The sequence below is a fragment of the Lentzea sp. NPDC055074 genome, from assembly GCF_053608005.1.
The window spans coordinates 279973-395315 of record NZ_JBSGUQ010000006.1 but is presented as its reverse complement, the minus strand read 5'-3'; the positions used below and the strand labels follow the sequence as shown (position 1 = coordinate 395315).

The window sequence follows — 115343 nt, the reverse complement described above, 5'->3', positions numbered from 1 at the left end:
CGGCCCAGCCCCCGAACACGGTCACGTGCCGCGTGGTGCGGTCGCCGGTCAGGTCGATCAGCAGGTCTCCCGGGCGGAGGTCGTCCTTGGTGATCGGGGTGCTGATGCCCGCGAGGTCGACGGTGTTGAGGCCACCGCGGGGGTCGTGCGGCCTGCCGGGCAGGCCCCAGGCCATGGAGGCGAACCCGGAGCAGTCGGTGCGGTAGGTCCCGTGCTCGTTGGTGTGGAAGTCGTGCTGCGAGTACGGGACGCCGGTCCAGCTGGCGGCGCGGCGGAGGACGTCGTTCATGGATCCCACTCGGAAAGCGGCTGAGGGGCCACGCCCCCAGGCGTGGCCCCTCAGCGGAACGGATCAGTAGTTGGTGAGCGTGAAGTCGCTGACGGCGCTGGTCTGCTCGACCCAGCTGCTGTACGGGCCGCCGTCCTTCACGGTCAGCGAGCTGTCGGTGCGCAGCACGCCGATGCGGGCGGTCTTGGCGTCGACCTCGATGGCGGCGGCGCCGCCCAGCTGGTCGATCCACGCCGAGTACAGGTTGCCGACCTTGACCGTGGCGAGGCCGCTGTCCAGCACGACACCCAGGTAGTCACCGGACAGGTCGACGTCCTTGACGCCACCGGCCTGCTCGACCCAGCCGGCGTACAGGCCGCCCTCCTTGACGGTCAGGGTGCCGTCGGTGCGGATCACGGCGATGCGGCCGTTGCTCGCGTTCAGTTCCAGGTTCGCCGCGTTGTTCAGCTGTGCGGTCCACGACGCCCAGAGGTTGTCCTCCTTGACGAACGCCTGGCCGTCGTTGGTGACGACGCCGATGTAGGTGCCGGAGAGCTCGACCTCCTTGACGTTGCTCGCCTGCTCGACCCAGGTGCCCTGCAGACCGCCCTCCTTGACGGCGACGGTGCCGTCGGTGCGCAGGACGGCGACGCGGCCCTTCTCCGACTCCAGTGCGAAGTCCTTGACGCCGCCTGCCATGTGCAGCCAGCCCTGCCAGAGGTTGCCCTGCTTGACGTACAGGTCACCGCCGGTGGTCAGCACGCCCACCATGTCACCGTGCGCCTCGGACTTCGCGATGCCGCCGCCGTGCACCTCGACCCACGGTGCGTAGAGGTTGCCTTCCTTGACGTTCACCGAGCTGTTGGCGAACTGGACGCCGAGGCGGGCGGTGGTCGGCTTCACGTCGTTGACGCCGACCGGGCTGACGAACGCGGAGATCCGCTGGCCGGCGATGGTCTGGCCGACCCGGCCGCCACCGGTGGCGTACTGGACCGACGAGCTCATCGGGCCGCTGCCACCGAAGTTGCCGTTGATCGTGCGGATCGTGCCGTTGGAGTTGACCGCGTCGACGAGCGAGACGTGGTCGGCCCAGGCGTTGCCCTGGTAGTTGAGCACCACCGCGTCCCCGACCTGCGGGACGTAGTTCGGGTCGGTGTGCAGCGTGCCGTTGCGTTCGCCGTAGGTGTAGAACGTTCCGGCGGACGGGGTGAGCTTGTCGACGTTGAGGTTGCGGTTGCCCCAGACCCATCTCGCGAAGTCCGAGCACCAGGCATGTCGTGCCGCGCAGCTGCCCATGAAGCCCTGACCGCCGAGGCTGTTGGTGTCACAGGTCTTCTTGCTGAGGTTCGCGGCCGCGAGGTCGCGGATGTCGGTGCGGGTGTCCGCGCTCGCCGGGATCAGGCCGAGGGCGAGGAACGAGGCGGCGATGACGGCGGTGGCGGTGCGCTTGGCGGTGGACTTGATGGACATCGTTGTGCTCCTTCAGGTCTGAGGGGTGTGCGGAGGAGAGGGCGTCAGCGGCGCAGGCACTTGATGGAGCTCTCGGCGACGGGGAGCGAGCCGCCGTTGAAGTAGGCGAGCGCCTTCTTGTAGGAGGTGCAGCGGTTCTGCGACTCGGTCGGGTCGAGGTCGTAGGAGTAGCCGATCGCCCTGCCCACGCCGCCCATGTCGTACGCGTCCGCGGAGGCGTTGATGTTGCGCGCGACCGTCCAGTACCAGCGCGCGATCTTGGCGCTCCACTCGATCTTCGCCGCGTCCTCGGGGTGGTTCATGAAGTCGTGGCCGAAGTAGTTCGTGATGGCCTGGTAGTTGAAGTCGTTGGTGATCTGGATGAAGCCGCGTCCCTTGTAGACGGCGCCGTTGCCCGCTTCTCCCGCGTTGTAGCGGAAACCGCTCTCGTGCTTGAGAGTCGCGAGGAACGCCGCCTTGCGCGTCGGCGAGGTGATGCCCGCCGCCTCCATCTGCTCGTTGAGACCGGGCAGGCCGGCCGCGACGGTGTCGGTGGCGTAGGCGGAGCCGTAGATGTTCACGACGTCCTGCTGCGACACGTGCTTCCCGCCCTGGCTGGAGGTCGCGGCCGCCAGCCGGAAGCTCTGAGCGCCGCCGTACTGGTTGACCCAGGAGCCGTACAGGCCGCCCTCCTTGACGGTCACCAGGCCGCCGGTGGTCAGCACACCGATGCGGTCACCGGCGATCTGCAGGTCGGCCACGCCCGAGGTCTGGTTCACCCACGGCGCGTAGAGGTTGCCCTCCTTGACGGTCGCGAGGCCGTCGGACGTGACGACGCCGAGCATCGAGCCGGACAGTTCGAGCTTGGCGACGTTGCCGATCTGCTCGACCCAGTTCGACCAGAGGTTGGACTCCTTCACCGCGACGGTGCCGTCGGTGCGCACCACGCCCACCCGGTCGGCGGACAGCTCGATGTCCGCGACCCCGCCGAGCTGGTCGACCCAGGACGAGTACAGCGTGCCTTCCTTGACGGTGGCGAGACCGTTGTCGAGGACGATGCCCACGCGGTTGCCGGACAGCTCGAGGTCCTTCACACCGCTGGTCTGCTCGACCCACGAGGCGTTGAGACCACCCTCCTTGACCGCGAGGGTCGTGTCCTGCCGGATCACGCCGATCCGGTTGCCGGTCAGGCGGAAGTCCTTGACGTTCGTGGCCTGCTCGGTCCAGCCGCTCCAGAGGTTGCCCTCCTTGACGAACAGCTTGTTGTCGGTCGTCAGCACGCCTATGCGGTCACCGGCGACGTCGAACTTCTGGACACCGCCTCCCATCTGCTCGACCCAGCTCGCGTAGAGGGTGCCCTCCTTGACCTGGAGCTTGCCGTCGGCGAGCACGCCGAGCCGGTGGCTGCCGGACGGGAGCTCACCTGCCGAGGCGGTCGAGTGCATGGTGGTGAGAGCGATTCCGGTGACGAGAGTGGCCGCGGTGAGGCGGGCGAGCACGTTCTTGAACGAGCGCATCATCGACTCCTTGACGATTTCTGCGAGGACTGGGAAATGGAGCGGGGAGAATTCACGCGCCCGGCGCGGCGAGACCGATCTGCCGCACGCCGGAGGCCTGCTCGACGGGCGCGCCCTGCACGCCGGTCCTGACCGCGGCGGTGCCGTCGGCGCGGAGCAGACCGACGCGGTCACCGGCCAGGTCGATGGAGGCGATGCCGGCGCCCTGCTCGAACCACGCCCCGAACACGCCGTCCTTCACGACGGCCGACCCGTCGGTGCGCACGACACCGATGCGGTCACCGGCCAGCGAGAGCTGCCGCGCACCGGTGAGCTGCTCGACGAAGGTGCCGGTGAGACCGTCCCTGACGGCGACGGAACCGTCGGTCCGCACGACACCGACGCGGGTGGCGGTCAGCTCGACGTCCTGGACACCGGAAGCCTGCTCGGTCCAGGCGGAGAAGAGGTCACCCTGCTTGACCAGCGCGGTTCCGGCGGTGGTGACAACACCGATCCTGTTGTTCGTCAGCTCGAAGTCGGTGACCCCGGAGATCTGCTCGACGAACGAGCCGGCGAGGCCCTCCTTCACCGCGAGCGAGCCGTCGGCCCGCAGGACGCCGATCCGGTTGCCGGAGAGGCGGAAGTCGCGGACACCGGAGGCCTGGACGGTCCAGGAGGCGCCGAGCGCGCCCTCCTTGACGTGGAGCGTGCCGTTCGCGGTCAGGGCCCCCACCCTGTCGCCGGCGACCTCGAACCTCGTGACGTCGCCGAGCTGGCTCGACCAGGCCGCGAACACGCTGCCCTGCTTGACGGACAGGTGCCCGTCCTGGAGCACCCCGATCCGGTCGGCACCGGCGGGCAGCTCCCCCGCCGAGGCGGCGAGCTGGGTGCCCGCGAGTGCGATTCCGGCGATCAGCGTGGCGGTGGCGATTCGACCGACTGACTTCTTCATGACCCTCACCCTTTACCCCTCGTCATTTCCCCTTGCTGGGGATGAGAGAAGCTTCGCGGCGAGGTCTCAAAGAAACCTGAAGCGGAATCTGAAACCGGCCTGCCGATCTCAAAACCGATCTAAAAGACCTCTAAAACCCGAAGTCCGGGCGCCGGAACGCGCCTGGGCTCCCGCGCCTCGCGGCAGCCGTGCAGCTGGAAGACGCCCAGTGCTTCCGCCCAGGCGCGGTCGGCCGCGGCGGGTTCCCCGAGCCCGTCCAGCACCGCTGCCAGATCGCGCAACGTGCGGGCCCGCCACACCGGCAGGCCGAGCGCGTCCCACCACTGCAGCGCGCGATCGAGGTGCCGGCGCGCGTCCGCGAACCGGCTCGCCGCCAGGTCGAGCTCCCCGAGCGTGCGCAGCACGAGCGCCTGGCCGAACCCGTCCTGCATCTCGTTGCAGGTGTTCAGGCACGCCAGCAGGTCGTCGCGGAGCTCGTCGCCCCTGCCCTGGCGGAGCCGGACCTTCGCGAGCGCCTGCACCGCGTACGCCGAGGCCAGCGGGTTGCCGAGACCGGACAGCACCTCGATCGCCCGCTGCGACCAGTGCGCTGCCTGCTCCAGCCGTCCCGCGGCCCGGTGCACGATGCCGACCGACCGCAGCGCGATGGCCCAGCCGCGCTGGTCGCCGATCTCCTCGTACTCCGCGCAGGCCTGCTCACACGCGGCCAGCCCGGCGTCGAGCTCGCCCTGTTCGGTCAGCACGCGGCCGAGACCGTGCCGTGCCTGGGCGAGCGCGAGCCTGTCCTCCGGCAACCGGAGCTCCGCCAGGACCTGTTCCAGCGACGACCGGGCGGCGGCGAGCTGGCCGTGTTCGCGCTGCACGGTGCTGAGCGCGAGCCGCGTGGTGGCGAGACCGCGCCGATCACCGCTCTGCTCGTAGGCGGTCAACGCCTGCTCGTAGTAGCCGGCCGACTCGTCGAACCGGTCCTGCTCGTAGCGCAGCCAGCCCAGGCCCACCAGCAGACGCGCCTCGCCCAGGCGGTCCCCCGCCCGGCGGGCGGCACCCAGTGCGGCGGTGTGCGTGCGGTACCACTGGCCGAAGAGGTTGCGCACGGAGAAGCGGGATGAGCACAACGTGGCCGCGAGCCGCGTCGCCACGTCGGTCAGGTCGAGCTCGCTCGCCCGTTCGACGATGCCCACCAACCCGTTCTGCTCGGCGTCGAACCACGTCTCGGGGTCGGCGACGATCTCCTCGACCTCGTCCTCGCCGAGGTAGCGGCCGAGCAGACCGGAGCGCTCCGAGTCGAAGGTGGCGTGCGGCATCCGGCTGCCCGCGACCTCGACCAGTCCGAGCCAGCACTCCGCGGTGCGGGACACGGCCGTGCGAATCGTCTCGGCGGTCTCCTCCGCCTCGCCGCGTTCCCGCGCGAAGGCTCGGGTGAGGTCGTGGATCTGGTAGCGCGACGCGTCACTGTCGTCCGATGTGGACAGATCGAGCAACTGCGCGTCGACGAGTCTCTCGACGACGTCCTCGGCGTCCGGCGCCGAACACCCGAGCAGCGGAGCGACGACCCAGCCGCCGAACGACGACAGGTCGAGCAGACCCAGACGCCGCAACGCCATCTGCTCGCGCTCGCTCAGTCCGTCGTAGCTCAGCGCGAGGCTGCCGCGCACCTCCAGGTCACCGATGGACAACTCCTGCAGCACGCGCTGCTGCACGCGCAGGCGGTCGGCAAGGCGGCTGAGCTGCCAGCGCTGACGTGCGGCGAGCCGTGCGCCCGCGATGCGCACGGCGAGCGGCAGACACCCGCACAACCGCACGATCGCCTGTGCCGCGGAGGGTTCCGCCGCCACCCGGCCACCGCCGACGACCCGGTCGAGCAGCTGCACCGCCTCGTCGTCGGCGAGCACGCGGAGGTCGAGATGCGCCGCGCCGTCGAGCGCACTGAGCCGTTCGCGGCTCGTCACGAGCACGGCGGAGGTGTGACCGCCCGGCAGCAACGGCCTGACCTGCTTCTCGTCGGCCACGTCGTCGAGCACGACGAGCACGCGCCGGTCGGCGAGCATCGTGCGGTAGAGCCGGGCCCGTTCGTCCGCCTCGTCGGGGATCGCCGCGTCCGCGACACCGAGCGCGCGCAAGAACCCGGCCAGCACCTCGACCGGCTCCGGCCGCACGGCCCGAGTGCCGCGCAGCGACACGTACAACTGGCCGTCGGGGAACTGGTCTCGCAGGCGGTGGGCGACGTGCATCGCGAGCGTGCTCTTGCCGGAGCCGGGCTTGCCGAAGATCGCGCACTGCCGGGAGCCGGTCGCCTCCTCCGTCAGCCGCCGGGTCAGCGTCGCGACCTCGACGGCACGCCCGGTGAAGTCGGCGATGTCGAACGGCAGCTGGCTCGGCGTCCTGGCGACCGGCGCGGGTTCGTCCGGCACGTCCGGCGACTCCCCTTGCGCCGGAACGGGTTCCGCGTCCGCCCGCAGCACCTGCTCGTGCGCGGCGCGCAGCACCGGGCCCGGCTCGAGACCCAGCTCGTCGAGCAGCGCCCGCCTTCCCTCCTGGTAGCACTCCAGCGCGTCGGCCTGCCGTCCCGCCCTGAGCAGCGCCAGCATCAACTGGGCGCGCAGGCGTTCCCGCAGCGGCTCCTCGGCGACCGCGGTGGTGAGCTCGGCCACGAGTTCGTCGTCGCGGCCCAGCACGAGATCGGCGTCGACGCGGTCCTCCAGCGCGGCCAGCCGGAGTTCGTCGAGGCGCGCGCGTTCGTTGTCCGCCCACGCGCCCTGCGCGCCGCCGAGCGCGGCTCCCCGCCACAGGCCGAGCGCGTTCTCGAAGTGCACGACCGCCTGGGCGAGCCTGTCCTCGGCGCGGGCGCGCCGGGCCGAGGCGATCTCGCGGAGGAAGACCTGCACGTCGATCTGGTCGAACGGCGCTTCGAGCCGGTAGCCACCTCCGGTGCGCACGATCACGTCCGCGCCACCGGCCGCGGCGAGCTTGCGGCGCAACGTCGAGATGTAGGTGTAGATCGCGGCCCTGGCCTGCTCCGGGGGATCCTCACCCCAGACCGCGTCGACCAGCCTCTCCAGCGGGACGACCCTGCTGGCCTGCACGGCGAGCAGTGCGAGCAACGTGCGTGGTTTCGGGCCACCGAGCGGGACGGGTTCCCCCGTTTCCAGAGCTTCGACCGGACCCAGCACGCGGAACTCCATGTACCCCCCAATAGCAGGGCACACCACCGGCACCCGCTCGCACGGGCTTCGGCAGAGGACCCCCCAGATCCCCCAGATCCCGGACGGGACAACACGATCGTGTGCTGTTCGTCCGGCAACGATCGACACTATGAACAGCCCGCAGTGCTGTCAAGCGCGGTCGATCAGACGGATCAGCTGTCCGAGCGCGCCCTGATGAGGCGTTCCACCGCGTCGAGCAGGGTGGCGCCGATCGGGCCTGGGTCCGACAGGCAGCCCGCCGCCATCGCACCGTCGCGCAGCATCACGAAGTGGCGGCCGTCGAGGTCCGCGGGAGTGTCACCGACGCGCGCGAGGAGTGCCGTCACGGTGTCGAGGAACCATTGGCGGTGTACGAGCACTGCCTGGTGCACGGGGTGCGTGGGGTCGGCGTACTCCGCTACGGCGTTGAGGAACGCGCAGCCCCGGAAGCCCTCGATCTGGATGTGGCCGGCGATGCCCTTCGCGACCGCGCGCACGGCGTCCTCGGGGGTCTGTGCCGCCGCCACGCCCGCCTCGACGTTGTCGCGGGTCGCCTTGTCCGCCTCGGCGAGGTAGGCGAGGACCAGGTCCTCCTTGCCCGCGAAGTGGCGGTACATCGTGGCGCGGGTCACCTTCGCCTCGGCGAGGATGCGGTCCACCCCGACGGAGTGCAGGCCCTCGGCGTAGAACAGCCGGCCGGCCGTTCCCAGCAGGCGGTTCCTGGCGTCGGAGACGGTGCGGGTCACGCTGTCGACGGTAGCAGAGAGAACGTTCGGTCTTGACAAGCCGGCGCGACGCTGCCAGCCTCGAAGTAGAAAGAACGTTCTCCCTACCTCAAGGACCTCCCGTGAGCATCGACGCAGCGCCCGCCCCGACCCTGGCCCCCGCCCTCCGCACGCTCTACCTCGTCCGGTTCGGCTTCGCGATCGTGTGGGCGGTGCTGCTGTTCGTCACCGCGACGGAGATCGGGCCGCTCAGCGGCACGCTGCTGGTGCTCTACCCGCTCTTCGACGTGGCGGCGGTCGTCGTCGACAGCCGCACGTCCCGGAAGGGCCGGGCGTCGGTGGCCCTCTACGCCAACATCGCGGTCAGCACGATCGCCGCGGCCGGGCTGGCGTTCGCGGTGACGTCCGGCATCCCGGCGGTGCTGCAGGTGTGGGGTGTCTGGGCCGTCGTGTCCGGTGTGACGCAGCTCGCGGCCGGGATCGTGCGGCGCGGCCTCGGCGGGCAGTGGCCGATGATCCTCAGCGGTGCGATCTCGACGCTCGCGGGCACGTCGTTCTTCCTGCAGGCGGGCGCGCCGGACGCGAACCTGCGCAACCTCGCGGGGTACGCGGCGATCGGTGGCGTGTTCTTCCTCGTGTCGGCGCTGCGCCTCAAGCGCGGCAACTGAAGTAGCGAGAGCACAAGAAAAAGGGGCCGCCCGGCTGGGCAGCCCCTTTTCGCGTTCTCACCGGCTCAGGCCTTCGGCTCCGCGATGCGGACCAGGATCGCGCCGCACTCCTCGCAGCGCACGATCTCGTCGGCCGCCGCCTCCTTCAGCTTCGACACGGCGCCGCGGTCGAGCTCGATTCGGCACGCGCCGCAGCGGCGGGACTGGAACGGCGCGGCGCCGATGCCCCGCTGCTCGCGCTGGCGGTCGTAGAGCTTCAGCAGGTCGTCCGGGAAGCCCTTGGCCATCACCGAACGGTCCGCGGCGCGGCGGGTCTCGGTCGACTCCAGGTCGGCGAGGGCGGTGTCACGACGGCGCGTGGCGTCCTCCAGCGCCTGGCCCGCCTTGTCGAGCTCGACGCGCGCGAACGAGACGTCGGCCTCCACGGCCTCGCGGCGTTCCATCAGCTCCAGCAGGTCGTCCTCGAGGATGCCCTGGCGGCGCTGGATGGTCGCGAGCTCGTGTTCGAGGTCGGTGAGCTGCTTGGAGCCGACCGAACCCGACTGCATCAGCTTGCGGTCGCGCTCGCCGCGGGCCCGCACCTGGTCGATCTCGGTCTCCTGGCGCTTCACGTCGCGGTCCAGGTCGGTCAGGGTCGTCTGGATCGCCACGAGGGCGTCCTGCTTCGTGCGCACCTGCTGCTCGACTGCGGTGATCTCCGCGATCTCCGGCAGCGTGCGGCGGCGGTGGGTGACACGCGCCAGTTCGGCGTCGACCTCGGCGAGGTCGAGCAGCCTGCGCTGCACCGCGGGATCGGCTTTCACTCAAGTCCTCCTGCTGATGTGCTCGCCGCACCGACGGTCCACGGATCGGTCCGGCGAGTGGAGACGAGTACGTCGACCCTACCGCCGAAGGCCTCCCGCAGGATCTCCGCCGCCTGCTCGCACCACGGCCACTCGCTGGCCCAGTGCGCGACGTCCACGAGCGCGGGCCCGCCGGACTCGACGTGCTCGCTGGCCGGGTGGTGCCGCAGGTCGGCCGTGACGTAGGCGTCGACGCCGGCGCGCTTCACCAGTCCGAGGAAGCCGTCCCCCGCTCCGCCGCACACCGCGACGCGCTTGACCAGGCGTTCCGGGTCTCCGGCCGCCCGCACGCCCTGCACGGTGGCGGGCAGGGCTGCGGCCACCCGCTGGGCGAACGCCCGCAACGTCTCGGGTTCCACGAGCTCCCCGATGCGGCCGGCGCCGGTGTCACCCGGCAGGTCGGCGAGCTCGTGCAGTGTGAAGCGCCCTTCGGGGTGGGCCGCACGGAGAGCGTCGACGACCGCGTTGCGGCGAGCGCGCGGCAGGACGACCTCGATGCGCGTCCCCTCGTGCCCGGCCGGCTCCGCACCCGCCTCGGTCAGCGCCTCGAGCACACGCTCCGACTCCTCGACCGGGACGGACGTGGTCAGCACGTCCGACGGCGTGCGCGGGGCGGCTTCGAGCGGACCGGTGACGGTGAGCCCGATGGCCTTCGCGAGCGCGTCCGAGACGCCCGGCAACGCACTGTCGGCGTTGGTGTGCGCGCAGTACAAGGCAGCGCCGTTCCGGATCAGCTTGTGCACCAACGCACCCTTGGGGTCGTCGGCCGCGACGCCGTTGACGCCCTTGAGGAACAGCGGGTGGTGCGCGAGCACGAGCTGCGCGCCCGCCTCGACCGCCTCGTCCACAGTGGACGACGTCGGGTCGACGCAGACCAGGACCCTGCTGACCTCCTCGGCCGGGTCACCGCAGACCAGGCCCACCGCGTCCCACTTCTCGGCGGTCTTCGGCGGATACGCGGACTCCAGGACCGCGATCACGTCGGCGAGCTTCACGCCAGTTCCTCCATCACGACGCGCAACGCGTCCACGAACACCGCGAACTCCTCCGGCGGCCGGATCGCCACGCGCAGGTAGGTGTCATCCAGTCCGGGGAACGTGTCGCAGCGGCGGACCGCGATCCCCTTGTCCCGCAAGGCTTGCCGGGCACCACGAGGTGCCCTGATCAGCAGGAACGGCCCCTTCGGGGCAACGACGACGAGGTCTTGGAGCTGCTCCACCGCATGCGCCGCGTACTCCGAGGCCTCACGGGCGAACCGCGCGGACCGCTCCAGCGCCTCCGGCTCGCAGCACGCCGTGATCGCCTCCAGCGTGAGACTGCCCACGGGCCAGTGCGGACGGCCGTGCGCCAGCCGTCGCAACGTCTCCGGGTCGCCGAGGAGGTAACCGGCGCGCAGGCCCGCGAGACCCCAGGTCTTGGTCAGGCTGCGCAGCACCAGCACGCCGGGATCACCCGCGAGCGACTCGGGCTCGCCGGGGACGGCGTCCATGAACGCCTCGTCGACGACCAGCCTGCCGGGCAACGCCTTCAACGCGGCGGCCTCGTGCAGCACCGAGGTCGGGTTCGTGGGGTTGCCGATCACGATCAGGTCGGCGTCCGACCGGATCTCCCGCAGGCGGAAGTCGCCGTCGAGCAGCACGTGCTCGACCGGGATCCCGGCATCGCGAAAGGCCACCTCGGGCTCGGTGAACCCGGGGTGGACGATCGCGGCACGGCGCGGCGAGAGCTTCGGCAGCAGCGCGAAGCCCTCAGCGGCACCGTTGAGCAGCAGAACCTCGTCGGGAGAGCGGCCGTGACGGCGTGCGACGGCCTCACGAGCGCGATCTTCGGCGAGCTTCGAGGGGTAACGCCCGAGGTCGCCGAGCGCCGCGGCCAACCGTTCGCGCAGCCAATCGGGCGGGTGCGGCACCCGCACGTTGACGGCGAAGTCGGCGAGGCCTGGTGCGGCGTCGACGTCACCGTGGTGGCGCAGATCTGGGCTGGTCATCGCCGGAATCCTAGGCGACGGGCTCAGACAGGCGCGTCACTGCATGTAGCGGCGGAGCTCGGTGAGGTGGCTGATCAGCTCGTCCAGCTGGAAGGCGTCGAGCTGCGCGGACTCACCGGGCGGGGTGCGGAAGCAGACGCGACCCTTCTCGTTGAGGTACACCTCGAACGCGCGACGGCGCCCGAGGGCGTCGGTGCACCCGATGATCTCCCGTTGCGGGGGCACGTCGGTACCTGTCTGCATGGGCGGCCTCCATGTCGTTTGTCCGTACATCTTGCGACAGTGCTTGAGCGTTACCGTGCGGCGGCACCACTTAGGCTGCGTGACATGCACGTCTCGTTCGTCTGCACCGGCAACATCTGCCGGTCCCCCGTGGCAGCGCTCGTGTTCCGAGAATGGCTGTCCCGGGAAGGATTGTCCCATCAGGTGCGGGTGTCCAGTGCCGGAACCGGCGGATGGCACGTCGGCGACCCTGCCGACCCGCGTGCGCTGAAGAGCTTGGCGGACAACGGATATCCCGTCGACCACGTGGCCGCCCAGGTCGGCTCCGAGCACCTCGGCGCGGATCTGCTGGTGGCCCTCGACTCCGGTCACGCCCGCGCGTTGCGCCGGATGGTCGATCCCGACCGCGTGCGACTGCTCCGTTCGTTCGATCCGGACGCCGACGGCGTGGACGTGCCGGACCCGTACTACGGCGACGACGCCGGGTTCGCCGAGGTGCTGGCGATGACGGAGGCGGCGATGCCGGGGTTGGTCGCGTGGGTGCGCGAGCAGCTCTGAGGACGAAGCGCCAGTCACCCCGGGCCACCTCCGCCGAGGCGGCGGGCCTGAGGTGGCTGCGCGTCGACGGCGGCCCACCTGTCCCGCACGTCCACAGCGCGTCGGAGGGCACGCTGGTGATCGACGAGATCCCGGTCGGCGAGCCGAATCTTCAGGCGGCCGTGACCTTCGGACGCCGGCTCGCGCTGATGCACCTCGCGGGCGCCGCGGCGTTCGGCGCGCCACCCGAGGGCGGTCCGCGCGACGCGACCATCGGCATAGCGGCGATGGTGAACGAGCCCGCTCCGGAGTGGCCCGCGTGGTTCGCATCACAACGAATCGAGCCGTACGCGCGGCAAGCGGGCATCGACGTCAGTGAGGTGTGCGCGCACATCACGTCGTTGGCCGGTCCGCCGGAACCACCCGCACGGCTGCACGGCGACCTGTGGAGCGGCAACGTGCTGTGGGGCGCCGACGGTCAGGTGTGGCTCATCGACCCCGCGGCTCACGGCGGCCATCGGGAGAGCGATCTCGCGATGCTCCAGCTCTTCGGCTGCCCGTTCCTCGACCACGTCCTCGGCGCGTACCAGGAGGTGGCGCCCCTGGCCGACGGCTGGCGGGCGCGGGTGCCGTTGCACCAGCTGTTCCCGCTGCTCGTGCACGCCGTGCTGTTCGGCGGCGGCTACCGCGCGCAGGCGTTGAGCGCGGCACGGGCCGCTTTGCGAGGATGAGGATCATGGACGTCACCGGTTGGACCTGGCTCAACGAACCGCGCGAGTGGTCGCCCACCCCGCTGACCGTGCACGCCGACCCCGGCAGCGACTTCTGGCGCCTCACCGGCAACGGCGTGGTCCGCGACAACGGCCACCTCTACGGCATGAACGTCACCGGCGACTTCACCGTCACCGCCACCTTCTCCGGCGAGTACGCGGCGCAGTACGACCAGGCCGGCGTCGGGCTGCTGGTCGACGGTGAGAACTGGATCAAGGCCGGGGTCGAGATGCTGGACGGGAAACCGCAGGCCAGCACGGTCGTCACGCGCGGGTTCTCGGACTGGAACCTGGCGCTCGTGCAGCCGTTCCAACGCTTCACCGTGAGCGCCGAGCGCAAGGGTGACGCGGTGTGGGTGCGGTACGGGCTCGACGGGTCGGAGCCGACGAACCTGCTGCGCCAGGCGTACTTCCCGCCCGACGCGGAGGTCACGGCAGGGATCGTGGTCGCGAGCCCCGAGGGCGAGGGGTTCGTGACCCAGTTCCACGAGGTCCAGCTCACGCAACTACCGTGAGGTCGTGCGGTTCAAGTTCCTCCTCAAGCCGGGCTGGCTGGCGCTGACCCTGGCCGTCTGGGTGTTCGCGGGCTCCTGCGTCTACTTCCTCTCGCCGTGGCAGTTCGGCCGCAACGACGAGCGGCAGCAGCAGAACTCCGCCATCACCAAGTCGCTGAAGAGCGACGCGGCCCCGTTCGGCGCGAAGCACGACGAGTGGCAGAAGGTCGAGATCAAGGGCCGCTACCTGCCGGAACTGGAAGCGCTGGCCCGGCTCCGCACGGTCCAGGGCGAGGCGGCGTTCGAGGTCATCACGCCGTTCGAGACCACCACGGGCCACCGCGTCCTGATCGACCGCGGGTACGTGCGGCCGATCAACGGCATCAAGCCGCCGGAGTTCGCTGCTCCGCCGACGAACGAGGTCACGCTCATCGGGCTCGCCCGGCCCAACGAGTCGAACGACCAGCCCGCGTTCGACCAGGACGGCCGCAAGCAGATCTACTCGATCAACAACAACGCGGTCGGGCCGGGCATCGAGCCCGGCTACTACCAGCTGATCGAGAAGCAGCCCGGCGCGCTCGACACGCTGCCGTTGCCGCGGCTCGAGTCCGGGCCGTTCTTCTCCTACGCGCTGCAGTGGATCGCGTTCGGCGTGATGGCGGTCGGCGGCTGGCTGTACTTCACGATCCGCGAGGCACGGCCGGGCGGCGTGCTCTACGAGGGCCGCACGAAGAAGAAGTCGATCGCCGAGCTACTTGCGGAAGAGGGCGATGACGGCGCTGAGGAACCCCGCGCCGAAGCCGACGACGCGGGACAGCTCCACGGCACGCGTCACGTGCCCTGAGTCCGGGCTGCGGCCGTGGCCGAGCACCGGGCGTTCCTCCACGCCGTGCGAGTAGACGGTGCGGCCGCCGAGGCGGATCTCCAACGCTCCGGCGAAGGCGGCCTCCACCTGGCCCGCGTTGGGCGACGGGTGCGCTGCCGCGTCACGGCGCCAGGTCTCGAGGGCCTGCGAGGCGGAGCCGCCGACCACCGGTGCGCCGCCGACCGTGAGCAGTGCGGCGAGGCGTGACGGCACCAGGTTCAGCAGGTCGTCCAGGCGGGCGGAGGCCCAGCCGAACTTCAGGTACCGCGGCGACTTGTGGCCGACCATCGCGTCCAGGGTGTTGGCCGCGCGATAGCCCAGGAGGCCGGGCACACCGGCGACGGCGCCCCAGAACAACGGGGCCACGACGGCGTCCGAGGTGTTCTCGGCCACGGACTCCACGGTCGCCCGCGCCAGGCCCGTGGTGTCGAGGCGGGCCGCGTCACGGCCGCACAGGTTGGGCAACCGCGAACGAGCGGCATCCAGGTCGCCGTCCGCGAGTTCGCGGCCCATCGACGTGCCCTCGGTGGCCAGCGAGTTCCCGCCGAGCACCACCCACGTCGCCACGCCCGTCGCCAGCGCCTGCGTCAGCCAGTGCTTGCGGGTCAGGCGCTCCACGGCGACGCCGGCGGCCACGGTCCCGCCGACGAGCACGGCCGTGTAGGCCACACCGGCGGCCTCGGAGTTCGCGTGCAGACGCTTTTCGAGGGCCGCGGCGGACGACCCGAATGCCGCTACCGGGTGAAATCGGCGTGGATCACCGAACACCGCGTCCGCCGCCACGCCCAGCAACAACCCCAACGCGCGCCCCGCGCCCATGTCATCTCCCCAGCTCGTCGAAGGCACGGTAGCGCCGCATCGGACGGGCGCGCGCATTAGGGTGGCCGGTCGTGGAGCACAAGCGGCTGAAGTTGTACGCCTATCTGGACGCGCGCGACCATCAGCGCACGTACCTGGCGATCATGCGGCTGTTCACCTCCACGCTGCTCGCCGACCTGTCCGCGGGAGAGGTCGCCGGAGCGCTGGCGGGGCAGGAGCGCGAGGGCCGGGTCGAGCAGGGCGAGAGCCGCATCGAGAACGTCATCAACCGCCTCAAGCAGCTGGTCGAGTGGGGCAACCTGGTGCAGGGACGGCGCGAGGTCGTCGCGGCCAGCATCGCCGAGTTCCAGCACGGCAGCGTCCGCTACCAGGTCTCCAAGCTCGCCGTCCGCGTCCAGCGCGACGTCGACGAGCTGCTGCGGGTCCCCGAGGGCGCCCGCGAGGTCTCCCGCGAGCTGCTCCCCGCCATCGAACGCGGCCTCAACGAGCTGGGCGGGTCGCTGAGCGTCGCCCTGCTCAACGAGGGCGACAAGACCAAGGAGCTGCTGGCCGAACGCGTCACCACGCTGTTCCTGCAGCACGCCGAGCTCGCGGCGACGGTCCGCGACTTCTACGCCTACCTCGGCCAGGTCGTCACGCGGAACCACCTCGCGCCCGAGGAGATCGCGGGCTTCCGGAACCTGCTGGTCGAGTACATCCAGCGGGTCGTCGAGGACGTCCTCAAGTTCACGCCCCCGATCGCGACGGCCCTCGCCGGGCTCACCAAGGCCCGCACCGAGCTCCTGCGCCTCCTCGGCACCGACCTCGGCCAGAACGTCGAACGCGCCCGCGGTCGCACGCCCGAGGACTGGCAGGAGCTGACGGACTGGTTCGTCGACCGCCCAGGCCGTCCGTCGCAGGTCACGGCGCTCCGTGAGGCCACGGCCCGTGCCATCGGCAGCCTCCTGGCGAGCGTGAAGCGCGCGACGTCCGGTGGCGGGCTCCTCCCCGGCCGCCGTGCCGAACTGCTGAAGCTCGCGCGCTGGTTCGACAGCTCGACCCGCGAGGAGGCGCACGAGATCTACGCCTCCGCGTTCGGTCTCTACAGCGCGCGGCACCTCTCCCCCGCTCCCGAGCACGACTCGGACAACGAGCGCACTGCATGGCGCGACGGCCCGGTCTGCGACGTCACGGTGAGCGTCCGGACCCGAGGCGACCGGGGTGGCCGCGGCAGGCCGTCGAGGATCCTCGACGACCCGATGACCGAGCAGTCGCTGCTGGCGGAGGCCCGGGAGGCGGACGAGATCCGCGCGCGGCACGTCGCCGAGCTGACGAAGGCCGCCGGGAACCTGGAGAACACGACGCTCACGCACGGCGCGTTGGAGGTCTTCTGCGAGCTGCTGACGCTCGCGATGGCCCAGCGCGACTCCCCCAACGACAGCGGATCGGCCAGCGACCCCGTGCGCGGCCTCAAACTCGAGATCGCCCACGGCACGACTACCCAGATCAGGTCGGCCGCCGGGACGCTCACCCTGCACGACGCGACGGTGGCACTGAAGCGATGAACCACTTGGACAACCTCTCCGACATCGACGCCGCCAACGTGGTGCGGTGCGCGCGAACGTTGCTGCGCAGGCCCTTGCTGCGTTCCGACGGCCCGGACGGTGAGCTGCTGAGCCTCGTCTACCGGCACCGCGCGACGCTGCAGGACCTGTTCGCGGGCCTGCTCGGCTACCGGCTCGTCGTGGAACGCCGGTTCGCGCGCCTCTACAAGTCCGGTCCCGGCAACGACGACACCCGCGGCGTTCTCAGCATGTCCCCGCGCGGTTACGCGTACCTGGCCCTCACGCTCGCGGTGCTGACCGGTGTCGGCCGCCAGACCCTGCTGTCCCGGCTCGTAGCCGACATCCGTTCCGCCGCGGCCGAAGCCGGCATCGACGCACCCGACGACATCTCCGAACGGCGTGCGCTCACCGCCGCGCTCCGGCACCTCGTCTCCCTCGGCGTGCTGCACGAGACCGAAGGCTCGGTCGCGCAGGACGTGCTGCCCCAGGAGGCGCTGATCACGATCGACACCGACCTGCTCGGCCAGCTCGTCACGGGCCCGGTCGGCGAGGCGCAGGACCCGGCCCACCTCGTCGAGCTGGCCGCGCGCCCCGGTCCGCGCGGCGTCGAGCACGCCGTGCGGCGCCGCCTCGTCGAGACGCCGCTGGTGCTCTACGCGGACCTGCCGGACGAACAGGCGGACTGGCTGCGCCGCAACCAGCGCAAGGAGACGGCGTTGCTGGAGCAGGCCTTCGGCCTGCACACCGAGTGCCGGGTCGAGGGCGTGCTCGCCGCCGACCCCGAGGACTTCCTGACCGACCTGTCGTTCCCCGGTGTCTCGACCGTCGCGCGGATCACGCTGCTGGCTCTGCCAGACTTGATCGACAGCGAGGACGAGGACGCGCCGGCCAGGTACGTCGTCACACCCGAACGCCTGCGCGAGGTCTGCGCCGGGCTGGTCGAGGACTACCCCGCGGCGTGGTCGAAGCAGTTCACCGACGACCTGGACAGGTTGGTCGCCGAGGTGACGGAACTGTTGCGCCGCATGGGGTTGGCGGCCAGGACCGAAGACGGCGCGTGGTCGGTCAGCGCGGCCGCGCACCGCTGGCTGCCGTCCCCCGACGGCGACCCGGAACGAGAACAACCATCCGAACCCGTTGTGGTGCAAGAAGTACCGAGCTGGTCCCTGTTCGACGAGGAGAACGCTTCATGAGCAGGTGGCGGCTGCACCGCGGCGGCGTGGTCAACATCTGGCAGTACACCGAGCAGACGTTCGACTTCTCCGGTGGCCGCGCGATCTTCCAGGGCACCAACGGTTCCGGCAAGTCCCGCACGCTCGAGCTGCTGCTGCCGCTGTGCCTCGACGGCGACCTGCGCCAGGTCGGTTCCAAGGGTTTCGACACGGTCAGCCTGCGGCGCCTCATGCTGGACGACTACGACGGCGGCCCGAACCGCATCGGCTACACCTGGGTCGAGCTGATCCGCGAGGCCGCCGACCACAGCGGCAACGAGTACCTGACGTGCGGTCTGGGCGTGAAGGCGTCGAAGACCTCGCAGGCCATCACGGACTCGTGGCGGTTCGTCACGCCGATGCGCGTGGGCACGGAACTGCAGCTCGCGGGCGCCGAACGCGTGCCGCACGGCCCGGCCCAGCTGCGGGACCTCATCGGCGCGGACTGCATGTTCGAGGAGCCGGCGTTCCGCGCGAAGATCGCCGAGACCGTCTACGGCGTGCCCGCGGCGCGGTACGGCGACCTGCTGCACCTGCAGCGGACGCTGCGCAACCCGGACGTCGGCCTGAAGGTGCTGGAGGGCCAGCTCGAACAGATCCTCAGCGACGCGCTGCCGCCGCTGGACCAGGCGATGGTCGAGCAGCTCGCGACGTCGTTCGATGACCTGGAGTCGATCCGCGAGAACATCGTGCGACTGTCCTCCGCGGACAGTGCGCTGGGCACGTTCCTCAAGACCTACAGCGACTACGCGTTCGGCGGGCTTCGAAGCGCCTCCGAACGGCTGGAGTCCGCCGAGAAGTCCGTGACGAAGCTGCGGCGCGAGCAGTCGAAGCTCGCGCAGGAGCTGGACCTCACGCGGATGGAGCGGGCGGCGTCCGAGCAGGCGCTGACCGACATGGAGACCGGCGAGCAGCAGGCCGAGGAGACCATCGCGGCGCTGAAGGAGCTGCCGGCGTTCCGCGATCTCCAGGACCTGAAGACCCGCGAGAACCTGGTGGCGGAGAAGCGTTCCTCCGCGGTCGCCGCTCTAGAGACGGCCCACCGCCAGCGCGCCCAGGAGGACGCGGCCGTCGACGCCGTGCTGCGGCTGCTCAAGCGCCTCGCGGAGGACCTCCAGGCGGCCGACGCGCTGAGCGACCCGTTGCGGGAGAACCTGCGTCTCGCGGGCATGGACCCGGACCTCGCGCCGGACGTCCCGCAGGTCCCGGCCGCCGAGGCCACGGTGACCACGGCGTCCGTGCGCGCCAAGCCGGACCCCGAGGCCGGGCCGCTGCCGATCGAGCGCCGCGTGCCGCCCGCCGCCGCGACCGAGGACGTGCTGACCGCGCTGACGTCGGTGATCGACCAGACCTCCGGCATCGCTTCCCTCGCGCGCCAGCGGGGTGCGCTGGCACTGGCCCTGCACGAGCAGGCGCTGGCGCTGGACTCGCAGCAGCGCGAGGTGGAGTCGTTGCGGCAGAAGGCCCGCGACGCTCAGCTCGGCGCGACCGAGTCGACGTCGATGCGCAACCAGGAGATGCAGGAGCTGGCCGAGGTCGTGCAGGCCTGGCTGGAGCAGGTCGAGGTGTGGACGTCGAGCGGCCCGCTGCTCGACGAACGCCCCGACGAGGCGTTGAGGCTGCCGCAGACCGCGGACCCGGCCGCCGCCAAGGCGTTGGGCACCACCGCCCGCGAGTGGGCCGGGCCGCTCGTGCAGACGGCCCGCGACGCCGCGCACGCGTTCACCCAGCAGCGCGCCGACCTGCGCACCAGGCTCGACGCGCTGGACGAGGAGCTCGTCGGCCTGCGTTCGGGCAACGAGCGCGTGCCGGTGCCGGGTCAGTACACGTCGGCCGACCGCGACACCGCCGTCGGCGCGCCCTTCTACCGCCTGGTCGACTTCGTGCCGGTGCTGACCGACGACGAACGCGCGGGGCTCGAGGCGGCGTTGCAGGCCAGCGGGTTGCTCGACGCCTGGGTGACCCCGGGCGACGCCGACCTGAGCGACGTCCTGGCCGTCCCGAGGCCCGCGGTCGACGGCCGGACGCTGGCCGACTACCTGGTGCCCGCGGTCGAGGGCTCGCCGGTGCCGGAGGCGTTCGTCGCCGACCTGCTCAAGGCCGTGTCGCTGGACGACATGACGACGACCGGCGACTGGCGCACCGGTGTGCTGACGGGCCGCTGGACCAAGCCCGAGGCCGAGTTCATCGGCGCGGGCGCACGGGAAGCCGCCCGTGGCCGCCGGATCGGTGCCCTGGAAGAGGAACTGGCCGAGCTGCGCGACCGGCTCGGCTCCGCCGAGGACGAGCTGGCCCGCGCCCACGAGCACGTCGCCACGTGGGAGGCGCACCTCGCGGCGTTCCCCGGCGACGGTGAGCTGATCGCGAAGCACAGCCGCGTCCAGGCCGCCGAGGAGTCGGCCGCGCGGTCGCAGCAGCGGACGTTCGAACTGCGGGAAGCCCTGGAGGACGCCAACTCCCGGCTGGAGGCGGCCCGCAGCGAGCTGACCCGGCAGGCGGGCGACGCCGACCTGTCGTCCGACACCGAGGCGCTGCGCCAGGCCCAGGCGGCCGCGGCGGAGGCCCGGCGGACCGCCGAGCTGCTCGGGGACGCCGTCAAGAGGCGTTGTCAGGGCACGATCTCCGACCTCACCGACGCCTCGCACCGCTACCACGAGGCCGTCGCCGACCGGCAGACCGCGGAGGCCGACGCCGACACCCGCTGCGTCGACCACGCGGCCCAGGCCGGGACGCTGGCCGAGCTGACCGACGCGGTCGGCGGGGAGGCCAAGGAGATCAGCGAGCAGCTCACGTCGCTGGAGAGGTCGCGCAAGAAGATGCGCGAGGACCTGAAGGGCGTGCGCGAGAGCATCACGACCGCGCGTGAGCAGGCGGCGAAGCTGGAAGCGTTGCTGGAGACCAACTCCACGCAGGTGACGGAGTCCGAGGAGGCGCTGGGCCGCGCGACGGCGAACTTCACCGCGACGGTCCGCGCGCCGGGCCTGGTCGTGGCGGCGTTCCCGGACATGGCCGAGGACGCCGCGAGGCAGGAGGGTGCGCAGCCCACGGGTGCCGCCCTGGAGACCACCGTCCGCCAGGCGATCGCGGAGACCCCGGACCGCCGCGGCGGCACCGAGGCGACCGTGATCGCGAAGCTGCAGGCGTTGCAGACGTCGCTCGCGGGCAGCCACGACATCGCCGCCGAACAGCACGCGGGCCTGCTCACCGTCACCGTGACCGGTGAGGAGGGCGCGAAGCCCGTCGCCGTCGCCGCCCGCCAGGTGACGACGAGGCTGGCCGAGCAGCGCGGGTTCCTCGACGAGCAGTACCAGGGGATCTTCGCCGACTACCTGATCCGCGACCTGGCCGAGTGGCTGCGCGGTCAGATCACCGTCGCCGAGGACCTGACCAAGCGCATGAACGAGGTGCTCGGCCAGGCCCGGTCGAGCCAGGGCGTGCACGTCAAGCTGGCCTGGAAGTCGTCGAGCGCGCTGGACGACGCCACGCGGCAAGCGCTTGCGCTGGTACGGCTGCCGTTCGGCGAACGCACACCCGAGCAGGACGCGACGCTGCGGCGCGTCTTCACCGAGCGGATCGAGAACGAGCGCGACACGCACTCCGGTGGCTACGCCGAGATCCTGTCGCGGGCGCTCGACTACCGGACGTGGCACCAGTTCACGGTGACCGTCGCGGACACGGGCCCGGACGGCAACCCGCGCGAACGGCGGCTCAAGCAGCTGTCGTCCGGCGAGACCCGGCTGATCTCGTACGTGACGCTGTTCGCGGCCGCGGCGAGCTTCTACGACGCGGTCAGCGACGAGTTCGACCCGCTGCGCCTGGTGCTGCTCGACGAGGCCTTCGAACGCCTCGACGACCCGACCATCGCGCGCATGCTGGGACTGCTGGTCGACCTCGACATGGACTGGGTGATCACCTGGCCGTCCGGGTGGGGCGTGTCGGACAAGATCCCGCGCATGCACATCTTCGACGTGCTGCGGCCGAAGAACGGCCGGGGCGTCGCGTGCACGCAGACCACGTGGGACGGCGCGGCGCTGGACCGGATCGACCCCTAGAACGGCACCTCGGTGTCCAGCGGGGCGGTCCCCCGGCCGGCGAGCGCGCGGCAGAACTCGACCGCGTCGAGCTCCAGCTCCGGACCGCTCTCGCCCCAGACGCCACCCGCGGGCCCGGTCAGCCGCAACCTGACCGGGCGGCCGAGCCGTTCGAGCCACTCCCGCACGACGTCGTCGACCAGCACGCCGTCGTGCTCGGCCGTCAGCACCATGGGCGCGCCGGTGGCCCGGGCGATGTCGGTGCGGTGCATCCACGGGTCGCGGGTCATGATCACGTCGGACAGGAACCCGAGCGTCCACGTCTCCTGGCGCCCGTTGACCGTCTGCGCCGCCGGCATCTTCTGCCTGCGCACGAACCACGGCATGCGCCGGCGCGTCCTCACGGCCTTCGGCGCCACCTCGGCGTAGCGGGCGGCGATGGTGGCGGCGGGCATGTCCGCCCGCTCGAACACCTGCAGGTCCGTCAGCTCGTCGATGAACACTCCGCCGCGCGCCTGGGCGGCCTTGACCTGCCGCATGCTCTCGCGGATCGACGCGGACATCTCGGCCATCCCGAGCAGGTGCGCGGCCATCTCGCGGACGTCCCAGGCGGGGCAGTCCGTGGGGGCGCCCCAGTCCTGTTCGGACAGACCGGCGAGCAGTGCGGCGACGCGGTCGTACTCGGTCTTGGCCAGCCGCAACGCGACGTCGCGGTCGAGTGCGGACGTGCGGGGTCTGGTGGCGAGGGCGGCGGTCATCTGGAACTCCTCAGGGACGGGCCGGGCAGGCCGATGTCGTCGGCGAACATGTCGATCACGCGCGGCAGCTGGCGCAGCCACCGGTCCCCGCCGGGCTCGTTCGCGAGCTGCCGGTCGAGCAGGCCACCGCACAGAGCGAGGAACAGGTCGACGTCCGCCGTGTCGGTGACGCCGAGGCCGCGCATGGTCTCGTGCAGCAGGCCGATGACCTCGACCGACGGCGCGTAGGCGGCCTCGGAGGGCGTGAAGCCGGGGATGGCGTGCTGGTTGAGCAGCTGGTAGCGGGCGGGGTCGGCGAGCGAGAACGCGAAGAAGTGCTCGGCGATCGCGAGCACCGCCTCCCGTGGCGCCGCGGGCAGCCGGCGTTCCCGCATCTCGGCGAGGTAGAGGGTCCAGCCCTGCCCGAACATCGCGTCGTAGATGGCGTTCTTCGAGTCGAAGTGCGAGTACAGCGACGGCGACCGCATGCCGATCATGGCCGCGACCTCGCGCAACGTCACCGCACCCAGCCCGTCGCGGCGCGCTATCTCCCACGCGGCGTCGACGATCTCCCGGCGAGTCGCCTCACGCCGTTCGGCTTGCCTATCACGATTAGGCAGAACGCTCATGGTTAGGTACGGTCCGCTCACGGCGTCGTTCTGTCAAGGCCTAAGTTGGGGTCGTGACCGAGTACGACCGTCCCGAGCTCGCGGAGTTCTGGCGCCTCGCCCGCGAGACGGCGGAGGGCGGCGGCCGCTCCGCGTTCAGCTTCCGCGTCGAGGACGCGAGCACCGCCACCGTCCTCGGCGAGCTGCTGCGCAAGCCGATCGCCCACCCGGCCCGCCGGCAGATCTCGCTGGCACGCCTGGACGAACACATCCGCGCGCACGGCAGCTCGTTGCCCGAGGTGCTGGAGTCGGTGCACGGCAAGCCGCTCGGGATGTCGACGGCGCAGGAGTCGTCGACCGCGGACGCCGTGCTGAAGTTCGCGTTGCGCGAGCACGGCCTGCTCTCGCGCCCGTGGGCCGCGGAGTGGATCGAGCACGTCCGCCGGTACGGCAAGATCCCGCAGCCCGCGCTGCCGATGATCGCGAACCAGGCCGCGGCGATCCTCGCCCGGCTCAGCCCCGAACCGAGGCAGTGGACCACGCGGTTCGCCTTGGCGGGCAACGATCTCGACGACGGCCGCCCGTTGACCCGCGTCGTCGGCAAGGCCCTGCGGCTGGCCGGGGTGGACTGGGAGCGCGCCGGTGTCCTCCCGGACGCCTACAGCAGCCCCGTTCTCACGTCGGAGGGCTACCTCACGCTCAACGACTCGCTGGCAGCGCGGGAGATCACCGTCGTCCGGTCACCGCGCCTGCTCGAGTCCGGTGTGCCCGGCCCGTTGATGGTGCTCCCGGACGGCCTCACGCCCCAGGCCCGGCACCACCTCGACGGCAGGACGGTCCGATGCCACAACGACTTCACGCCCGACGGCATCCGCACGGTGAACGAGGTCCTCGCGTGGACCGGCGGGACGGCGTGGCGGATGTCCGCGGCCGACTACCGCGAGGCCGTCGCCACGTCGATCGCGCGCGGCGTGGAGCTGCCGACGCTGAACAGCCGCCCGGAGACCGCGAGCTGGGACCCGGACCTGGCGGACACCATGGCCACGACCGGCCTGATGGTCACCGAGGAGCACCTGCTGCCGTCACTCCTCTAGGGGCGTGAGCACGGCGATCACCAGCCGTGTGACCTCGGACGGGCTGACGTCGAGCAGCTCGACCTGCCCGAGGTCAGGTCACGGATCTCCGCGATGGTCCAGGGCACCGGCAGCCGTGAGGACAGGACCTAACCCTGGGCCGACCAGCTCTGCAGCATCCGGAACGCGATCGACGCGCCACCGGCGAGCCCGAGCCCCGGCACGCTGCCCGGTTCCTCGATCGCCTTGCGCACGTCGGCCCGCGACACCCACTTGGCCTCCGCGATCTCCCCCTCGGCGAGCCGCAACGGCTCGGCGGGGTCGGCCACGGCCTCGAACCCGATCATGAGCGACCGCGGGAACGGCCACGGCTGGGACCCGAGGTAGCGGATGTCCCGCACGGCGATGCCGACCTCCTCGGAGACCTCGCGCGCCACGCAGGCCTCCAGCGACTCGCCGGCCTCGACGAACCCGGCCAGCACGGAGAACCTGCCCTCCGGCCACTCCGGCCCGCGCGCGACGAGCACCTGCTCCGCGCCGTCGTGCACGAGGCAGATCACCGCCGCGTCGGTGCGCGGGTACTCCTCGCGTTCGCACCCGGAGCAGACCGACGTCCAGCCGGACTTCTCCAGCACCGTCCTGGCGCCGCACTTGGCGCAGTACTTGCCGAGCCGGTGCCACTGGAACAACGCGGCGGCCGTCGTGAAGAGTCCGGCCGACGTGTCGTCCAGGGTCGCGCCGGCCTGCCGCAGGTCGAGCCACTGCGGCTCGTCCGTGAGCTCCGGCGGGCCCCACGCCCGGCTGGCCGGGACTGCTTCCCCGTCCTGCGCGGGCATCAGCACGGCGAACCAGGCCACGCCGTCCTGCTCACCGAGCAGGACGGCGTTCACGGGCGGCTGGTCGCCGAACTCGAGCGCCGGCCGGTCGGCCAGCCGCGTGCCGCGATCGGCGACCAGGGTGCGGCCGCGCGTGTCCACGACGATCATCCGGGCCTTGGGCCAGAGCGCGGCGAGCTTCTCCTCGTCGCCGCGCAACGGCTCGCACCGGTCGATCGTGGACCGCGACAGCGCGGGCAGACCGACTAGATCGAAACTCACTGGAACGAGACCCCACCCAACGCCGAGAGCTTCGGCTTGAGCTGCTCGGCGTCGCCGACGAGCACGCCGGTGAAGTTGCCCGGCGCGAAGAACTCCAGCGCGGCCGCGGCCACCTGCTCCGTCGTGACGGCCGCCAGGCGCTGCGGGTGCGCGACCAGCCAGTCGAGGCCGAGGCCCAGACCGACGAGGTTCACCAGGAACGACGCCAGACCGCCCTGCGAGGACGTGCTGGTGAGCAGCGTGCCGACCGCGTAGCTGCGTGCGGTGTCCACTTCGGACTCCGACGGCGGCACGAGACCGAGGCGCGCCAGTTCGTAGCGGGTCTCCAGCAGCGCCGCCGCCGTCACGTCGGACGCCGTGTCCGCGTCGACCAGCAGCGTCGCGCCGTGCACCGTGAACTCGGGGTGCGAGCGCGCGCTGTAGGTGTAACCCTTGTCCTCGCGGATGTTCTCGACCAGGCGCGACGAGAAGAACCCGCCGTAGACCAGGTTCGCGAGCTGCAGCGCGGGGTAGCGCTCGTCGGTGCGTGGGATCGCCTGTGCCGCGAGGCGGATCTGCGACTGCACGGCACCGGCGCGGTGCACCAGCACCACGTCGCCGCCGGACACCTGCGGCAGCGGCGGCAGCTGGACGGCCTCACCGTCGCCCTGCCACGCGGCCAGCGCCTCACCGATCTGCGCCACGGCGTCGGCCGGCTCGACGTCGCCGACGACGACCAGGACCGAGCCGCGCGGCAGCAGTGCCTTGCCGTGCAACGCCACCACGTCTTCGCGGCTGACGGCGGCGACCTCGTCGGCCTCCGGCATCTCCTTCGCGTACGGGTGGTCGCCGTACAGCACCTTCTGCAGCGCCTCGCGCGCGATGACGCTCGGCTGCGAGCGGGCGATCGTGATGCGCTCGACGAGACGGGTGCGCTCGCGCTCCACCTCGTCGGCCGGGTACGACGCGTTCGTCAGGACGTCCGCGAGCACCTCCAGCACGGTGCCGAGGCCGGTGGCCAGGGCGTTGCCGGTGAAGCTCAGGCGCTCCGGGTCGACGACGGCGTCGAGCTCGCCGCCGACCAGCGCGAGCTCGGTGTCGATCTGCACGCGCGAACGCTTCTCCGTGCCCGTGAGCACGGTGTTCGCGAGGATCTCGGCCACCGCGGAGTGCTGGGAGCCGACGCTGGTGCCGGCCGGGTCCGCGAACGGGACGCGCAGCCGCACCTCGACCATCGGCACGGTGGCGCGGCGGACCGCGATCACCCGCAGGCCGCTGGGCAGCGTGGTGTCCACAGTGGACAGCTCGGCGGCCGTCTTCTGCGAGCCCAGCTCCGGCAGCGGACGCGGGCCCGTCTCGGTGCGGCCGATCTCTTCAGCCGACCGGTGGGTCTTGTTCCCCGGAGAGGAAGTCGAAACGGTCACTGAGATCCTCCGGTGGGCTTGACGAAGAGAAGGGCGCGGGAGTCGGGACGCAGCGCCTTGGCCGCGGCGGACACCTCGTCGACGGTCACCGAGGCGATCCGCTCGGGGAGTTCGTAGATCAGCTCGGCGCGGCCGAACAGCAGCTCCGCCGAGCCGAGGCCCAGCGTGCGGTTCGTGAGCCGGTCGTGCTCCTTGTGCATGGTCGACGCCCAGCGGGCGGTGACCTTCGCGAGCTCCTCGGCCGTCGGCGGTTCCTGCGCGAGCTTCTGCAGTTCCTCGTCGATGGCCGCGACGACCTGCTCGGCGGGGACCTCGGCCGCGTGGATCGCGGTGATGCTGAACGTGTCGGGGTCGCGGGCCTCGAGCGGACCGAACAGGCCGCAGCCGGCGTTCAGGTCGATCACGATGCCCTCCTGGTGCACGAGGCGCTGCTGCAGGCGCGAGCCGTCGCCGTCCGCGAGCACGCCGGCGAGCACCAGGTACGACAGGTAGCCGTCGATGTCCGTGGTCGGGTCCGGCACGCGGTAGCCGATCGCGATCGCGGGCAGCGGGGCCAGCGCGTCGCCGTGCTCGTGCCGCACCTCACCCTGTGGGCCGGGCTCGGCGAACGAGGGGCGCTCGGGCTTCGGCCGCGCGGGCACGTCGCCGAAGTGCTTCTCCACCAACGTCTTCGTGGTCTCGACGTCGAGGTCGCCCGCCACCGTCAGCACCGCGTTCGCCGGGCTGTAGTAGGTGTCGAAGAACTCGGCGCAGTCGTCGACCGTCGCGCTCTCCAGGTCGACGAAGTCGCCGTAGCCGTTGTGCGCGTTGGCGAACGTCTTGAACAGCACCGCGGGCAGGAGGATCCAGGGGAACCCGCCGTACGGGCGGTTCAGCACGTTGAGCCGGATCTCCTCCTTCACCACGTCGATCTGGTTGCGGAGGTTCTCCTCGGTGAGCTTCGGCGCGCGCATGCGGTCCGCCTCGAGGAACAGCGCCCGCTCCAGCGCCGCGCTCGGCAGCACCTGGTAGTAGTCGGTGTAGTCGGGGTGCGTGGACCCGTTGAACGTGCCGCCCGACGACTGCACGTGCCGGAAGTGGGCCAGCTTCTCCAGGCTCTCGCTGCCCTGGAACATCAGGTGCTCGAAGAGGTGCGCGAACCCGGTGCGCCCCTCCGGCTCGGATCGGAAGCCGACGTCGTAGTGCACGCTGACGCCGACGACCGGAGCGCCGGCGTCGGGGGCGAGCACCACCCGCAGGCCGTTGGGCAACGTGAACCTGTGCAGTTCGGGTGAGGCCATGCGGCAAGCCTACGGGTTCGGCGTCCGAAGCGATCGCAGGTGGCCCGCCTGGGCGAGCACGCCGTCGAGGGCCCCGAGGAACGCCGGGAAGCTGCGCCGGAAGTCGCTCGCGTTGCCGTACCAGTAGAGGTCCTGCCGGCCGAACGTGGAGAGCCAGCGCTCGGTCTCGCCGAGCACCACGGCGTAGGGCAGCGACCGGGAGAACACGAGCTCGCGGTCGGCCTCGGGCACGTCGTCCGGCGTCACCCCGGCGAGGTAGCCGCGCAGGCCGCGGACGTGTTCGAGCAGCTCGCTGCCGCGCTTGGTGCGGGCGGGCATCGACCGCGCGCCCAACGCGAGCGCGATCCCGGCGACCGCGACGACGAGCCCGAACAGCGCGTTGCCGACCGTCAGCGCCAGCACGACCGTGGCGGCCACGCCGAGCACCGCGACCGCGATTCCCACCCACCAGAACAGGTTCCGCTCGGCGTCCGGGCGGCGCACGAACCAGCGCTTCTCGACGACGTCGGCGTAGAGCCGGTCGCGGACGTGCGCGAGGTCGATCTGCCGGCCGCGCAGCTCGGACACGCTGACCGCGTCCACCCCCTGGGGCAGCAGGGCTTCGCAGACGGCCTTCTCGTAGCCGGACAGCGAGTCGTCCACCGGGTTGCGGCGCACGATCCGCCAGTCGCGGCCTTCGACCTCGGTGATCCACAGGTAGTTGCGGACGGCCAGGTCGATGACCGTGGCGGTCACGTCGACGACGTCCACGTGCTCGTCGACGACCGTGCCGACCTGGCCCGGCAGCACGCCGTCGGGCGAGGCGAACGCGACCCGGTCGTTGCCGTCGCGGACCAGCACGGACACCGCGCCGACCTCGCTCGCGAGCGCCCTCGCGTCCCGGCCGCGCAGGTACCAGAGCAGCACGACACCGCCGAGCAGCAGCACCAGCAGCCCGCCGAGCGCGGCACCGCTGACCGGCGTCAGCGCGAACGCGGCGGCGAGACCCGACTGCTCGACCACGACGGCGTTGGGCGGCACGACCCCGGCGGACAGTCCGATCGCGACGTCGACGCGTTCACCGGCGCCGAGCTTGATCTCCTGCGCCCGCACGCCCTTGCCGTCCGCGAGGTCGGCGCTGGTGCACGGCTGCGAGGACCCGACCGGCCCCGCGAGGCAGTTGACCGACGTCGGCGAGTCCGGTGCCGAGAAGGAGACGGCGACCCTGTCCAGTTCGGCGTCCCAGCCGCCCGCGACCTGCCAGCGGACCTCCAGCACGTCACCGACGGGGGCGACGGCGCCGACGACCGTGTAGGTCAGCGTGGAGGTGCCTTCGAGGCTGACGGTGAAGACGTCGTCGTTGGACGTGACACCGCCCTTGCCCTCGACCTTCGCGTCGGTGACGCGGTACTGGCGCTCCAGGTCGTTGCCGACGGCGAGTCGCAAGGGGACGGTCCGCTTGACCGTCTTGCCCTCGGGCACCTGGACGGTCTCGGTGACGGACAGCCGGGCGTCGCGCTCCAGCTTCATCCGCACCTCGGTGCTGACGGTGCCGGGAAGCGGCTGCGCGAGCGCGCCGGCAGCCGTCCCGAGAGACGTGACGGACGTCAGCGCGACGGCGACGAAGATCGCCGCACCCCAGTTCTTCAACACGGCTGCGGACAATAGCGGAGTCCTCATATGCTCCGGCGGACTTTCGAACAGACGCCATCTGGGGGATCTTCGGCGATGACGCAACCACCGCCACCTGGGTATCGGCCGCCGCCGCGCCCGGTGGGTCCGCCGCCTGTGCGCGTGCCGTTGGGGCAGCGTCCGCCGCAAGGCCCACCGCCCCTGCCCGCGGGGCAGCCGTACGGGCCGCCGACGGGTCCGCGGCCGGTTCAGGGACCGCCGGGTGGGGCGCGTCCGCCGATGGGACCGCCGCCCGCGGGTCCGCCGCCGTACGGACCTCCGCCGATGGGACCGCCTCCCGCAGGCCGGCCGCCGATGGGACCTCCGCCTCCGTCAGCTCCCTATGGCGCACCACCGCCCTATGGCCCGCCACCCGGCCGTGCCCCGCTCCCACCACCGCGGCCGGTCATGCCCCCGCCCCAACCGATGTGGGGCCACGGCCACCAGCACCCCGGCGCGTTCGCACCCCCGCCCTACCCGATGGCCCCGCCACGCCGGAGCAGCAGCGGCCCGGTCCTGGCCCTGGTCCTGGGCGGCGTGGTGATCCTCGGCCTGGGCGCGGTGGGCGTCTTCGCGGCGGCCATGAGCAACAAGGTCAAGGACACGGGCTACTCGAACTACACGACCTACAGCCCGACCTTCACCGCCCCGACGACCACGACGACGACCGCCACCACCACGACCACCCGCCCCACGTCGAGTCGTACGACGAGCACCCAGCAGACCCCGGTGGGCCCGAAGGCGATCTACAAGCTCGCCGACCACCCGATCTTCACCACGGGCATCGGCGCGAACGACTTCGACGCGTGCCCGTTGCCGCAGATGGAATACAGCCCGGCGGGCGAACGCAGGTTCCTCGAAGCGGCGTTGCCGTGCATCGAGAAGGCGTGGCAGCCGGCGCTCAAGGCCGCCAACCTGCCGTACCAACCGGCCGAGCTGCAGGTGTTCACGGGCACGACGCAGACGCCGTGCGGGTCGCGGCAGAACAACACGACGGCGATGTTCTGCAGGGGCGTCATCTACTGGCCCGGCACCTTCTACGCGAACGAGGGCGGCTCGACGGTCCGGCACCCCGGCGTCTACCTCGGGCAGCTCAGCCACGAGTACGGCCACCACATCCAGTGGCTCACCGGCATGCTCCGCGCCGCAGACCAGGCCCAGTACGACGTCGGCGGCTTCGACACGCCCAGGGGGCTGGAGCTCAACCGCAGGCTGGAGTTGCAGGCCACGTGTCTGGGCGGGATGACGCTGGCGCCGTTCTCGCACAGGAACGTCGTCCCGATGGAGGTCGTGAACACCGGCCTGAGCGACGCGGGCAAGCGCGGTGACTACAACCGCAGGCCGGACCACGGCAGTGCGCCCAACAACGACCGCTGGGTGATGCACGGCCACAAGCAGAACAAGATCAGCGCGTGCAACACCTGGGCGGCGACGCCCGCGGACGTCTCGTGAACCGATCCCCCGGCCCGCGCGTCTCAAGTACGTGGACGGTTCGCGTTAGCCCGGTCGGGGGACACGTGATCTCGGTCCGCCTATGCTCGTACCCGACCCAGGATGACCATTGGGGGGACCTCAGGCGATGACGCAACCACCGCCGCCGGGCAACTGGCCGCCGCCGCGCCCGGTCGGCCCGCCACCGATGCCCGCACCGCTCGGGCAGCGTCCGCCCCCAGGCCCACCCCCTCCCTACGGCATGCCGCCGCAGGGCCCGCCGCCCGGCTACTACGGCCCACCTCCGCCGCACGGGCCGGTCATGCCGCCGCCGCACCCCGCCTGGGGTCCCGGTTACGGCCCGTACCCGCCAATGCCGCCGCGCCGCAAGAGCAACGGCCCGATGATCGCCCTGATCCTGGGCGGCGTCGTGATCCTCGGTCTCGCCGCGGTCGGCGTGTTCGCGGCGACCCTGAGCAAGAAGGTGGAGGACGCGGGCTACTCGAACTACACGACGTACAGCCCGACGTTCACCGTCCCGACCACGACCGAGGAGCCCGCGACGACGACGAGCGCGCCGCGTCCGTCGGCGTCGCGCACCCCGTCCGCCCCGGCGACCCCGGCCGGTCCGAAGGCCGTCTACGCGCTGGCGGACCACCCGTTCCTCAAGCCGGGCTTCGGCGCGAACACGATCTCCGGCTGCGCGCTGCCGCCGATGGACTACTCGCCGGCCGGGCAGGACCGCTTCCTGCGCGCCGCGCTGCCGTGCATCGAGAACATGTGGAAGCCGGCGCTGCAGGCCGCGAACCTCCCGTACCAGCCCGTCGAGCTGCACGTCATCACGGAGACGGCGCAGTACCCGTGCGGCACGGTCCGTCCGGACCAGACGGCTCGGTACTGCCAGGGCGGCATCTACTGGACGGCGAACGCCTACGCCGCCGAGCGCAACCCGAACAACCCGAACCACCCCGGCAAGTACCTGGGTCAGCTCGCCCACGAGTACGGCCACCACCTCCAGTGGCTCACCGGGATGCTCAAAGCCTCGGACCGCGCGCAGTACGACGCGGGAGGGTGGGATACTCCGAAGGGCCTCGACCTGAACCGCCGGATGGAGCTGCAGGCGACGTGCTTCGGAGGCATGTCGCTGGCCCCGTTGTCGCACGGAGCGATTCCGATCGAGGTGATCCGGGTGGCCCTGACCGACGCGGGCAACCGGGGTGACTACGACATCTATCCGACGAAGGACCACGGCACACCGCAGAACAACGCGAGCTGGGTGGACCGCGGTTACAAGTCGAACAAGGCGTCCGAGTGCAACACCTGGGCAGCGGACCCGGGCGCCGTCTCCTAGGAAGGGGAGAACGTGACCCAACCAGCGAAGAACAACCCGGTCCTGCTCGCGGGAGTGTTCGTGCTGGTGGTCGCGTTCGTCCTCGGAATCGGTCAACTGAGCCGGCCCAGAGTGGTCACCGGCCACGCCCTGGCCGGTTCGCGCCCGGCGTCGACCCCTCAGACCGAGCCGTCGACGCCGATCCGCCCGCGCGCCGTGTTCCGGCTGGCCGACCACCCGTTCCTGGTCAAACCGGCGTCGCTGACCCCGGTGACGTGCTCGTTGCCGCCGTTCGGCACCGACGACGCCCAGCTGGCCGCCTACTACGCGGCGGGCGTCGAGTGCCTGGACGCCGCCTGGGGCCCGGTGCTCACGAGCGCGAACCTGCCGTTCGACAAGCCGGCGCTGGACGCCTCGCCGGTGCTGAAGGACGGCCCGTGCGGCGAGGCCCCGGAGTCCGACCACGCGGTGGCCTACTACTGCGGCCGCAACCGCACCATCTACATGCCGACGGCGCGTCTGCGCGACAACGGCGGCGGTGACGCCCCGGCGACCCACCTGGCCACGCTGTCGCACGAGTACGGCCACCACGTCCAGGCGCTGACGGGCCTCCTGCGCGCGGCGGACCTGAAGATCACCGACGCGGGCGAGAAGACCCCGGCGGGCCTCGAGATGTCCCGCCGGATCGAGCTGCAGGCGAACTGCTTCGCGGGCATGTTCCTGAGCGCGGCGGCGGGCCGCGGCTCGCTGACGGCGGGCCTCGCGCGGCAGGCACAGGAGGACTTCCAGTTCGCGATCGAGGAGAAGCCCGAGAACAACGCGCACGGTTCGGCGAAGAACCAAGCGACGTGGGCGGGCGCGGGCTTCAAGGCCAACTCGACGGACGCCTGCAACACCTTCTCGGCTCCGGCGGCCCAGGTCTCCTAGGCCGGGGTGTCTCCTAGCTCAGGTGGGTCTGCTCGTCGACGTGGCGCGTGGGCGTTCCCAGGAACACCTTCGCGTCACGCGGTGAGCCGTAAGCCAGGTTCAGCGTGGTCAGCAGGTAGTTCCAGCCACCGTCCCGGGGCCGCGCCCACCGGTGGTTGAGCTGCCAGCGCACCCACTCGCCCCGCCGGAGCCGCACGGGTGAAGGCCTGTCCCGCCGCCGCGGCGACGCGTACATGGTGTCCTGCAGCTGCACGGTCAGCACGTCGTCGTCCTCGCGGAGGGTGAGCGCGATCCGGTCGATCTCGCTGCTCTCCTTCGACCACACGGGTGCGAAGCCCTCCCGTTCGAGCAGGCGCACCTCGTGCACGGCGGGCCTCAGGTGCGGCAGCACGAACCCGACCGGCACCGAGTTCCGGCGGGTCGCTCCGGGTTCACCGCGGGACTGCTTGGTCCACTCGGTCTTCACCCACTGCACCACCACGTCCGCGTCCACGCACCGATGAAATCAAACGTGGCTCGGCTGGGCGACCGGATTCACCGCGGGCAGCCGCACGCGGAACACCGCTCCCGGCTGGCCGGACGGTTCGCACGTGAGGTCGCCGCCGTGCGCGCGGATCACGCCGCGGGCGATGGCGAGCCCCAGCCCGGAGCCTCCCGAACGCCGGTCGCGGGCGTCGTCGAGCCGCACGAGCCGGTCGAAGATCCGTTCGCGTTCGGCCTCGGGCACGCCCGGTCCGTTGTCGGACACGGTGAACCCGGTCAGGTCGACCCGGATCCGCACGCTTCCCGACGGTCCGGTGGCCTGGCGGGCGTTGTCGACGAGGTTCGCGAGCACCTGCGCGAGCCGTTGCCCGTCCCCGACCACGGCGACCTGGACGCCCTCGGCGGCGATGTCGAAGTCCGGTGCCACGAACCGGGTCCGCGCGACCTCGGCCTCGGCGAGGCCCAGCAGGTCCACCGATTCGCGCTGCATCTCGTACCCGGCGTCGAGCTGGGCGAGCGCGAGCAGGTCGTCGACCAGCCGTCCGGCCCGGCGTGCCTCCCTGACCAGCAGGAACGACATCTGGTCGCGGTCGGGTGAGTCGACGGGTGCCTGCACGAGCGCCTCGGCCACGGCCTGCACGCCGGTGATCGGCGTCCTCAGCTCGTGCGCGGCGTCGGCGACGAACCGCCGGGTGCGTTGCTCGGAGCCCTCCAGCGAGTCGAGCATCCCGTCGAACGCGGCCGCGGTCCGTCCCAGCTCGGTGTCGGTCCTGGACGGGTTGAGGCGTCCGCCCCGGTGCCCGGCGGCGATGGCCTGGGCCAGCGACGTCATGGCGTCGAGCGGCGCCAGCGCCCTGCGGACCACCACGACGATCAGCAGTCCGGTGACGCCGATGGCCACGAGCCCCAGGATCAGCAGGAGCTTGCGCAACCGGTGCTGTGCCTGGGAGATCGCCTCGGTGTCGGCGTAGAGGGTGATCTTGTTGCGGCCGACGGTGCGGACCTGGCGCTGGAACTGGCCTTCCTCGGGCGCGCTGCCGACGGTCGTGCCGTTGGGCAGCTCGATGGTGACGTGGATGTTCCGCTTCGTCAGCACGCCGACGACCTCGGCCGGGCGCCTGCCGTTCTTCAGCATCTCCACCGCGCGCGACTCGGCGCTGTTCAGCACGCCGTCGACGTCCTTGGAGGACTGCCCGGCGAACGTCCGGTCGACCGAGATCACCAACGTCACGAGCACCAGGAACAGCACCAGCAGCACGGACACCGCGACCCGCCGGCGCAACGACACCGTGCGGAGGTTCATTCTTCGGCCCGCAGCACGTACCCAAGACCGCGAACGGTGTGCACGAGCCGTGTGCCGTGTTCCTCGATCTTGCGGCGCACGGCGCTGATGTGGACCTCGACCAGGTTCGGGTCGTAGTCCTCGTAGCCCCACACGGCCGTGAGGATCTGCGTCTTGGACACCACACGCCCGCGTTGAGCAGCCAGGTAGACGAGCAGGCGCAGTTCGGTCGCGGTCAGTTCGATGGGCCGGTCGGCGCGCATGACGACACCGGCGTCGGCGTCCACGACCAGGTCGCCGACCTGCACGGTCGACGGGGTGCGGCCGAGGCGCCGCAACACGGCCGACACCCGTGCCACGAGCTCTGCCAGCACGAACGGCTTGCCCACGTAGTCGTCGGCGCCGCCGGACAGGCCGCGCAACCGGTCCGGCACGCCGTCGCGCGCGGTCAGCATGACCACGCCGGCACCGGACGAGCGGCGGATGACCTCGAGCAGCTGGAAGCCGTCGCGGCCGGGCAGCATCACGTCGAGAACGACCAGGTCGGGGCGGAAGCGGCCGAGATCGGCCTCCAGCTGGCGCCCGTCCAGGCGGTGCTGCACCTCGTACCCGGACTCGCGCAACGCGGACGACACCGCGGCGCCGATCGCCTCGGCGTCCTCGATCACCAACACCCTGGCGGACACCACACCATTCTGCTGATCATCGGGACTTCGGGCGACTCGCCTTCAGCTTGCGCTCAGATTGCGCGCGCACGCTGGTGCGCATGTCGAAGAAATCAGCGTGGGCCGGCGCCATCGTCGCGGCCGCCGGTCTCACCGTCGGCGGCATCGCGGTCGCGACGGCGGCCGAGGGCCCCGACCGCCCGCCGAACGCGGCGTTCGCGGAGCGCCACCCCGGTGGTCCCGGCGGCGTGAACGGCCAGAACAGGCCGGGACGCCCGGACAAGGCCAAGCTCAAGGACAGCACGCTCGTCGTCGGGCGGGTCAAGTCGGTCGAGTCCGGCAAGCTCACGATCACCAAGGACGACGGCAGCGAGGTGTCGTTGACCACTGACGGCTCCACGAAGCTGCGCGGCGGAGACCTCGCCGGTCTCAAGGCCGACCAGCGCGTGACCGTGCGCGTGAAGGACGGCAAGGCGCTGAACGTGGCCCTGGCGAAGGCCCAGGCGCGCGGCACCGTCAAGGACGTCAACGGCAACAACGCCACGTTGATCCAGGTCGACGGCCTGCAGACGCCGCTGGACCTGGCCTCGGTGACGGAGAAGCCGAAGAACGGCGATCTCGTCGCGGTGAGCGGTTCGGTGACCGACGGCAAGACCATCAAGGTCGAGCAGCTGCGCCAGCTGCCGAAGTAAACCTGGGCTCCACGCGGGCCGCCGCGTCTGCGAACATCGCAGTGTGGCGGTTCCGCGAAGCCCGGACAGATGGGTGTTCATCCTGCTGGTCGTCGGACTGGTCGGGATCGGGGTCGCGCTCGCGCTCTTCTTGCCCGCCAAGGTGTTGGGCGCCGAGGAACCCCCTAGACCCGTGATGGCCACAGTGGTCGAAAGCGGCTCGTGCGGCTCCGGCATGGACACGGTCGAGTGGGACGCCGACGGCCAGAAGAAGCAGGCCAAGCTCGACGGCTGCGGTCACTCCAAGGGCGAGACCGTGGAGATCGTCAACACCGGCGGCGAGATGGTGTCGTCCGCCGCGTCCGTCCCGGTCGGACTCCCGGTCGGGCGCCGCCTCACCGCGCTGCTGTTGTGCATGGCAGCGCTGGCGGGTGGCTTCTACGCGTTCCTCTTCCGCTACGCGCCTCTGCGCGCGCCGGCCGTGATGCCTACTCCTCGGCGGACGGGGCCGGCTTCTTAGCCTTCGCGAGGATCTCGACGACGTCGCACGTCATGGCGACCAGGTCGTCGAGCTGTTCCACGAGGTCCAGGTCGGTGAAGGTGAAGCACGCGACGCCGTCGGCGATGTCCACGGCGGGCTGCTGGTACGACCTGAGCTGGGCGACGACCCCGCGTTCGGTGTCCGGCGCCAGGTCGCCCGAGATCTCGTAGCCCGCGCCGGGCCGAGGCGGGTCCATCCTCAGGTCTCCGGTGAGCTCCGGCGCGTCCAGCACCACCACGAGCGCCGGGACGGTTCTCTCCACATGGGAGTAACCAGTGGACGTCAGCCCGACGGACGTCGTCGAGGAGAAGACGGCGACCCGAACGGCACGCCCCTCGTGGACTCCCGCCACGGTGCCGCCCCGCCCCAACCCGGGCAGGCCGCTCATCCGCCCGGCCGGCACGTCCTCCTGGTCGGACACCTTCGCCCACCCCGGTGTGCCCGCCAGGCGTTCGAGGGAACGGATGGCCGCCGTGGCGGAGCGGAGCCTCCCGCTCTCCTCCCCGGAGCTCACGACCGAGAGCACCACGACCACGACCAGCACGACGAGGCCGATCACGGTCAGGACCAGCGACAGATCCACACGTCCTCCGAGGGGCACGGCTCCCCCGGCGGTGGGGAGCCCCTCATTGGACTACGTGGCCCGCGCCGTTTCACTCCTCTCCGGGAGGAGTCACCTTCTTGACGTAGAGCAGCCGGTCGCCCGGCTCGATCGCGTCGGCCTCCGGGGCGTCCACCCGGTACAACGTCTTGCCCCGCACCACGCCGAGCACGATGTCGGGCAGGTGCCGCGGCGACCCGCCGATCTCGCTCTTCTCGACGTCGCGCTCGGCGATCGCGAGCCCCGCGTCGGGCGTGAGCAGGTCCTCGACCATCGCCACGACGGACGGCGTCGCGGTGGCCATGCCGAGCAGGCGGCCGGCCGTCTCGGACGACACGACCACCGAGTCGGCGCCGGACTGCTTGAGCAGGTGCTCGTTCTCGCGTTCCCGCACCGACGCCACGATCTGCGCCTTGGGGGCGAGCTCGCGAGCGGTCAACGTGACCAGCACCGCCGTGTCGTCCCGGTTCGGCGCCACGACGATCGCGCGCGCACGGGCCGCACCGGCGACCCTCAGCACGTCGTTGCGCGTACCGGACCCATGCACGACGACGAGCCCCTTGGCGGTGGCCGCGTCGAGCGACTCCTGCACGGTGTCGACGACGACGATCGAGCCGGGGTCGACACCGTCGCCGAGCAGCGCCGCGACCGCGGACCGCCCCTTGGTGCCGTAACCGACGACCACAACGTGGTCCCGCACGACCCGCCTCCACTTCTGAATGCGCAACGCCTGACGGGAGCGCTCGGTGAGAACTTCGAGTGTCGTGCCGACCAGCACGATCAGGAACAGGACTCGCAACGGCGTGATGACCAGAACGTTGATCAGGCGTGCCGACGACGACGCGGGCGTGATGTCGCCGTAGCCGGTCGTCGAGAGAGACACCGTGGCGTAGTAGAAGGCGTCGAGCAGTGAGACGCCGTCCTCGTTCACGTCGCGATAGCCGTCACGGTCCAGGTACACGATCATCACCGCGAGCAGCAGCGCCGCCATCGCGCCGACAACGCGCTTCAGGATGGCGCGGACAGGGCTTTCCACCTTGTCCGGCATCCTGATCACGCCGACGAGCGAGTGCGACGCTTCATCAGACAGGCTCATCGGGACAACCTCTTCGCTATCTCCGCTTGGGCAAGCATCCGCCACAGGTGAGCGGCCGCCTCCGCGCCTTTGAGGAGCAACGGCACCACTACGCGCTCGTTCGGCGCGTGGACGCGATCATCCGGCAAGGTCGCACCGAGGTAGACGAGGGGCACCCCGAGCCGTTGCTGGAGCACCGCCGCGGGCCCCGACCCACCGGCCCGCGCGAACCGGACGGGCTGGTCGAAGGCGAGCTCCATGGCCTCGTGGACGGCGGCGTTGGCCGGGTCGTCCGGGCTGATCGCGTACGGCGGGACGCCCTCGCCCCTGATGGCGATGCTCGCCGTGACGCCGTCTGGGGTGTGCTCGGCGACGAACCGCTCCAGCTGGACCTTGACCCTGTCGGGGTGCTGGTCGGGCACGAGCCGGAAGCTGATCTTCGCGGTGGCGCGCGCCGGGATGATCGTCTTGAAGCCGGGACCGGTGTAGCCGGCGCTGATCCCGTTGACCTCGGCCGTGGGCCGCACCCAGAGCCGTTCGAACGTGGAGTAGCCGGGCTCGCCTCGGGTGGCCCGCGCGCCGCCGCCGTTGCGCCTGAGCCAGTCCTGCTCGTCGAACGGCAGCGCGGCGTAGTCCTCGCGTTCCTTCGCGGAGGGCTCGCGGACGTCGTCGTAGAAGCCTTCGAGCTGGATCCGGTTGTCGTCGTCGTGCAGCGCGGCGATCAGTTTCGCGAGTGCCGTCGCGGGGTTCGGAATCGCACCGCCCGCGCGTCCGGAATGGACGTCGTCGGTTCCGCCTTCGAACGTGATTTCGACACCGAGAACACCGCGTTGCCCGGTGTTGACCGTCGGTGCGTCGCGATCGTGCAATGCGGTGTCGGTGAACACCACAAGATCGCAACCGAGCTGATTCTCGTGATCATCGAGGAGCTTTCGCAGGTGCGGTGATCCCGATTCCTCCTCGCCTTCGACGAAGAGTTTCAGCGTGACGCTCGGAGCGTTCTGCCGCGTGGCGGCCAAGTGCGCCTTGACCGCGAGCAGGTGCATCGCGACCTGCCCCTTGTCGTCGCTCGCACCCCGCCCGCGGATCTCGTCGCCGCTGATCACGGGCTCGAACGGCGGGTGCTCCCACCGGTCGAGCGGATCGACCGGCTGCACGTCGTGATGGCCGTAGACGAGCACGGTGGGGGCGTCCGGATCGTCCGCCGGCCAGCACGCGAACACGGCCGGGAGCGCCGGTCCGTCGTCCCAGATCTCGACCTCCGGCCAGCCGTCCTCACGGAGTGCGCCGGCCAGCCACTCGGCGGATCTGCGCACGTCAGGGTGGTGCGCGGGGTCGACCCCGATGCCCGGAATCCTGATCCACTCGCAGAGCCCGGCCACGAAGGAATCGGCCAGCGCGGCGACAGCGGCGCGTTCAGTGCGTTCGGAATGACGAGAATCACCTGCCACGGCCGTGGAGAATAGGCCAGCCCCACCTCGCCTACGCGGCGTAGGCATGACAGGGTGACGCCATGGAACCAACCCGTTCCCGAGCGCGGTCGGCGCTGGCGCTCGCCGCACTGCTAGGCCTGGCCGGAGCAACCCACTTCACCAGGCCGAAGTACTACGACGCGATCGTCCCGCGCGCCCTCCCCGGCACCCCGAGGCAGTGGACGTACGTGTCCGGCGCAGCCGAACTGGCCGTGGCCGCCGCAGTCGCCGCGCCCCGAACCCGCCGCCACGGCGCACTGGCCGCAGCCGCCTTGTTCGTCGCGGTGTTCCCGGCGAACGTGAAAATGGCTCTTGATTTCCGGGACAAATCCCCCAAAGCCCGCGCCATCGCCTACGGCCGCCTGCCACTGCAGATCCCGCTCGTCGCATGGGCGTGGAAAGTGGCGAAAGCATCCCCATGACCACCCTGGGTAATCCTTAACCAAGTATCCCGCAAACGCTGTCATTTTCTGCGCGAGGAACCTTAGGATGCGCCCTGTGCAAACGCTTCTTGAGCGCGCCGCAACCGCACTCGGCTGGGAGGGTGTCGTCGTTCCCGACGTCGCCGTCCTGGGCCAGCAGGTGTCCGCGGTCGTGCGTTTGCTGCCCGACGTGCACGAGTGGAGAACCGGGAACGGCTGGCCCCCTCGTGCCGACCCGTCGTGGTTCCGCTCGTGGTTCGAGCCCGAGGCGCACGACCGCCTCCCCGTAGCCGCCGTGGAGCTCGTGGGCGTCCTGGTGAGCGAGTCCACGACGGACCGAGCCCTCCAGTCGTGCGGCACCCTCCTGACCCTGGCGCCGTGTGCGGTGATGCTCCCCCGCACCGACGAGTCCCAGGCCTGGTCGTTCATCGAGCTCGACTACTACGGGATCGGCGTCGTCGTGGGCGACGAGGCCTCGGCGGACCTGATGGTGCCGCCGGAGGACCGGTCGCCCGAGTTCGGGCCTTCGCTGTTCGGGCGGTGGCTGCTCGAGGTGCTGTACGAGCGGGTGCTGAAGGCTTCGCACGCGCCGGCTGGGAGCAGCTCGCAGGGTTGAGCCGCTGCTGGCAGGGTTGCGGGTGGTAGCTCGCGTGCCGGCAGGTCGAGGGTGGTTCGCGCTTCGGCAGGGCCGAGAGCGGCAGCTCGCGTGCCAGCAGGGCCGAGGGCGGCAGCTCGCGTGCCAGCAGGACCGAGAGCGGCAGCTCGCGTGCCGGCAGGACCGAGAGCGGCAGCTCGCGTGCCAGCAGGACCGAGAGCGGCAGCTCGCGTGCCAGCAGGACCGAGAGCGGCAGCTCGCGTGCCAGCAGGACCGAGAGCGGCAGCTCGCATGCCGGCAGGGCCGAGGGCGCTGGTTCGCGCTCCTGTTGCCGGTTCGTCGCTCTTTGCCGGTTCCTCGCGCTCCGTGGCTGGTTCCTCGCGCTCCTGCCCGGTTCACGGCCCCCAGGCAGTCACATCCGAGTCGGCAACGCGGCCGCGGACCGAGATGCCGTCGAAACCCCACAACTCTTGAGCCGCTGCCGTCGCACGACGTCCTGCCGTCGCACGCCAGCCCTGACGTCCACACAGTCCTGACGGAGGGCGCTGAGGCCGGCCCGCCGCTGCCCCCGCGCGCTTCCTTGTCACGCAACGAGCGAGAAGCGCTTTCGGTTCCCGTCTATCCACAGGCTACCCAGCTGCCGATAACCCCAGGTCAGAAAGCCGCAACCTGTGGACAACTCGCGATCATGGACAACGTGCGGGCAGCGTCTGATCAACTCACCGCTGTCCGTGCGCCGCCACAACCCGCGAACCACAGCCGCGCGCCACGGACCCACACGCCGCGAACGTGCCCCGTCCCACCGGACCCGCGTGCTCACGACTCCACGGACCGGATCAGGTCCTTCAGGCCCTGCTCCTCCAGCAGGTCCGCCGGCCTCACCGTGTGGTCGTGCCGCACGTAGTGGAACGCGGCCCGCACCGTCTCCAGCGGCGCACCCACCAGGGCCGCCCACGCCAGCCGGTATGCCGCGAGCTGCACGGACAGCGCCGGCAGGGCCTCGGCCTCGGGGACGGCGCCGGTCTTCCAGTCGACCACGGTCCAGCCGTCGGCGTCGCGGTACACCGCGTCCATGCGGCCGCGGACCGAGATGCCGTCGAACTCCGCCTCGAACGGCACCTCCACGTCGTGCGGGGTGCGGTCCGCCCAGGCGCTGGCCAGGAACGACTCCTTCAGCCTCTCCAGGTCCGCGTCCGGTGAGGCGTCGGCGTCGCCTGCTCCTGGGAGGTCGTCCAGGTCCAGGAGCCGGGTGGCGCCGAAGCGGTTCTCGAGCCACGTGTGGAAGGCCGTGCCGCGGCGGGCCAGCGGGTTCGGTGGGAACGGGAGCGGGCGGCGCAGGCGGCGGGCCAGTTGGTCCGGGTCCTTGGCCAGTTCCACGAGCTGTGAGACCGAGAGGTGTGCCGGCAGGGCCACCTGTTCGCGGCGGTTCTGGGACGCCGCTCGTTCTGCCAGCAGGACGTCGACGTCCCTGGCCCAGCCCTCCGGGTCGTCCTCCTCGGGCATTTCCGGGTCGTCCGGGACCACGTCGTCGGGGAGTGGTTCCGGTTCTGGCGGGAAGTCGTCGTCCGGCGGCTCGTCGGTGGGGGGCGGGTAGTCCTCGTCGAGCAGTTCGGGTTCGGGCTCGTCGAAGATCAGCGGCAGTGGCTCTGGCGGGGTGTTGCGGAGGGTGTCGAGGGCGGCCAGGACCATTTCGGCGCCTTCGACCACGGCGTCGCGGCGCTTGCCCAGGGGGTCTGACGGCCAGATCGAGGACTTCACGTCCTCTGCCAGCGGGTTCGGGGTGTCGGCGTCGGGTTCCGGGGTCCACACGGAGATGTCGCCCGGTGGGTTTTCCCGTTGCAGGACCTCGTGCATCTCCTGCAGGAAGACGGACGGGCCCTTGGGCTTGTCGCCTGCCTCCGCCCACCAGTGGCCCGACATCAGCAGGCTGTGCTCGGCTCGGGTGACGCCCACGTAGAAGAGGCGGCGTTCCTCGACCAGGCGGCGGTCTTCGAACTCCTCGGCGTGCAGGGTGAGGGCCTCGTCGACCTCCTTGCGGTTGTAGCCCGCGGACAGCTTCAGCGTCGGGAGGTCGGCCGAGTCTCCTCGCAGGGCGGCGGGGAGGTCGGTCACGTTCTTCAGCCAGCACGAGGACTTCTTGCGCCCCGGGAACACGTCGCGCACCAGGTGCGGCAGCGCGACGATCCTCCACTCGAGGCCCTTCGCCGAGTGGACGGTGAGGATCTGCACGCGGTCCTCGGAGACCTCGACCTCGCCGGGTTCCAGGCCGTCTTCGGCGTGTTCGGCCGTGTAGAGGTAGTCGAGCAACGACGGGAGCGTCGCGGACGGGGAGGCCGCGGCGAAGTCCGTCACGACGTCGGAGAACGCGTCGAGGTGGGCCCGGCCGACCATGCCGGGACGCGACATCGACTCAATGTCGAGCAGCAGGGTGCGTTCCACGTCGGCGACCAGTTCGGACAGCGGCTGGTCGAGCCTGCGCCGCAACGCCGCGAGCTCGCCGCCGAGCCGCCGGATCCGCCGGTAGCCGTCGGACGAGTACGCGTCGGCGTCTCCTGGGTCGTCGAGGGCGTCCGCGAGGCCTGCCTGTTCGGCGTGTTCACCGGGCAGGGCGTCCGCGAGGACCAGGAGTGGATCGTCCACAACGGACTGTCGCGGTGCGACGCCCGCCAGTTCCCTCGCCCGGGACCAGAGCGCGGCCAGGTCGACGGCCGCGAGGCGCCAGCGCGAGCCGGTCAGCAGGCGGGCCGCGGCGGTGCCCGCCAACGGGTCGACCAGGACCCGCAGCGCCGACACCAGGTCGCGCACCTCGGGTTCGTCGAGCAGGCCGCCGAGGCCCACGACCTCGACGGGCAGGCCTCGTTCACGCAGGGCCGCGGCGATGGCGGCCATGTCCGAACGGCGGCGCACCAGCACGGCCGCGGTCGGCGGCACCCCCTCGGCGTCGAGGTGTGCTTCCCACTGCGCCGCGAAGTTGTCCGCCATCCAGTCGAGCTCGGCGCGGATGTCGGTGTGCAGCGCCAGGCGGACGTCGCCGGGTCCGGCGCCTGGCCTGGCGCGCAGTTCCTCGACGTCCAGACCGGCCTCGCGCAACGGCAGCGACACGGCGTTCGCGAGCTCGAGGACCTCGGGCGGGTTGCGGAAACTGGTCAGCAGACCGAACTTCGTCGCCGGAGGGAAGTCGTCGACGAAGCGCGGCAGGTTCGCGGCCGACGCCCCGCGCCAGCCGTAGATGGCCTGCGCCGGGTCGCCGACGGACGTCACCGGCATCGGCTCGCCGTCGCCGAACAACGACCGCAGCAGCACGCGTTGCGCGTGGCCCGTGTCCTGGTACTCGTCGAGCAGGACGGCGCCGTACCGCTCGCGTTCCCCGGCGGACACCTCGTCGAAGGCGGCGAGCTGTGCGGCCAGCGACATCTGGTCCGCGAAGTCCAGCGCCGCTTCCTTGCGCTTGCGCTGCTGGTAGGCGTCCAGCAACGGCAGCATTGCGATCCGCAGCCGTTGGGCCGCAACGATTTCCTTCAGCTTCTCCGGCAACGCGTCCCGCTGGCGGGGAGCGCGCGGAGCGTTCTCGACCAGCGCGCAGAACTCGAGCGCGTGCGCCTCCAGCTGCTCGGGCGTCACGAGGTGCTCGCCCAGCTCACCGGCGAGCGACAGCAGGTACCCGGTGACCGTCGCCGGCACCTTGTCCGTGTCGAGGTCCTTCGCCCACGTCGAGACGACCCGGTGCGCGAGCTGCCACGACGCCGTCTGCGTCAGCAGCCGGACGCCGGGCTCCACCGGCAGCCGCAGCCCGTGCTCGGTGACGAGGCGGCCCGCGTAGGCGTGGTACGTCAGCACCACGGGCTCGCCGGTCAGGACGGCCATCTTGCGTTCGCCGCTGGGGTCGAGCTCGTCCAGCAGGGACGATCCCGCGAGCCTGCGCAGCCGGGCACGCACTCGGTCCGCGAGCTGGCGTGCGGCCTTGCGCGTGAACGTCAGGCCGAGCACGCGATCGGGCAGCACGAGGCCGTTCGCGACCAGCCACACGACGCGTGCGGCCATGGTCTCGGTCTTGCCGGCGCCGGCGCCCGCCACGACCAGCGCGGGTCGCGCGGGTGCGGCGATCACCTCGGCCTGCTCGGGTGTCGGCTTGTTCAGCCCGAGCGCCTCAGCGATCTCAAACGGGCTGACGGTCACCGGTACATCTTCCTACCTGGGCCGGACGGGTCCGCACCACCCGGGACGGTGTGTTCGCCGACAGTTCCGGCGCGAGAAACGCGCAGGTCAGGAAGCCGGCCTCGGAGGTCGCGGCCGGGAGCACCCTGGGCGGCCGGGGCACCGCGGAAACCACGCGGGCCCAGCCGAGCGCGCTCAGCCCGCCTCGCTGGCGACCCGCCGCAGATGTGAAGCAGGACCGGCAGAGCGCGCCCAGCACTGCGCCTGGTGGCTGGCCCGCCGCAGAACCACATGTGCCTGGCAGAGCGCACACAACCCGCCTCACGGCAGCTCCACCGCAGAAGCCACGCGGGCCCGTAGAGCGTGCTCAGCATCGCGACCGGCGGCTTGCGCACCGCCGAGACCACGCAGGCCCGACAGAGCGCGCCCAGCACCACGACCGGCAGCCGGCCCGCCACTGAAACCGCGGGGGCCTGGCACAGCGCACCCGGCGCCCGACCCGCCGCGGAAGCCACACGGGCGCAGCAGAGCCCGTCCAGCGCCGCACCCGGTGGCCAGCCCGCTGCCGAAAGCACGCAGGCCCGACAGAGCGCACCCGGCAACGCCCCTAGCGCCCGACCCACCGCCGAAACCACGCAGGCCCGACAGAGCCCGTCCAGCACCGAACCCAGCGGCCAGCCCACCACCGAAACCACGGAGGCCCGGCCGGATACGCCCGTCAGCCCGCCCACCGCGGGTCGCGCGGCCGGGTGGCCGTGCCTGGGCGCCTGGGTGCCCGGCACCGTGCTCGATCAGGGGAAGCCGGCGGATCAACGGTGCTTACTCGCTGACCTGCCGCCCGGACGGGTGCACCGGGCACGTCGTGCGCGCCGGGCAGCGGTCGCAGTCCGCGTTCTCCCGGGCCGTGTAGTTCGGGCCCAGCACCGACTCCGCTGCGCCCTGCACGACCTCCAGCCACGCCTGCACGCCCTGTTCGTCCAAAGGCGCCTGGGTGCGTTCGACAGCTCCTGTCTTCTTGTCCTCCTTCGCCACGTAGAGCAGGCGGGCGCCGCCCGGCTCCGATCCGAGTCCGATGTGGGTGAAGCCGCCCAGTGACGAGGCCAGCTGGTAGACCGCGAGCTGCGGGTGTTCCTGCGCGGACTCCTTCGACACCGGGCTCTTGCCCGTCTTGAGGTCGATCACGATCGGGCGGCCGTCGGCGTCCTGTTCCAGGCGGTCCACCCGGCCGCGGACCTGCAGCCACGGGCCGCCGTCGCGCTTCGGGACGTCGACGACCATCTCCTCCTCGACCGCTACCTGCGTGAGCTGGCTGCGGCTCATGGCGAGCCAGGCGAGGAACGTGTCGAGCATCTTCTCCACGCGCAGGCGTTCGCGGCGGGAGAACCACGGCGCGCCGGCGTCGACCGCGGCCCACGCCTCGTCCAGCTTCACGCGCAGCTGGGCCGAGTCCGCTCCGGACGACGCGGCCTGCGCCAGGGCGTGGACGAGCGTGCCCGTCACCGAGGCGAGCTCCGCCGGGTCCTGGCCGCCGTGCCGTTCGACGACCCACCGCAGCGGGCACTTCGTGATCACCTCGATGGTCGACGGCGTCACGCTGACCTTCTGCTCTTCGGTCCACAGTGGAGCGTCGACGGACACCTCCGCCAGGCCGTACCAGGACTCCGGGTGCGCTCCGGGCACGCCCGCCTCGGCCAGCCTGGCCAGCTGTCCGGCGGCACGCGCGCGCCGGTCCGGGTGCTCCGAGTCCGAGCACACCACCCGGCGCAGCTCGCCGACGAGCTCACCGAGCACCAGGCCGCGCTGCGGGCGGTGCAGCTTCCGTTCGTCCTCGGCGGACGACTCGATCTCGTCGAGGAACCGCGAGGGCTGCTCGTCCTCGCCGCGCACCGCGCTGATCAGCAGCTTTGAGCGCGCGCGGGAGGCGGCGACCAGCAGCAGCCGGCGTTCCTCGGCGAGGATCGGCGCCACCGCCGACACCGACGGCTCCAGCCCCGCCAGCACGTCCACCATGCGTTCGACGCCGAGGACGGTGCCGCGCAGCCTCAGGTCGGGCCAGCTGCCCTCCTGGACGCCGGGCACCGCGACGACCTCCCACTCGCGCCCGGCCGCGGTGTGCGCCGTCAGCACGGACACCGCCTCGCCCGTCGGGGCGGAGGCGGCGAGCGTGTCACCGACGATCCGTTGCGACTCCAGGTAGTCCGCGAACCCGGCGACCCCCGACCCGGGCAACCGGTCGACGTACTTCGCGGCGGCCTCGAACAACGCCACGATCGCGTCGAGGTCGCGGTCCGCCTGCATGCCCGGCATGCCGCGCCGCGCCGACTGCGCCACCCAGCGGTCCTGCAACCCGGTCGCCGTCCACAGGTCCCACAGCACGACCTCGACGGACTTGCCCGCCTCGATCGCCTTGCGCGCCAACGAGAGCAGGTGCCCGATCCGCCGCGCGGGCAACGATTCCGCGTCCTCCAGTGCCGCCAGCCGGTCCGCGGTCTCGACGACCTCGACCAGCAGGTCGCCGCTCGGCCTGTCGCCCCCGGCCGCCATCTCCAGCCGCCGCAGGCCACGCCGCAACCGCCGCAGCGCCAACGGATCCGCGCCACCGTACGAGGAGGACAGCAGCATCGCCGCCGTGTCCTCGTCCAGCGACCCCGGCGAGGCGGCGGCACGGACCAGGGCCAGCAGCGGGCGCACGGAAGGCTGCTGCGCCAACGGCAGCTCGTCCGACGCGACGGACACCGGCACCCCGGCGGCGAGCAGCGCTCGTTGCAACACCGGCAGGGACAACGTCGCCGACCGCACCACCACGGCCATCTGCGACCACGGCACCTCGTCGGCCAGGTGCGAGCGCCGCAGCTGGTCCGCCACCCACGTCGCCTCCTGCGCGGACGACGCGAGCAGCCGCACCTGCACGGACCCCTCGCCCTCCACGGGATCCACCACCCGCGCGGGAGAGGCACCGGGCAGCCGCGACGCGAGCCGCGCCACCGCGTCCCGCACCTCCGGCATCATCCGGTGCGACTGGCGCAGCACGACCGTCTCGCCGTCCGCGTCCCGCAGGATCTCCGGATCGGCGCCGCGGAACGTGAAGATCGCCTGGTCCGGGTCGCCGGCCAGCACGAACCGCGCGGCACCCGACCCCAGGGACCGGATCAGCGAGTACTGCATCGGGTCGAGGTGCTGCGCGTCGTCGACCAGCAGGTACCGGACCCGGCGCCGTTCGGCGAACAGCAGGTCCTCGTCGTTCGCGAACGCCGCGTAGGCCGACGACACCAGCTCGGCCGCGTCGTAGGCCGGGGCGTACGCCGTCGCGGAGTCCATGCCGGACAACAGGTTCACGGCCTCGTACTGCGCCCCGAACCGCCCGGCCGCCACCCACTCGTCGCGCCCGTGCTGCTCGCCGAGCTCGACCAGGTCCTCCGGCCCGAGCCCGCGCTCCGCCGCCCGCAGCAGCAGGTCCCGCAGCTCGTGCGCGAATCCCGGCAGCTCCAGCGCGGGCCGCAGCCGCTCCGGCCACTTCAGCGCGCCCAGCTCCACGTCGCCGGCGAGCAGCTCGCGCACCATCGCGTCCTGGTCCGGCCCGGACAGCAACCGCGGCGGCGGCTCGCCCAGCAGCACCGCCTGGTTGCGCAGCACCGCGAACGCGTAGGAGTGCACGGTCCGGACCAACGGCTCGCGGATCGCCGACAGATGCCCCGTCAGCAACGAGGTGATCTGCGCGCGCAACGCCACCGACGCCCGCCTGTTCGCCGTCAGCACGAGCACGTTCTCGGGATCGGCCCCGTGCTCCAGCACGACGTGCGCGGCCAGTTCGGCGAGCAGCGTCGTCTTGCCGGTGCCGGGGCCGCCGAGCACGCGGACGAAGCCCTCGTGCCCGAAGACCCGCTGGGCAGCGGCGTCCCACCGGGGACGCGGGCGCGTCTCCGGCTTCCGGCGGACCAGCTGGGGTGGAAGTGCCACGCATCGATTGCACCACGCGGCACCGACAAGATCGTCGAAGCCCGCCGCGAGCCGGGCAACCGCGCTGTTCAGAGCCGTGAACGGGACGCACCGCCAGTCGGCCGAAGCTGCAGGCCGTTTTCGTCTACCTTCTTGACAGAGAGAGGTGGTCTAGTCCATTTTTGAAGACGTTGTGAGCCCCCTCACTGCCAGCTGCGCCGCCCTGGACCGAGCAGTCTCCGGAGGACTGATGAAGCGGTTCCTCGTCGGCGCCGTCGCCGCCACGTGCGCGGCGATCATGCTGCCCACGACCGCCCAGGCGGCCGTGGACCCCGTGCTCGCGGCGCCCTACCTCTACCAGTGGGGCGGTCAGCCCAACCCCGCCACGGTCATGCAGCAGACGGGCATCAAGAGCTTCACCCTCGCGTTCATCCTCAGCGACGGCACCTGCAACCCGAAGTGGGACGGCTCCCGCTCGCTGACCGGGTCGGACAAGACACTCGTCAACTCGATCCGCGCGGCCGGCGGTGACGCGGTGCCGTCGATCGGCGGCTGGTCCGGCAACAAGCTCGGCCAGTTCTGCAGCTCCCCCGCCGCACTCGCGGGCGCCTACCAGAAGGTGATCGACGCCTACCAGCTCAAGGCGATCGACATCGACATCGAGGCCGCCGAGTTCGAGAACAACACCACGCAGGACCGCGTGCTCGGCGCGCTGAAGATCGTCAAGCAGAACAACCCCGGCGTGAGGACGGTCATCACCATGCCGACCGACCGCACCGGTCCGAACTCGTGGGGCAAGCGCCTGATCACGCGGGCCAAGGAACTGAACGCGCCGATCGACACGTGGGCCGTCATGCCGTTCGACTGGGGCAGCAGCGGTGACATGCTCGCCCTCACCAAGAGCGCCGTCGACGGCCTGAAGAACCACGTCAAGTCGACGTTCGGCCTCACCGACGACGCGGCGTACCGGCGCAGCGGCCTCTCGTCGATGAACGGCAAGACCGACACCGGCGAGACCGTCACCCCGCAGAACTTCCGCGACATCGTGACGTGGGCGAACTCCAAGCACCTGGCGCGCGTCTCGTTCTGGGCCGTGAACCGCGACAAGGGCAACTGCGGCGCGATGAGCTCCTCGTGCAGCGGCATCAACCAGCAGACCTACGAGTTCACCAAGGCACTGGCCGAGTTCACCGGCTAGCGCGAGAACTTCTCCGGTGACCGGACGTGACCCCGACCCCGTCCGGTCACCGGAGTCCCAGCTCCTGCACGAAGTCCCCCGGCGTGCGGGCCACGCCGAAGTGGTCCCCGGTGGCGAAGTCCGCACCGGCGTCGAACCACCACTGGGCCTGCTCCGCGCTCTCGATCCCCTCCACGGCGACCGACACGCCCCGTTCCTGCAGCAACGGCAGCAGCGCCACCACGTACGGAGACCGGGACGCGACCAGGCCGCGCGCCACCCGCACGGCCCGCACCGGCAGGTCGGCCTCGAGCAGGCCGAAGTCCAGCGGTCCCATGCCGAAGTCGTCGATCGCCGTCAGCACGCCCATGCGGGACAGCACGGCCACGTTGTCCGCCGCGTCGGGCTCGGACAGCACGGAGCCGGGCACGCTGATCATCAGCTGCTCGGGCGGCACCCCGATCTCGTCGAGCACCTCCACCACCCGCGAGACCAGGTCCGCGTCGGACGACTGGTGCGCGGTGAGCCGCACGGCCAGCGGCTCGTCGAAATGCCCGCTCTGCCGCCACCACGACGACTGGCCGGCGGCGACCCGCAGCAGCCACCCGCCGAGCGGCAGGATCAGGCCGGTCTGCTCGGCGAGGCCGGCGCACCTCTCGTGGTCGAGCGCACCGGACTCCGGTCTGTCCCAGTGGAGCTCCGCCTCCGCACCGGTGACCGCGCCGTCCGACAGCCGGACGACCGGGCGGTACCGCACGGTGATCTCGCCGTTCTCCCACGCGGCCGGCATCTCCACGGCCAGCGCGTCGTCGCGGCGCTCCTCGGCGTCCTGACCGGCGTGGAACAGCTCCCACTGCCCGCGCCTGCCCTTCTTGGCCCTGCGCAACGCCCTCTCGGCCGCGCGCAGCACGTCGAGGGGTTCCTGCTCGCTGCCCGGCCGGTGCACGACGCCCGCGCTCATCGACGCGGACACGCCGTGGCCGTCCACGAAGGTCGGCTCGGACATCAGGTCCTCGTTGATGGCCTTCATGATCGCGTCGATGCCCGGCGTGGTCGCCGTGTTCTCCACGAGCACGCCGAACTCGTCGCCGCCGAACCGGGCGATCATGACCTTCTCACCCGCCAGCAACGCTTTCAGGCGCCCGGTCACGTGCTGCAGGTACCGCTCGACGACCCGGCCGCCGAAGCTGTCGCGCAGCATGCCGAACGCGTCGAGGTCGAGGTGGAAGACGGTGACGCCGTGCTCGGGGTCGGCCTTGCGCAGCGCGATCTCGAGCTGGGTCGTGAAGAACTGGCGGTTCGGCAGCCCGGTCAGCACGTCGTGCAGCGCCTGCCGTTGCAGTTCTCCCTGCAGCAGCGCCAGTTCGGTGCCGTCCTCGACCACCACGACGAAGTGCATCGGCTCGCCGTCGGCGCCGCGCAGCAGTGACGCCGCCAGCGTCACCGGAGCGGAGTCGCCGTCCTCGCGCAGCAGCCGTTGCGACTGCCGGAAGCGTTCGACGGTGCCGTCGGCGAGGTCGGTCATCGACTCCCGCAGCGTCTCGACGAACGACGGCTCGATCAGGTCGAGCAGCGGGGTGCCGGTGAGCTCGTCCGCGGTGCGCCCGAGGATCTGGCCGATGGCCGCGTTCACCTGGAGCAGCCGGCCTTCGAGGTCGACGATCAGCACACCGTTGGTGGACGACGTGACGACCTCGTTGAACCGGGCCTGGCTCTCCTTGAGGTTCCAGTTCGCGTCGCGGACGGCCTTGAGCAGCGACCGCTGCATGCTCTCCTGCTGGGCCAGCACGGACTCCGCGTTCGCCGCGGTGAACCCGGCACCGAGCGCGCCGACGGCGAGCACGATCCGTTCCGCGTACCGCGAGAGCGGCTGGAACTCAGGCAGCGCGAGCAGCCCCTTGCCGAGGACCTCGGTGGTGCAGCGCAGACCGAACTTACCCAGATGGCCCAACGCCGCGAGGTCCGCGCCCGCCGCCTCGATCGGCGCGGTGGTGAACGGTTCCTCGTGCAGCATCGAGCACAACGCGTCCAGCCGGACGCCCAGTTCGTCGTCGAGATCGTCCCGGCCGAGGGGAATCGCGACTGCTCCGAGCAGGCGATACGACCATTTCCGGGCGAGCGTCGTCCGCGCCCGCGCATTGTCCTGAGGCGAGGGCGTCGTATCGGGTATTCGACTCGGGTTGGACATTCGGAGGGCCGCCTCGCAGTGGGCTCTGAGGTCCGGCAGTTTACCCACGCAGAGTCGGCGCCGCCTCAACCGGCCGCGTGAATCAAGTTCACACCATCGAGAATGGTTATGGCTTCCGGCCGACGCCCGCGAACGCGATCCTGTTCACCGCCGGATCATCGGAGATGTCGCCGGGACCAACGGGCCGCCATTCGGCGAACTTGACGAGTCCGGGCTCGACCAGCTCGAAATCGCCGAAGAAGGACTCGATCTCCGCGCGGTCGCGATAGGCGACGGCACCGCCGCCCGACTTGGCCATCCGGTCCGTCACGGACCTGGCCTCGTCGTTGACGTGGTCGCCCGCCATGTGCGAGATCGCGAGGAAGCTCCCGCTGGGCAGGGCCTCGCGATAGCGCTTGAGCAGGCTCTGCGGGTCCGCGTCGTCGGGCACCCAGTGGACCATGAACAGCATCAGCAGGCCGACCGGCTGGTCGAGGTCGATCAGCCGCTTCACCTCGGCACTGCCGAGGATGCTGTCCGGGTCCCGCATGTCGGCCTGCAGCACGCCGACGCGGTCGTTGCCCGCGACGATCAGTTCACCGTGCGCCACGGCGACGGGGTCGCGGTCCACGTAGACGACCCGGCTGGACGGGGCCTCGTCCTGCGCGACCTCGTGCACGTTGGCCACGGTCGGGATGCCCGAGCCGATGTCCAGGAACTGGCGGACGCCCTGCTCGGTCATGAACCGCACCGCCCGGCGCAGGAAGGCCCGGTTGAGCCTGGCCGCGCTGCGCGAGTTCGGCATCATCTCCTCGGCCTTGTCGCCCATCACGCGATCGACCGCGAAGTTGTGCGCGCCCCCGAGCAGGTAGTCGTACACCCGTGCCGCACTCGGCACCGAAACGTCGACGCTCTGCGGAACCCAGTTCTGCCCGTCGGACACGACGACCCACCCTCTTCAGGTTGCGGACGCACTAGCTTAGTCACGCACAAAGCGCGAGCGACTACGCCGCAAGTGTGAACACACTCCACCCGATCGGGCACTGTCACTCTCGACCGAACGACTCATAGGGTGGCCCGATCTCTTTCCACCTCGCGAGGAGCGATGATGTCCGTCCCGGTGGCACCCGGTCGGCTGCCATTTCTCGGGCATTCGTTGCCAATGCTCAGGAAAAGATTCGCATTCACCGGGAATTTACGAGGCCAGGGTGATCTGGTCGAAGTACACCTCGGGCCGATGCGCGCCTATTTCGTCGCCAGTCCGGCTTTGACGCACCAGGTGCTGGTCACCGACGCGCCGAAGTTCCACAAAGGCCGGATGTACGACAAGTTCCGCCCGTTCGTCGGCAACGGCCTGGCCGTGTCGAGCGGTGCCTTCCACCTGCGCCAGCGCCGGATGATGCAGCCGGCGTTCCACCGCGACCGGATCGCGGGCTACGCGGACACCATGCTCCGCGCGACGCTCGACCTGCTGGACGGGTGGCGTCCCGGCGACGTCAGGCAGCTCGAGGCCGACATGCAGGGCCTGGCTGTCACGATCGTCGGTGAGTCGCTGTTCTCCGCCGAGATCGGCAAGAAGGCGATCGACGAGTCCCGCCGCTCGGTCTTCGTGATCATCCGCAACGGGATCCTGCGCGCGCTCTCACCGGGGTTCGTCGAGAAGCTGCCCATCCCGGCCAACCGCGAGTTCGACGAGGCCATCGCCCGGATGCGGGCCATCGTCACCGAGGTCATCAAGAGCCGCGGCGGCGACGAGACCGACCACGGCGACCTGCTGTCGACGTTGCTGATGGCGCGCGACCCCGACACCGGCGAACCGATGACCGGCGACCAGGTCTTCGACGAGGTCATCACGCTGCTCACCGCGGGCATCGAGACCACCGCGCTCGCCCTGGCCTGGATCTTCCACGAGATCGCCGCCAACCCCGAGGTCGAACGGCGGGTCGCCGCGGAGATCGACGAGGTGCTGGCCGGGCGCGAGATCACGATCGACGACGTGCCGAAGCTGACCTACCTCGGCCAGGTGGCGCAGGAGGTCCTGCGCAAGTACCCGCTCTGGCTCGTCATGCGCCGCACCGCCGAGGAAGTGAACCTCGGTGGCGCCGTGCTGCCGCCGGGCACCGAGGTGATCCTCAGCCCGCACACCATGCACCACGACCCGCAGAACTTCCCGGAGCCCGAGCGCTTCGACCCGGACCGCTGGACACCCGGCCGAGCGAAAGAGCTGCCGAAGGGCGCGTTCGTGCCGTTCGGCGGCGGCATCCACCAGTGCATCGGAAACCACTTCGCGCTGACCGAGATCGCCATCGTCGTGGCGACGGTCTGCGCGCGCTACCGGCTGGTCCCCGACCGGCCCGTGCGCACCAAGTTCACGAACGCGGCCTACCCCAACGACCTGATGATGAAGGTCGTCCCCCGCTAGCTGGAGGTTGTTTCCCCCATGCGTTTCCGTCGGCTCTGTGCCGCCGTGCTGCTCGCTGCCCTCCTCCCGGTTCCCGCTCCGGCCAGCGCCGCGGCGACCACCTGCGAGGACGTGTACACGCCCGTCCAGTTCGGGCTCATCCGGCAGACGATGTACGGCAGGCTGTGCGTCCCGCAGGGAGCCACGACCGTGCAGGTGCTCGTCCCCGGTGGCACGTACACCAGTGGTTACTGGGACATCCCGGTCGAGGGTGAGACCCGGTCGGTGACCCGCGCGATGAACAGCGCGGGCGTCGCCACGATGGCGGTGGACCGGATCGGCTCGGGCAAGAGCTCGAAGCCGTTGAGCATCCTCGTCGACGTGCCGAACCAGGCCGAGGCGGTGCACCAGATCATCCAGAACCTGCGCCCGCGGTTCTCGAAGGTCCTCGTGGGCGGGCACTCCATCGGCTCGGCCATCGCGATGGCCGAGGCCGGCCGGTACCGCGACGTCGACGGTGTCCTGATCACCGGCATGACGCACCAGTGGGACTACGTCAGGGCCGTGCCCGCGCTGACGAACCTGATCCCCGCCGTGATCGACCCGAAGCTGAGCCTGCGGGGCCTCGACGTCGGCTACCTGACGACGGCACCGGGCACGCGCTACAGCATGTTCCACGCGCCGGGGCCGAGCGTTCCCGCCGTGAACACCCTGGACGAGGCGACGAAGGACGTCGTGTCGGCGAGCGAGTTCGTGACCACCGCGCTGATGTCGAACCTCGTGCTGCCGGTGAGCGCGCTCATCGACGTGCCGGTGATGACCGTCCAGACGTCGAACGACTACTTCTGCGGCACCCCGCCGCTCGGCGCCGACTGCTCGTCCGCCGCGGCACTGGTCCGGTCCGAGAAACCGTTCTACCCCAAGGCACCGCGGGTCGACGGCTTCGTCGTGAACGGGTACGGGCACGTCTTCAACTTCGACACCAAGACGGCCGGCCGGTACCACTCGGCCGTCACCGCATGGCAGCGCGGCCTCTAGGAGATCTTCCGCAGGAACTCGCCCGCGTCGAGCGGGGAGCCGTAGTGGGCGCCGATCGCGAGGTCGGCGCCCTTCTCCTGCCACCACTTCTCCTGCTCGGCGGTCTCGATGCCGTCCACGCAGAGGTTCACGCCCAGCTCGTGCACGGCCGGGATCAGCGCGGCCGAACGGGGATCCTGCCGGTGCACCAGGTCCTTCGGCACCAGCACGGACACCACCTGCAGCTCCGAGAGCCACGCCAGGTCGCGCGGGCCGAGCCCGAAGTCGTCGAGGGCGATGCGCACGCCCATGTCCGCGAGCGTGCCCAGGTTGTCCGCCGCGCCGGCCACGCCCAGCACGCCCACCGGCATGCTCAGCGTCAGCCTGGCGGCCGGCATCGCGGTCTCCTCCAGCACCTTCGACACCCGTGACACCAGGTCCGCGTCGGTCGACTGGTGGTGCGTGAGCCGCACGCCGAACTGCTGGTCGAGCTCGCCGCGCTGGCGCCACCACTGGGCCTGGCCGGTGGCGATCCGGATCAGCCACTCGCCCATCGGCAGGATGAGGCCGCTCTCGTCGGCGAGCGCGGCGCAGCGGTCCGAGAGATCCCAGTGCAGCAACGCCTCGACGCCGGCCAGCCCGCCGGTCGCCAGGTCGCGCACGGGCTGGTAGACGACGCCGATGTCGCCCTGCTCCCACGCTCCCGGCATCACGACGGCGAGCGCCGCGTCACGGCGTCCGGTGGCGTCCTCGTTGGTGTGGAACAACTCCCACTGACCGCGGCGGTCTCGTTTGGCCTGCCGCAGGGCCAGGTCGGCCGTGCGCAGCAGCTCGACCGGGTCGACGTCGGCCAGTGGCCGGTGCACGACGCCCGCGCTCACCGACACCGCCAGGCCGTGACCGTCCACATAGGTCGGTTCGCCCAGGTCGGCGTTGATGGCGGCCATCGTGGTCGCGACGTCCGGGGTGAGCGCGGTGTTCTCCACGACGATGCCGAACTCGTCGCCGTCGAACCGCGCGATCATGGCCTTCTCGTGCGACATCACGGCCCGCAGCCTGCGCGCGACGTGCTGGAGCAGGTGTTCGCCGACGCGGGCGCCGAGGCTGTTGCACACCAGGCCGAACGCGTCGAGGTCGAGGTGCAGGATCGTCACGCCGAACTCGGGGTCGGCCCGGCGCAGCACCGTTTCGAGGTGGGTGGTGAAGAACTGCCTGTTCGGCAGGCCGGTCAGCACGTCGTGCAGCGACTGGCGGCGCAGTTCTCCTTGCAACAGGGCGAGTTCCGTGTCGTCGTCCGCCATCACCAGGACGTGGCTGGGCTTGCCCTCGTCGTCCCTGAGCAGCGACGCCGTGAGCGTCACCTTGGCGAAGTCCCCATCACCGCGCACGAGTTGCATCGGTTCGCGTTCGAACTCGGCGCGCTCACCCAGCACCCGTTCCATCATCTCGCGGAACACGACGATCGACGGCGGCGCTATGAGCTCGGCGAGACGGGTGCCCGCTGCGGGCGGACGTCCGATGATCACGCCGATCGACTCGTTGCCCCAGGCCAGTCTCCCGTCGAGACCGACGATCAGGATGCCGTTGGTGGACGAGGACGCGATGCCCTCGAACTTCGCCTCGCTCTGGCGCTGGTCGCGTTGCGCGTCGTGCGCGGCCTTGAGCAGCGAGCGCTGCATGCTCTCCTGCTGGTCCAGGATCGCGCGTGCCCTCGCGGCGGTGAAGCCGCACGTCAGCGCACCGATCCCGCCCACGACGCGGACCGTGTGCTGGTCGCTCGAGCGGAACTCCTCCAGCGCCAGCAAGCCTTTGCCGAGCACGTCGACCGTGCGTTTCAGCCCGGGCTCGTTGACGTAGCCGAGAGCGACGAGCCGTTCGCCGACCTCCTCGAACGGAGCAGGGTCGAACGGTTCGCTGTGCAGCGCCGCGCACAATGCGCCGAGCTGGGCGCCCAGTTCGGCGTCCAGCTCCTCTCTGCTCAGCGCGACTACGACGACGCTGCTGAGCAGGTAGCTCCACTTGCGCGACAAGGCTTCTCGCGCACGGACGGCGGCGGTGTCCTCAGGTGGAGCGGCATCGGGTCTTCGGCTCGGTTTCGTCATTCCCGTTGCCCTGTATGGGTTGGAGAGTGTCCGGCAGTGTACCCACCGGCAGTCGGCGCCCGTTGCGCCAACCGTGTGATCCTCCGACACTACTGCGTGGTTTCAGTCCTTACGACCGACCCCAGCGTACAAGAACATGTTCATCGACGCCTCGTCGGCGAAGTCACCGGGTCCGTCCGGGCGCCACTCCCCGCAGCCGACGAGCCCGGGCTCCACCAGCGAGAACCCGTCGAACAACGCGCTGACCCGCGCGTGGTCGCGCATGTGCATCTGGTCGGCGCTGCGGCTCTGGTTCACGACCGCGGCGGCCTGGTCGACGGTGTCGTCGATCTGGTCCTTGGCCACGTGCGTCATCACGAGGAAGCTGCCGGCGGGCAACGCGTCGCGGTAGTGCGCGACGAGCTTCTCCGGACCGTCCTCGTCGGGCACCCAGTGCATCATGAGCAGCATCAACAGGCCCACCGGTTCGTCGAGGCGCAGCAGCCTCGCGACCTCGGGACTCGACAGCACGGTCTCCGGTTTGCGCATGTCGGCCTGCACGATGGCGGCGTTGTCGTTGTCAGCCAACAACAATCGGCTGTGGGCGACGGCGACGGGGTCCTTGTCGACGTAGACGACGCGCGCGGCCGGGTCGCGTTCCTGGGCGACCTCGTGCACGTTCGCGACGGTCGGGATGCCGGAACCGATGTCGAGGAACTGGCGAATTCCCTGGTCCATCAGGAAGTTCACCGCCCGGCCGAGGAACCGGCGGTTGAGTCTGGCGACGTTCGGCAGTCCTGGAACCAGCTTCTCGATCTGGGTGCCGACCTGCCGGTCTGCGGCGAAGTTGTGGGCGCCGCCGAGGATGTAGTCGTAGACGCGGGCCATGCTCGGTACGTTCGTGTCGATGCCGAGCGGAACCCAGTTCTGGGTCTCTGCCACGGGGAACACCTCTTCGGTCGTTCGTGGCTCGTCGGGGAAGACGCACGAGCTTAGTCACCCGCGCGCCGCGCGCACTGCACCAACAGAGTGACGCCGAACCACCCGTTCAGGCACTGTCGTCTTACCCCAAACGGCTCCTAGGGTGGTCCATCCCCATTCGGCCCAACTCCACAGGAGTCCGGATGCCCGTCCCGGTGGCTCCCCACCGATGGCCGTTGCTCGGACACACCCCGTCGATGCTCACGCGGCGCGCCAGGTTCACCGACGCGCTGCACGAACAGGGCGACGTCGTGCGCCTCGACCTCGGCCCGCTGCACGCGCACTTCGTCACCAGCCCCGCGCTGACGCACGAAGTGCTGGTGTCACAAGGATCGAAGTTCCGCAAGGGCGCCATGTTCGACAAGTTCCAGCCCTACCTGGGGACGGGACTGCTGCTGTCGAACGGCGAGTACCACCTGCGCCAGCGCCGGATGATGCAACCGGCGTTCCATCGGGAACGGATTGAAGCCCATGCCTCGACGATGGCTCGTGCTGCTGCTTCGCTGGCTGCGCGGTGGCGCCCCGGTGAGGTCCGCGTCATCGAGGACGACATGCAGGAGCTCGCGGTCACCATCGTCGGCGAGACGCTCTTCTCGACGGAGATCGGCAGGCGCGCGGTCGAAGAGGTCCGCCGGTCCATCTTCACGGTCATCCAGCAGGGCATGATCCGCGCGCTGTCGCCGTCGTTCGTCGAACGATTACCGCTTCCCGGCAACCGCGAGTTCGACGCGGCCATCGCGCGCATGAAAGCCGTGGTGCTGCAGGTGATCGAGAGCTGGCGCGCGGACGGCCGCGACAACGGCGACGTCCTGTCGATGCTGCTGCTGGCGCAGGAGGACGGCGTCGGCATGACCGACCAGCAGACCTACGACGAGGTCCTGACCCTGCTCACCGCGGGCATCGAGACCACGGCGATCGCGCTGGCGTGGTCTCTCTACGAGGTGGGCAGGACACCGGAGATCGAGCAACGGCTGCACGCCGAGGTCGACGCGGTCGTCGGCGCCCGCGCGGTGACGTTCGCCGACGTCGCCTCGCTGCCGTACACGACGCAGGTCGTGCAGGAGACCCTGCGGATGTACCCGATCTGGTTCGTCATGCGCCGCACGCTGACGGAGGTGCGGCTCGGCGACGTCTCGTTGCCCGCGGGCGCCGAGGTGATCGTCAGCCCGCACGCCCTGCACCACGACGAACGCTACTTCCCGTCCCCGGAACGCTTCTGGCCCGAGCGGTGGACCCCCGAGTTCACCGCGGGCCTGCCCCGCGGCGCGTTCATCCCGTTCGGCGGCGGCAACCGCCAGTGCCTGGGCAACACCTTCGCCCAGACGGAGATCGTCATCACGCTGGCCACGATCGCCTCCCGCTGGAGGCTCGTGCCCACCCGTCCGGCGCGCGTGAGGTTCACGTCCGCGCCGTACCCCCGCGGCCTGCTCATGAAGGCCGTTCCCCGCGACTAGTTGGAGGTAGTACCCCCATGCGTTTCCGCCGGCTCTGCGCCGCGGCGCTGCTCGCCACCGGAATCCTGTCAGCCCCGCACACCGCTTCCGCCGCCACCACCTGCCAGGACGTCACCTACCCGGTGCGCATCGGCCTGACCCCGCTGGTCACCACGCAGGAGACGATGGCGGGCAGGCTGTGCGTCCCCGACGGCGCGAGGACCGTGCAGGTCCTGATCCCGGGCGGCACGTACGACCGCACGTACTGGGACGTCGGCTACGAACCGTCGACCCACTCGTTCACCCGGTCCCAGAACAGCGCGGGCTTCGCCACCCTCGCCCTCGACCGCCTGGGCACGGGCAGGAGCAGCAAACCGCTGAGCGCCCTGGTGACGGCGTCGACCCAGGCGAGCGCGGTCCACCAGGTCATCTCGACCCTGAAACCCCGCTTCACCAAGGTGATCGTCGCGGGCCACTCCATCGGCTCGGCGATGGCGATGATCGAGGCGGGCACGTACCGCGACGTGGACGGCGTGCTGGTCACCGGCTTCACGCACAAGATGAACTACATCACCGTCGTCCCGGTGCTGGCGAACATGATCCCGGCGCGCCTCGACGCCGGTTACCTCACCACGATGCCGGACACCCGCTACAACTCGTTCCACAAACCGGGCCCGCTCGTCCCGGGCTCGATCTCGTTCGACGAGGCCACCAAGGACGTCTTCGCCGTCACCGAGGCCGTCGACACGATCCTGCTGAACACGGTGGTCGTCCCGATCTCCCGCCAGATCAGGGTGCCGGTGTTCCTGGTCGTGGGCGACGACACCCACTTCTGCGGCTCGGGCGTCCCGCTGATGGGCAGCGACTGCTCCAGTCCCGCCGCGCTGAAGGCGGACGAGGCCCCGTTCTTCCCGGCCGTCCCGCGCTTCGACACCTACGTGCTCAACGGATACGGCCACTCCATCAACTACGCGCCGAACGCGCCGGACTACCACGCCGCCGTCGCCCGGTGGGCGAGGACGATCTAGCTGGTGGTGTGGCTCAGAACGTTGCCGGTCAACGTTCTGTGTCACACCACTAGAATCACCGGTATGGACGAAGAGATCCACGAGCGGGTCCGCGAAGTCATCCTGGCCATCCCCCGCGGACGCGTCGCCACGTACGGCGACATCGCGGATCTGGCCAAGGCCCCGTCGCCACGGGTGGTCGGTCGCATCCTCAACGAGGACGGCCGCGACCTGCCGTGGCAACGGGTCCTCAAGGCGGACGGCACGTGCGCCCCGCACCTGCGCGACACCCAGCTGCAGCTGCTGCACGAGGAGGGCGTGCCCAACCTCGACGGCAAGGTGAACCTGCGGGACTACCGCTGGGAGTCCGCGCGCAAGGACGAGGGCGCCGAGGCTCCCGGCCTCTGGTAGCTCAGGCCGTGCGCGACAACCGGGCCTCGTAGTACCGGCGCACCAGCACGTCGATCAGAAGCGGATGCGCCCCAACGGGTTCGGCGACGACGTCCGCCCCGCAGGCGGCGAGCGAGCCGTGGAACACGCCGGGCGCCAGCAGCCACGACGCGACGGCCACACGGCGTCCGCGCAGCCCGGCGACCACGTCCGGCACGCGCGGTGTCGCGGTGGCCACGTACCCGACCGCGGACGCCCCGAGCAACGCGGCCGCTCGCCGCACCGTGGCCAGGGCCCGGGCGTCGGACGAACCCGCCGCGGCGAGCACGACTGCGTCGCCGCGGCGGAAACCTGCCTCTCGCAACCGATCGCGCACCGACGGCACCGCGTCCAGTCCCACAGGCGCGGTCAGCACGACGTCGGGCCGGGACCCGATCTGCTCCGGGATGTCCACCCGGACGTGATAGCCCGCGGCCAGGAACACCGGCACCACGACGCACGGTCCGTCCACAACGGATCGGACAGACGGCTCGACCACGTCCGCGTAGGCGACGGCGACCGGTACGTCCACCGAGGCCTGGACGGCCGCGGCGATCTCCGCACACACCACCGCACCACGCGGATCACGCGTCCCGTGGAACGCCAACACCAGCTTCATGCAGGCTCCATAGCTAGCCGATACCCACGTTTCACCACGGTGCACACCATCTGCGGCGACCCCAGCGCGGTCCGCAACCGCCCGATCGCCGTCTCCACGGCGTGCTCCTCGCCGCCGGAGGGCAAGGCGGCCAACAGGTCCTGCCGGGACACGACCCGCCCACGTGCGGCCACGAGAGTCCGCAACACGGCCATCGGAGCGGGCGCGACGGGCCGCAGCTCGCCGTCGATCACCACGGCCTGAGCACGCATCTCCATGTCCAGGGACGCGATCCGCAACCGCAACGCCCGGGAAGGCAGCTCCACGGCCAGTTCCCGCACCATCGACCCGATCCGCGACCGAGCGGGCTGCACCACGGGAATCCCGGCGGCGACCAACGGCCCGGCGGTGATCGCCCCGACCCCGACCACCAGGACGTCCCGGCGCAGGCACGAGACCAATGCCCCGAGGTCCGGAGCCATCCGCAACACCGAGGAGGCCGCGGGCGCCGAGGTGAACGTCAGCGCGTCCACCTGCCCCGCCACCACGGCGTCGATCAACCGCAACAGCGGCCCCGTGTCCGCCGGCGGCTCCCACCGGTAGACGGGGATCTCGACGACGTCGGCCCCGGCGGCCGCCAGGGTGTTCACGAAGTCGGGCAACGGTTCCCCGTGCAGCTGCACGGCCACCCGCTTCCCGGACACACCCATTCGCAGCAGGTACTGCAACAGCTCGGCGTTCGACTCGGACGACGGCGACCAGGCCTCCACCAGCCCCGCCGCCCGGACGGCACCCTTCGCCTTGGGCCCGCGCGGCAGCACCACCGCACCCTCCAGCGCGCGGTGCAGCCGTGCGGCCAGCCCCCACCCCTCCGCCGCCTCGAACCACCCGCGGAACCCGATCGCGGTCGTGGCGACGACGACGTCCACCGGCGACGCCACGAGCTCCAGCGTCGCGGCGTGCAGGGTCGCGTCGTCCGGCAGGGGCACGATCCGCAACGCCGGACCGTGCAGGACGGAGGCGCCCTTGCGTTCCAGCAGGGCGATGAGCTCGTCGGCACGGCGGGCCGCGGTGACGCCGATCGTGAAGCCCGCCAACGGGCCCGTCATGTCAGCTCCACAACACCGTCACGCACGCGCACCTGATGCACCGCAACGGACACGGACGGTTCGTCGAGGCACTTCCCGGTCGCCAGCTCGAAAGCCTGCTTGTAGACCGGGGACACCACGACGGGCACGCCGCCGCGGTCGCCGACGATGCCGCGTGACAGCACCGCCGCGCCGCTGAACGGGTCGATGTTGTCCAGGGCGTGCAGAGAGCCTTCCGCGGTCAGGAACACCGCCACCTGCGAGCCGTCGGGCAGCAGCGCCGCGACGCCCTGTTCCGGACGCAACACGTCGAAGTCACAGACGATCACCTGACGACCTCCGGGATGCCCAGGGACACGGGGACGCGCTGACCACGTTCAGCGCGGAACGAGATCGAGGGGTCCGGCACACCCGGCGCGTTCACGAACGACGTGAACCGGGCCAGCTTCTCCGGGTCCTCCAGCACTCCGCGCCACTCGTCGGCGTAGTCGGAGACGTGCGACTCCATCGCGGACTCCAGCTCCGCGCAGATGCCGAGCTTGTCGTCCACGACGACCTCGCGCAGGTGGTCGAGCCCGCCGTCGAGCCCTTCCAGCCACGCCGCGGTGCGCTGCAGCCGGTCGGCCGTGCGGATGTAGAACATCAGGAACCGGTCGATCACGCGGATCAGCTGCTCGGTGTCCACATCGGACACGAGCAGGTCGGCGTGACGGGGCGTGAACCCGCCGTTGCCGCCCACGTAGAGGTTCCAGCCGTTCTCGGTGGCGATCACGCCGAAGTCCTTGCTGCGCGCCTCGGCACACTCGCGCGCGCACCCGGACACGGCGGACTTGAGCTTGTGCGGCGACCGCAGCCCCCGGTAGCGCAGCTCCAGCTCGATCGCGAGACCGACGGAGTCCTGCACGCCGTACCGGCACCAAGTCGTGCCGACGCAGGACTTCACCGTGCGCAACGACTTGCCGTACGCGTGCCCGGACTCGAAGCCCGCGTCGACGAGCCGGCGCCAGATCTCCGGCAGCTGGTCGACGGTCGCGCCGAACAGGTCGATGCGCTGACCGCCGGTGATCTTCGTGTAGAGCCCGTAGTCGCGGGCCACCTCGCCGATGACGATCAGCTTCTCCGGCGTGATCTCGCCGCCGGGGATGCGCGGCACCACCGAGTACGTGCCGTTGCGCTGCAGGTTCGCCAGGAACTTGTCGTTGGTGTCCTGCAACGAGACCTGCTCGCCACCGAGGATGTGCCCGTTGCCCAGCGACGCCAGGATCGAGGCCACCGCGGGCTTGCAGATGTCGCAGCCACGTCCGGTGCCGTGCTTCTCGACCAACGCGGAGAACGTCGTCACGCGCGTCGCCCGGACGATCTCGAACAGCTCCGCGCGGGAGTACGTGAAGTGCTCGCACAACGCCTTGGACTGCTCGACACCGCACTCGGTCAGCAGCTTCTTGAGCATCGGCACGCACGAACCACAGCCCGTGCCGGCCTTGGTGCACGCCTTCAGCTCGGCTACGTCGCACGCCACACCGGACTGGATCGCGTCGGTGATGGTCTGCTTGGTCACCGCGAGACAGGAGCAGACCTGCGCGTCGGCGGGCATCTCCACGTCCACGGCCCCACCGGGCTGCAACAGCGCGGCCGGGACCTCCTTGCCCACCAACGGCCGCAACGACAGGTACGACGAGGCGTCGCCGACGAGCACGCCTCCGAGCAGGATGCGCGCGTCGTCCGACACCACGAGCTTGCTGTAGGTGCCGGCGACGGCGTTGTTGACGACGACCTCCAGCGCTCCTTCGGTGGCGGCATGAGCGTCTCCGAACGACGCCACGTCGACGCCGAGCAGCTTGAGCTTCGTCGACACGTCGGCGCCGGGGAACACCCGCGCCCCACCGGAGAGCTGGTCGGCGACCACCTCGGCCATCGAGTAACCGGGGGCCACCAGCCCGTACGTCACGCCCTCGACGGCGGCGCACTCGCCGATCGCGAACACGTGCGGGTCGGAGGTCCGGCAGGCGGCGTCGACCAGGTACCCGCCGCGCGGCCCCAGCTCCAGCCCCAGGTCGAGGTCGGTGCGCGGCCGGATGCCGGCGCTGAACACCACCACGTCCAGGTCGAGCTCGAGACCGGACGCCAGCTTGGCGATCAGCCGCGACCCGTCGCGTTCGATGGAGGAGGCGGAGGTCCCGGTGTGCACGGTCAGGTCCAGCTTCTCGACCAGCCGCTTGAGCAGCGCCGAACCGCCGTCGTCGACCTGGATCGGCATGAGCCGCGGTGCCAGCTCGACGACGTGCGGCGAGACTCCCATGCCGCGCAACGCGTTGGCCGCCTCCAGCCCGAGCAGACCGCCGCCGAGCACCATCCCGGACTTCCGGCCGGGACGGGAGGCCGCCTCCACCGTCGCCCGGATCTCGTCCAGGTCGTCGATCGTGCGGTAGACGTGGCACCCCGGCAGGTCGCGACCGGGCACCGGCGGCACGAACGGCGCCGAACCGGTGGCCAGCACCAGGGCGTCGTACGCGATCTCCACACCGGAGGCACCGGTCACGACCTTGCGGGCGCGGTCCACGGACACGGCCTTCTCGCCCAGGCGGAGCTCGCAGCCGCTCAGCGCGGGCAGCTCCAGGTCCGCGGAGTCCCAGCTGTCCACATAGGACGACAACGCCACGCGGTCGTAAGCGGGGCGGGACTCCTCGCCGAACACCACGATCCGCCAGGACGAGTCGCGGAGGACCTCGACGAGCCGGTGGCCGACCATGCCGTTGCCGATCACGACCAGGGTCTTGTCAGTCGACGCAGTCATCGGGCATCCCTCCTTCCGCCGGTATGCTCACCGGACGGCGTGTCATCCCCAGGTCCGCGACATTGCGCGGGTGTTAAAGGAAACTCTCTCCGCAGATCAGGCGGTGTGCGTCACACGCCCGCGTAGGCGAGCGACGGCCGCGCCGCGAACACGTTGCGCCGCAGGTAGAACCACCACGTCGTGGCCAGGCAGAGCCCGTAGAACACGAGGATCGCGGTCAGCGCGGGCGTCAGCGTCTTCGAGCCCTCGAGTGAGAACTTGAACACCAGGTTGACGAGCACACCGCCGGCTGCGCCGACCGCACCGGCGATGCCGACCACCGCGGCGGCCTGCCGCTTGGCGGACTTGTCGTCGTCGGACTGCGTGCGGAAGATCGCCGGGATCATCCGGTACGTCGAGCCGTTGCCCACGCCCGCCAGCACGAACAGCGCGATGAACGAGCCGAAGAACAGCGCGAAGTTCCGCGAGTCGACGCTGACCATCACGCCGATCGTGCCGACGGCGAGCCCGACGAACGTCCCGAGCGTCACCTTCGCGCCACCGACGCGGTCCGCGAGCCAGCCGCCCAGCGGCCGGGCCACCGAGCCGATCAGCGCGCCGAGGAACGCGAGCGCCACCCAGCCCTTGTAGTCCACGAAGCTCAGCTTGATCAGCGACGGGAACGCGAACGAGTACCCGATGAACGAGCCGAACGTGCCGATGTACAGGAACGACATCACCCACGTGTGCTGGTTCGACAGCGCGAGCCTGTACGACTGCCCGTCCGGCTTGGCCTGCGTCAGGCTGTCCATGAACAGCCACGCGAGAGCCGTGGCGACCACGATGAACGGCATCCAGATCAACGCCGAGTAGGCCAGGTTGATCCCGGTGCCGAGGGTGATCACGAACGGCACGACGAGCTGCGTGATCGCGACGCCCAGGTTGCCGCCGGCCGCGTTCATGCCGAGCGCCAGGCCCTTCTTGCCCTCCGGGTAGAAGAACGAGATGTTCGCCATCGACGACGAGAAGTTGCCGCCGCCCAGGCCCATCGCGGCCGAGGTGAGCAGGAAGAACCAGTACGGCGTGCCCGGCGTCGACACGGCGTAGGCCAGCATCGTGCACGGGATCAGCAGCAACCCTGCGCTGATCGTCGTCCACAACCGGCCGCCGAACTTCGGCACCGCGAACGTGTACGGCACCCGCAGCACGGCGCCGACGAGGTTGGGCACGATCAGCAGCCAGAACTGCTGGCCGACGCTGAAGTCGAACCCGACGGAGCCGAGGCTCACCACCACGATGCTCATCAGCACCCACACGCTGAACCCGAGGTTCTCGGCGAAGATGGAGAGCGCCAGGTTCTTGCGAGCGATCCGTTTACCGGTGGACTCCCAGAACTCGGGCTTCTCCGGTTCCCAGTGGTCGATCCAGCTCATGTACGTCCTCCGCGGCGTCGGCAACTGCCGAAACCCTAGAAATGGCGCATTACCAAGGGGTTCTCGCCGATGACGCCGACGGGAACTCCACCGCACATCATGCCGACGCGGGCTGTGAGGTATCGAGCCATTCGAGCAGCCCGCACACCGCGTCCTTGCAGCCACCGCAGCCGGTGGTGGCCCTGGTGGCTTCCGCGAGCTGCGGCAACGACTCCGCGCCCGCGCGCCAGGCGGACACGATCTGCCCCTTGGACACGGTGTTGCAGCGGCAGATCACCGCGCTGGACGGAAGGTCGGCCGGTGACGCGGCCTCGGCGGGCAACGCCCGTCCCAGCAGCAACGCGAGCCGGTCGGTCGGCGCCGGGATGCCGCGGTCGTAGAGCTGGGTGATCGTGGCGGCCGCATCCGGTGCGCCGAGCACGATCGCGCCCGTCACCCGGTCGTCGCGCAGCACGAGCTTGGCGTACCGGCCGCGCGAGGGTTCCTGGAAGCACAGGACCTCCGAGTCCGGGCAGTCCACGTCGACGTGCACGTCACCCAGCGCCGCGAGGTCGACGTCGCGTGCTTTCAACCGCGTGACGACGGAGGTCCCGCGGTAGCGGGCGGCCGGGTCCGTGCCGGTCAGGCGGTCCGCGAGCACGGCGGCCTGGTCCCACGCGGGCTGCACCAGGCCCGACACCGTGCCGGGGTGCTGGGCGCAGTCACCGATCGCGTGCACGCGCGGGTCGCTGGTGCGCAACGCGTCGTCCACGACGATGCCGCGGTCGACGGTCAGACCGGCGCGCACCGCCAGCGAGGTCTCGGCGCGCACGCCGGCGGACACCACGACGAGCTCGGCGGGCACGTGGCTGCCGTCGTCGAGGATCAGGCCGTCGCCGGGGAGGTACTTGGCGGCCAGGGCGTTCAGGCGGAACTCGATGCCGAGCTGGCCGAGCGTGCGGGCGAGGACGCTGCCGGCACCGGGATCGAGCTGGCGTTCCATGAGGTGGCCGACGGGGTGCACGACGGTGACCAGGCAGCCGCGTCCGGCGAGACCGCGGGCCGCCTCGATGCCGAGCAGGCCGCCGCCGAGGACGGCCACGGGCATGCCCTTCTGCGCCCTGGCCTCGATCTGGGCGCAGTCGTCGAGGGTGCGGAAGGCGACGACGCCGGGGGCGAGCCCACCGTCCTCCAGGAGGCCCTCGGCGGGCGGCACCCAGGGGACGCTGCCGGTGGCGAGCACGAGGGAGTCGTAGGGAACGGATTCGCCGGAGCCGAGCACGACGGTCCGCGACGACCTGTCGATCTCCCGCACCTCGCAGCCCAGGCGCAGGTCGACGTCGTGGTCCGCGGCCCACCGGTCGTCGTGCAGCCGCGTCGACTCCGGCGTCATCGCGCCCGCCACCACGGTCGACAGCAGCACGCGGTTGTAGGCGGCGTGCGGTTCCGCACCCACCACGGTGATGGAGATGCCGGCGTCACGGCGGCGCAGCTCGTCCGCCAGCCTCGCCCCCGCCATGCCGTACCCGACGATCACGACTCGTCTCATGCCCGCTCCAATCGAACCGCGCAGACCTTGAACTCGGGCATCCGGCTCGTGGGATCGAGCGCGGGGTTGGTGAGCAGGTTGGCCCGTCCGTCGCCGGGGAAGTGGAACGGCAGGAACACCGCGTCGGCACGCATGCTCGGCACGCACCGCACGACCGCCGTCACCGTTCCCCGTCTGGACACGACGTGCGCGGACTCACCGGCGGCGAGCCCCAACCGCGCCGCGGTGTCCGGGTGGACCTCCACGTACATCTCGGGAACGGCCTTCAGGAGCTCGCCGATCAACCGCGTCTGCGCACCGGACTGGTAGTGCTGCAGGACGCGGCCGGTGGTGGCCTGCAACGGGAACTCGGCGTCGGGCGGCTCGGCGGGGCCGCGGTGGTCGACGGGGACGAACCGCGCCAGGCCGTCGGGGTGGGCGAACTCGTCGAGGAAGAGCCTTGGCGTACCAGGGTGATCCACGGACGGCACGGGCCAGTGCAGCTGCTCGGACTCCAGCCGTTCGTAGGTGATGCCGGAGTAGTCGGAGAGACCACCGGCCGACGCGCGGCGCAGCTCCTCGAAGACATCGACGGGCTGCACGGGGAACTTCTCGCCGACGCCGAGGCGGGAAGCGAGGCCCTGCAACAGCTCCAGGTCGCTGCGCACCCCGGCAGGCGGGTCGAGTGCCTTGCGGCGCCGGATGATCCGGCCTTCGAGGTTGGTCATCGTGCCGTCCTCCTCGGCCCACTGCGTGACCGGGAACACGACGTCGGCCATCGCGGCGGTCTCCGACATCACGAAGTCCGCCACCACCAACAGGTCCAGAGCCTTGAACCGGTCGACGACACCGGACGCCCGCGGCGCCGACACCACCGGGTTGCTGCCGAACACCAGCATCGCCCTGATGTCGTCCGCGACGAGCAGTTCGTACGCGCTGCGCCCCGGACCGGGCAGCGAGGTCACACCCCAGACGTCCATGATGTGCCGCCGTGCGGCGGGATCGTCGATCTTGCGGTAGCCCGGCAGCTGGTCGGCCTTCTGCCCGTGCTCCCGCCCGCCCTGCCCGTTGCCCTGCCCGGTCAGGCAGCCGTACCCGGAGCCCTCACGGCCCGGCAGTCCCAGTGCCAGGGCCAGGTTGATCCACGCGGAGACGTTGTCGGTGCCCGACGCGTGCTGCTCGGTGCCCCGTCCCGTCAGCACGTACGACCGCCCGGCCAGCATGTGCACGGCGGCGCGCTGGTCGGCGGCGGACACACCCGTGACGCGTTCGACCTGCTCCGGCCACCACGCCGCCGCCACCCGCCAGGCGTCGTCGAAACCCGTGGTGCGCGAGGAGATGTACTCCTTGTCGATCACGCCCTCGATGACCGCCGTGTGCAGCAGTCCCAGCGCCAGAGCCAGGTCCGTGCCGGGGGCGGGCTGCAGGTGCAGCGTCGCGCGCTCGGCGGTGGGCGTGCGACGCGGGTCGATGACGATCAGCCGTGCGCCTTCGAGGTGCCGCAGGAACGGCGGCATCGTCTCGGCCGGGTTCGACCCGGCGAGCAGCACGGTGTCCGCGCCGCGCAGGTCCGTGAGCGGGAACGGCAGCCCGCGGTCCAGCCCGAACGCCTTGGTGCCCGCGGCCGCGGCGGACGACATGCAGAACCGTCCGTTGTAGTCGATCTGCGAGGTCTTCAACGCCACCCGCGCGAACTTGCCGAGCGCGTAGGCCTTCTCGTTCGTCAGCCCGCCGCCGCCGAACACGGCGACCTCGTCGGGCTCGTAGGAGGTGATCCGCGACGCCACGAAGTCCAGCGCCTCGTCCCAGGACACCGGCGAACCGTGCAGAAGCGGCGTGGTGAGCCGCCCGGGGTGGCGCAGCAGCTCCCCCGCCGTCCAGCCCTTCTGGCACAGCCCACCGGGACCAGGGCTCACCTGGCCGTCGATGACGCTCATGGAGCACTGCAGCGCGCAGTAGGGGCAATGGGTGGTCACGCCTTCGAACGCTAGGAAGCGCGCGTTAACCCGATGCTCCGCAATGTTTCGTCGAGGGAAATTGGCCCGCTCAGAGCAGTGCGGTGACGAAGTGAGCAGCTCGTTCCAAGCCCGCAAAGGACTGCGGCGTTGACAACGGGTGCAGCGCGTGCACGGCCACGCGGAACAGCGTCGCGCGCAGCAGCGCCTGCTCCCACTCGGCCTGGTGGCTCCACCGGTGGAACAGCCCGGGGTCCGCGCCACCCCACGCCACGGCGTCCACCGCGACGACGGCGGCGGCCCACTCGGCGGGGCGCCAGTAGGCGGTGAAGTCGATGACGGCCGGCGGCGCGTTGCCCGCGAACAGCACGTTGCCGAACAGGTCGCCGTGCACGACCTGCGGCTTGAGGTTGAGGGGCTTCTTCAGGTCCTTCAGCACGTCGAACAGCCGTCCGCCGAGGTCGGCCTCGAGCGGCACGTCCTCCTCGCTCCACGCCTTGCGGTCCGCGACGGCGAACACGTCCGTGCGCGCGTCCAGGAACCGGGGCTTGGCCAGCTCGGCGGTGGCCTGGTGCAGGCGCTGGGCGACGGCGATGACCTCGTCGTGCCGCGCCTCGGCCCGTCCGGCGAGGAACTTGGTGGCGGACCAGCCGCCGACGACGTAGCGGCCGTCGGTGGATCTCAGCGGCCGGCCGATGCGCAGGTGGTGCACGTCGAGGCCGTCGAGGGTCTTCGCGATCCAGGTGGCCTCGGCGGGCTTGGGCGCGGGACGGATCGTGGCGTCGCCGCAGCGCCAGGCCGGGCCGCCGTCGATGAGCTCGGGCTCGGCGTCACGGGCCCCGAACGCCGCACGCACGTGCGCTGGGGGCGGTTCGGGGGACCGGGTCACGGTCGGGCACGCTACCTGCAAGGACCGTCCGGGTGGTGGACCTCGACACGCCGTGATGTCGCGCCACCACCCGAACAGCCCATGGCCGTTAGTACGTTGGCAGGCTGGGGTCGACCTCGCGGGCCCACGCCAGCACACCGCCACCGACGTGCACGGCGTCCTTGAAGCCCGCCTTGTGCAGCGCCGCGAGCGCCTCCGCCGAGCGCGCACCGGACTTGCAGTGCAGCACCAGCGGCTTGTCCTGCGGGAGCTCCGAGAACGCCTCGCCCGAGAGGATCTTGTCCTTCGGGATCAGCACCGAGCCCGGGATCTTGACGATCTCGTACTCGTGCGGCTCGCGCACGTCCACCAGCAGGAAGTCCTCACCGGACTCCTGCTTGTGCTTGAGCTCCAGGGGCGTGATCGTGTTGCCCGCGGCCGCCTGCTGCGCGTCCGTGGACACGACACCGCAGAACGCCTCGTAGTCGATCAGCTCGGTGATCTTCGGCGACTCCGGGTCCTTGCGGATCTTGATGGTCCGGTAGGACATCTCCAGCGCGTCGTAGACCATCAGGCGGCCCAGCAGCGGGTCGCCGATGCCCGTGAGCAGCTTGATCGCCTCGGTCACCATGATCGAGCCGATCGACGCGCACAGCACGCCCAGCACGCCGCCCTCGGCGCACGACGGGACCATGCCGGGAGGCGGCGGCTCCGGGTAGAGGTCGCGGTAGTTGAGGCCCTGGCCGTTCGGGGCGTCCTCCCAGAAGACGCTGACCTGGCCCTCGAACCGGAAGATCGAACCCCACACGTACGGCTTGCCCAGCAGCACCGCGGCGTCGTTCACCAGGTACCTGGTGGCGAAGTTGTCGGTGCCGTCGAGGATCAGGTCGTAGTCGCGGAAGATCTCCAGCGCGTTCTCGGAGTTGAGGTGCGTCTGGTGCAGGATCACCTTGACGAACGGGTTGATCTCGGCGACCGAGTCGCGTGCCGACTCCGCCTTCGGGCGGCCGACGTCGGACTGGCCGTGGATCACCTGGCGTTGCAGGTTCGACTCGTCCACGACGTCGAAGTCGACGACGCCGAGCGTGCCGACCCCGGCCGCGGCCAGGTACAGCAGTGCCGGGCTACCCAGGCCGCCCGCGCCGACGACGAGCACCTTCGCGTTCTTCAGCCGCTTCTGCCCGTCCACCCCGACGTCCGGGATGATCAGGTGCCGGCTGTAGCGCGCGACTTCTTCCTTGGTCAGCTCCGCGGCTGGCTCAACGAGCGGCGGAAGCGCCATGCTGGTCCTCCTCGACGAATGTCTCCGTGTCCGAGACAACGTCTACCCTGCCTCGACTCTTCCCGGTTGGAAAGCTGTCTCAGCCTGCGGGAAACGCGTTCGGGATGCACACCTTGCCGTCCGCGGGGACGACGTCCTGGCCCGCGTTGAGTTGCGAGACGAAGTCGTTCGAGACGCCGAACGTCTGCTGCATCATCACGGGGGCCGGCGCGCCGTTCTCGGCGCAGGCCGCGTGGCCGCTGCCCAGGGCGTGGCCGACCTCGTGGTTGATCACGTAGGTCCGGTATCCGGCCAGGTCGGGGCCGTAGACCATGGCGCCGCGGATCCAGCGGGCGACGTTGATGATCACGCGCTTCTGCTGGGGGTTGTAGCAGGAGGTCTCGAACGGGATGTCCTTGCCGCAGAGCGTGTGCGTCGTCTTCGTCGTGGTGAGCGTCACGGTGAAGTCCGGGTTCTGGTTCGCCTCGACGCGCTGCAACGCGACCTGCTTCGTGCCGATCCAGCTGCGCGGGTCGGACAGGATCCCGTCGATCGTGCGCGCGAACGCGGCCGCGTCGTCGTTGTAGTCGGCGGGCTTCACGCCGTCCTCGACGGCGATCGCGTACCTGCGGAACTTCTGCGCGCCCGCGTCACCGATGCGCTGGCCGCTGCCGGGGATCGCCTTGAAGGTGCCCACGCCGTCCTCGGAGAAGGCGGGGCCGCCCGGCAGCTCGGCGGTCGGGATGTTCAGCACCGGCTTCTTGCCGGGCACCTCGGACGCGGGCGGCTCGGGCGCGCTCACCGGCGTCTCGGCGGCGTTGTTCGTGCCGGCGCCGTCCCCGGTCACGGGGGTCTTGGGCTGGACCGTGTCGAGCACCACCAGGGCGGTCAGCACGAGCAGCACCGGAATCGCGTAGATCCGCCAGCCGTAGTGGGCGACGAGCCTCTTCACGCCTGTGCGCTTGCGAGGTCTCCGCATCGCCTGCGTGGCGTCCGGTTCCCAGGCCGCCGCGAGCGGTTCCGCGCTGGTCCGGCGCTCGCCGCGGCGGTAGCGGTCGGAGGACGGAGCCGTACGTCCTCGCTCGGGGGCGCGATTCACGTGGTCCAGGGTCCCACATCCCTCGTATGGCCGTCGTTCGTCACCATGAGTGCCGGTCGACCGCCTCCCACATGCCCAGCACGGCCCTCGCCACGGTGGCGGGCCGCTCCATCTGGGCGACATGGCCGGTCTTGGGGAGCACCAGCAGTCGTCCCTTCGGCAGCAGACGGGCGGTGCGCGGGCCCTTGCGCACGCTGACGAGCCGGTCGTTCTCGCCCCAGAGCACCAGCGTCGGCGCCTTGACCAGCGGCAGCAGCCGCCACAGCGACTTCGGGCCGGGCGTGAGCCAGCTCTGCATCAGGCCGAACGTGCTGCGGTTGAGGGCCTGGCCCGCCCACTTCTGCCGGGCGCGCTCCTCGTTCTCCTTGATCGACTCCTCGATGCGGTGGTCGGGCACCACGCTCGGGTCGGCGAAGCAGAGGGTGAGCATCTGCTTGGTGCGTTCGTGTGCGGTCAGCTTCGCGAGCTCGCGGCGGACCCGGGACCCGACGACCGGCAGGACGGCGAGCGCCATCCGCGGGTCGGACATGCGGTCGAGGCGCGGCCTCAGGTCCGGCACGGCGGGCGAGACGAGCGTGAGCGTCTCCACGAGGTCCGGCCTGCTCGCCGCCACGATCACCGAGATCGCGCCGCCCATGGAGTTGCCGAACAGGTGCACCGGCCGTGAGAGCGTTTCCAGGTACTTGATCACCGTGCGGGCGTGCGTGGCGAGACTGAAGTCGTAGCCCGGAATCGGCTCCGAACGCCCGAACCCGGGCAGGTCGATCGAGTAGCCGTGCACGTGCCCCTGGAGCTGGGCCGCGAGATCTGTCCAGTTCGTCGCGGACCCGCCAAGGCCGTGGACGTAGACGGCCGTCGGACCGTCGCCCGGCGTGACCCTGACGTGCACCTCGTGGCCGTCTACCTGGTGAAACTCGCCGGGCCACGGCGCCTGGGTCTTGTCCAGGGGCGGCAGTTCGGCGGTGGACAACGGTGCGGGATTCAACGTGCTCACCCGACCAGGATGCGGGAAAGAACGTCAAGATGGTTCCCGGATGTGGGCTACCAGCGAGTAAGGTTGCGCACAAGCCTCGGTCTGGCAACCCCTCTCCGACGGCCGGATCACTCGTGCTGGAGGCACCATGACGGAGACGGCGCAGAGCGCACCCGCAGGAAGGGGCGTTCGACTGCCGCGCACCGCCCGACGTGCGCAACTGCTGGCGGCGGCGCAGGACGTGTTCGTCAGCAACGGCTACCACGCCGCGGCGATGGACGAGATCGCCGAGCGCGCGGGCGTGTCGAAGCCGGTGCTGTACCAACACTTCCCCGGCAAGCTCGAGCTCTACATGGCTCTGCTGGAGTCCCATGTGGACGAGCTGGTAGGCCGCGTCCGCACCGCCATCGGTTCCACGTCGGACAACAAGCTCCGCGTGCGCGCCGCCGTGGCTGCCTTCTACGACTTCGTGGACGGCGAGGGCCAGGCGTTCCGCATGGTGTTCGAGTCGGACCTGCGCTCGGAGCCCGCCGTGCAGTCCGCCGTCGAACGCGCGACCACGGACTCGGTCGACGCCATCACCGAGACCATCACGGCCGACGCGGGCCTCGACGAGGAACGCGCACGTCTGCTGGCGGTCGGCCTCGTGGGCCTGTCGCAGGTGACGGCGCGCTCCTGGCTCGCGGACAACCGCCGGGTGCCGAAGGAGGACGCGGTCGCGCTCATCTCGAACCTGGCGTGGCGCGGCATCGGTGGCGGTTTCCCGCTCCAGCACTGACCTCATGGAAAAGGGCCCGCGAGTGCGGGCCCTTTCCTACATCAGCGCGGCTATTCGTCTGGCCACGTCCTCGGAGCGTTCGAGCGGCAGCATGTGCCCGGTCTTCGGGTAGATCACGAACTGCGCGTTCGGCAACGCCTCCGCCAGCACCCGTGAGTGCCTGATCGGCGTCAGCACGTCCCACGAGCCGGCCAGGACGACCGCGGGGATGTCCGCGAGCACCGCGAGGGCCTCCCGCCGCTGGTGCAGCGTGAGCTCCTCCCGGATCCCGACGAACGCCTCCCCGGACGTGTTCCCGGCCATCGCCGCCGCGGCCCGCACGTCGGCCCAGCGCGGGCGACGCCCGAACGTCACCCGCAGCCCCGGCGCGATCAGCCGCCCGAACCCGACCTTGGGCCGGTTCACGAGCCACCTCCCCGCGAGCCGCTCCACGCCGCTCTGCCGGGGCAGGTTCCCGCACGACGTGGCGATCAGCGCCACCCCGGACACGCGCTCGAACAGCTCGGGGCGCTGCTCGGCCAGCGCCATGATCGTCATGCCGCCCAGCGAGTGGCCGGCCAGCACGATCCGCCCGGTGGGCACGTGCTTCTCGAGCACGGCCGCCAGGTCGTCGGCGAGGTCCGAGATCGTGCCGGTGCCGGTGCCCGCCGAGAGCCCGTGGCCGCGCACGTCGTAGCGCACGACCCGTCCGGGCAGCGCGGCCGCGACGCGGTCCCACGTCGTGAGGTCCATGGTCCAGCCGTGCAGCAGGACCGCGGTCACGCCGGAGGACGCAGGCCCCGACATGACGACGTTCAGCCGATCAAGAACGAGCGACGCCATGCGTGCATCCCCGGCTTTCCGACGAGTCCGGCCTCTTCCAGGAACGACATGATCCGTTCGCCCGACCAGCGGATGGTCTCCTGGAACCGCGGGTTGCCCAGCGCCTGACGGTGCGCCTCGCGCACGTCGAGGCCGACGGCCGCGTACACCTCGGGGTTGATGATCGTGCGCGTGATCATCATCGACACGGTCGCGATGAGCCACTTCTGGTACGGCTTCTCGAAACCGCGCAGGCCCTCCATACCGCGCGTCAGCTCCTCGCGGGCGAAGCGCACGTGACGGGCCTCCTCCAGCACGTGGATGCGGTTCACCATGCGCACGAGCGGCTGGACGGTCTCGTCGTTCATCGCCTCGCGCTGCAGGCGGTCGAGGATCTCCTCGGCGACCAGGATCGAGCCGTACATCGCGGGGCCGTAGCCGATGGTCGGCAGCAGCTTGCCAAGGCGGTGCACGTGCTTGCGCGGCCCGTACGGCGGGCAGCCGATGCGTTCGACCAGGCGCGCGAACATCGTCGAGTGCCGGCACTCGTCGGCGACCTCGGTCAGCGCGTACTGGGCGTGCCGCGACGTCGGGTCGGCGTTGTAGACGACCTTCACCAGCATCTGCATGAGCAGCAGCTCGAACCACAGGCCGACGGACGCGATGGACGCCAGCTCGTGCTTCGACAGCTCGACGCGCTGCTCCTGCGTCAGCGAGTCGTACAGCGGCGTGCCGTAGAGCGAGATGCGCTGCTCAGGGATGTAGAAGAGCCCGTCCACCAGAGGTGCGGACCAGTCGATGTCCACCTCGGGGTCGTAGAACTTCTCGGCGGACGACTTGAGCAGCCGTTCCGCGGTCTTCTCCCGATCGGCGACCCTCATCGATTGCCCTCCCCGGTAAGTGTTACTTGAGGTAACGGTTACTTCTGGTAGCGTGCGTCACATGGCACGTACTGTCAAGGGGCCGGACGCGCGACGTGAGCGGTGGAAGGGTCATCGCGAGCAGCGCAGGGCGGAGTTCGTGGAGGCCACGATCGCCGCCGTGGCCAAGAAGGGCCCGGACGTCGGCATGGACGACGTGGCGGCGGAGGCCGGCGTCAGCAAACCCGTGCTGTACCGGCACTTCACCGACAAGGCCGACCTGTACCTGGCAGTGGGCCAGAAGGCCACCGAGGTCCTGATGGACCGGATGGGCCCCGCGCTCGCCGCGGAGGGCTCGATCCGCGACCGCATCGAACGGATCGTGGACGCCTACCTGTCGGTCATCGAGGAGAACCCGAACCTCTACCGGTTCGTCGTGAAGGGCTCCTTCGCGGACCGCCCGGTCGAGAAGGACGTCGTGGCGGAGGACAAGAACCTCATCGCCGCGACCCTGGCCCGCATCATCGGTGACTACCTGCGCGCGTTCGACATGGACTCCGGCGGCGCCGAGCCGTGGGCGCACGCGCTCGTCGGCATGGTGCAGAACGCCGGCGACTGGTGGCTCGACCGCCAGACCATGTCGCGGGCGAACCTGAGCGACTACCTCGCCACGATCATCTGGCACGCGCTCGACGGACTGCTGCGGTCGGCAGGGGTCGAGATCGATCCCGCGACGCCCCTGTCCCCTCTCCGATTGGTGGATTGATGAGCGAGCACGAGCACGACGAAGAGGGCTACAGCGGCGCCGCCACCCTGGTGTTCGGCACCGACGAGGTCGCCGTCGAGGTCGACCTGCGCGGCTACTTCCAGCCGATCGACGGCCGCTACCACTGGTACGGCCGCGTGAAGAAGAACGACGACGTCACGAGCCGGGTCGAAGGGGGCGCGCGCACCGCGGTGCTGCGCACCCCCACCGGCCAGGCGGAGGGGACGCTCACCGACCAGGACCCGTGGGGCCGGTACCGGGTCGGTGGCATCTCCACTCCGCCGTACAAGATCGAGGAGCCGGCCGAGCACTAGGCGCTGTCCTGCAAGTTCGTTCGGTGACAGGCGCGGGCGAGAGACCCGGAGGCGGTGCCGCCGCGACGCCCTCATACCGGGGGTGTTCGGGCGTTGTGGCGGTGCCGCCTCCGCGGCCCTCGCCCGCGACTATCGCGGGCGAGACCTGCGGGACGGGGCCTAGGCCCTTCGCCTGATCAGCACACCGACGGCCAGCAGGATCAAGCCGAACGCCGCCAGCGGCAGAGCCGGGAAGCCCGTCCACGCGATCGGCGGGTCCTGCCGCACCCGCACGGTCGCCGAGCACCTCGGGTCGGAGCCGCCGGGCTTGCAGTTCGAGCCCGGCACGTCCGAGGTCACGACGTTGCGCAGCTCACCGGGGCTGCTCGCCGTCACCCAGTACGTGATCGTGGCCGAGGCACCGACCGCCAGCTCACCGGACCAGGTCAGCACCGGCGACGCGAACGTGCCCGCGTCGGTGCCGCCCCAGTTCGCGTGCTTCAGCACGTCCGCCAGGGAGTCGGTGAACGAGGCTCCGACCGGCGTCTGGCCCGTGTTCCGGACGGTGACGGTGTAGGTGATCCTGTCGCCCGGCCCGGCCTCCGCCCGGTCCGCCTTCTTCACGATCTCCAGGCCCGACACCGGGGTTTCGGTGCCGCAGTTCTCAGGGCAGTTCGACGGCGTGTCCGACGTGACCACGTTGCGCAGCACGAAGTCGCCCGTCGGCGGGTCGTTCACGCGCACCCGGTACGTCACCGTCTTCGTGGCGCCGATCGCGAGCTCACCGGTCCAGGTCAACCGCGGCTTCGCGAACGAACCGGCGTTCGTGTCCACGAAGGACGCGTCGTCCAGCACGCCGCTCAGGTCGTCCACGAAAGTCGCCGCGGGCAACGTGGTCTGGCCCGTGTTGGTGACGGTCACGGTGTACGCCACGAGGTCACCGGGCTTCGCCGACGTCCGGTCGACCTTCTTGACGATCTCCAGGCGCGGCACCAGCACCTCGACCGAGCAGCCCTCGCGGCAGGTCGAGCCGGGGGTGTCGGACGTGACGACGTTCTTCAGCCGCAGGTCGCCCTTGCTCGTGACGGTGACCGAGTACCGGACCGTCGCGGACGCGCCCTGCGCCAGGTCTCCCTTCCACGTCAGGCGAGGCGCCGCGTAGGTGGCGAGGCCCGAGGTCGAGGCGGCGTCACCGTTGTAGGTGGCGTCGTCGAGGACCTCGGTCATGTCGTCGACGAACGCGGCGTCGCGCAGCATCGTGGCGCCGGTGTTCGTGACGACGATCGTGTAGGTGACCTTCTCGCCCGGCCCGGCCTCGGTCCGGTCGGCCTTCTTCACGATCTGGAAGCCGGCGATCGGGGTGTCGGTGGTGCAGCCGTCCGAGCAGTCGGTGTCCGGGACGTCCGACGTCACCACGTTCTTCAGCCGCTTGTCGCCGTCGCCGGTCACCTTCACCGAGTACGTGATGGTCACGGACTCACCGACCGCGAGGTCACCGGTCCACGTCAGCTTCGGCGAGGTGAACGTGCCCGCGCTCGTGCCGACCCAGGTCGCGTCGTCCAGCACACCGCTCAGGTCGTCGGTCACCGTGATTCCACTGTGGACCGTCTTGCCGGTGTTGGTGATCGTGACGGTGTACCTGACCTCGTCACCGGGTTTCGCCGATTCGGGCTCGGACGTCTTCACCAGCTTCAGCCCGGCGACCGGCGTGCTCGTCGCGCACTCGACGCACTTACCGCCCGGAGTCCCGGTCGTCACGACGTTGTCGAGGCTGAAGTCACCCTTCACCGGGTTGTCCACCCTGACCGAGTAGGTCACGGTCACGGTCGCGCCGACCGGCAGGTCGCCGGTCCAGGTCAGCTTCGGTGACGTGAACGTGCCCGCGCTCGTGCCGACCCAGGTCGCGTCGTCCAGCACCTTGCTCAGGTCGTCGACGAACGACGCACCCACCAGGTCGGTCTGACCGGTGTTCCGCACCTCGACGGTGTAGGTGACGGTGTCGCCCGGCCTGGCCGACTTCACGTCGACGGACTTGCCGACCTCCATGCCCGGCAACGGGGTCGAGGTCGAGCACTTCGGGTCCGTGGAACCCGGCGGGCAGTTGCCACCGGGGTCGTCCGAGGTGACGACGTTGGTCAGCCGGTGGTCACCGGCGCCGGTCACCTTCACCGAGTACGTGATCACGGCCTGGGACCCGATCGGCAGCGTGCCGGTCCAGGTCAGAGCGGGCGGCGCGAACGACACCTCGCCCACGGACGCCTGCGCGTCGCCGTTCCAGGTCGCGTCGTCCAGGACACCGCTCAGGTCATCGCGGAACGACGCGTTCTGCGCCGTCTGGCCAGTGTTCTTCACCGTCACCGTGTACGTGACGGTGTCGCCCGGCACCGGCTTGTCCGGCGAGGCCTTCTTCACGATCTCCAGGCCCGCGACCGGGGTGTCGGTGGTGCAGCCCTCCGAGCAGTCCGTGCCCGGGATCTCCGACGACACCACGTTCTTCAGCCGCTTGTCCCCAGCACCCGTGACCTTCACCGAGTACGTGACCGTCACCGAAGCACCCACGGCCAGATCACCGGTCCACGTCAGCTTCGGAGCCGCGTATGACACCGAACCCGCCGTGGCCGCCTGATCCCCGTTCCAGGTCACGTCGTCCACGACACCGCTCAGGTCGTCGGTCACCGAGATTCCACTGTGGACCGTCTGTCCGGTGTTGGTGATCGTCACGGTGTACGTGACGGTGTCACCGGGTTTCGTCGTGGCCGGATCGGACCTCTTCACCAGCTTCAGCGACGCGACCGGTGTGTCCGTCGTGCAGCCGTCGACGCAGTTGTTGCCCGGGGTGTCGGACGTGACCACGTTCTTCAGCCGCTTGTCGCCGTTGCCGGTCACGACGACCGTGTACGTGACGGTCGCCGTCTCGCCCACGGCCAACTGCCCGGACCAGGTCAGCACGGGCGAAGCGAACACACCGGCGCTCGTGCCGCCCCACGTGGCGTCGTCGAGCACACCGGTCAGGTCGTCGCGGAACGACGCGTCGAGCACGGTCTTGCCGGTGTTCCGCACGGTCACCGTGTACTTCACGGTGTCGCCCGGCTTGGTCGACGCGGGCTCCGCGGTCTTCTTGATCTCCACGCCGGACACCGGGGTGGTGGTCGTGCAGTTCGGCACGCAGTTGTTGCCGGGGGTGTCGGACGTGACGACGTTCGTCAGCTGGTGATCACCCTTGCCGGTCACGACCACCGTGTACTTGACCGTCGCGGAGCCGCCGATCGGCAGCACACCGCTCCACGTCAGCACGGGAGAGGTGAACGTGCCGGCGTCCGTGCCACCCCAGGTCGCGTCGTCCAGGACCTTGGTGAGGTCGTCGCGGAACGACGCGTTCAGCTCGGTCTGGCCCGTGTTCCGCACGGTCACGGTGTAGGTGACGGTGTCGCCGGGGTTCGCGGACTTCCGGTCGACCTCCTTCACGATCTCCATGCCGGGCAACGGGGTCGTGGTCGAGCACCTCGGGTCGGTCGAGCCCGGCGGGCAGTTGCCGGGGATCTCGGTGCTGACCGTGTTGACCAGCTTGTGATCGCCCTTGATCGGGTCGTCGACGCGCACCACGTACGTCACCGTCGCCGTGGCGCCGACCGCCAGGTCGCCGGTCCACGTCAGCGCCGGCGAGACGAACGCGACCGTGCCCGGAGAGGCCTGCCCGGACACCCACGCGGCGTCGTCGACCACGCCCGACAGGTCGTCCGTCACCTTCGCCCCGGTCAACGGCACCTGGCCGGTGTTGGTGATCATCAGCGAGTACGTGACCAGCTCGCCGGGGTTCGCGGTCTGACGATCGGACTTCTTCTCGATCGTCAGCTCACGGCCGGGCGTCTCGGTGCTGCACGACGGATCCTTAGACCCCGGCGGGCAGTTGGTGCCGGGCGTGTCCGAGGTGATCTTGTTGTTGAGCCGCTTGTCACCGGGGTTCGGGTTCTTCACCGTCACCGTGTAGGTGATCGTGGCGCTGCCGCCGATCGGCAGGTCGCCCTTCCACTCCAGCCGCGGCCACACCAGCGTGACGGTGCCGACGGTGGCCTGCGCGTCGTCGTTGTAGCGCGCGTCGTCCAGCACCTGCGTCAGGTCGTCGGTGAACGACGCTCCTGTGTGGACGGTCTGACCGGTGTTGGTGACCTTGACCGTGTAGGTCACGGTGTCGCCGGGCACGACCTGGTCGCGGTCGTCGGACTTCTCGATCCGCAGCCCGGCGATCGGCGTGCTGGTCGAGCACTTGTCGCCACCGGGGCAGTTGGCGCCGGGCGTGGTCGACGTGATCACGTTGTCCAGCTTGAAGTCCGCGGGGTCGCCGACCTTCACGGTGTACGTGACGGTGGCCGTCCCGCCGACCGCGAGGTCACCGGTCCACGTGAGCTTCGGGGCCGTGAAGGACGCCGAACCCGTCGAGGCCTCGGCGGACACCCACTCGGCGTCGTCGAGCACCTTCGTCAGGTCGTCGGTGAAGGTGGCGCCCTGCAACGGGGTCTTGCCGGCGTTCCGGACGGTCACCGTGTACTTCACGACGTCGCCGGGCTTGGCCGACTCGCGGTCGACCGCCTTCTCGAACTCGACCCCGGAGATCGGCGTCGTGGTCGTGCAGTTCGGCACGCAGTTGTTGCCAGGCGTCTCGGACGTGACCACGTTCGTGAGCTGCTTGTCGCCCTTGCCGTTCACGACCACGGTGTAGGTGACGGTCGCCGACTCGTCGGGCGCCAGCGCGCCGTTCCACGTGAGCGTCGGGGACACGAAGTTCGCCGTACCGCTGGAAGCCGTGACGGACCCCCAGGTCGCGTCGTCGAGCACCTGCGTCAGGTCGTCGGCGAAGGAGGCGTCGAGCGGCGTCCTGCCGGTGTTCCGGACGGTCACCGTGTACTTCACGGCGTCGCCGGGGTTCGCGGACTGCCGGTCGACCTCTTTCTTGATCTCCACTCCGGAGACCGGCGTCGAGGTGCGGCAGTCCGCGTCCGCCGAGCCCTCCGGGCAGTTGGTGCCGGGTGTGGTCGACGTGATCACGTTGTCCAGCAGGTGATCGCCCTTGCCGGTCACCTTCACGGTGTACGTGATGGTCGCCGTACCGCCGACGGCGAGCGACCCCGTCCAGGTCAGCACGGGTGAGGTGAACGTGCCCGCGCTGGTGCCGATCCAGTCTGCGTCGTCGAGCACCTTCGACAGGTCGTCGGAGAAGGTGGCGTTCAACGGCGTCTTGCCGGTGTTGGTGACCTTCACCGTGTACGTGACGGTGTCACCGGGGTTCGCGGACTGCCTGTCCACGGCCTTCTCGATCTTCAGCCCGGCCACCGGAGTCGTGGTGCCGCACTTCGGATCCGCGGAGCCTGGCGGGCAGTTGCCGCCCGGAGTGGTGGACGTGATCGCGTTGTCCAGCTGGAAGTCGCCCTTGACGGGGTTCGTGACCTTCAGCGAGTAGGTGACCGTCGCGGAGCCGCCGATCGGCAGGTTGCCGATCCAGGTGAGCTTCGGCGCGACGAACTCGGCCGTGCCCGAGGAGGCCTGCGCCGACACCCAGGCGGCGTCGTCCAGCACCTTCGCCAGGTCGTCGGTGAAAGTGGCGCCCTGCCAAGGAGTCTTGCCCGTGTTCGTGACGGTGACGGTGTAGGTCACGGTCTCGCCGGGGTTCACCGACTGCCTGTCCGCCTTCTTCTCGAAGCTGATGCCCGAGACCGGAGTGGTGGTCGTGCAGTTCGGCACGCAGTTGTTGCCGGGAGTGTCCGAGGTGACGACGTTCGTCAGCTGCTTGTCGCCGTTGCCGGTGACGACGACCGTGTACGTGACGGTCGCGGACGCGCCGACGGCCAGTGCGCCCGTCCAGTTCAGCTTGGGCGAGGCGAAGTTCGCCGCACCGCTCGACGCCGTGACGGAGCCCCAGGTCGCGTCGTCGAGCACCTGCGTGAGGTCGTCGGCGAACATCGCGTTCAGCGGCGTCTTGCCGGTGTTGGTGACCTTCACCGTGTACGTGACGGTGTCACCGGGGTTCGCGGACTGCCGATCGACCGACTTCTCGATCTTCACGCCCGGTGTGTTCACCGTGGTCGAGCAGTCGGGGTCGGTCGAGCCGACCAGGCAGTTGCCCGCGCTGCTGACCACGACGTTGCGCAGCTGGTGGTCACCGGTGATCGGGTTCCCGACCGTGACGGAGTACGTCAGCGTGACGGTCGTGCCCTTGCCGACGTCGCCGGACCACGTCAGTTTCGGTGCGGTGTAGGAGATCGAGCCCGACGTCGCGGCCTGGTCGCCGTTGAACGTCGCGTCGTCCAGCACCTGCGTGAGGTCGTCGGAGACGCTCAGCCCGGTGATGTCCGTGGCGCCGGAGTTGGTGATGGTGACCGTGTACGGCACCTGTTCGCCGGGGTTCGCAGTGGTCTTGGTCGTGGACTTCTTGATGTCCAGGCACTCGACCGGCAGGCGGTAGTCCTCGACCTCACCGCTGTCCGCGAGGCCCTTCTCGTTGCGCACCTGGTCGACGTTGTAGCTCGCCCGGAAACGCGCGTAGGTGGTGCCGCACTTGATGCCGCCCGGGATCTTCCACGTGATCGTGACCGACGTGGCACCGGCGCCGAAGTCCGTGCAGGCGCGTTCGTTGCCGGCGCTGTCGAACGTGCCGTTGCCGTTGAAGTCGATCCACGCGCACACGCGCCCTGGTTGCGAGGCGCCGGACAGCCTCACCGCCACCGAGTAGTCCTGGCCCGCGTCCGACCTCGCGAGCCGCGGGAACGCCGCCACGCCGTCGTCGAGGTCGTCGCCGTTGGGCAGGTTGTTGTCCGCGCCCGCCGCGACGGCCTTGGGGCTCGGCGTCACGGAACCGGTGTTGATCGTCGTGGGGTTGTCCGCCGACACGCCCGAACCCAGGACGAGATCGCCGATCGTGTGGCTCGCCGCGGAACCCGCGTCGTAGCTCGCCGGCGCGTCGCCGAAGTCCTCGTCCACGGACACGCCCGCGACGTAGAAGTCGTCCGTCGGCGTGCTGCTGTTGGTGAGCATGTCGACCTGGAAGCTCACGGAACTGACGGTGCCGTTCATGCGGACGCTGCCGCACGACGCGGAGGCCTGCCTCGCGCCGTTGGTGTTGCACTGCACGTTGAGGTTGCGGTTGGGCGCCTCGATGCGGGTGCCGTTCTGCCCGAGCTGCATGTTCACCGAGCCGTCGAGCGGCCCGCTGAGCGTGACACCGCCCGAGGTCAGGGTGTGTGCGACGTGGGTGCTGCCGGTGTTGCCGATGGTCGCGCCGCTGCCCGCGATGTGCAGCACGGGATTGCGCACGGGCCGGTTGAACGAGAACGTCAGCGTGCCCCGGTCGAAGCAGTCCACGAACGCGGCGCACCCGGCGGCCGCCGCCGTCAGGCCGATCAGGGCCGTGGAGGCGGGGATCTGCGGCCGGAAGTTGCCGGGTACCGCACCCCGGTCACCGGGAGGCGAGTTCAGCGTCGTCAGCCGCAGGCTCGCCCCGGACACCGACGCCGTGACCTGCGTGCCCGACGACAGCGTCGACCGCGCGGAGGCGTTGGTGGCGGGCAGCGCCGAGGACGAGGACCACGACCCGGCCGCGTGCGACTGGTAGGCCTGCGCGGGTAGCGAGAAGGTCGTTGACGAGACCACGAGCAACAGGGCCAGCAGGGCGGCGCGCATAGCACTCCTCAACAGCGTGACGACTCCGTCACGCTAGGTGCGCGCACATGCCTCTACCAGCGAAGTCACCGCTTCAGGCGACGTCGACGCGGCACCGGAATGCGGGTTCGGCGACCGTGCCCGATACTGCCCGGCCGCATGAGAAAGGCCCCGGTCGCGATGACCGGGGCCCCTCTCGATTCTGGCGACTCAGGCGCCGAACCCGACCTTGCGCGAGTCCTGCGGGCCGATCTCCACGTACGCGACGCGGCCAGCGGGCACGACGAAACGCGCACCCTTGACGTCCACCAGCGACAGCACGCTGGACTTGCCGGACACCGCGTCCGCCACCAGGGACTCGACCTCGGACGGGTTGAGCTCACTGGTCACGACGAGTTCGCGCCCGCTGTCCGCGACGCCGATCCTGACCTCCACGCTGACCTCCGTGCTCAAGAGAAAACTCTGATCGCGAGCCTACCTAGCCGAGACCCAGCTGCGTCATGCGCCGCGCGTGCGACTGCTGGAGACGCCGGAACAGCTGACCGATCCCGGCGAGGTCTCCCGACCCCCGCACGATGAGCTCCGAGAGCCCGTCGCGCTCCGCCACCACGTACTGGGCCTGCGTCAACGCCTCTCCGAGCAGCCGGCGGCCCCACAGCGCGAGCCGGTCGCGCACCCGCGGATCGGCCTCGACGGCGGCCAGGACTTCGCGTTCAGCGAACGCCGAGTGACCCGTGTCGGCGAGCACGTGGAGCACCAGCTCGCCCGTCGGCTCGTCCAGCCACGTGGCCACCTCGCGGTAGAAGTCGGCCGCGAGCCCGTCACCGACGTACGCCTTCACCAGCGACTCGAGCCACGACTTGGGGCTCGTCGACTCGTGGAACGCGTCGAAACCCTTCACGAACGGCGCCATCGCGTCCTCGATGGCGATGCCCTCGGTGGCGAGGTGCTTCTGCAGCAGCGTGAAGTGCCCGATCTCGGCCGCGGCCATCTGTGCGAGCGCCGCGCGGCCCGCCAGTGTCGGCGCCGTGCGCGAGTCCTCCGTCATCCGGTCGAAGGCCGAGAGCTCGCCATATGCAACCGCTCCCAGAAGATCGACAACACCCTCCGCAACACCCATGAGACCGAACTCTAGTGGTCAAAAGTGTCTTGCCAGGTAGAATGGCCTCGGACGCCCGGCGTGACGAGTGTGACGACCATGCTGCGCGGCGTTGAAATGGTGCGCGTACACCTTTCCCGCAGCTGCTCATCGAGCGCGGTCGAGAGGCCCGGCCAGGGCTCGTACGCGCTTGGTACGAGAGAGGCTGATCACCCTGACCGCTGAAGTAGAAGCACATCTGGACCCGGTTCTCCTGGAACACAGCGAGGCCGGAGTCCCCGAAGAAGACACGTCGCACCCGTTGCTGGCAGACGCCCCGGTGCAGTCCGAGTCCCCCACGTTCGCCGAGCTCGGTGTGCGTGAGGAGATCGTCAAGGCCCTCGGCGAGGCGGGCATCGTCCGCACCTTCGCCATCCAGGAGCTCACACTCCCCATCGCGCTCGCCGGCGACGACGTCATCGGCCAGGCGCGCACCGGCACCGGCAAGACCCTCGGGTTCGGCGTGCCTCTGCTGCACCGCATCGACCTCCCCGGCGACGGCACCCCGCAGGCCCTCGTCGTCGTGCCTACCCGCGAGCTGTGCCTCCAGGTCGCGCACGACCTCACCGACGCGGCGCGTCACCTGGGCGTGAAGGTCGCCGCCATCTACGGCGGCATCCCGTACGAGCGGCAGATCGCGCAGCTCCGCAAGGGCGCCGACGTCATCATCGGCACGCCCGGCCGCCTGCTCGACCTGGCCGAACAGCGTCACCTGGTGCTCGGCAAGGTCCGCATGCTGGTGCTCGACGAGGCCGACGAGATGCTCGACCTGGGCTTCCTGCCCGACATCGAGCGCATCCTGACCATGGTCCCGGACCAGCGTCAGACCATGCTGTTCTCGGCGACGATGCCCGGCCCGATCATCACGCTGGCGCGCACGTTCCTCACGCAGCCCACGCACATCCGGGCCGAGGAGAACGACGCCGGCCAGACGCACGAGAACACGTCGCAGTTCGTCTACCGGGCGCACTCGATGGACAAGCCGGAGATGCTGGCCCGCGCGCTGCAGGCCCGCGACCGGGGTCTGACGATGGTGTTCGCGCGGACCAAGCGGACCGCGCAGAAGGTCGCCGACGACCTGACCGAACGCGGGTTCGCCGCGGCCGCCGTGCACGGTGACCTGGGCCAGGGCGCGCGCGAGAAGGCGCTGCGGGCGTTCCGCGCCGGCAAGGTCGACGTGCTGGTCGCCACCGACGTCGCCGCGCGCGGCATCGACATCGACGACGTGACGCACGTCATCAACTACCAGTGCCCCGAGGACGAGAAGACGTACGTCCACCGCATCGGCCGCACGGGCCGTGCCGGGCGCACGGGTGTCGCGGTCACGTTCGTCGACTGGGACGAGACGCACCGCTGGGCTTCGGTGAACGACCTGCTGGGCCTCGGCCAGCCGTTGCCGGTGGAGACGTACTCCACGTCCGACCACCTGTACTACGACCTGGGCATCCCGTCCGGTTCGACGGGCCGGTTGCCGCTGAGCCACCGCACCCGCGCGGGCCTCGACGCGGAAGAGGAGGAGCAGCTCGACACCGGCAAGCGCAAGCGCCGCAGCAGTCGTCGCACCGGCTCCTCCCGCACCGAGGGCGAGCAGGCCGCGGAGACGAACGAGGAGACGAGGCCGAAGCGGTCCCGCTCGCGCACGCGCAGCCGCGCCGGCGTGACGCAGGAGGGCGAGCAGACGCAGGCGTCCGCGTCCGAGCCGGCCGAGAAGTCCGCCTCGGACAAGCCGCGCAGGCGTCGGCGTCGCCGAACCTCTGCCGAACAGGCCGCTCCTTCGGCAGACTGATCACCATGTCGTCCCCCGGTTCCGACGTCACCGACGTCGAGGACGTTCTCGACGAGCCCGCGCACGAGGCCGTGCCCGCCGCAGAACGTCCGCCCGCCCGGTCCTGGCGCACCCGCGCCGACTTCATCGCGGTCGCAGTGATCGCGGTGGTGTCGGTCACGGCGTCCGTTCTGACCTGGGCTTTCAGCGATGCTCGTGCCACGACGTCGGTCACCGGGCCGTCGTCGTGGGAGCCGCTGCCCGAAGTGGCCACGCTGCCGCCGTCGCTCGCCGAGGTGTGGCGGGCGCGCAGCGGTGCCTCGCTGTCCCCCGTGGTCGTGCAGACCGCGTCGAAGGACACGGGCGAGGAGAAGCCGTCGACGGTCGTGACCGGCGACGGCGGCGAGGTCCACGGGCGCGATCCGCTGACCGGTGACGTGCGGTGGACGTACGAGCGGGATCTGCCGCTGTGCGTCGTGAGCACCGCGTGGGGCCGGGCGATGGCGTTGTACTCCAAGGGCACGAACTGCTCCGAGCTCACGTCGCTCGACGGTGTGAGCGGCGAGCGGCGGGCGCAGCGCAACGGCGACGCGGAACCGGGCACGGCACTGCTCAACGAGGGTTCGCACCTGATCACCACGGGCTCGAAGTTCGTCGAGGTCTACCGGCGCGACGACCTGGTGCGCTCGCTCGAGTACGGCGGTCTGCGCGCGATCGTGAACCCGGGCAAGCAGCCGCGCGTCGGCTGCACGTACGGCTCGGTGGTCGTCACGACCGGCAAGTTCGCGATGGTCGAGCGCTGCCCGGACGACGCGTCGGACCGGGTCACGATCCTCAAGCCGAACCCGGACAAGTCCGACGAGCCCAAGGTGTTCGGCAGCTCCATCACCGGCAGCAAGAACGTGCAGGTCGTGGCCATGACCGAGAAGCTCGTCGCGGTGGCCGTACCGGGCCCGAACAGGCTGGTGACGTTCGACGCCGAGACCGGCAACCAGGTCGGCGAGGCACCACTCGACATCCCCGACGCCGACTTCACCGACCCGCCGAACCACGTGGCGCGCGTCATCACGACGAAGACGAACGCCTTCTGGTTCAGCGGTTCCCGCACGGTCGCGCTGTCGCTCGACACGCTCACTCCACTGTGGACGGCCGAGGGCACGCTTGGCGCCGGCACGACGCTCGCGGGCCGCGCGCTCATCCCGGTGAAGGAGGGCCTGCGGGTGTACGAGCAGGCCACGGGCGCCGTCGTGGGCACGATCAGGCTGAACCGAGAGGGCTACACGGGCCCTGTGCAACTCGCCACAGCCGGTCCCGTCGTCCTCGAGCAGCGTGGCGAAACCCTGGTCGCGCTGCGATAGTTCAGCTCGTGTACTCGCAGATCAGCCCGCACCGGGCGCAACGCGTCGACTTCCCGGGCCGCTACGGCACGATCGCGGCGCTGCGCGCGCCCGCGATGGGCGACGACGCGATGCGCACGACCGTGCTGCTCGTCCCGGGCTACACGGGCTCCAAAGAGGACTTCGCGCCGATGATCGACCCGATCGCGGACGCGGGCTTCGAGGTCGTCGCGATCGACCTCCCGGGCCAGCAGGACTCGCAAGGCCCGGACGACGAGGCGCTCTACCGCCCGGGCCCGCTCGGCTCGGTGCTCGCCGAACTGATCGGCAAGATCGCGGCGGACGGCCGGAAAGTGCTGCTGCTGGGCCATTCCTACGGCGGCCTGGTCGCCCGTGCCGCGGTGTTCGCGGGCGCCCCGATCTCGGGCCTCACGCTGATGTCGTCGGGCCCGTCCGAACTGCCCGCGGGCGAACGCCGCACCGTGCTGGAGGTCGGCGAACACGTGCTGGCCGAGCAGGGCGTGGAAGGCACCCAGCGCCTGAACGAACTGCGCTCGCAGCAGAACCCGGCCTACGCCGTGCTCCCGCAGGAGCTGAAGGACTTCTACCGCGGCAGGTTCCTCAAGTCGCAGGCCGCGGCCCTGCTCGGCATGAGCAACGGCCTGCGCTACGAACCGGACCAGGTGGCGAAGCTGGCCCGCACCCTCCGCTCGTCCGGCACACCGTGCCTGGTGGTGTGCGGCGACGCGGACGACGCGTGGACCCCCGCCGCCCAGCGCGACATGGCGGAACGGCTGGACGCGGACTTCGCCGTGCTGCCGGGCGTGATGCACTCGCCGAACACCGAGGCACCGCTGGAGCTCACCGAGACGCTGCTGCCGACGTGGCGGGCCTGGCTGACGTCCTGACTCTCCACTGCCGCGGATGTTCTTTCGCTGCAACGGGATCGCGGGTCGGGCGGTCGGTGTGGTCGGCGCGGCCGGCAGGGTCGGCAGGTCGCTCCTCGAACCGTGTCCAGGGTATGACTGCGGCACTGCGGGCCGGGCTGATCCACGGCGACACGGCCACGACCTGACCGTTCGAACGGCTGGTCCCCGATCGCTCGAAGCCTCCCCGGTCCGGAGTGCGGGTCGGAAAGGTGCAGCGGCAACGGCCCAAGCAACGCTCCACAGCCGGCTCGAGCCCGTCAGTACGACCTAGGCACTGCGGGCCGGGCTGGTCCACGGCGACACGGACACGACCTGCCGAAGACCGCCAACCCCGTTGCGGCTCGGCACGGCGTCACCGTCCAAACCACGCCCCACAGCCGGCCCGGAAGTCGTCAGCCCTCACCGCCAGAGGCCGCCAGCCCCAACCAGCGGCTCGGCAACGCTCCACCGCGACCGCACAACCGCAGCCCGGCCTGCTCGAGGCTCAGTCCCAGCCCCAAGCCGCGCCCACCGCGGCCAGGCAAGGCTCAACGGCCTAGGCCCACCAGAACGTCCACAGCGTCGCCCCGCTCACCAAGAGCACCGCCAACGACGCCACCGGCGCCTTCCAGTCCGCGTACCGGTCAGCCACGATCTGCGCCCCGACCACCAGCAGCGCCGCCACCACGTGTGCCACGACGGACAACGTCCCGGGCCCGGGCAGGTCGCGCGAGTTCGCGTAGAACTGGACGCCGATGTTCCCCAGCGCGAGCAGCACCATGCCCACGGCGAGCACGCCGCTCACGGCGCGCAGGAATCCGTAGGTCCGCGACGGTCGCTTCGCTGCTTCGACTTCCACTCAAGCCACCCTACGGGTCTGCGGGTGCTCGGGCGGGCATGCCCCGACCGCCTCATCACGGCTACGGCGAAAGCCGTACCCCAGGCGTCCTTCCGAACGCTGGGCACTCCTTCCGCACCCTGGGCACTCCTTCCGCACTCAGACGCCCTTCCGCACTTCGGGCACCCCCGGCACCCTGGGCACCTCAAGCGCGCTCAGACGCCCTTCCGCACCCCGGGCATCCCTTCAGCACTCAGGCGCCCTTCCGCACCCCGGGCACCCCTTCCGCACCCAGGTGCCCTCCGCACTCCAGGCATCCTTCGACACGCCGCGCACCCCAGGCACCCACGAGAAGCGGGCTGCCAGCTGTCCCCCGCGCGCTTCCTTGTCACGCAACGAGCGAAACCGGCCTCCGGTTCCCGGTTGTCCACAGGCTCCCCACCCCTGTGGACAACCGAAAGGAGCTAAGGCGCCAGCAGCGCCCAAGGGTCCAGCGGCGGCGCCGCCTCCTGGCCCTCCGGGCAGCTCCGCCGGAAGTCGCACCACTGGCACTGCCGGCCGGTGACCGGCGGGAAGAGGATCTCCTGGTCGCCGCCCGCCTTCAGGGTCTCGGTGGCGAGGTCGATCTCGTCCGCCGCCTCCTCCGCCCGCCGGACGTGCCGGGCGAGTGACTCCTCCGTGTGCTCCCACGCAGCGATCGAGCCGGACGGCAGGTGGTGCAGCTCCACTCGGCGGCACGGTTTGCGCAGGGTTCGGCGGGCAGCCAGCGCGTACAACGCCAGGGCTTGCGAACCGCGTGCGTCGTCCGAGGTCAGGACGTGGCGGCCGGTCTTGTAGTCGACGATGACCAGTTCGCCGTCTCGGTGGTCGATGCGGTCGACTCGGCCCTCGGCCACGATGCGGTCGGTCGGGGAGGAGACCCAGCGCTCGACGCCCAGCGGTTCGAAGTCGACGTCCAGGGACGCGACGTACTCGTGCACCCAGCCCTGGGCTCGGGTGCGGTACTCGGCTGCCTGGTCGACGTCGCGGAAGCCCTCGGACTTCCACTGGCGGTTGAGCAGGGCCACCGCCTGGTCCGGGGTGCGGCGGTCGGGCGACAGGTCGAAGAGGGCCTTCAGGGCGTTGTGGACGACGGCGCCCAGCGTGTTGTGCGCCCAGGCGCCGCCTCGCGGGGGTGAGGGGCGGTCGAGGTACGTCATGCGGAAGCGGCGGGGGCAGCTGGTCCACGTCGACAGCTTCGCGGGCGTGACGCGCACGAGCCGGCGGGGTGCCGCGGTGCCGAAGTCGAAGCCGAGTTGTTCCACCCCAACCAAGTTACTCAGGCCCCCTGACAGAAAATGAGGGGCATGGAGATCTGGCACAACCCGCGCTGTTCCAAGAGCCGCGCCGCGAAGCAGCGCCTCGACGAGAGCAACGCCGACTACACCGAACGGCGCTACCTCGACGACGTCCCGACGGCCGAGGAGCTCGACCACGTCCTCACTCTGCTGGACAAGGAGCCGTGGGAGATCGCGCGCACCAAGGAACCGGCGTACCGGAAAGACTTCGAGCACGACCGCGCCAAGTGGATCGCGCACATGGTCGCCAACCCGAGCCTCATCGAACGGCCGATCATCATCGACGGCGACAGTGCGCGCATCGAGCGCTAGACGCCCGAGGTGATGAACCCCTGCACGGACGACGCGACGAGCTGCACGGCGATCGCGGCCAGCAGCAGACCGGCGATCTTGGCCATCAGCAGGATCCCGCTCTCCTTGAACACCTTGATCAGCAGGCCGGCGGACCGCAGCGTCCCCAGCAGCACGAGGTGCACGGCCACGATCGCCGCGGCCAGCGCGAGGTAGGAGCCCCACGCGCCGTCGGCCTGCCGCACGAACACGATCGTCGCGGCGATGGCACCTGGTCCGGCCAGCAGCGGCGTCCCCAACGGCACGAGGGCGATGTTCACGTCCTCGACCTCGGGGTGGTTGGTCGCGCCCTTGCCGGTCAGCAGGTCGAGGGCGATCAGCAACAGCAGCAGCCCGCCCGCGCCCTGCAGGGCGGGGATGCCGATGTGCATGTACGCCAGGATCGAGTTGCCGGCGACGGCGAACAGCGTGATCACCAGGAACGACACCAGCACGCCCTGCCGTGCCGCGCTCTTGCGGGCCTCGCGCGACTTGCGGCCCACCAGCCCCAGGAAGACCGGCACGGTCCCGGGCGGGTCCATGATCACCAGGAGCGTGATCGAGGCCTCGATGAAGAGCCGCAGGTTGAACACGCGAACACCGCCCTATCCCACGAGGATCTTGCAGCCCGTCGCCCTCTCGGCCAGAGCATCCAGCATCTCCGGGGCCGTCGTCTCCGCGCCGAGCCGCACCGTCTTGTTCGTGCCGTGGTAGTCACTCGACCCGGTGACGATCAGGCCCAGCGAGTCTGCCAGCGACCTCAGCGACCGGCGCGTCTCCTGGTCGTGGTCCGGGTGGTCGACCTCGACACCGGCCAGCCCGGCCGACGCCAGCGCCTGCACGACCGACGGCGCCACGACGGGGCCGCGGGAGCGGGCGAAGGGGTGGGCGAGCACGGTGACACCGCCGGCCTCGGTGATCATCTCGATCGCGCGCTCGACGGGGGTGTCGGTGCGGCCCACGTAGTACTGGCCGCCGGTCAGGAACGTCGCGAACGCCTCGTCGACCGACGACACGACACCGGCGCGGATCAGGGCCTGGGCTAGGTGGGGGCGTCCGGCCGGCGCGTCGAACGGCAGGCGGGACATCAGGTCGACCGGGTCGATCGGGAAGCCGTCGGCCTGCATCATCTCGGCCATCTTCTGCAGTCGCGAACGCCGCTCCTCACGCAGGCGTGACTGCTCCTTCATCAGCATGGCGTGCGTCGGGTCGTACAGGTACGCCAGCAGATGAACGGTGATGGTGTGGCCGTAGCCGTCGGCGGAGGAGCACGACAGCTCGGCGCCGCGCACCAGCCGCAGCCCGGACGGCAGCGCCGCCTCGGCCTCAGCCCATCCGGCCGCTGTGTCGTGGTCCGTGATGGCCACCGCGTCGAGTCCCGCGAGGGACGCGGCCCTCACCAGGTCGGCAGGGCTGTCGGTGCCGTCGGACTCGGACGAATGGGTGTGCAGATCGATGACCACGTCGTCCAGTGTGGACGACGTGATGAACGACCCGTGTTACGGGACCATCTTCTTGCCGCGCGCGGCGCGCTGGGCCTTGATCATCGAGAACCGCTCGGCCTGGGCCTTCTTGTCGCCGAAGGTCAGCTCCGAGATGGCGTCGTAGACCTCTTCGGGGTCCGGCAGGAACTCCAGGCGGTTCAGCGCCTGGATCTGACCTGCCGACTCCACGATGAGCGTGCCGTAGCCGAACATGCGTCCGCCGACGGTGCGCTCGTAGGTGAGGTCGGTGACCTTGCTGATGGGCATCATCGCGACCTTGGTCTCGAAGACGCCCGAGGTCAGCATGAAGCGCTTGTCGGTGACGACGATGCGCTCCACCCACCACTCGATGATGAAGTAGGAGAGCCGCAGGAGGACCAGCAGCGCTCCGTACCACAGCACGTTCTGGATCACGGCCGCGTCCGCCGGGGCCAGGTACGAGATCATCATGAAGCCGGCGAGCAGTGCCGCCGCCTCCAGGACGTCCCAGATCAGATAGGACCAGTGCCTGCGCACCCGGATGACCCGACGCTCGCTCGACAGCAGGTAGTCGTCCGGATCACGTGGTGCGAACATGCGCTACCAGCCTTTCCTGGTACCAGGCAGTGCCCTGTCTGACCTGCTCCGCCACCCCGGCGGGTGGCTGGTACCAGACTAGAAGACGGAACGCACGAACGTGATCAGCGCCTCGGCCGCGGTTCGCAACGAGTTGAGGATGTTCTGCACGAGTTGGGCCGCCTGCTGAGGCTCCGCGATCAGGAAGAACAACAGCAAGGCGATTCCAGCGAAAGTGAGAATCTTCTTCAAGTTCACGGTGTCCACCCCGTCCGCGTCGCACCCGTTTGGCGCCGTTCGTGACCGTTGTACAGCACGATTCAGCACCTTGGGAGATTTGTACCGCAGCCGGGGTAGCGCACAGCACCGCCGATCCGGTGTGACTACGCTTCGTGATCGTGACGGCCAGCAGCAAGCGCACGATCCGTTGCGTCGGAGCCATCGTCCATGACTCGTTCGGGCGACTACTGCTCGTGCGACGCGCCAATCCGCCTGGTGAGGGCATGTGGTCGATACCAGGCGGACGCGTGGAGCCTGGTGAGACCGATGAGGCGGCTGTGACTAGGGAACTAGCCGAGGAGACGGGACTCTCCGTCACCGTCGGCCGCCTAGTCGGCCACGTGGAGCGACCGGCCCCGAACGGGGTTTTCGTGATCTTCGACTACGAATGCCAGGTCACGTCGGGTGTGCTCCGAGCGGGCGACGACGCATCGGATGTCGCTTGGGTCGACGGTGCGACCTTGGACACACTCCCGACCACCGAAGGGCTCGTGGAAGCGCTCTCTGAATGGAACTGCCTGCCCAGGACCTGATCAGGGTTCACGCGTTAGGGGTGTCGTTCAGCGCCAAACGAGACGCTGTCCGTGGGCCTCGGTCGTGGCCAGGGTGGTCGTCTCCGCGCCGGACTCACCGACGCGGATGAGGCGCAGCTCACCGGCCTCGTGCGCCGCCCACCAGACATCTCTGCCCAAAGCCGACAAGGCGGGCACGAGGTCGAGCCCGGACCCGCTCGTGATGACGACGAGCGGCGCGTCGATCGGCTCTACCGCCTTGGCGAGGTCCGCGACGGGGTCGCCGGCCACGAGACGGGGCGGGTTCTTGCGCAGCACCCCGCACGCCACTCCGAACAGCCGCAGCCGCTCCGGCTGGTCGGCCCACACACAGGCCTCCAGCCACGCGTAGGCGTCCTCGTCGGCCAGGTCGGCGGGTGCGACCCCGATGCCCGCCTTCGCGGCCACCTTGACCGTCTTGGGCAGCTTCGGCAGCGCTGCGCCGGGAGCGAGCTCCAACGCGCAGTGCAGCCCGAGCGCCGCCTTGGCGGGCCCCGCGACGACCTGGCCGGCCTCCGCGGTCTGGTACCGGTACGAGTACTGGTCGAGGCCGAGCAGCAGACCGGCCGTCGTCGCGACCTCCACGAGCCCGATCGGTCCGCCCGCCTGCTTGGCCGCGGCGGCGACGGCCGGGTAGAGCAGGGCCGCGCGCCGCACCTCGTTCGTCTGGACCACCTGCGAGGCCACGAGGGCCCGCACGCGGTCGCCGCGTTCCAGCACGAAGTCCCGGAACAACGGCCAGGTGCTCTCGTCCGCGCCATAGGTCCCGCCGAGCGACGGGTAGTAGTTCGAGAGCTGGTGGAACGGCTCGGCCTGCACGAGCCGGTGGGCCGCCGCCAGCAGGAGCTCGCCCGTGGCGTCGTCCTCGCTGGCGGCGGTCAGCAGGTCGGCGACCTCCGGATCCTCGGCAGCGCGCGACGCCAGGTGCTCGTAGAGCGGGGAGAGGGCCGAGGCCTCCTCCGCGAACGCGCGCAGGCGTTGCTGTGCCAGGTCCAGAGAAGTCACGTCACTCCTTGGGTTCAGGGCGTCCAGGCTGCTCGCCACCGCGGGCCTCGCCGTAGGACTGCTTCGGCACCATGACCTTGCGCCTGAAGATGCACACGACCGTGCCGTCCTGCTTGTAGCCGCGAGTCTCCACGTAGACCACGCCCCTGTCGTCCTTCGACTTGGACGGCGTCTTGTCGAGCACCTCGGTCTCACCGTAGATCGTGTCACCGTGGAACGTGGGCTTCACGTGCCGCAGCGACTCGATCTCGAGGTTGGCTATCGCCTTGCCGGAGACGTCGGGCACGGACATGCCCAGCAGCAACGAGTAGATGTAGTTGCCGACGACGACGTTCTTGCCGAAGTCCGTCGTGTTCTCCGCGTAGTTCACGTCCATGTGGAGCGGATGGTGATTCATCGTGAGCAGGCAGAACAGGTGGTCGTCGTACTCCGTCACCGTCTTGCCAGGCCAGTGCTTGTAGACCGCTCCGACCTCGAACTCCTCGTAGTACCGACCGAACTGCACCGCGCCTCCAACTACGTGTGATCGAGATCTGCCTCAGGTGGGGAGACAGTCTTTACGCGGAGGGAGTACCCTCGGCAACCGGTGTGTGAGGATTTCCACCACCAGTGACTTCGCCCCGAGGAGGTGAGGACCCCTAAATGAGCAAGGACCCCCACCCTGCCAGTACCAAGCGCGTCCTCACCGAGGTGGCTTTCTAGGTCCGTCTGGACTCATCTAGATCGTTCCGGTTCCACCCGGTCGGGGCGCCCGTCGTGCTTTCGCACCTCACGCCGGCGTGTACCTGGAGGAACTCACCATGCCCAGCCTGCCCTCGATCCGCGGCCGCGGGTCTCAGCAGCGCCCGACGCCGCCGCACATCTCCGTGCCGTTGTCGCACTACGTGGTCGACTGCGCGGTCTACGTCGACGGCAAGCGCTTGCCTGGGCGCTGGACGCACACCGACGCCGTCAAAGAGGTGCGCAAGCGCAAGGACGGCTTCGTCTGGATCGGCCTGCACGAGCCCGACGCCGAGCAGATCGAGGGCATCGCCGAGACGTTCGGGCTGCACGAGCTCGCGGTCGAGGACGCGGTGCACGCGCACCAGCGCCCGAAGCTGGAGCGCTACGACAACACGTTGTTCATGGTCTTCAAGACCGTTCGCTACGTGACGAACGAGTCGCCCGACACCGCCAACGAGATCGTCGAGTCCGGCGAGATCATGGTGTTCCTGGGCAAGGACTTCGTCATCACCGTGCGGCACGGCAACCACTCCGGTCTCTCCAAGCTGCGGCACGTGCTGGAGGAGGACCCGGAGCGCCTGGAGATCGGCCCGTCCGCGGTGATGCACGCGATCGCCGACCAGGTCGTCGACAACTACCTCGAGGTCACCGACCACATCGAGGACGACATCGACCGCATGGAGGAACGGGTCTTCGCGCCGCGCACCGAGGTGAGCGCGGAGCAGATCTACATGTTCAAGCGCGAGGTCGTGGAGCTGCGCCGCGCGGTCATGCCGCTCGCGAACCCGTTGCGCCGCTTGGCGGAGGGCTACACGCCGCTCATCCCCGAGCAGGTGCGCGCGTTCTTCCGCGACGTCGACGACCACCTCACCGAGGTCTCCGAGCGCGTCACGGCGTTCGACGAGCTGCTGACGACGCTGGTCGACGCGACGCTCGCGAAGATCACGCTGCAGCAGAACACCGACATGCGCAAGATCACCTCGTGGGTCGCGATCATCTCCGTGCCCACCATGGTCGTCGGCGTGTACGGCATGAACTTCGACTACATGCCCGAGCTGAAGTGGAAGTTCGGCTACCCGCTGATCATGAGCCTGGTCCTGATCGCCTGCCTCACGCTCTACCGAATACTGCGCCGAAATCGCTGGCTCTAGTCCCGGTTTCGCTCGCTTTGCTCGTTGTAGAAGAGGTTTGTCATGACCAGAATCCTCACCAACATCCGCTTCTGGATCCTCGCTTTCCTGCTCTGCTGGATCACCACCGTGTTCGTGCTGATCAGCGGAACCCCCTGACGTGAGAGAGCGGCTCACGAACCTCAGGTTCTGGCTGCTGGTGTTCCCGGTCGGCTGGCTCATGATGGTCTTCGTGTCCATCGCGCTCTGGCCGTCACCGGGCGCCGAGTCACCGGACGAGCTCGCCTCCGAGGTGACGAACGCGTTGCGCGCACACGACTTCCACAAGCTGGAGCCGTTGCTGGCGGTCGGCGGCGAGGACGTCGCGAAGGCGACCGCGGACCAGTTCCAGACCGCGCGGGTGGATCGTGGTGTCTACCGCGACGGTGCGATCGTCGTCGAGTACACGCACGACGGCACCCGCGCCGAGTTCCGGCTGCCCGTGGAGATGCAGGACGGCCGGTACGTCGTGAACCCGGTCGTCACTCCCAGGGGGTGACGTTCCAGGTGAACGGCGTGCCGTGGCCCGCGCCGTGGCCGAGGTTCAGCGAGATCCCGGCAGGCCAGAGCTTGAGCAGCAGCTCGAACCGGTAGTCGTCGTCGGTGCGGCGCGGTTCGAAGACCAGCAGCGCCAACGGTGTCGTGGGCGTCGCCTTCGCGGCGGCGTCGGCCAGCACGGCCCGGCCCATCGCCCGGTCCGCCGGGGAGACGTACTGCCACACCACGGAATGCCACACGACGGTGAGCACGTCGCGTTCGGCGCGGCCGAGCTGTTTCGCGAGCCATTCCGGGCCCGCCGACCGGTCGACCCGCACGGGGTCGGTGGCGGCGAGGTCGAGCGCGTCGCGCAGCCGGTTCCAGCGCTCCAGCTGGTCCGCCCAGACGAACGAGCTCAGGTGCAACCGTCCGTCCTCTGTGGACACGTCGACCGGGTTGAGGTCGCAGCCGGCCCTGCCGACGACGCGCAGCCGGTGGCCGAGGTCCGCGGGCGGCCTGCCGGTCCACTCCGGGTTCAGGACCAGGAGGCTGTCCGGGTCGCCGAGGACCGTGTCCTCGAGCTGGTAGGCGACGTGGTGCGGGCGCAGGTTGAGCCCGCCGCTGGCGCCGACCTCCAGCAGCCGCACGCAGAACGGCACGTGCCTCCCCGCCGCCTTCGCGGCTTCCTGCGCGGCGACCATCAGGCCGCCGTAGAGGGGTGCGCTGCGGCCGGGTTCGTTGGTCTGCACGACGGTGGCCTGGATGCGGTGCCTCAGCACGTCCGCGTTGGCGGTGAGCGCGGGCAACGCGTCCTCCCAGAGCGCCGGCAGGTCGGGCTGGCCGCCGACGGACGGGTAGTGCTTCGCGAGGCCCGGCGCGCGTCCCTCGAGCACGAGCCGGTGGACGGCGCCCGCGAACCGCAGGCCGGGCACGGAGCCCTCCCGCTCGCGTTCGGACCCCGCCATGATCCGGGTCGTCACGCCGCCCTGTCTCAGGTCCTCGGCGGCGTCGGTGAGGAGGCGCTGGGTCAGCGGACTGCGGTCGCGGCAGCCGTGGGCGGACGCGGCGAACAGCTCGGCAAGCACGCGATCCACGGTAACGGCAGCGCCGCCGACCGTCATGTGAGGAAAGACCTCATTAGGCTGCTGGAATGGCCCGGATTCTGGTTGTCGCGGACGAGGTGGTCGAACAGCTGTGGACCGACAAGGTGTTCCAGCACGGGGACGTCGACCTGATCCTCGCGGCGGGTGACCTGCCGTTCGACTACCTGGAACACCTGGCCAACGCCCTGGACAAGCCACTCGTGTTCGTTCCCGGCAACCACGACCCCGACCTGTCCGGCTACTCGAACGTGCGCGGTCTGTGGACCAAGGCGGGTGTGCCGGTGCGCTGGCCAGGTCCAGCCGGTGCGGTGAACGCGGACGAACGCGTGGTCGACGTCGCCGGCCTGCGGATCGCCGGGCTCGGTGGTTCGATCCGCTACAACAAGGGCCCGAACCAGTGGACGGAACGGCAGCAGGCCCGCCGTGCCCGCCGGGTGTCCCGGCTGGCCGGGTGGCGCAGGCTGCGGGACGGACGTGGCGTGGACGTGCTGCTGACCCACTCGCCGCCGTCGGACTGCGGCGACGAACCCGACGGCCCGCATCGCGGCTTCGCGTGTTTACGCGGACTTGTCACGCGGCTGCAGCCCACGTTCATGCTGCACGGCCACATTCACCCGCACGGCCACCCGCGCCCGGACCGCACGCTGGGCTCGACGCGGGTGATCAACGTGATTCCCTCGAAGGTGCTGGAGGTGGCGTGATGAGACGGGACACCGGTTTCCCCGTGGCCGATGCCGAGAGCGACTTCCTGCGCGCCCGCCGGCGCCAGGTGATGTCGCGTCTCGCGGCCTGGCTGCGCCGGGAACCCGACGACGTGAACATCATGCTGCCGTTCCACGAGGTCGTGGACGCCCTGGGCATGGCGTCGGAGAAACGCCTGGGCCTGCAGTCGATCCGGCTGGACTCGATCGTCGGCAGCGTCGACCGCACCCGCGACTTCGACCGCCGCTTCCGCCCGACCTCGGGCCGCGTCCGGGAACGCTGGCAACGCCTCGCGCTGGCCGCGCGCCGGGGTGAGAGCGTGCCCCCGATCGACGTGTACCGGATCGGCGAGCTGCACTTCATCAACGACGGCCACCACCGCGTGTCGGTGGCGCACGCCCTGGGCCTGGAGGTGATCGACGCGTACGTGACGCAGGTGATCACCCGGATCGACTCGTCCGGCATCCGCTACCGCGGCGACCTGATCGTGAAGGACTACCGCCGCCTGTTTCTCGACCGCGTGCCGCTGAGCGGCGAGGCCCGCGCCGCCGTGCTGCTGTCCGACCCGTGGCACTACGCGCAGCTCGGCGAGCACGTGGAGGCGTGGGGGTTCCGGCTGATGCAGGACACGGGCCAGTTCCTGGACCGCGCCGAGGTGGCGCGCCGCTGGTACGCCGACGAGTACAAGCCGGTCGTGGCGATGCTGCGGCAGGCGGAGATGATCGGCGACCGCACCGAGACCGAGGCGTACATGTGGGTGGCGGCGGAGCGGTACCGGCTGATCCGCACGCACCGGTGGGACGCCGAGGTGATCAACGCGGTGCGGGAGGAGACTCGGTCGCAGGGGCGGGGCCCTCGGGCTTGAGAGTACGGCTGCGGCTGTCGCTCACCGACGAGCTGATCAGCTGTCGGCGCACGGTCGCCCGACCGGTCACCGCGGCGCCACCCGCGGGCTGTCCGCGTCCGGCAGCGGACGGGCCTGGTCGAGGACCTCGTCGGTGTACTTGTCGAGCAGCCGGGTGCCGATCTGCTGCGCGTACCCGAAGATGACCGCCCACAGCAGCAACGCCGCCGCCGACGGGATGCCGATCAGGCCGCTGGTCACGCCTGCTCCCAGCGCCAGGATGCCGACCACCGCCAGTGCCGCGCCCAGCATGATCTTGATCAGCGCCTGGTAGCCGATCATCACGTACGGCGAGAGCGAGGGCCGGCGGCGCAAGAGCAGCACCACGGCGGCCAGCACCGCGCCGAACGCGCCGAGCACCTGCACCAGCCACACGTCCACACCGGACGCCTTCGCCGTGCCACCGGGGCAGACCGTCGGCAGCGCGTTCTCCTTCGGGTCCACGCAGAGCGGGATGATGCCGGGCTTCACGATGCCGACGACGCCGAGAACCGTGTTGATCACGAACAGCACGAGGGACGCGGCGATCAGCTTGTTGCGCAGCGCGCGGGAACCGGCGTGCGCGAAGTCCGAGTTGTCGTAGGCCGCCCGCAGCGCGTCGACCACGATGGCGCGCTCGACCGCGGGCGTGAACTCCCCCGGCCGCAACGCTTCCAGGGCACGGCGGCGCGGATCGTCCTCGTCGAGGTACTGCGCCACCCGCGCCTGCAGCCCCGGCAACCGCCCCAGGAACCCGCGCTCCGCCGAGATCGTCGCCACCTCGGCCTCGTGCAGGGCTCGCCAGGCTCGTTCGATGTGCCAGCCCGACCACCACGACGGCAGCATGCGCCACCACGGCTCGCGCGAGGCCAGCATCGCCTCCACCACGGCGGCCTGCTCCTCGGCCGTGCGACGCCACACGTCGCCCTCGGGATCGACCGGGTCGGACGGTCCGAGCGCGGCGAGATCCGCGCGGACCCGGTCCAACCGGGACTGCACGACGAGTCTCCAGTCGGTGACTCTGGGTTTGCGCTCGGCCATGTCCCGATGGTGACAGGCAGGTCCGACAATGTCGGCAGCCATCCGTGTGACGTGCGAAAACGTCAACAGAACGCCGCATACGCTTGTGCTTATATACGCACTAAGTTATACAACTGTGCGTGGACGTATTCGAAGCCGTGGCCGAACCCACCCGCAGGCACCTGATCAGCCTGCTGGCCGAACGCGAGCGCACGGCGGGTGAGCTGGTCGACAGCCTCCCGGACCTGACCCAACCGGCCGTGTCCCGGCACCTCCGCGTCCTGCGCGAGACAGGACTGGTCGAGGCCAGGCCGGACGGCCAGCGCCGCATCTACGCGCTCAGGCCCGATGGCCTGCAACGCATCGACGACTGGATCACCCCGTACCGCCGCTTCTGGCGCGACCACCTGGCAGCACTCGAACAGCACCTGGAGAACCGATGACCGACCTCGGCACCATCACCGTCGACGGCGAGCACGCCACCCTCACGTTCCACCGCCGGTTCCGGTTCCCGATCGACCGCGTGTGGTCCGCCATCACCGACGACGCCGAGCGCAAGGCGTGGTTCGGCGAGGGAACCGTTGACCCGCGAGCCGAAGAGGTCGTCATCGAACCGGAGGACCCGCCCGCGCCCATGGAGGCCAAGCGCGTGACGGGCCGCATCCTGACGTGGCAGCCGCCGGAAAATGGCAGCGCGGTCTTCGAACACGAGTGGCACCAGAAGATCGTCGAGGACGGCGTCGTGCGCTACGAGCTCACCGCGGACGGCGACGAGACGCTGCTCCGGTTCACCCACACCGGACTGTCCGAACGCAACGCGCGCGGCTTCGCGCCCGGCACGCACGCGTTCTTCGACCGCGCGGAAGCGTTCCTGGGCAACGAGACGCCGCCGAGCTGGAGCGAGCGCTACGCGGAGGTCGCACCGAACTACCCGTCGTGGCGCTAGGGCGTGTCCCGGAAGTCCCGTCGGGCGGCAGTGGCGGCCGAGGGCCACGGAGACGGCACCGCCGCGACGCCCGAATACGCCCGCGGTATGAGGACGTCGCGGCGGCACCGTCTCCGGGTCTCTCGCCCGCGCCTGCCACCAGACGAACTTCCGGGACACGCCCTAGGCCTGGGCAGCGGCCTCGTGCGCGGCGGCGAAACGCCGGTCCGGGTCCCCGAGGTACGCCCAGGGCCACCGCGCCGCCCGCTGACCGCTCCGGGCGAGGTGCAGCGCCAGCCTGTCCTTCACCTCGGCCTGGAAGTAGAACATCGCGAAGATCTGGTGCGCCCACAACGAGTACGGCTGCACGGCGGTGCCGGCGAGCAGCCGCGCGGACAGGGCGTCGACCTCGGCGCGCTGCTTCTTCCAGTACGACAGGGTCGCGATCTCCCACTTCCGCGCCCACTTGCCGCTCTTCGCCATCTTGTCGAGGTGCATCTCGATGTGCGCGATCGGGACCAGCGCCAGCAGCGGATGCCCGTCCGGCAGGCCCTCGACGCCGGCGCGCGCGAACTCGAACATCTCCTCGTGACCGCCGTACCACTTCGCGGTCTTCGTCTGCAGCCGCCGCCAGGTCGCGTTGACCAGGTCCGGCACGCGCTTCGCGACCTCGTCGTAGATCTCCGCCGCCTCGCCGCGGTGGGTGGGCGACCCCAGCGCCACCGGCATCAGCGCGGCCCACGGCGCCACGTCGTCCGGGTCCAGCTCCGCGGCGCGGTGCAGGGTCTGGCGCGCTCGCTGCGTGAAGTTCCGCAGGCCCGCGAACTGCTCGGCGGACGTGTCCTTCGCGCGCTTGCCGCCGCGTTCCTCCCAGCCCGCGATGGTCTGCGCGCCGCCGAGCAACAGCAGGAGGTTCACGTCATCCGGCCGCTCCTCCTCCGCGTCGAGCAACGCGGGCAGCACCATGTTGCCCGCACCGCCGAGCACGTCGACCGCGAGCTCGCGGCGGTACGGCTGGTCTCGGGTGGAGGCGAGGAACTCGAGTGCGGGGCCGAGGTCGCCGGAGACCAGCTTCAGGGCCGCCTGCAGGAGCTCGGGGTCGTCGAAGGCCGTGTCCACGTAGGACGGAAGCGTAGAAACCACGCGCGGAAACCAGCACCGCGTCAAGCGCGGCCGTCCGCAGTTGACCAGGGCGGGGAAGGCGCCGCCAGGGCACCGGACGGCGCCTCCCCCACCGGCTCAGGCGGTCTGCGAAGGCTCCACCAGCGCACGGAGCCGGGGAGGCATCCTCTTCTCCAACCCGTACGGTTCGAGGTGGGCCTGCAGCACGCCCGTGAACGCCCGCTCCACCGAAGCGGTGTCCCAGTTGTCGCTCTCCAGGATCGGCTGCTTGAAGTACGGCTGGCCGACGATGTGCAGCTGCCTGCCGTTGCACCGGATGACCTGCCCGGTGATGCCCTCGGCGCGGTCCGAGAGCAGGAACAGCACGAGCGGCGCCACCTTGCCCGGCGTCCGGTCGGCCGGAATGGCGCGCAGGGACCGTTCCGACTTCCACACCATCCGCGTGTGCGCGACGGGGCACACGGAGTTCACGCGGATGCCTTCGGACTCCAGGTCGAGAGCCCACGAGTAGCTCAGGGAGGCCACCGCGCCCTTGGTAGCCGAATAGGTGGCGAGTTTGCGCTGGCCGAATGACGCACCGGAGGAAATGTTGATGATGGAACCGCCGCCGGTGGCACGCATCGCGCGCATCGCCGCGATTCCGACGTAGATGACGCCGAGGACGTTCACCTCGACCACGTGCTTGATGGTCTCCGGATCGTCTTCCCAGGGGGCGGTCTCGTAGTTCAGGCCCGCGTTGTTCACGAGACCGTCGACGCGGCCGAATTCGTCGACGCACAGGTCGACGATCTTGGCCGCCTCGCTCGGGTCCGCGACCGTGTGGTTCGAGGCGACGGCACGGCCGCCGAACTCGCGGATGTGCTCGGCGACCCGTTCCGCCAGGTCACCGTCGTTGTCGTTGACCACCACCGACGCACCCGCGAGGGCAGCGTGCATCGCGTAGGCCTCGCCCAGTCCTCGGCCTGCGCCCGTGATGACGACCGCTTTTCCGTCCAGGATCCCCATGGCACGCTCTCTTTCACTAGGGCGGCGGTTCCCCGGAACCCCCCTGTGGTCCTGTACCCGCCTTCGACAAGCGTGCGGACAACCCGAAGATGTGCAGAACATGTTTCGATGAGATGTCGCTGCCGAGCGCCCAATGGCGAACCGAGTTCGGCAGGGCAGATGACCTCGACTGATCGGCCCTGAGGAGCTGGAGGCTTTCGCCCTTACACGATCGGGTGACATAGAAAGAGCCGCCTTCCCGCGAGGGGAAGGCGGCTCGTAAAACGAGAATTCACCGTTCCGTGTAGGTCAGGTTCCTGCCGTTGGACGGGTCGAAGAGCTGCACCTTGTCCGCGTCGAACCAGATGTCCGCCGACCCGCCTTCGACCGCGGCGGACGCCGACGACAGCCGGGTCACGAGCGAGATGCCGTCACCCGGCACGTCGTCCGATCCCGCGTCCGCCGCGAGCTCCTGGAGCTCCGCCGAAGCCGCCTGCTCGCCCGTGAGGTTGAAGTAGGCGTACTTGTCGGAGCCCATCGACTCCAGCACGTCGACCTGCGAGGTGAACTTGCCGCCGGCCGACAGCTTCGCCGGCTCGACCAGCGCCGCGTCCTCGAAGTGCTCGGGGCGGATGCCCAGGATCACCTCGCGGGGCGCGTCGGCACCCTCGACCAGCTGCCGGACCCGGTCCGTCAGCGTCACGTCGCCGATCACCGACCGCAGCGCGCCGTTCTCGAGCGTCGCCGGCACGAAGTTCATCGACGGGGAGCCGATGAAGCCCGCGACGAACAGGTTCGCCGGCTGCTCGTAGAGGAACTGCGGTGCGCCGATCTGCTGCACGACACCGCCGCGCATGACGACGACCCGGTCGCCGAGGGTCATCGCCTCGGTCTGGTCGTGCGTCACGTACACCGTGGTCGTGCCGAGCTGCTTCTGCAGGCGCGACACCGAGGTGCGCATCTGCACGCGGAGCTTGGCGTCCAGGTTGGACAGCGGTTCGTCCATGAGGAACGCCTTGGGGCTGCGCACGATCGCGCGGCCCATCGCCACGCGCTGCCGCTGGCCACCGGACAGGTTGGACGGCTTGCGGTCGAGGTGCTGCGAGAGGTCCAGGATCTCCGCGGCCTCCTTGACCTTCTTCTCCACCGTCGCGTTGTCGACCTTGGCCAGCCTCAACGGGAAGGCCATGTTCTCCTTCACCGTCATGTGCGGGTACAGCGCGTAGGACTGGAACACCATCGCGATGTCCCGGTCCTTGGGCGCCTTCTCGTTGACGCGCTGCCCGCCGATGCGCAGCTCGCCGTCCGTGATGTCCTCCAGCCCCGCGATCATGTTGAGGGTGGTGGACTTCCCGCAGCCGGACGGTCCGACGAGGATGATGAACTCGCCGTCCGCGATCTCCAGGTTGACTTCCTGCACGGCCAAAGCGCCGTCGGGATACCGCTTGGTCACCTGGTCCAGAACGATCTCTGCCATTGGTCAACTCACCCCTTGACGGCGCCGGAGGTCAGGCCGGCGACGATCCGGCGCTGGAAGAACAACACGAACAGGATGATCGGGATCGTGATGACCACGGCCGCGGCCGCGATCGACCCGGCCGGGTCCTCGAACTGGGAGCTGCCGGTGAAGAACGACAGCGCCACCGGCACCGTCCGCGACTGCTCGGTCGAGGTGAGCGAGATCGCGAACAGGAAGTCGTTCCAGCAGAAGATGAACACGAGGATCGCCGTCGTGAACACACCCGGCGCGGCCAGCGGCGCGATGACGCGACGGAACGCCTGCCCCGGCGTCGCACCGTCCATCTTCGCCGCCTTCTCGAGCTCCCAGGGGATCTCGCGGAAGAAAGCCGACAGGGTGTAGATCGCGAGCGGCAGCGCGAACGTGATGTACGGCAGGATCAGGCCGGGCCACGTGTCGAAGAGGCCGAGCGAGCGCTCGATCTCGAACAGCGGGGACACCAGCGAGACCTGCGGGAACATCGCGATCAGCAGCGAGACGCCCACCAGCAGGTTCTTGCCGGGGAAGTCGAGCCGCGCGATGGCGTAGGCGGCCATCGTGCCGAACACCACGGCGATCGCGGTCGCGATGATCGCGATGCCGATGGAGTTGATCAGCGCCCTCGTGAACTCCGACGTCGAGAAGATGTTCTGGTAGTTCTCCAGACTCCACTCGCGAGGGATGAAGTTGCCGTCGGCCAGCGTCGCCGACGACTTGAACGACAGCGACACGATCCACAGCACCGGAATCAGCGCGTAGATCACGACGACCGTGTTGAGGACACCCCAGCCCCACTTCTTCGCGGGGGTCTCCGCTCCTCCGATACCAGCCATCAGCGCTTCCCCCCGTCGTCACTGCCGGGGGCAGCGGTGCCGAAGAGCTTGATGAACACGAACGCGATGATCGCGACCATGATGAAGATCAGGACCGACATGGTCGACCCGATACCGAGGTTCAAGCCCTTGATGAGGTTGTTGTAGGTCAGCATCGACACCGACGACGTGCCCTGCGAGCCCGCGGTGAGCACGAAGAGGTTGTCGAAGATGCGGAACGCGTCGAGCGTGCGGAACAGCAGTGCCACCAGGATCGCCGGCTTCATGATCGGCACAGTGATCTTGATGAACCGCTGCCACCCGCTCGCGCCGTCCATCGCGGCGGCCTTGAGCAGGTCGTCCGGCACCAGCGCCAGGCCCGCCATCAGCAGCAGGGCCATGAACGGCGTGGTCTTCCAGATCTCCGCGAGACCCACGACCATCAACGCCGGGATCTTCTCCGTCAGCACGGGATCGCCACCGAGGGCCTCGGCGAGGTAGCCGGTGCCGGGCGTCCAGGCGAAGCGCCAGGAGAACGCGGCCACGACCGTGACGATGCCGTACGGGATCAGCGTCGTCGTGCGGACGATGCCCCGGCCGACCAGCGCCCGGTGCATGATCAGCGCGAGCGACATGCCCAGCACCAGTTCGACCGCGACGGTCACGACCGTCAGCACGACCGTCACCCACACCGCGTCCCACCAGTACGGGCTGCTGAGCACGGTGACGTAGTTGTCGAACCAGATCCACTCGGTGCGGTCCGGGAACTTCAGGTCGAACCTCTGCATCGACAACAGCAGCGAGTAGAGGATCGGCCAGCCGGTCACCGCGATCATGGTGAGAGCGGCGGGCGCGCAGAGCAGCCAGCCGAGCCTGCGCTCGGCCTTCTTGCCCTCGCTCAGCGCGACCTTCTTCTTGGGGGCAGCGGCTTCTGGCGCCGCGTCCTGCTTCTCCGTGACCGCGTGGCTCACGGCAACACCCCCTTGGAGTCGAGAGCGTCCTGCAGTTCCTTGCGGAGCCTGTCGCCGGTCGCCTGCGGGTCGATGCTCGCGGGCGGCGACAGGATGGTGGAGATGACCGTCGAGACGTTCTGGTAGGCGGGCGTGCGCGGCCGCACACTCGCGTTCTTCAGCGTCTCCTTGATGTCGTCGCGCATCGGGTAGGCCTCGGCCATCTCGGGCTCGTCGTAGACGGCCTCGATGGTCGGCGGCACACCGTCCTTGAGCGCGGCGAGCTTCTGCGCCTCGGCACCACGCAGGCACAGCACCGCGTCGAACGACTCCTCGGTGTGCGTGGTGTAGTTGCTGACGGCGTAGTTGATCCCGCCGACGGTGACCTTCGACTGCTCACCGCTGACCGTGGGGTACGGCGCCCACTTGAAGTTCTTCGCGAAGTCCGGCTTCTTCTGCGCCGCCGCGTAGACGTACGGCCAGTTCAGCTGGAACGCCGCGTTGCCGCCTTCCATGGCGAGGCGCGCGTTGTCCTCGGCCGCGTTGGAGAACGACGGGTCGATCGCCTTCGACGTCGCGAGCTTCTTCAACGCCCCCAACGCTTCCACGGCCTTCGCGTCGACAACGGCCTTGGTGCCGTTCTCGTCGAGGATCGTGCCGCCGTTGGAGTTGACGAGGGTGTTGTACAGCACGACGAGCCCCTCGTACTGCTTTCCCTGCGCCACGATCTGGCCGGGCTTCCCTTCCGCCACCAACGCCTCGGCCATGGAGATCATCTCGTCCCACGTCTTCGGCGGCGTGGGCACGAGATCCGAGCGGTACCACAGGAGCTGGACGTTCGTGTTGTCCGGCGCTCCGTACAGCTTGCCCTCGTAGGTCGCCGTGTCGAGCGGCGTCTTCAACGTGCCGGACTCCACCTGCGACTTGACCGAACCGGTGAACTCCTTGATCCAGCCCGCTTTCGCCAGCTCGGCGGTCCACGTGACGTCGAGCCCGAGGACGTCCATGCTGTCGTCCTCGGCCGCGAGTCTGCGCACCATCTGCTCGCGCTGCCCGTCCGCCTCCCGCGGCAGCTTGTTGTAGACGATGTTGTACCGCCCGCCGGCCTTCGCGTTGCAGCTGTCGACGATGGCCTGGAAGTTCTCCTGGGGATACTTGTAGACGTTCACGGTGATGCCTTGGTCGCCAGACCCGCACGCCGAAAGCGTTCCTGCCGCGAGTACCGCGGCTCCCACTCCGGCGGCGAGTCGATAGCGCCTCGTCGCACCCATCGGCCCTGCCTCCTTCCCGACTACACGGAGGAGCCAGACCGCAGAGCCCGGCACCTCGTCGTGCCACCAGCCCGCACCGGGCGGACCGGTCAGATGAACCTAAGCCGGGTGATCAGGAGCCGCAACCAAGGGAAGCAACGATTCAGAACCAATGGCCTTATGGGAGTCTTAAGAACTCGGGTTCACGGGCCGCATCGCGAGCCTCGCGAGCAGGTCACGGCCCTGCTCTGCCGATTTCGGGTGGCAGAGCACGTCATACCGGTTCGCGACCAACTGGGACGCGGACTGGAAGTCCCGCTTGCCGCGCGCCGACCCGTACCCGACCGCCGCGAACACGAGGCCGAAGAACACACCGGTGATCAGGCCGGTCAGCACCGGCCCGACGGTCACTCCGGGTTCCGGGCTGAAGAGGGTGAGCAGCAACCCCACGAAGAGACCGAACCACGCGCCGCTCGCCGCGCCGGTCATGAGCACGCGGCTCCAGGTGAGCTTGCCGGTGATGCGTTCGACGAGCATCAGGTCCACGCCGACGATCATGACGTCCTGGACCGGGAAGTCCTCGACCGCGAGGTGGTCGACCGCGCGCTGCGCTTCCTCGTACGTCGCGTAGGAGCCGATCGGCCACCCCGTCGGCGGGGTGGGCAGGCGGGGAGGGACGCCGGGCCGGTTCGGGTTGGCGAACGGACTCGTCACGGGGACCACCTCTGTCGGACGCGCTGATCGTTCCATCCTGCCAGTGCCCGGTGCGGAGTGCCGAGACGCCTGCGGGTGTTTTGCCGGTTTCAGCTCGCGGGGTGGTGCAGCGCGAAGACCTCGTCGTGGGTGAGCGCACGGTCGTAGAACCGCACCTCGTCGGCCGAGCCGGGGAAGAACCCGGTCCGCACGCCCGCCTTCTGCAGCGCGCCGAGGGTGAGGGCACCGGTGCCGGCCCACTGCGTGTTGACCGTCCCGTAGCCGCCCAGCGAGCCGGAGTCGTACACGTAGCTGGTCCCGCTCTCAGCGTCGTAGACACCCACCACGTGCGTCCACACGCCGGTCTCCACGGGGAACGTCGTGGTCGCGGTCGCGGTGATCGGCGCGGCGTCGGTGTCGGCCTCCGCCATCTCGAAGTACCAGTTTCCGAGGTGGTCGCGGTCCTTCAGGTAGCCGAGCGAGAAGCGGCTGCTGCGCTCACCATCGGCGCTGACAGCGGCGAACTTGCACTTGCGCTCGGCACACGTCGAATCGAGGTTCACCCACACCGACACGGTGAAGCTGTTGCCGGTGTCGACCGCGAGCGGCGCGGACACCGTGCCGCCGCCGAACACGAGGCCCCCGTCGAACACGCCGGGCCCGAACGCGGCGGCGCCCGCCAACGTGCCGCTCGCCCCCGTCACCGAGTCGATGGTGGTCGTGCCGGACACCTCGTCCAGTCGCCACTCGCTCACCAGCGGCGCATCGGCCTGGACGGCGCCCGCCGTCAGGCACAGCGACATGACGGCAGCCGTCATCGCCAGAACTGCACGCATTGTGAATCCCCCAGGTAGAACGGTCAGGATCGAGACCTTAAGTCATCTGGCCGGGAAAACAAGGGAAAATCGGTCGGGGTGCGAGACGCACGAGGATGTCCTGGCTGGTTCAGCTCCCGGACGGCATGACCACGTGGTCGTCGTCGTTGCCTGGCCGGAAGAACCGCCAGTCCTCGCGCCCCGAGTCACCACACCGCGCCTCGATCCGGAAGCCGCCGGAGAGGAACACCGTCAGATCGCCCTCCGCGTCCACCTCGACCGACGTCACGGCGATCCGCGCGCCGTCCAGCCGCGTGGTCAGCTGTGCGGCCCGCACGTCGAACCTGTTGGCCCCCTGCACGTCCCAGTCGAACTCGCCGCCACCGGTCCAGCCCGGCCGTGGCAGGTAGACGTCGGACCTCCCCGTGAGGCGCTCGTCGCCGAGGTAGATCCGCCACGGGCCCTGCAGGTGCAGCGCGAACTCGGCGATCTCCCGGGTCCCGCCCCGGCTGTCGGGCAGCTCGAGAATCGGCCCGAACCCGAACCAGACCAAGTCGCAGGCACGGCCCGCGCAACGCCGCCGCGCGCCGACCAGGTCCGCCAGGGACCGGCGCGCCACCTCGATCACGGAGTCGCTCACCCGAGCATTGTCATCGCGGCACGTCAGCCGGGAAACGCGATTTCGAACCGGTGCACGAGCGCGCGATGAGCACGCGTGTAGGCGTCCTCGCTGTCCGCCACCCGTTCGGTCTCCTTCTTCAACGCCTCACGGGCGGCACCAGCGTTCCCTCCGAGCACGTGGATGACCGCGAGCTTCCGCGCCCGCTCGAAGTCGAGCAACGACTCCGGCTTGGCCACGAGCTCACGCGCCAGGACGTCCCACTTGGCGTACTTGTCGATGTACGGCTTGCCGTGCTTGAGAATCGCGCCCACCAGTGCCGAAGCACCGGGCGCGTGGTCGCCGCCCGGCTTGAAGGTCCACTTCCAGACGGGCTTGTCGGCCATCAGGTGGCCCAGCGGGGTGGACACCATCGGCGTGGTCGGGATTCCGACGCCGAGTGCGCGGCAGACCTCGTCGTAGCGGCGAAAGCAGACGCCGACCAGCGGGGTCAGTTCGAGCGAGCCCGCCATGCCGAACCCGAGCCAGCCGGAGACGCCGTCACCGCGGTCCTGGAGCCACACGTGGCCACGGCGGACGAAGCCCGTGGGGCGCAGGGCGGTGTCCACGGCCATGAGCACGTCGGTTTTCGGGGAAAGCCTCACGAACGACAGGGTCCCAAACGAAGCCGCATCCCGCCGGTCAACGCAGTCGCGCGGTCACCTGGCCGGCCGGTGGCAGTCTCGCCGGGGGCTCGTCGGTCAGCCAGGCGTACTCGATCGCCGACAGCCGCCCGTCCGCGACCCACAGCACGATCTCGCCGACCGGAGCACCTGATTCGTGCACCTGGGCGTCGATCGGCAGCACGCCGTCCGCGACCTCGGCGGCAGGTCCGCCGGTGTCGAGGTCGAGGCTGGCGGAGCCCTCGTACCAGGGCTTCAGGACGCGAACGTGGTCGAGCTGGGCGCGCAGCGCGGCGGCGCCGGGGAGGTCCGCGGCGAGGATCCGCTCCAGCACCGCGCGTTCCGAGCCTGCCAACGGGCGCGGGTGGCCGTCGAAGGGCAGCAGGCGCAGCAGTTCGGTGGCCAGCTCCCGAACCGACGCCCACTGCGGTGAGCAGGCCAGCGCGTCGACGCGCCAGACGGGGCTGGGGCCGCTCATCGTGTCGAGCAGGGCGTCGATGCGCTCGGCCAGTGCGAC

General features: G+C 70.3%; 102 protein-coding genes (2 of these 102 only partly in view). 36 read left to right on the top strand and 66 right to left on the bottom strand.

Features of this window, described 5'->3' with window-relative positions:
* The 6 genes from ACWF7A_RS17685 to ACWF7A_RS17660 form a co-directional block, all read right to left on the bottom strand.
* Positions 1 to 289, bottom strand: partial view of a hypothetical protein gene (locus ACWF7A_RS17685; protein WP_452251500.1) — the 5' portion only. 125 nt of this gene lie to the left of the window's left edge; 289 of the gene's 414 nt are visible here — the first part of the coding sequence; the start codon lies at positions 287 to 289; its stop codon lies beyond the left edge, outside the window.
* A 63-nt stretch (positions 290 to 352) separates the two neighbouring features.
* Positions 353 to 1738: a CHAP domain-containing protein gene (locus ACWF7A_RS17680; protein ID WP_452251499.1), complete on the bottom strand. Its 1386-nt coding sequence runs from the start codon at positions 1736 to 1738 to the stop codon at positions 353 to 355.
* Between the two features lie 44 nt (positions 1739 to 1782).
* Positions 1783 to 3234: a glycoside hydrolase family 19 protein gene (locus ACWF7A_RS17675; RefSeq protein WP_452251498.1), complete on the bottom strand. Its 1452-nt coding sequence runs from the start codon at positions 3232 to 3234 to the stop codon at positions 1783 to 1785.
* A 52-nt stretch (positions 3235 to 3286) separates the two neighbouring features.
* Positions 3287 to 4165, bottom strand: coding sequence for a hypothetical protein (locus ACWF7A_RS17670; protein WP_452251497.1), 879 nt, complete (start codon positions 4163 to 4165; stop codon positions 3287 to 3289).
* A 119-nt stretch (positions 4166 to 4284) separates the two neighbouring features.
* Entirely contained in the window at positions 4285 to 7335 is a 3051-nt protein-coding gene (locus ACWF7A_RS17665) for an AfsR/SARP family transcriptional regulator (protein ID WP_452251496.1), read from the bottom strand.
* A 185-nt stretch (positions 7336 to 7520) separates the two neighbouring features.
* Positions 7521 to 8093, bottom strand: a complete 573-nt coding sequence (locus ACWF7A_RS17660; protein ID WP_452251495.1) for a TetR/AcrR family transcriptional regulator — start codon at positions 8091 to 8093, stop codon at positions 7521 to 7523.
* Positions 8094 to 8194: 101 nt separating this feature from the next.
* Between ACWF7A_RS17660 and ACWF7A_RS17655 the strand changes: the two genes are divergently transcribed.
* Positions 8195 to 8740 carry a hypothetical protein gene (locus tag ACWF7A_RS17655; protein WP_452251494.1) on the top strand — a complete coding sequence of 182 codons (546 nt, stop codon included), beginning with the start codon at positions 8195 to 8197 and terminating at the stop codon, positions 8738 to 8740.
* Positions 8741 to 8805: 65 nt separating this feature from the next.
* Here the strand turns inward: ACWF7A_RS17655 and ACWF7A_RS17650 are convergent, their stop codons facing one another.
* The 4 genes from ACWF7A_RS17650 to ACWF7A_RS17635 are packed head-to-tail and all read right to left on the bottom strand — an operon-like array spanning position 8806 to position 11812.
* Complete coding sequence (locus tag ACWF7A_RS17650; RefSeq protein WP_452251493.1) at positions 8806 to 9543, bottom strand: zinc ribbon domain-containing protein; 738 nt, start codon at positions 9541 to 9543, stop codon at positions 8806 to 8808.
* A complete protein-coding gene (locus tag ACWF7A_RS17645; RefSeq protein ID WP_452251492.1) occupies positions 9540 to 10577 on the bottom strand; it encodes a Nif3-like dinuclear metal center hexameric protein in 1038 nt (345 codons plus the stop codon). The genes ACWF7A_RS17650 and ACWF7A_RS17645 overlap by 4 nt, the downstream gene beginning before the upstream one ends.
* Positions 10574 to 11569 (bottom strand): Rv2231c family pyridoxal phosphate-dependent protein CobC, encoded by a 996-nt coding sequence (gene cobC / locus ACWF7A_RS17640; protein ID WP_452251491.1) that lies wholly within the window; start codon positions 11567 to 11569, stop codon positions 10574 to 10576. Before cobC ends, ACWF7A_RS17645 begins: the two co-directional genes overlap by 4 nt.
* 36 nt (positions 11570 to 11605) lie before the next feature.
* Positions 11606 to 11812 (bottom strand): hypothetical protein, encoded by a 207-nt coding sequence (locus ACWF7A_RS17635; protein WP_030472678.1) that lies wholly within the window; start codon positions 11810 to 11812, stop codon positions 11606 to 11608.
* An 84-nt stretch (positions 11813 to 11896) separates the two neighbouring features.
* Between ACWF7A_RS17635 and ACWF7A_RS17630 the strand changes: the two genes are divergently transcribed.
* From ACWF7A_RS17630 to ACWF7A_RS17615, 4 genes are read left to right on the top strand one after another with little or no spacing between them, the layout of a single operon-like run.
* The gene (locus ACWF7A_RS17630) at positions 11897 to 12349 is read left to right on the top strand and encodes a low molecular weight protein-tyrosine-phosphatase (RefSeq protein WP_452251490.1); all 453 of its coding nucleotides are present in this window, start codon (positions 11897 to 11899) and stop codon (positions 12347 to 12349) included.
* Positions 12328 to 13059 carry a fructosamine kinase family protein gene (locus tag ACWF7A_RS17625; protein ID WP_452251489.1) on the top strand — a complete coding sequence of 244 codons (732 nt, stop codon included), beginning with the start codon at positions 12328 to 12330 and terminating at the stop codon, positions 13057 to 13059. The genes ACWF7A_RS17630 and ACWF7A_RS17625 overlap by 22 nt, the downstream gene beginning before the upstream one ends.
* A gap of 5 nt (positions 13060 to 13064) precedes the next feature.
* Positions 13065 to 13613 carry a DUF1349 domain-containing protein gene (locus ACWF7A_RS17620; protein WP_452251488.1) on the top strand — a complete coding sequence of 183 codons (549 nt, stop codon included), beginning with the start codon at positions 13065 to 13067 and terminating at the stop codon, positions 13611 to 13613.
* A 4-nt stretch (positions 13614 to 13617) separates the two neighbouring features.
* On the top strand, positions 13618 to 14436 hold the full coding sequence (locus ACWF7A_RS17615; protein WP_452251487.1) for an SURF1 family cytochrome oxidase biogenesis protein: 819 nt from the start codon (positions 13618 to 13620) through the stop codon (positions 14434 to 14436).
* Here the strand turns inward: ACWF7A_RS17615 and ACWF7A_RS17610 are convergent.
* Complete coding sequence (locus ACWF7A_RS17610; protein WP_452251486.1) at positions 14344 to 15276, bottom strand: cobalamin biosynthesis protein; 933 nt, start codon at positions 15274 to 15276, stop codon at positions 14344 to 14346. The genes ACWF7A_RS17615 and ACWF7A_RS17610 overlap by 93 nt on opposite strands.
* A 71-nt stretch (positions 15277 to 15347) precedes the next feature.
* On the opposite strand from ACWF7A_RS17610, the gene ACWF7A_RS17605 reads away from it, so the two are divergent.
* The 3 genes from ACWF7A_RS17605 to ACWF7A_RS17595 are packed head-to-tail and all read left to right on the top strand — an operon-like array spanning position 15348 to position 22083.
* Positions 15348 to 16820, top strand: a complete 1473-nt coding sequence (locus tag ACWF7A_RS17605) for a DUF2397 domain-containing protein (protein WP_452251485.1) — start codon at positions 15348 to 15350, stop codon at positions 16818 to 16820.
* The gene (locus ACWF7A_RS17600; protein WP_452251484.1) at positions 16817 to 18013 is read left to right on the top strand and encodes a TIGR02678 family protein; all 1197 of its coding nucleotides are present in this window, start codon (positions 16817 to 16819) and stop codon (positions 18011 to 18013) included. Before ACWF7A_RS17605 ends, ACWF7A_RS17600 begins: the two co-directional genes overlap by 4 nt.
* On the top strand, positions 18010 to 22083 hold the full coding sequence (locus ACWF7A_RS17595) for a TIGR02680 family protein (protein ID WP_452251483.1): 4074 nt from the start codon (positions 18010 to 18012) through the stop codon (positions 22081 to 22083). The genes ACWF7A_RS17600 and ACWF7A_RS17595 overlap by 4 nt, the downstream gene beginning before the upstream one ends.
* Here ACWF7A_RS17595 and ACWF7A_RS17590 read toward each other — a convergent pair.
* Together ACWF7A_RS17590 and ACWF7A_RS17585 are read right to left on the bottom strand one after the other, a co-directional pair.
* Positions 22080 to 22820: a maleylpyruvate isomerase family mycothiol-dependent enzyme gene (locus ACWF7A_RS17590; protein ID WP_452251482.1), complete on the bottom strand. Its 741-nt coding sequence runs from the start codon at positions 22818 to 22820 to the stop codon at positions 22080 to 22082. The two genes, ACWF7A_RS17595 and ACWF7A_RS17590, sit on opposite strands and share 4 nt — an antisense overlap.
* Positions 22817 to 23428 (bottom strand): TetR/AcrR family transcriptional regulator, encoded by a 612-nt coding sequence (locus ACWF7A_RS17585; RefSeq protein WP_452251481.1) that lies wholly within the window; start codon positions 23426 to 23428, stop codon positions 22817 to 22819. The genes ACWF7A_RS17590 and ACWF7A_RS17585 overlap by 4 nt, the downstream gene beginning before the upstream one ends.
* Positions 23429 to 23481: 53 nt before the next feature.
* On the opposite strand from ACWF7A_RS17585, the gene ACWF7A_RS17580 reads away from it, so the two are divergent.
* Positions 23482 to 24501, top strand: coding sequence for a DUF2399 domain-containing protein (locus ACWF7A_RS17580; RefSeq protein ID WP_452251480.1), 1020 nt, complete (start codon positions 23482 to 23484; stop codon positions 24499 to 24501).
* A gap of 128 nt (positions 24502 to 24629) precedes the next feature.
* Here ACWF7A_RS17580 and nudC read toward each other — a convergent pair whose 3' ends face one another.
* From nudC to ACWF7A_RS17560, 4 genes are read right to left on the bottom strand one after another with little or no spacing between them, the layout of a single operon-like run.
* Positions 24630 to 25577 (bottom strand): NAD(+) diphosphatase, encoded by a 948-nt coding sequence (nudC, locus tag ACWF7A_RS17575; protein ID WP_452251479.1) that lies wholly within the window; start codon positions 25575 to 25577, stop codon positions 24630 to 24632.
* Complete coding sequence (locus ACWF7A_RS17570; RefSeq protein ID WP_452251478.1) at positions 25574 to 26980, bottom strand: M16 family metallopeptidase; 1407 nt, start codon at positions 26978 to 26980, stop codon at positions 25574 to 25576. Before ACWF7A_RS17570 ends, nudC begins: the two co-directional genes overlap by 4 nt.
* Positions 26977 to 28260: a M16 family metallopeptidase gene (locus ACWF7A_RS17565; protein WP_452251477.1), complete on the bottom strand. Its 1284-nt coding sequence runs from the start codon at positions 28258 to 28260 to the stop codon at positions 26977 to 26979. Before ACWF7A_RS17565 ends, ACWF7A_RS17570 begins: the two co-directional genes overlap by 4 nt.
* Positions 28261 to 28269: 9 nt before the next feature.
* Positions 28270 to 29892: a DUF2207 domain-containing protein gene (locus tag ACWF7A_RS17560; protein WP_452251476.1), complete on the bottom strand. Its 1623-nt coding sequence runs from the start codon at positions 29890 to 29892 to the stop codon at positions 28270 to 28272.
* A gap of 426 nt (positions 29893 to 30318) precedes the next feature.
* On the opposite strand from ACWF7A_RS17560, the gene ACWF7A_RS17555 reads away from it, so the two are divergent.
* The 3 genes from ACWF7A_RS17555 (at position 30319) to ACWF7A_RS17545 (ending at position 33598) form a co-directional block, all read left to right on the top strand.
* On the top strand, positions 30319 to 31362 hold the full coding sequence (locus tag ACWF7A_RS17555; RefSeq protein WP_452251475.1) for a neutral zinc metallopeptidase: 1044 nt from the start codon (positions 30319 to 30321) through the stop codon (positions 31360 to 31362).
* 127 nt (positions 31363 to 31489) lie between these two features.
* A complete protein-coding gene (locus ACWF7A_RS17550) occupies positions 31490 to 32692 on the top strand; it encodes a neutral zinc metallopeptidase (RefSeq protein WP_452251474.1) in 1203 nt (400 codons plus the stop codon).
* Positions 32693 to 32704: 12 nt separating this feature from the next.
* A complete protein-coding gene (locus ACWF7A_RS17545; protein ID WP_452251473.1) occupies positions 32705 to 33598 on the top strand; it encodes a neutral zinc metallopeptidase in 894 nt (297 codons plus the stop codon).
* A 13-nt stretch (positions 33599 to 33611) separates the two neighbouring features.
* Here ACWF7A_RS17545 and ACWF7A_RS17540 read toward each other — a convergent pair whose 3' ends face one another.
* The 3 genes from ACWF7A_RS17540 to ACWF7A_RS17530 are packed head-to-tail and all read right to left on the bottom strand — an operon-like array spanning position 33612 to position 36049.
* Positions 33612 to 34091 carry a hypothetical protein gene (locus tag ACWF7A_RS17540; RefSeq protein WP_452251472.1) on the bottom strand — a complete coding sequence of 160 codons (480 nt, stop codon included), beginning with the start codon at positions 34089 to 34091 and terminating at the stop codon, positions 33612 to 33614.
* Between the two features lie 12 nt (positions 34092 to 34103).
* On the bottom strand, positions 34104 to 35384 hold the full coding sequence (locus tag ACWF7A_RS17535) for a sensor histidine kinase (RefSeq protein WP_452251471.1): 1281 nt from the start codon (positions 35382 to 35384) through the stop codon (positions 34104 to 34106).
* Positions 35381 to 36049, bottom strand: coding sequence for a response regulator transcription factor (locus tag ACWF7A_RS17530; protein WP_452251470.1), 669 nt, complete (start codon positions 36047 to 36049; stop codon positions 35381 to 35383). Before ACWF7A_RS17530 ends, ACWF7A_RS17535 begins: the two co-directional genes overlap by 4 nt.
* A gap of 80 nt (positions 36050 to 36129) precedes the next feature.
* On the opposite strand from ACWF7A_RS17530, the gene ACWF7A_RS17525 reads away from it, so the two are divergent.
* Both ACWF7A_RS17525 and ACWF7A_RS17520 read left to right on the top strand, forming a co-directional pair.
* Entirely contained in the window at positions 36130 to 36720 is a 591-nt protein-coding gene (locus ACWF7A_RS17525; protein WP_452251469.1) for a hypothetical protein, read from the top strand.
* Between the two features lie 43 nt (positions 36721 to 36763).
* Complete coding sequence (locus ACWF7A_RS17520; RefSeq protein WP_452251468.1) at positions 36764 to 37219, top strand: hypothetical protein; 456 nt, start codon at positions 36764 to 36766, stop codon at positions 37217 to 37219.
* Here the strand turns inward: ACWF7A_RS17520 and ACWF7A_RS17515 are convergent.
* From ACWF7A_RS17515 to ACWF7A_RS17505, 3 genes are all read right to left on the bottom strand, one after another.
* Positions 37188 to 37823, bottom strand: coding sequence for a hypothetical protein (locus tag ACWF7A_RS17515; RefSeq protein ID WP_452251467.1), 636 nt, complete (start codon positions 37821 to 37823; stop codon positions 37188 to 37190). The genes ACWF7A_RS17520 and ACWF7A_RS17515 overlap by 32 nt on opposite strands.
* Positions 37824 to 37893: 70 nt before the next feature.
* Positions 37894 to 38937, bottom strand: coding sequence for a potassium channel family protein (locus ACWF7A_RS17510; protein ID WP_452251466.1), 1044 nt, complete (start codon positions 38935 to 38937; stop codon positions 37894 to 37896).
* A complete protein-coding gene (locus ACWF7A_RS17505) occupies positions 38934 to 40367 on the bottom strand; it encodes a M20/M25/M40 family metallo-hydrolase (protein ID WP_452251465.1) in 1434 nt (477 codons plus the stop codon). The genes ACWF7A_RS17510 and ACWF7A_RS17505 overlap by 4 nt, the downstream gene beginning before the upstream one ends.
* 62 nt (positions 40368 to 40429) lie before the next feature.
* Here ACWF7A_RS17505 and ACWF7A_RS17500 point away from each other — a divergent pair, with 62 nt between their 5' ends.
* Together ACWF7A_RS17500 and ACWF7A_RS17495 are read left to right on the top strand one after the other, a co-directional pair.
* Positions 40430 to 40810: a DoxX family protein gene (locus ACWF7A_RS17500; protein ID WP_452251464.1), complete on the top strand. Its 381-nt coding sequence runs from the start codon at positions 40430 to 40432 to the stop codon at positions 40808 to 40810.
* A gap of 76 nt (positions 40811 to 40886) precedes the next feature.
* On the top strand, positions 40887 to 41426 hold the full coding sequence (locus ACWF7A_RS17495) for a hypothetical protein (protein ID WP_452251463.1): 540 nt from the start codon (positions 40887 to 40889) through the stop codon (positions 41424 to 41426).
* A gap of 795 nt (positions 41427 to 42221) precedes the next feature.
* On the opposite strand, the gene ACWF7A_RS17490 is transcribed toward ACWF7A_RS17495, so the two are convergent.
* Both ACWF7A_RS17490 and ACWF7A_RS17485 read right to left on the bottom strand, forming a co-directional pair.
* On the bottom strand, positions 42222 to 45581 hold the full coding sequence (locus ACWF7A_RS17490) for an ATP-dependent helicase (protein WP_452251462.1): 3360 nt from the start codon (positions 45579 to 45581) through the stop codon (positions 42222 to 42224).
* 798 nt (positions 45582 to 46379) lie between these two features.
* Positions 46380 to 49517, bottom strand: coding sequence for an ATP-dependent helicase (locus ACWF7A_RS17485; RefSeq protein WP_452251461.1), 3138 nt, complete (start codon positions 49515 to 49517; stop codon positions 46380 to 46382).
* Positions 49518 to 49746: 229 nt separating this feature from the next.
* Between ACWF7A_RS17485 and ACWF7A_RS17480 the strand changes: the two genes are divergently transcribed.
* On the top strand, positions 49747 to 50694 hold the full coding sequence (locus ACWF7A_RS17480; protein WP_452251460.1) for a chitinase: 948 nt from the start codon (positions 49747 to 49749) through the stop codon (positions 50692 to 50694).
* 46 nt (positions 50695 to 50740) lie between these two features.
* Here the strand turns inward: ACWF7A_RS17480 and ACWF7A_RS17475 are convergent, their stop codons facing one another.
* Positions 50741 to 52861 (bottom strand): putative bifunctional diguanylate cyclase/phosphodiesterase, encoded by a 2121-nt coding sequence (locus tag ACWF7A_RS17475; RefSeq protein WP_452251459.1) that lies wholly within the window; start codon positions 52859 to 52861, stop codon positions 50741 to 50743.
* Positions 52862 to 52967: 106 nt separating this feature from the next.
* Complete coding sequence (locus tag ACWF7A_RS17470; protein ID WP_452251458.1) at positions 52968 to 53783, bottom strand: SAM-dependent methyltransferase; 816 nt, start codon at positions 53781 to 53783, stop codon at positions 52968 to 52970.
* A 165-nt stretch (positions 53784 to 53948) separates the two neighbouring features.
* Here ACWF7A_RS17470 and ACWF7A_RS17465 point away from each other — a divergent pair, with 165 nt between their 5' ends.
* On the top strand, positions 53949 to 55262 hold the full coding sequence (locus tag ACWF7A_RS17465) for a cytochrome P450 (RefSeq protein WP_452251457.1): 1314 nt from the start codon (positions 53949 to 53951) through the stop codon (positions 55260 to 55262).
* 18 nt (positions 55263 to 55280) lie between these two features.
* Positions 55281 to 56279: an alpha/beta hydrolase gene (locus tag ACWF7A_RS17460; protein WP_452251456.1), complete on the top strand. Its 999-nt coding sequence runs from the start codon at positions 55281 to 55283 to the stop codon at positions 56277 to 56279.
* Here the strand turns inward: ACWF7A_RS17460 and ACWF7A_RS17455 are convergent.
* Positions 56276 to 58288 carry a putative bifunctional diguanylate cyclase/phosphodiesterase gene (locus ACWF7A_RS17455; RefSeq protein WP_452251455.1) on the bottom strand — a complete coding sequence of 671 codons (2013 nt, stop codon included), beginning with the start codon at positions 58286 to 58288 and terminating at the stop codon, positions 56276 to 56278. The two genes, ACWF7A_RS17460 and ACWF7A_RS17455, sit on opposite strands and share 4 nt — an antisense overlap.
* A gap of 174 nt (positions 58289 to 58462) precedes the next feature.
* On the bottom strand, positions 58463 to 59281 hold the full coding sequence (locus ACWF7A_RS17450) for an SAM-dependent methyltransferase (RefSeq protein WP_452251454.1): 819 nt from the start codon (positions 59279 to 59281) through the stop codon (positions 58463 to 58465).
* 182 nt (positions 59282 to 59463) lie between these two features.
* Between ACWF7A_RS17450 and ACWF7A_RS17445 the strand changes: the two genes are divergently transcribed.
* The 3 genes from ACWF7A_RS17445 to ACWF7A_RS17435 all read left to right on the top strand — a co-directional run bounded on the left by ACWF7A_RS17445 (position 59464) and on the right by ACWF7A_RS17435 (position 62171).
* A complete protein-coding gene (locus ACWF7A_RS17445; protein WP_452251453.1) occupies positions 59464 to 60774 on the top strand; it encodes a cytochrome P450 in 1311 nt (436 codons plus the stop codon).
* 17 nt (positions 60775 to 60791) lie between these two features.
* On the top strand, positions 60792 to 61781 hold the full coding sequence (locus ACWF7A_RS17440) for an alpha/beta hydrolase (RefSeq protein ID WP_452251452.1): 990 nt from the start codon (positions 60792 to 60794) through the stop codon (positions 61779 to 61781).
* A 63-nt stretch (positions 61782 to 61844) separates the two neighbouring features.
* Positions 61845 to 62171 (top strand): MGMT family protein, encoded by a 327-nt coding sequence (locus ACWF7A_RS17435; RefSeq protein ID WP_452251451.1) that lies wholly within the window; start codon positions 61845 to 61847, stop codon positions 62169 to 62171.
* 1 nt (position 62172) lies between these two features.
* Here ACWF7A_RS17435 and ACWF7A_RS17430 read toward each other — a convergent pair whose 3' ends face one another.
* The 11 genes from ACWF7A_RS17430 to ACWF7A_RS17380 form a co-directional block, all read right to left on the bottom strand.
* Positions 62173 to 62808, bottom strand: a complete 636-nt coding sequence (locus ACWF7A_RS17430; RefSeq protein ID WP_452251450.1) for a sirohydrochlorin chelatase — start codon at positions 62806 to 62808, stop codon at positions 62173 to 62175.
* Entirely contained in the window at positions 62805 to 63896 is a 1092-nt protein-coding gene (locus ACWF7A_RS17425) for a uroporphyrinogen-III synthase (RefSeq protein WP_452251449.1), read from the bottom strand. Before ACWF7A_RS17425 ends, ACWF7A_RS17430 begins: the two co-directional genes overlap by 4 nt.
* The gene (gene nirD, locus ACWF7A_RS17420) at positions 63893 to 64204 is read right to left on the bottom strand and encodes a nitrite reductase small subunit NirD (protein ID WP_452251448.1); all 312 of its coding nucleotides are present in this window, start codon (positions 64202 to 64204) and stop codon (positions 63893 to 63895) included. Before nirD ends, ACWF7A_RS17425 begins: the two co-directional genes overlap by 4 nt.
* Positions 64201 to 66669 carry a nitrite reductase large subunit NirB gene (nirB, locus tag ACWF7A_RS17415; RefSeq protein ID WP_452251447.1) on the bottom strand — a complete coding sequence of 823 codons (2469 nt, stop codon included), beginning with the start codon at positions 66667 to 66669 and terminating at the stop codon, positions 64201 to 64203. Before nirB ends, nirD begins: the two co-directional genes overlap by 4 nt.
* A 110-nt stretch (positions 66670 to 66779) precedes the next feature.
* Positions 66780 to 68081: an MFS transporter gene (locus ACWF7A_RS17410; RefSeq protein ID WP_452251446.1), complete on the bottom strand. Its 1302-nt coding sequence runs from the start codon at positions 68079 to 68081 to the stop codon at positions 66780 to 66782.
* A 97-nt stretch (positions 68082 to 68178) separates the two neighbouring features.
* Complete coding sequence (locus ACWF7A_RS17405) at positions 68179 to 69609, bottom strand: FAD-dependent oxidoreductase (protein WP_452251445.1); 1431 nt, start codon at positions 69607 to 69609, stop codon at positions 68179 to 68181.
* A complete protein-coding gene (locus tag ACWF7A_RS17400; RefSeq protein ID WP_452251549.1) occupies positions 69606 to 71525 on the bottom strand; it encodes a molybdopterin oxidoreductase family protein in 1920 nt (639 codons plus the stop codon). Before ACWF7A_RS17400 ends, ACWF7A_RS17405 begins: the two co-directional genes overlap by 4 nt.
* A 109-nt stretch (positions 71526 to 71634) precedes the next feature.
* Complete coding sequence (locus ACWF7A_RS17395; RefSeq protein ID WP_452251444.1) at positions 71635 to 72432, bottom strand: TIGR02569 family protein; 798 nt, start codon at positions 72430 to 72432, stop codon at positions 71635 to 71637.
* 88 nt (positions 72433 to 72520) lie between these two features.
* Positions 72521 to 73693 (bottom strand): adenylyltransferase/sulfurtransferase MoeZ, encoded by a 1173-nt coding sequence (gene moeZ / locus ACWF7A_RS17390; RefSeq protein ID WP_090065715.1) that lies wholly within the window; start codon positions 73691 to 73693, stop codon positions 72521 to 72523.
* Between the two features lie 79 nt (positions 73694 to 73772).
* A complete protein-coding gene (locus tag ACWF7A_RS17385) occupies positions 73773 to 74771 on the bottom strand; it encodes a DUF3152 domain-containing protein (RefSeq protein ID WP_452251443.1) in 999 nt (332 codons plus the stop codon).
* A gap of 40 nt (positions 74772 to 74811) precedes the next feature.
* Entirely contained in the window at positions 74812 to 75765 is a 954-nt protein-coding gene (locus ACWF7A_RS17380; RefSeq protein WP_452251442.1) for an alpha/beta fold hydrolase, read from the bottom strand.
* Positions 75766 to 75892: 127 nt separating this feature from the next.
* On the opposite strand from ACWF7A_RS17380, the gene ACWF7A_RS17375 reads away from it, so the two are divergent.
* Positions 75893 to 76522 (top strand): TetR/AcrR family transcriptional regulator, encoded by a 630-nt coding sequence (locus ACWF7A_RS17375; protein ID WP_452251441.1) that lies wholly within the window; start codon positions 75893 to 75895, stop codon positions 76520 to 76522.
* A gap of 36 nt (positions 76523 to 76558) precedes the next feature.
* Here ACWF7A_RS17375 and ACWF7A_RS17370 read toward each other — a convergent pair whose 3' ends face one another.
* Positions 76559 to 77344 carry an alpha/beta fold hydrolase gene (locus ACWF7A_RS17370; RefSeq protein ID WP_452251440.1) on the bottom strand — a complete coding sequence of 262 codons (786 nt, stop codon included), beginning with the start codon at positions 77342 to 77344 and terminating at the stop codon, positions 76559 to 76561.
* Positions 77317 to 78204, bottom strand: a complete 888-nt coding sequence (locus ACWF7A_RS17365; protein WP_452251439.1) for an AurF N-oxygenase family protein — start codon at positions 78202 to 78204, stop codon at positions 77317 to 77319. The genes ACWF7A_RS17370 and ACWF7A_RS17365 overlap by 28 nt, the downstream gene beginning before the upstream one ends.
* Positions 78205 to 78265: 61 nt before the next feature.
* Between ACWF7A_RS17365 and ACWF7A_RS17360 the strand changes: the two genes are divergently transcribed.
* A complete protein-coding gene (locus ACWF7A_RS17360; RefSeq protein WP_452251438.1) occupies positions 78266 to 78949 on the top strand; it encodes a TetR/AcrR family transcriptional regulator in 684 nt (227 codons plus the stop codon).
* Entirely contained in the window at positions 78949 to 79263 is a 315-nt protein-coding gene (locus ACWF7A_RS17355; protein ID WP_452251437.1) for a DUF4873 domain-containing protein, read from the top strand. The genes ACWF7A_RS17360 and ACWF7A_RS17355 overlap by 1 nt, the downstream gene beginning before the upstream one ends.
* A 159-nt stretch (positions 79264 to 79422) precedes the next feature.
* On the opposite strand, the gene ACWF7A_RS17350 is transcribed toward ACWF7A_RS17355, so the two are convergent.
* From ACWF7A_RS17350 to ACWF7A_RS17340, 3 genes are all read right to left on the bottom strand, one after another.
* Positions 79423 to 86913: a DUF7927 domain-containing protein gene (locus ACWF7A_RS17350; RefSeq protein WP_452251436.1), complete on the bottom strand. Its 7491-nt coding sequence runs from the start codon at positions 86911 to 86913 to the stop codon at positions 79423 to 79425.
* A 189-nt stretch (positions 86914 to 87102) separates the two neighbouring features.
* The gene (locus ACWF7A_RS17345; protein ID WP_191304291.1) at positions 87103 to 87327 is read right to left on the bottom strand and encodes a DUF3107 domain-containing protein; all 225 of its coding nucleotides are present in this window, start codon (positions 87325 to 87327) and stop codon (positions 87103 to 87105) included.
* 43 nt (positions 87328 to 87370) lie between these two features.
* Positions 87371 to 88012, bottom strand: coding sequence for a ferritin-like fold-containing protein (locus ACWF7A_RS17340; RefSeq protein ID WP_452251435.1), 642 nt, complete (start codon positions 88010 to 88012; stop codon positions 87371 to 87373).
* 169 nt (positions 88013 to 88181) lie between these two features.
* On the opposite strand from ACWF7A_RS17340, the gene ACWF7A_RS17335 reads away from it, so the two are divergent.
* Genes ACWF7A_RS17335 through ACWF7A_RS17325 form a run of 3 tightly spaced genes read left to right on the top strand, consistent with a single transcriptional unit; the run spans position 88182 to position 92040 of the window.
* Complete coding sequence (locus ACWF7A_RS17335) at positions 88182 to 89816, top strand: DEAD/DEAH box helicase (protein ID WP_452251434.1); 1635 nt, start codon at positions 88182 to 88184, stop codon at positions 89814 to 89816.
* A 5-nt stretch (positions 89817 to 89821) separates the two neighbouring features.
* Positions 89822 to 91153 (top strand): Rv3212 family protein, encoded by a 1332-nt coding sequence (locus tag ACWF7A_RS17330; RefSeq protein ID WP_452251433.1) that lies wholly within the window; start codon positions 89822 to 89824, stop codon positions 91151 to 91153.
* A gap of 8 nt (positions 91154 to 91161) precedes the next feature.
* On the top strand, positions 91162 to 92040 hold the full coding sequence (locus ACWF7A_RS17325; RefSeq protein WP_452251432.1) for an alpha/beta fold hydrolase: 879 nt from the start codon (positions 91162 to 91164) through the stop codon (positions 92038 to 92040).
* 556 nt (positions 92041 to 92596) lie between these two features.
* Here the strand turns inward: ACWF7A_RS17325 and ACWF7A_RS17320 are convergent.
* Both ACWF7A_RS17320 and ACWF7A_RS17315 read right to left on the bottom strand, forming a co-directional pair.
* A complete protein-coding gene (locus tag ACWF7A_RS17320) occupies positions 92597 to 92899 on the bottom strand; it encodes a hypothetical protein (RefSeq protein ID WP_452251431.1) in 303 nt (100 codons plus the stop codon).
* 443 nt (positions 92900 to 93342) lie between these two features.
* A complete protein-coding gene (locus tag ACWF7A_RS17315) occupies positions 93343 to 94182 on the bottom strand; it encodes a RecB family exonuclease (protein ID WP_452251430.1) in 840 nt (279 codons plus the stop codon).
* 42 nt (positions 94183 to 94224) lie between these two features.
* Here ACWF7A_RS17315 and ACWF7A_RS17310 point away from each other — a divergent pair, with 42 nt between their 5' ends.
* Positions 94225 to 94527, top strand: a complete 303-nt coding sequence (locus ACWF7A_RS17310) for an ArsC/Spx/MgsR family protein (protein ID WP_452251429.1) — start codon at positions 94225 to 94227, stop codon at positions 94525 to 94527.
* Here ACWF7A_RS17310 and ACWF7A_RS17305 read toward each other — a convergent pair.
* The 4 genes from ACWF7A_RS17305 to ACWF7A_RS17290 all read right to left on the bottom strand — a co-directional run bounded on the left by ACWF7A_RS17305 (position 94524) and on the right by ACWF7A_RS17290 (position 96842).
* Entirely contained in the window at positions 94524 to 95138 is a 615-nt protein-coding gene (locus ACWF7A_RS17305; RefSeq protein ID WP_452251428.1) for a MarC family protein, read from the bottom strand. The genes ACWF7A_RS17310 and ACWF7A_RS17305 overlap by 4 nt on opposite strands.
* Positions 95139 to 95150: 12 nt before the next feature.
* Positions 95151 to 96008, bottom strand: a complete 858-nt coding sequence (locus tag ACWF7A_RS17300; RefSeq protein ID WP_452251427.1) for a PHP domain-containing protein — start codon at positions 96006 to 96008, stop codon at positions 95151 to 95153.
* A gap of 36 nt (positions 96009 to 96044) precedes the next feature.
* The gene (locus tag ACWF7A_RS17295) at positions 96045 to 96605 is read right to left on the bottom strand and encodes a PH domain-containing protein (protein WP_452251426.1); all 561 of its coding nucleotides are present in this window, start codon (positions 96603 to 96605) and stop codon (positions 96045 to 96047) included.
* Between the two features lie 78 nt (positions 96606 to 96683).
* The gene (locus tag ACWF7A_RS17290) at positions 96684 to 96842 is read right to left on the bottom strand and encodes a hypothetical protein (protein ID WP_169746024.1); all 159 of its coding nucleotides are present in this window, start codon (positions 96840 to 96842) and stop codon (positions 96684 to 96686) included.
* 140 nt (positions 96843 to 96982) lie between these two features.
* Here ACWF7A_RS17290 and ACWF7A_RS17285 point away from each other — a divergent pair, with 140 nt between their 5' ends.
* Entirely contained in the window at positions 96983 to 97396 is a 414-nt protein-coding gene (locus tag ACWF7A_RS17285) for an NUDIX hydrolase (RefSeq protein ID WP_452251425.1), read from the top strand.
* A gap of 27 nt (positions 97397 to 97423) precedes the next feature.
* On the opposite strand, the gene ACWF7A_RS17280 is transcribed toward ACWF7A_RS17285, so the two are convergent.
* Together ACWF7A_RS17280 and ACWF7A_RS17275 are read right to left on the bottom strand one after the other, a co-directional pair.
* A complete protein-coding gene (locus ACWF7A_RS17280) occupies positions 97424 to 98419 on the bottom strand; it encodes a DUF2332 domain-containing protein (protein WP_452251424.1) in 996 nt (331 codons plus the stop codon).
* A gap of 1 nt (position 98420) precedes the next feature.
* The gene (locus tag ACWF7A_RS17275; RefSeq protein WP_090099673.1) at positions 98421 to 98924 is read right to left on the bottom strand and encodes a MaoC family dehydratase; all 504 of its coding nucleotides are present in this window, start codon (positions 98922 to 98924) and stop codon (positions 98421 to 98423) included.
* A 295-nt stretch (positions 98925 to 99219) separates the two neighbouring features.
* On the opposite strand from ACWF7A_RS17275, the gene corA reads away from it, so the two are divergent.
* Together corA and ACWF7A_RS17265 are read left to right on the top strand one after the other, a co-directional pair.
* Positions 99220 to 100293: a magnesium/cobalt transporter CorA gene (gene corA / locus ACWF7A_RS17270; RefSeq protein ID WP_452251423.1), complete on the top strand. Its 1074-nt coding sequence runs from the start codon at positions 99220 to 99222 to the stop codon at positions 100291 to 100293.
* 139 nt (positions 100294 to 100432) lie between these two features.
* Entirely contained in the window at positions 100433 to 100810 is a 378-nt protein-coding gene (locus tag ACWF7A_RS17265; RefSeq protein ID WP_452251422.1) for a hypothetical protein, read from the top strand.
* Here ACWF7A_RS17265 and ACWF7A_RS17260 read toward each other — a convergent pair.
* On the bottom strand, positions 100794 to 101873 hold the full coding sequence (locus ACWF7A_RS17260) for a DUF2332 domain-containing protein (RefSeq protein ID WP_452251421.1): 1080 nt from the start codon (positions 101871 to 101873) through the stop codon (positions 100794 to 100796). The two genes, ACWF7A_RS17265 and ACWF7A_RS17260, sit on opposite strands and share 17 nt — an antisense overlap.
* 65 nt (positions 101874 to 101938) lie before the next feature.
* Here ACWF7A_RS17260 and ACWF7A_RS17255 point away from each other — a divergent pair, with 65 nt between their 5' ends.
* A complete protein-coding gene (locus ACWF7A_RS17255; RefSeq protein WP_452251420.1) occupies positions 101939 to 102592 on the top strand; it encodes a metallophosphoesterase family protein in 654 nt (217 codons plus the stop codon).
* Positions 102592 to 103458 carry a chromosome partitioning protein ParB gene (locus ACWF7A_RS17250; RefSeq protein ID WP_452251419.1) on the top strand — a complete coding sequence of 289 codons (867 nt, stop codon included), beginning with the start codon at positions 102592 to 102594 and terminating at the stop codon, positions 103456 to 103458. Before ACWF7A_RS17255 ends, ACWF7A_RS17250 begins: the two co-directional genes overlap by 1 nt.
* Positions 103459 to 103524: 66 nt before the next feature.
* Here the strand turns inward: ACWF7A_RS17250 and ACWF7A_RS17245 are convergent, their stop codons facing one another.
* Positions 103525 to 104517 carry a hypothetical protein gene (locus ACWF7A_RS17245; RefSeq protein ID WP_452251418.1) on the bottom strand — a complete coding sequence of 331 codons (993 nt, stop codon included), beginning with the start codon at positions 104515 to 104517 and terminating at the stop codon, positions 103525 to 103527.
* Positions 104518 to 104636: 119 nt separating this feature from the next.
* Between ACWF7A_RS17245 and ACWF7A_RS17240 the strand changes: the two genes are divergently transcribed.
* Together ACWF7A_RS17240 and ACWF7A_RS17235 are read left to right on the top strand one after the other, a co-directional pair.
* Positions 104637 to 104939 (top strand): ArsR/SmtB family transcription factor, encoded by a 303-nt coding sequence (locus ACWF7A_RS17240; protein ID WP_452251417.1) that lies wholly within the window; start codon positions 104637 to 104639, stop codon positions 104937 to 104939.
* Positions 104936 to 105442 (top strand): SRPBCC domain-containing protein, encoded by a 507-nt coding sequence (locus ACWF7A_RS17235; protein WP_452251416.1) that lies wholly within the window; start codon positions 104936 to 104938, stop codon positions 105440 to 105442. The genes ACWF7A_RS17240 and ACWF7A_RS17235 overlap by 4 nt, the downstream gene beginning before the upstream one ends.
* A gap of 162 nt (positions 105443 to 105604) precedes the next feature.
* Here the strand turns inward: ACWF7A_RS17235 and ACWF7A_RS17230 are convergent, their stop codons facing one another.
* The 11 genes from ACWF7A_RS17230 to ACWF7A_RS17180 all read right to left on the bottom strand — a co-directional run.
* Entirely contained in the window at positions 105605 to 106564 is a 960-nt protein-coding gene (locus tag ACWF7A_RS17230; protein ID WP_452251415.1) for a hypothetical protein, read from the bottom strand.
* A 96-nt stretch (positions 106565 to 106660) separates the two neighbouring features.
* The gene (locus ACWF7A_RS17225; RefSeq protein ID WP_452251414.1) at positions 106661 to 107548 is read right to left on the bottom strand and encodes an SDR family NAD(P)-dependent oxidoreductase; all 888 of its coding nucleotides are present in this window, start codon (positions 107546 to 107548) and stop codon (positions 106661 to 106663) included.
* A gap of 271 nt (positions 107549 to 107819) precedes the next feature.
* Positions 107820 to 109004 carry an ABC transporter ATP-binding protein gene (locus ACWF7A_RS17220; RefSeq protein WP_452251413.1) on the bottom strand — a complete coding sequence of 395 codons (1185 nt, stop codon included), beginning with the start codon at positions 109002 to 109004 and terminating at the stop codon, positions 107820 to 107822.
* An 8-nt stretch (positions 109005 to 109012) separates the two neighbouring features.
* Entirely contained in the window at positions 109013 to 109858 is an 846-nt protein-coding gene (locus ACWF7A_RS17215; protein ID WP_452251412.1) for a carbohydrate ABC transporter permease, read from the bottom strand.
* Positions 109858 to 110808, bottom strand: coding sequence for a carbohydrate ABC transporter permease (locus tag ACWF7A_RS17210; RefSeq protein ID WP_452251411.1), 951 nt, complete (start codon positions 110806 to 110808; stop codon positions 109858 to 109860). The genes ACWF7A_RS17215 and ACWF7A_RS17210 overlap by 1 nt, the downstream gene beginning before the upstream one ends.
* Positions 110805 to 112058: an ABC transporter substrate-binding protein gene (locus ACWF7A_RS17205; RefSeq protein WP_452251410.1), complete on the bottom strand. Its 1254-nt coding sequence runs from the start codon at positions 112056 to 112058 to the stop codon at positions 110805 to 110807. Before ACWF7A_RS17205 ends, ACWF7A_RS17210 begins: the two co-directional genes overlap by 4 nt.
* A gap of 168 nt (positions 112059 to 112226) precedes the next feature.
* A complete protein-coding gene (locus ACWF7A_RS17200) occupies positions 112227 to 112787 on the bottom strand; it encodes a general stress protein (RefSeq protein WP_452251409.1) in 561 nt (186 codons plus the stop codon).
* 53 nt (positions 112788 to 112840) lie between these two features.
* On the bottom strand, positions 112841 to 113566 hold the full coding sequence (locus ACWF7A_RS17195) for a LamG domain-containing protein (protein WP_452251408.1): 726 nt from the start codon (positions 113564 to 113566) through the stop codon (positions 112841 to 112843).
* Between the two features lie 109 nt (positions 113567 to 113675).
* Positions 113676 to 114185, bottom strand: coding sequence for a hypothetical protein (locus ACWF7A_RS17190; protein ID WP_452251407.1), 510 nt, complete (start codon positions 114183 to 114185; stop codon positions 113676 to 113678).
* A gap of 23 nt (positions 114186 to 114208) precedes the next feature.
* Entirely contained in the window at positions 114209 to 114808 is a 600-nt protein-coding gene (locus ACWF7A_RS17185) for a hypothetical protein (protein WP_452251406.1), read from the bottom strand.
* 37 nt (positions 114809 to 114845) lie between these two features.
* Positions 114846 to 115343, bottom strand: partial view of a hypothetical protein gene (locus tag ACWF7A_RS17180; RefSeq protein ID WP_452251405.1) — the 3' portion only. 153 nt of this gene lie beyond the right edge of the window; the window shows 498 of its 651 coding nt (coding positions 154–651); its start codon lies beyond the right edge, outside the window; it ends in the stop codon at positions 114846 to 114848.

What these genes read in the sequence shown, in the direction of transcription:
- ACWF7A_RS17590 (WP_452251482.1), bottom strand. Translation starts at nt 22,820, where the DNA reads ATGACCGCCGCCCTCGCCACCAGACCCCGCACGTCCGCACTCGACCGC.
- ACWF7A_RS17255 (WP_452251420.1), top strand. Translation starts at nt 101,939, where the DNA reads ATGGCCCGGATTCTGGTTGTCGCGGACGAGGTGGTCGAACAGCTGTGG.
- ACWF7A_RS17480 (WP_452251460.1), top strand. Translation starts at nt 49,747, where the DNA reads ATGAAGCGGTTCCTCGTCGGCGCCGTCGCCGCCACGTGCGCGGCGATC.
- ACWF7A_RS17535 (WP_452251471.1), bottom strand. Translation starts at nt 35,384, where the DNA reads ATGAACCTCCGCACGGTGTCGTTGCGCCGGCGGGTCGCGGTGTCCGTG.
- ACWF7A_RS17610 (WP_452251486.1), bottom strand. Translation starts at nt 15,276, where the DNA reads ATGGGCGCGGGGCGCGCGTTGGGGTTGTTGCTGGGCGTGGCGGCGGAC.
- ACWF7A_RS17620 (WP_452251488.1), top strand. Translation starts at nt 13,065, where the DNA reads ATGGACGTCACCGGTTGGACCTGGCTCAACGAACCGCGCGAGTGGTCG.
- ACWF7A_RS17330 (WP_452251433.1), top strand. Translation starts at nt 89,822, where the DNA reads ATGTCGTCCCCCGGTTCCGACGTCACCGACGTCGAGGACGTTCTCGAC.
- ACWF7A_RS17440 (WP_452251452.1), top strand. Translation starts at nt 60,792, where the DNA reads ATGCGTTTCCGCCGGCTCTGCGCCGCGGCGCTGCTCGCCACCGGAATC.
- ACWF7A_RS17630 (WP_452251490.1), top strand. Translation starts at nt 11,897, where the DNA reads ATGCACGTCTCGTTCGTCTGCACCGGCAACATCTGCCGGTCCCCCGTG.
- ACWF7A_RS17250 (WP_452251419.1), top strand. Translation starts at nt 102,592, where the DNA reads ATGAGACGGGACACCGGTTTCCCCGTGGCCGATGCCGAGAGCGACTTC.
- moeZ (WP_090065715.1), bottom strand. Translation starts at nt 73,693, where the DNA reads ATGGCGCTTCCGCCGCTCGTTGAGCCAGCCGCGGAGCTGACCAAGGAA.
- ACWF7A_RS17225 (WP_452251414.1), bottom strand. Translation starts at nt 107,548, where the DNA reads ATGGGGATCCTGGACGGAAAAGCGGTCGTCATCACGGGCGCAGGCCGA.
- ACWF7A_RS17555 (WP_452251475.1), top strand. Translation starts at nt 30,319, where the DNA reads ATGCCCCCGCCCCAACCGATGTGGGGCCACGGCCACCAGCACCCCGGC.
- ACWF7A_RS17475 (WP_452251459.1), bottom strand. Translation starts at nt 52,861, where the DNA reads ATGTCCAACCCGAGTCGAATACCCGATACGACGCCCTCGCCTCAGGAC.
- ACWF7A_RS17340 (WP_452251435.1), bottom strand. Translation starts at nt 88,012, where the DNA reads ATGGGTGTTGCGGAGGGTGTTGTCGATCTTCTGGGAGCGGTTGCATAT.
- ACWF7A_RS17365 (WP_452251439.1), bottom strand. Translation starts at nt 78,204, where the DNA reads ATGAGGGTCGCCGATCGGGAGAAGACCGCGGAACGGCTGCTCAAGTCG.
- ACWF7A_RS17205 (WP_452251410.1), bottom strand. Translation starts at nt 112,058, where the DNA reads ATGGGTGCGACGAGGCGCTATCGACTCGCCGCCGGAGTGGGAGCCGCG.
- ACWF7A_RS17360 (WP_452251438.1), top strand. Translation starts at nt 78,266, where the DNA reads ATGGCACGTACTGTCAAGGGGCCGGACGCGCGACGTGAGCGGTGGAAG.
- ACWF7A_RS17585 (WP_452251481.1), bottom strand. Translation starts at nt 23,428, where the DNA reads ATGAGCGTTCTGCCTAATCGTGATAGGCAAGCCGAACGGCGTGAGGCG.
- ACWF7A_RS17600 (WP_452251484.1), top strand. Translation starts at nt 16,817, where the DNA reads ATGAACCACTTGGACAACCTCTCCGACATCGACGCCGCCAACGTGGTG.
- ACWF7A_RS17370 (WP_452251440.1), bottom strand. Translation starts at nt 77,344, where the DNA reads ATGGCGTCGCTCGTTCTTGATCGGCTGAACGTCGTCATGTCGGGGCCT.
- ACWF7A_RS17670 (WP_452251497.1), bottom strand. Translation starts at nt 4,165, where the DNA reads ATGAAGAAGTCAGTCGGTCGAATCGCCACCGCCACGCTGATCGCCGGA.
- nirB (WP_452251447.1), bottom strand. Translation starts at nt 66,669, where the DNA reads ATGACTGCGTCGACTGACAAGACCCTGGTCGTGATCGGCAACGGCATG.
- ACWF7A_RS17465 (WP_452251457.1), top strand. Translation starts at nt 53,949, where the DNA reads ATGTCCGTCCCGGTGGCACCCGGTCGGCTGCCATTTCTCGGGCATTCG.
- cobC (WP_452251491.1), bottom strand. Translation starts at nt 11,569, where the DNA reads ATGACCAGCCCAGATCTGCGCCACCACGGTGACGTCGACGCCGCACCA.
- ACWF7A_RS17295 (WP_452251426.1), bottom strand. Translation starts at nt 96,605, where the DNA reads ATGTTCGCACCACGTGATCCGGACGACTACCTGCTGTCGAGCGAGCGT.
- ACWF7A_RS17550 (WP_452251474.1), top strand. Translation starts at nt 31,490, where the DNA reads ATGACGCAACCACCGCCGCCGGGCAACTGGCCGCCGCCGCGCCCGGTC.
- ACWF7A_RS17425 (WP_452251449.1), bottom strand. Translation starts at nt 63,896, where the DNA reads ATGACGGGCCCGTTGGCGGGCTTCACGATCGGCGTCACCGCGGCCCGC.
- ACWF7A_RS17525 (WP_452251469.1), top strand. Translation starts at nt 36,130, where the DNA reads ATGTCGAAGAAATCAGCGTGGGCCGGCGCCATCGTCGCGGCCGCCGGT.
- ACWF7A_RS17635 (WP_030472678.1), bottom strand. Translation starts at nt 11,812, where the DNA reads ATGCAGACAGGTACCGACGTGCCCCCGCAACGGGAGATCATCGGGTGC.
- corA (WP_452251423.1), top strand. Translation starts at nt 99,220, where the DNA reads ATGCCCAGCCTGCCCTCGATCCGCGGCCGCGGGTCTCAGCAGCGCCCG.
- ACWF7A_RS17245 (WP_452251418.1), bottom strand. Translation starts at nt 104,517, where the DNA reads ATGGCCGAGCGCAAACCCAGAGTCACCGACTGGAGACTCGTCGTGCAG.
- ACWF7A_RS17200 (WP_452251409.1), bottom strand. Translation starts at nt 112,787, where the DNA reads ATGGAACGATCAGCGCGTCCGACAGAGGTGGTCCCCGTGACGAGTCCG.
- ACWF7A_RS17565 (WP_452251477.1), bottom strand. Translation starts at nt 28,260, where the DNA reads ATGGCCTCACCCGAACTGCACAGGTTCACGTTGCCCAACGGCCTGCGG.
- ACWF7A_RS17680 (WP_452251499.1), bottom strand. Translation starts at nt 1,738, where the DNA reads ATGTCCATCAAGTCCACCGCCAAGCGCACCGCCACCGCCGTCATCGCC.
- ACWF7A_RS17195 (WP_452251408.1), bottom strand. Translation starts at nt 113,566, where the DNA reads ATGCGTGCAGTTCTGGCGATGACGGCTGCCGTCATGTCGCTGTGCCTG.
- ACWF7A_RS17375 (WP_452251441.1), top strand. Translation starts at nt 75,893, where the DNA reads ATGACGGAGACGGCGCAGAGCGCACCCGCAGGAAGGGGCGTTCGACTG.
- ACWF7A_RS17355 (WP_452251437.1), top strand. Translation starts at nt 78,949, where the DNA reads ATGAGCGAGCACGAGCACGACGAAGAGGGCTACAGCGGCGCCGCCACC.
- ACWF7A_RS17500 (WP_452251464.1), top strand. Translation starts at nt 40,430, where the DNA reads ATGGAACCAACCCGTTCCCGAGCGCGGTCGGCGCTGGCGCTCGCCGCA.
- ACWF7A_RS17215 (WP_452251412.1), bottom strand. Translation starts at nt 109,858, where the DNA reads ATGGCTGGTATCGGAGGAGCGGAGACCCCCGCGAAGAAGTGGGGCTGG.
- ACWF7A_RS17350 (WP_452251436.1), bottom strand. Translation starts at nt 86,913, where the DNA reads ATGCGCGCCGCCCTGCTGGCCCTGTTGCTCGTGGTCTCGTCAACGACC.
- ACWF7A_RS17595 (WP_452251483.1), top strand. Translation starts at nt 18,010, where the DNA reads ATGAGCAGGTGGCGGCTGCACCGCGGCGGCGTGGTCAACATCTGGCAG.
- ACWF7A_RS17445 (WP_452251453.1), top strand. Translation starts at nt 59,464, where the DNA reads ATGCCCGTCCCGGTGGCTCCCCACCGATGGCCGTTGCTCGGACACACC.
- ACWF7A_RS17405 (WP_452251445.1), bottom strand. Translation starts at nt 69,609, where the DNA reads ATGAGACGAGTCGTGATCGTCGGGTACGGCATGGCGGGGGCGAGGCTG.
- ACWF7A_RS17400 (WP_452251549.1), bottom strand. Translation starts at nt 71,525, where the DNA reads ATGAGCGTCATCGACGGCCAGGTGAGCCCTGGTCCCGGTGGGCTGTGC.
- ACWF7A_RS17235 (WP_452251416.1), top strand. Translation starts at nt 104,936, where the DNA reads ATGACCGACCTCGGCACCATCACCGTCGACGGCGAGCACGCCACCCTC.
- ACWF7A_RS17460 (WP_452251456.1), top strand. Translation starts at nt 55,281, where the DNA reads ATGCGTTTCCGTCGGCTCTGTGCCGCCGTGCTGCTCGCTGCCCTCCTC.
- ACWF7A_RS17510 (WP_452251466.1), bottom strand. Translation starts at nt 38,937, where the DNA reads ATGAGCCTGTCTGATGAAGCGTCGCACTCGCTCGTCGGCGTGATCAGG.
- ACWF7A_RS17410 (WP_452251446.1), bottom strand. Translation starts at nt 68,081, where the DNA reads ATGAGCTGGATCGACCACTGGGAACCGGAGAAGCCCGAGTTCTGGGAG.
- ACWF7A_RS17220 (WP_452251413.1), bottom strand. Translation starts at nt 109,004, where the DNA reads ATGGCAGAGATCGTTCTGGACCAGGTGACCAAGCGGTATCCCGACGGC.
- ACWF7A_RS17430 (WP_452251450.1), bottom strand. Translation starts at nt 62,808, where the DNA reads ATGAAGCTGGTGTTGGCGTTCCACGGGACGCGTGATCCGCGTGGTGCG.
- ACWF7A_RS17310 (WP_452251429.1), top strand. Translation starts at nt 94,225, where the DNA reads ATGGAGATCTGGCACAACCCGCGCTGTTCCAAGAGCCGCGCCGCGAAG.
- ACWF7A_RS17675 (WP_452251498.1), bottom strand. Translation starts at nt 3,234, where the DNA reads ATGCGCTCGTTCAAGAACGTGCTCGCCCGCCTCACCGCGGCCACTCTC.
- ACWF7A_RS17435 (WP_452251451.1), top strand. Translation starts at nt 61,845, where the DNA reads ATGGACGAAGAGATCCACGAGCGGGTCCGCGAAGTCATCCTGGCCATC.